The sequence below is a fragment of the uncultured Corynebacterium sp. genome, from assembly GCF_946998835.1.
GTDB lineage: Bacteria > Actinomycetota > Actinomycetes > Mycobacteriales > Mycobacteriaceae > Corynebacterium.
The window spans coordinates 1-85,569 of sequence record NZ_CAMQAZ010000010.1 but is presented as its reverse complement, the minus strand read 5'-3'; the positions used below and the strand labels follow the sequence as shown (position 1 = coordinate 85,569).

Sequence of the window (85,569 nt, the reverse complement as noted above, 5' to 3'; positions counted from 1 at the left end):
GCGCATAACCTTGCCAAGGTTAGGGTCGCGGGTTCGAGTCCCGTCATCCGCTCCACGCTAACTCCCTTGTGGTTCTCCACAGGGGAGTTTTTCGTGCATTGAGGAAAATGCATGCTGCAGTAGAGGGTTAAGTAGGGTTAAGGCTCAAAAAGTGTGTCTGGCTCGGCGTGTTGCGGGGCGGGCACACCGTTTGTTACTTAACCCTGAATGGAGGCCAGTTGTCTCGCCAGTCCCATCAATTGATAAAGCAGCTGAATAAGAAATGACCGCCCCAGAAATTTTTCCCTGGAGCGGTCTTCTCTATCCGAATTCACATATCGAATTTGATGTTATGCTGCGTCGCGAGCACCGAGCTCCTTGTCCAGACGCAGCAGGCCAGCGCCATTGTCACCCAGAATCTCCAGGCGACCGATGATGCCGCGGACGGTGTCCTCTTCCTCAATCTGCTCAACTACGAAGCTATCCAGCAGCGGACGAGAGTCGATGTCACCTTCACTGTCAGCGAGGTTGCGCAGGTTGCGGATTGCTGCCGAAACCTTCTCCTCGTGCTCGAGCGCAATGCGGAATGCATCAATTGCGGAGGTGACCTTCACCTCCGGCGCCTCAACAGCGCCAATCTGCGGGCGATTGTCGCGCGCGTCGAGGTGGTTAATGAACTGGTTCGCGTGATCGATTTCCTCTTCCGCCTGTGCACGCATCCACTCTGCCATGCCGGAAAGATCCAGCAGATCCAGCTCAATAGCCAGCTGGCGGTAGACGTGGGAAGCGGTGAGCTCCATAGTGATTTGGTCGTTGAATGCCTTTTCAAGGGTATCTGTTAGTCGCATGCCTTCACTATAAGTAAAACCCCAATAAACGGCAACGATTATGGGACTGCCCTTATAAGCTAGCCCTTGCCTATTCCGCAACTGTGAACTTAACCTCGGCGGTATGGCTACACTCACATCCACACCTCCTTCAGACGAGAGAATCCTTCAGTTTCTCACTCGACCAGCACAAACCCTAGAAGTCGCAGACACTTCTCCCCTCGCTTCTTCCACAGTCACCGCTATCGCAGTCACCAGCTTGGACGGTCGCGGAGCGATAGAAGGAACCTCGGGCCAGCTTGGCAATGACATTGATGCCACTATCTTCAACAGCCTTCGGGCGCTTGCCGACGTCGTTTTTGTCGGCACGGGGACAATCGTGGCCGAAAATTATGGACCGGTTGAGATTCCGGAACACCTCGCTGCCATTCGACGGAAGCTTGGCCGCTTGGAACATGTCACCATGTCGACACTCTCACGTTCCTTAGACTTGGATGTTGAGTCCGATTTTTTCGCAAACGCAGACTCCAATCCCCCGATCATCTTTACTTCACCTGAAGACTCTTTTGATAACGAAAAGGATAAGGCCGCACACGAAGACAAGATAAAAAAGTTGGAGTCGGCGGGCGCCATCGTCGTCAAGCTTCCTGCCCCGACCGTAAAAGAAGCGTTGTCGTGGCTAGCTGAGCGTGGCTACCGAGACATTGTTGTAGAGGGTGGTCCGACAATGTATCGAGAGGCGTTGAAACATGGATGCATCGACGAAATGTTCCTTACTTTGTCCCCGACCTGGGTAGGAAACGGACCACTGACGTTCGGAGACAATGATGGGAATGAGGAATCAGCGTCCGCATCCCCACAAGCTTTCAAAGTGCAAGACATCTTGCGGGCAGACTCACATATCTTCCTACGCTATTCTCGGAGTCTCACCCAGTAGGGTGGAGTACTGTGAGTAAACCAAAAATCGACGCGAGCGCGATGGCACCGACACAAGCGCCCCGGGATACGCCGGAAGTCCCTTCGACGTCCCCTCGCCCGCTGCCACAGCATTTGATGCGGGGCCTCAATGCATTCTTGTGGCCTATAGCGTTTGTGGTGATTTTTCATCGCACATGGATCTTGCCGAAAAATCTCGCTGGAACGGATGATTTTACTACTGTCTGGTCAGCGGTCGATCGATTTGTTTCGCGGGTTCCCGTTTACTCGGAGAACTACGTAACGACGGACCCCCACTATCTTTATTCTCCAGGTGGAACCCTGCTCTTAGCTCCGATTCGCATTTTCGGGTCGCTCGAAACCGGCCGTATCTGTTTTGCTTTTGTGCAATCCGCAGCAATCATTGTGGCAATTATTTTGCTGCTCAGGTGGCTCGGAGTCTCACGGTTTAGCCCCATTATTCCGGCTTCACTGGCGCTGCTCTATCTCACAGAGCCCATCACCAATACGCTTGATTTTACGAATGTCAACGGTTCGCTATTCCTGGCTTTAGTACTCTTCCTCATCGCGCTGGAGCAGCGACGTAACTTACTTGCAGGCCTGATTATCGGCATTGCAATCACTATCAAACCCGTCTTCTTGCCATTGCTGTTTCTCCCTTTTATGCGTAGGCAATTCTCAACGGTACTAACTGGAATTGGTGTGGTCATCGCGTTGAACGTTATGGCCTGGCCGCTCATGGTTCAGCCACGGGACTACATCGACATCACCATCCCTTACCTGGGAATTGTTCGAGACTATGCGAATGCGTCTCTGACCGGACAGCTAGTCTGGCTCGGTGCGGATTCAACCTTGATTCTGCTGTGGCGAATTTTCTTCGGCATCTTTGTCCTTGCATCTGTCGTACTACTTTTACGATGGCTTGAACGAGACGAGAAATTTTGGCTCACCACAACCTCGGGAATCCTCTTTACCGGAGCATTTTTCCTCTCGAGCTTAGGACAACAGTATTACTCGATGATGCTCCTACCAATGGTGCTCACTATTATTCGCCCTCTGATAGCCGATACCGATAATGAGGGAAATGTCGGATCGACAGCCATGCTGAATGTTGGAGCTGGGCTTGGCGTTGTGCTCTGCTTCTTCTACGCCAGCTGGTTCGTCACTGGCCCTAGCCTGCTCTACCCATGGTTTACCATTGCGATTGGCGGAATTGGATGGGCTATTCTCATTCTTTCTATCACCGCTGAGCTAATTCGAATGACTATTGTCGACTCCGTTAACGGTCGCAGCTTCGCTTCAGGTTTCGCGTGGCTGGGTGACTGGAAGATTGCAGGTAAAAAGTTCAATCGACAATCTGCCCAAGAGTTCGAGGAGGTTTCTCACAATGGCTGATTCTCACATTGAAGATTGGAACCTGAGTGACGAGGAATGGCGTGAGCGCTTGAGTGAGGCCGAGTACCAGGTCTTGCGCCAAGCCGGTACCGAACGCGCCTTTACTGGCGAATACACCGATACTGAAACTAAGGGGACATACTGCTGTCGAGCTTGTGGCTACGAGCTGTTTCGATCAAATGAGAAATTCCACTCTCACTGCGGGTGGCCATCCTTTTTCTCCCCCCTTGCTGGTGATCGCATCATCGAACGCCGCGACACAAGCCACGGAATGGTGCGCACTGAGGTGCTTTGCAGTCGCTGCAAATCCCATCTCGGTCATGTCTTCGAAGGCGAAGGCTACAATACGCCGACTGACCTGCGATACTGCATTAACTCGATTTCACTTGCTTTGGAGCCAGACACAGCCGTCGATTAGATAATCGGCAGATTCACAAGCTATGCGCCTGGCGGGGGAAAATCCGCACCATTGATCTTTGCACTACCCCGCTGACCACGAGTTAAAGCTAAATAAAAGTACAGCGCCGCTGGGGCGGCCCAACAACAGATTGGGGTCACTCAGCGGCGCTGTAACTTTTTCTATTGAATTACGGCAGAGCGTTGATGATCTCCGCGATGTCATCGACACGACGGCCGGTGTGGAAAGGAATCTCTTCACGGACATGTAGGCGCGCTTCTGTGTAGCGCATCTTCCACATCAGGTCGACGATACGGTCGAGTTCCGGCCCCTCGAAGGCGAGAATCCATTCGTAGTCACCGAGCGCGAATGCCGGGACCGTGTTAGCACGCACATCCGGGTAGTCGCGCCCGGCCATGCCGTGCTCAGCGAGGATGCGGCGACGCTCAGTCGGCTCAAGCAGGTACCAGTCGTACGAACGGACGAACGGGTAGACCGCAATCCAACGACCCGGCTCCTCGCCCATGATGAACGACGGCAGGTGAGATTTGTTGAACTCGGCCGGACGGTGCAACGCAGCATTCGACCAGTGCGGAGTGGAAGCCTGCCCCAGCGGAGTCTCGCGAAGGAAGGCGTTGTAGAAGGCCTGCAGGTCCTCAATCTTCTCCGCGTGAATCCAGAACATGAAGTCGGCCTCAGCACGCATGCCGGAGACATCGTAGAAACCGCGAACAATCAGGTCGGTATCTTCGTAACGAGCCAGGAATTCCTTCGTCTTGGCAACCGCCTCTTCACGGTTATCGCCGAGCGCTCCCGGAGTCACCTTGAAGGCAGACCACATGGTGTAGCGAATAGTGTCATTGAGCTTCTTGTAATCGAGCTTAGTCATGTCGATTCTCCTAGTTCTGTTGAAAGTATTGTGAAAATTACTGGCCCAGCGCTAGTCGCTTAAGCGCTGGTCACTAACTCAGAGCCGGTTATACACACAGCGTCGGTCTCATACCGTCACGACAAGTCAGCGATAACCTTGCCCGCAGCCGTCTTAGCATTGGAAATACACTCCGGAATGCCGGGGCCACTGAGCCATGCACCCGTTACCGCTAGCTTCGACACCGAGTCCAAGTCCTGGCGAGCAAAATCCATCAAGCCTCCGTGCCCCATACCAAAGCGCGGAATTCCCGCCCACCAACGCTGGACGAAGACCGCTGTCGGCTCAGCATCAAAGCCAGTCGCCTTGGCCAAATCCGCCCTCGCCCGAGCGATGAGGTCCTCGTCGCTGCGGTGCACGTGCGAGTCATCATCAAAACGGCCGAAGCTGGCTCGAACCACGGCACCGTAGCGCTCTCCGATATGCGGCCACTTTCGGGATGACACGGTGAACGCCTTTGCCGACAGGTCCGCGCCAATCTCGCACAGCACACCATTAATCTCCGGCAATCCCTCCGACGAGTCGAAACACATGCCGACCACAGCCGAGTTCGACGTGTCCACCCCACCAATGAGCTCCGCCGCCTCTGGCGCAAGACCGCTCAGAAGCTCCGATGTGGTTGCGGAAGGCGCCGCCAGCACAACTCCGTCGGCATCGATAGTGCTAGTACTCGTACCGCTTTCCGACGACGATTCCACGGTCACCCCAAAGCCGCTTTCGGTCTGGCGTAGACCGGTGGCCTTGGTCGACAGGAGAAGGTCAGCTCCCGATTCGTCGACAAGCGTGTTGTAGAGAACCTCGAAGCCATCGCGGAACGTCTGGAAAACCACCGGCCTCTTCGACTTTGTCGAATCGGTTGCGGCTTCACTACTCAGTCGCGCCTGCTGCGCCTGCTTGCGCGCCTCTAGAACTCGCTGAACTGCACCAGTGAGGCTGACGTGGTCGCCGACGCTCGCCATTTCGTCAAGTTTTGCCGCCAGCTGTGGAATGGTCGCACGCAGACCCAAGTCATATGCGGTGGTTGAATAGACGCCGCCGAGCAGCGGGGAGACGATGCGGTCGACAACCTCTTCACCGAGACGTGCCGCGACCAGCTGACCGACATTCATATCGTCGCCCAAAACCCAGTGCAAGGCGGGCGTGAGCTCGGGATTTGACTCGGCATCAATCTTGGCGCGAGTCTCTTCGCTGAGGAGATACTCCAGCCCCTCCGAACTTCCCGGAATGCCGGTTACAGTATTTCGCGGGAGGTCCTTAAGCTCGCCGCCAATGTAGAGCTTGGACGGCAGCCCGGAAGGGGCGACTAGCTGATCTGCCAAACCGAGTTCCTTGAAAAACTCAGTGGCGTCGTGACGGAAGGCCAGGTAGGCCTCAGCACCCGCCTCAAGAGGACCGTTAGCGCCTAGTCGAGTCTTCAGCTTGCCACCAACCTGTGAGTTGGCCTCAATAACAATGATTCGAGCGGCGGGCCCCATTTTCTTACGCAGCTCATATGCTGCGGTCAAACCGGAAATTCCGCCACCGACAACGGCAATGGTAGGAGGTTGTACAACCACGATATTTCGTACGCTTTCTCTATGCCCCTATTACATGTGGGCACTGTCGATAAGACTTGTAGGAAATGAACTAGTGCGCACCTTTACACACCTGGTGCATCAGCGTCTACGTCGCGTGAATGATTTCTACAGCGCGGGTAATTGCGTCCGCCTCCGTGTGTGGCAGCACGCCGTGTCCCAGGTTAAAGATGTGGCCACGGGCGTCACCACGCTTGATGGCGCGGTCAGCCTCAGCACAAATGCGCTGAATCTCTTGGGTCATGGCAGCCTCACTGGCAAACAAAATTGCCGGGTCCAGGTTGCCCTGTAGTGCAAGACTGTTCTGCGCCGGGTCTGCGCCTCGGTTGACGTCGGAAAGCGTGGCACGGATGCGGTTGGCAGCAACGTCCAGCGGTACACGCCAGTCGACGCCCATGACTTCCGGGCCGGCTTCAGCCATCGCCCCGAGGAGCTCACCGGTGCCGACACCAAAGTGGATGCGCGGAATTCCAGCGTCGGCGGCGGCCTGGAAAATCTCCGTGGAGTACGGCAACACGAAACGGCGGTAGTCGCGCTCGGTGAGGTAGCCGGCCCAGGAATCAAAGAGCTGCACGGCATCCACACCAGCGACGATCTGTGCGCGCAGGAAGGTAATCACCATCGGGGTAATCTTTTGCATCAAGTGATCCCACAATTCCGGATCGGAGTGCATGAGTGCCTTGGTGCGCTCATGATTGCGAGACGGCCCGCCTTCGATGAGGTACGACGCCAAGGTGAATGGTGCTCCCGCGAAACCGATAAGAGCCTGGGAATCCGTTAGCTCCTCCAAAATTAGGCCAATGCCTTCAACGACGGGAGCGAGCTGCTCTTCCGTGACTTCAGGAAGAGCCTTGATGTCTGCTTCCGAACGCACCGGGGTATCCATTACCGGACCACGGCCGGGAACGATGTCCAAGTTCACGCCCGCTGCCTTCAGCGGAACGACGATATCGGAAAACAGAATCGCAGCATCAACATCGTGCCTGCGCACCGGCTGCATAGTAATTTCTGCAAGCAGCTCCGGACGGAAGCAGGAATCCAACATTCCGATGTCCTTGCGAACCTCACGGTATTCAGGCAGCGAACGGCCTGCCTGTCGCATGAACCATACCGGACGACGAGAAGGTGTGCGACCGTAGGCTGCATCAAGAATCGGGGCATCAGTCAAAGTGCGACGATTGTTCATACGGACAATCATGCATCACCTACCTTAAAATTTGGTATGTGGGGTGCTAAGAACGGCGAAATCACCCTCCCCAAGGCGTACCAATGGTCATCACTCTGTTGCTTTCACCGCATTATTCGGCGCGCCTCCCACTAACGCACGCGACATCTAGCTAAGTTCAGGCGCGTGAATGGAACCGATTCAACGCCACAGAACTTCCGCGCCGCGGTCGAGTCAATGCACTCCGCAGAACTGCGACCTGAGATTGCTCTGGGCACTGTTCGGCCACCGCAGAAGCTGGCCCCCTTTAGCCACGCTGTCTCGCTTGAGGTCACGCAGCCCGAAGCCGATATTGTCCCGGAATCCTCGGACGACGATGCTTTTGGCCGCTTAATCCTCCTCCACGATCCCCGTAGCGAGGAGACGTGGGATGGCGACATGCGTTTGGTTGCGTACATCCAAGCAGACATGGAGGCTTCCCTCGCGGAAGATCCACTACTTCCCCAGGTCGCCTGGCAATGGCTCACTGAAGCTCTTGCTGAAAACAATGCAGAGCTTTCCAACCTAGGCGGCACAGTGACTACAACTAACTCTGTCCGCTATGGCGAAATCGGCGGCAAGCCGCAGGCCTTCCAGCTGGAGATGCGCGCATCGTGGACGGCCCGTGGCGCCGACCTGCGCAGCCATGTTGAATCTTTCGCTCAGGTATTGGCTAATGTCGCTGGTCTGCCACCTGTCGGCGTATCCATGCTGGGCTAGTACCAATAACGGGAAGGCCAGTGATGAGTTCCGACGTGGAGACGAGTGCGGACGTTGAAGTAAGACTTGCCCCTATAGAGGGAACTCCCCGCGTACTCTCCGATGTCGACGACATTATCGCCGCCGGCAAGCAGCTGGCCAAAGGGACTGGCTGGCTTGCAGTCGATACTGAACGCGCTTCCGCGTATCGCTACGATGACCGTGCATTCCTGCTTCAGTTTCGACGCCGCGGAGCCGGTACCTTTCTCATCGACCCCGAATACGGCCGCGAGGCCATGGCCGAACTCGGTGCCTCAATCAACAGCCTGACGTGGATTATTCACGCGGCCCATTCTGACCTTCCCTGCCTGGCCGCCCTGGGCCTGTATCCCGCCAAAGTCATTGATACCGAATTGGCAGGTCGGCTCCTCGGCTTAAAGCGAGTCAACTTAGCAGCCTTAACAGAAAAAATGCTCGGCATTGGGCTTGCCAAGGGGCACGGCCGAGAGGATTGGTCCACTCGCCCACTGCCATCAGATTGGCTGGACTACGCGGCCCTAGACGTCGAGCTCCTCATCGAGCTCGCTGAGGTACTCTCCCAAGCCCTCGCTGAGCTCGATCGCTTGGAATGGCTGGAACAGGAATGCGAACGTGAACTCGCTACTCACCGCAAGTACCTCGCTGGTCTCCAGGCCGGACAGTCGTGGGAGGGCCTCAAAGGTATCGGGAAGCTGCGCACCCCCGAACAACTCCACGTCGCCCGTGCGCTGTGGACTGAGCGGGATGAAATCGCAAAACAACGTGACGTGTCCCCAACCCACATCATGGGGCACAGCGTTTTGCGTACTATCGCAGAGACGCTTCCCCGTACACACGGTGAACTGACCGCCATCCGTGGTTTTCCCCGCCGCCGTCGCGGTGCCGCCGACGCATGGCTCCGTGTAGTCAATGAAGCCCGTCAGGCCCCAAAGTCCTCATGGCCACAGCCAAAGCGGCCATCTCGTAGCGGAATGCCACAGTTTCGACGGTGGGCGGAACATTTTCCCCAGGCCGCCGAGATCCATGAGCACGCGCAAGAAACAATCGATTCCATTTGCGCACGGATTCATCTCCGCAAAGACACTCTGATTACATCCACCCAGACCCGTGAGCTGGTCTGGTGGATTCACAGTCGTGCGCTGAACTCATTCGCATTCCGGCACCACGATAACTACGCCAACGGCCTGCCCACTGTCCAGGAAATCTCGACCCATCTCAGTGAGCAGGGTTTCCGCCCATGGCAGGCGCAATTGCTTGCCGACGTCGTCGGTGCCTATGTTCTTGCGCCTCTGCGGCATCCGCTCTGATTAGCTTTGCTCCAACACTGCGATAGTCTCAAAGTGGTGCGTTAGGCCAAACGCATCGACAATCTCGATATGCTTCAACCGATATCCGTGGTCATCCCAATACCGGGCATCGCGAGCAAAAGTCGCCGGATCGCAGCCGAAGTGGACAACTACGCGTGGCTTAGCTTCCGCGATTGCGGCAATGGCATCCTTACCTGCGCCGGTACGCGGAGGGTCGAGCACAACAACATCTGGATCGGGCGTTTCCTCATTGGCGACTTCCCGGCGCACGACCTTGGTGACATCACCGGTTACAAATCGGACCGGTGCCGCTGGCTCGGCACGCTCACCGTGATCGGCTGCAGTGAATGCCTTGCGCCCTGCCGCCGCCGCGGCAGCAAAACCTTCAACTGAGAGGATTGAGCCCTCTGAGCCAACAACCTTACGAAGCGCCGCGGCCAGAACCCCTGCCCCGCCGTAGAGGTCCCATGCACAGGTGATGGGTTGGCCAGCCAATAAGTCAATAATGCGCGAGCCGTAAAACTCAGGAGCACGGCAGTGAGCTTGCCAAAAGCCAGTAGTCGGCACATCAAAAGTAATACCGTGAACAGTGTGCCGTGTGGTTGGTTCACCTTCGATTACCGTCTGCTTCCGGTTTCGGCCGCTACCGGAAACATACACAGCACTTCGGTTACCTGCATCGTCCATGGCCACATGGAGCTCTCCGGAATCTCGGCTCTTGCGCCCCCTACCGCGAGCTGATTCTGAGACCGGGATGGTTCCGGCCGTCGTAAAGCCAGCGATGAGATTGGGAACTGTCTGAGCACACTCAGTACCGACACTCAAATCGTGTGAGCGAAAGCGACGCAGACCTGCGCGCCCCTGGCTGTCCACACCGAGGCGCACACGCGTGCGCCAATGGGAGGCTGGCGCCAGCGGAAGGACATCGATTGCGGGCAGCTCATCGACGGTGAAACGACCCAGACGACGCAGGCAATCGGCGAGGACATCGGCCTTCAGCCGCGCCGCGTACGCCGGGCTAATGAAGCCCCAATCGCAGCAACCTGCACCGTCCTGTGCGGCCTGGCAAGCCTGCGGAATACGGTGCTTGGAAGCTTCCAGGACCTCGACGACGTTACCGCGCCACAGCTTGGCATCTGGATTGGCGATGTCGACAATAACTCGCTCGCCGGGGATGCCACCTGTGACGAAACCGATACGTCCGTCAAAACTGGCAATGAATTCTCCGCCGGCAGCCGGACGGTCAATAGTCACTTCGATGTTCACGCAGCGAGATTCTACCCGCTGTAGATACAAATGCCGCCGTCGGGTGACGGCGGCATCGGGTGCATGGTGGGGCTAGATGTGAGTCTTCTAGCTAGTCCGGCGGCTAGATTTTCTCTGCTGGCCCTGCTCCCTAATGAGTTAGCTAGTTAGTGGAACCATCCGGGTTGATGCCGGTAGCTCCGGGCATCTGCCCCGGCTCCCCCTCAACCTGAGCGGCCTGAGTCTGTTCCTGGTATGCCTGACGAATCTGTTCAGCCATCTGGGCCGGGAGTGTGACTGGCAGAGGCTGACCTGCCGGCATTGGATTATCACCGCGGGAGACGAAGCTACGGGCCAGGACGCCACGGGCAAGGTCCGCAAGCTCCTCAGCCTGATCAGCCGGACCCGAGGCTGTCATACGAAGCATCCACCGCGGACCGTCGGCACCAATGATGCGCATTTCCATGCCAGAGGTGCGACCCACGACCTCAGAACCCCACGGCCCCTGCTCGACGTGAACATCGAGGCCATCCGACTCGAGACCTTCCTTAATCTCCTGCGCGGACTCCTCCCAGAGACCACCCGAAGTCGGAGCAGCAAAGGCCACTGGCGTTACCCGCCCGTGCTGCGTGGCGACGTGCAGCATAGTCGGACCCGTCGGCCCCATTTCGACCTGGATATCACCCACGTGTGGGATGGGCAGCAGCATCGAACCAAGATTCAGGCTGGCCTTCGCAAAGTCCGAAAAATCAAACTGCGTTGGGCTAGCGCTATCGCGATCAAATGGACCGTTAACCGGCGCGTCGGCCACGGAGGTCTCCGGCGCGTCGTCACGCACGGCGTCGGTAGCTTCATCAGAGACCGGTGCGACGGACTCGGCGGTGGCCTCTGCCTCAGCAGCGGTCTCCTCTGACTGGTTCTTCTTTCCAAATGGCCACATAGTGGTTTATTGACACCTCGCTAAAAAGAAATTTTTGTAAAAGTTTTCTTAAACGCTATCTTGCGCTCTTCACGCATTGAACCACACTTGGCGGGGTCCCCGCGCTGTCAGAGAAGTTTTTTACAGCGATTCCGAGACCCCGGTGGATCCGTGACCGCCCTCTCCGCGCTCCGTCTCATCGAGTTCATCGACCACGACCATTGGGCTGAGCTCCACTTTCTGCACGACCAGCTGGGCAATTCGATCCCCCTTGGCAACCTCCACTACATTGTCCGGGTCCAGGTTGATTAAACACACCTTCAGCTCGCCACGATAACCGGCGTCAATTGTGCCGGGGGCGTTAACGATGGATAGCCCTTTCTTAAAAGCCAGTCCGGAACGAGGATGAACCAGCCCCACGGTACCTGCTGGCAACGCAATGGCGATACCAGTGCCCACAAGTGCCCGCTGCCCTGGTGCCAACACGACATCCTCCGCTGAGCTCAGATCCACGCCAGCGTCATCGGCATGCGCACGCTGGGGAATCACCGCGTCCTCATGGAGTTTCTTCACTCGTACCGGGGCATAAGTCATGTCCTTGTATGTCCTTCACAGTCGCTTCTTCTAAGAACCGCACTTCGGCCTTATCAATACCGAGCATAGCCGTGCCCTAGAATGGTTAACCGTGAGTGGAAAAGATAACCTGCAGCCTCGTCATGACGACAGCTCGGCAAGCACCTCCGATGGTGCGGCAATGCCAATGAGCTCGGGCGGAGATTCATCGATTGTCTATTCCGAAAAGCTCTGGGTCCCCTGGTGGTTCTGGGCACTCGGCGCTGCCGCTGTTTTCGTGTGCACCGCCCAAATTGGTTTTAACCGTTCGCCGATGTGGTTTGTCGTCGGCGGCATCATCTGTCTCGCCGTGGGCGTGTGGGTGCTGTTGACCATGTCAAAGACCACAGTGTCGGTGGAAGTCGACAGCAGTGGTGAACGCTGGCTTCACGCCGGCACGGCCGTTTTGCCCGCGTCCGTGATTGCCAAATCCCTAGTGGTCCCGAAGTCCGCACAGCGCAACGCGCTTGGCCGCCAGCTCGACCCGGCGGCGTTCCTGGTTACGCACACGTGGATTCCCACGATGGTGCTGCTGGTTCTCGACGATCCGGATGACCCCACCCCCTATTGGCTGGTTTCCACCCGACACCCCGAGGCGCTGCTTGACAGTCTCCTTGACCGCTAGCTAAGCAACTTTTCTCACCGCCGCTTCACGCTTGACGACGGCCCCAGCGCCGCCACCGCAGTCGTGCTAGTGGCGGTTTTGTTGGGTGAGCTCTGAAGAATTGAATGAGCTCTTAAAAGTCCTAAACCTATGCGCAATCCTGGCAGATGGGGAATCCGTCACCGTTATCGATTGCAATCATCGAGCGGTGCATGACCATGAAGCAGGAGCCACAGGTGAATTCGTCTTCACCTTTAGGCGCGACATCCATATCGAATTCTTCACCGGCGATATCGGCTACTGGCAGCTCGAAAGGCTCGACAATCTCGCCGTCGTCGGTGTCATCGATTTCCTTTTCGGCGGACGCAGCCTGAAGGCCCTCGAGGGAATCGGTCTCCAGCTCTTCGCTTTCACGAGTACGCGGGGCATCGTAGTTTACAGCCATGTCCCTAACCTTCTTTCTGGACCTTTTCTAGATATTCTGAACTGTCTTTTCTCGGACAATACAACGCCTTGAGCCGATTGACACGTTGTATTTTCTAGCGCCTTTCTCAGCGGATATTAAGACAATTCACTGCATCTGTCATCTCTGCAGGTCATTAGCTGTTTTTACGCTGACTTATCGACGAGAAGATAACATGACTGCTATGAGTTCAGGACCCTTGACAACCTACAGAGCATCACAGCGCCGCAAAATTGCGCCCTACGTGGTCGTTTCTATAGTTGCCCTACTAATCGCGTCGGGGTCATGGGTGCTGGCTTTCCGCAGTGAGCCAACCAATTTTCCAGTATCCTGCTCTCTTCCCTCTGCTGGTACCCCTGTATCTTCAACGACGCTGATTGGCGAGCACGTCGTCCCACCATCTGAGGTCCACGTCCGCGTCTATAACGCCAACGGTCAAGTTGGCCAAGCCACCACCGTCGCCGAGCAACTGCGGCAACTCAGCTTCCTTTCTGATGAGCACACTCCTTATGGCAACGACCCCCTGGTAGAAAACCAGGACCTCGGTTGCTTCGGTCAGCTGCGCTTCGGCGAAGAATTCAACGGACATGCTGCGGCCCTACACGCGCTCTTCCCCTGCTTTGAACTCGTTCACGATGGTCGACCCGATGCAACTGTTGACGTGTCCCTGGGCAGGGGTTTTAAGGAGTTTGAAGTAACCAGCCAAGTCGAAGAGACTATGGCCGCTTTGAACCGCGGCGAACAGGCCGACTTGGAGAGCCTGAGCACTACCCGTTCAGGTACCTGCTCTTAGGGGCACGGCCCTACTGCCGCACTTGCGCGACCGCGCCGTCAAATGCTGCGAAGAACACGTCGGCAACTGCCGGGGTCGCCGCACAGACACCGAAATCCAGTGGATCTCCCTCCGGTCGTCCGGCCGCATGTGCGGACTGCCGAAACTTCGGAACGCGAACCTTCGCTCCTGCTTCAGCGGCAATCAGTGCACCTGCTGCATAGTCCCAGATTTTGATGTCGTGCTCGTAATATGCATCTGCTCGCCCGCTTGCAACCATGCACAGGTCGAGTGCCGCTGAACCCATCCGTCGAATATCCCGGCACTGCCCCAGCAACTGCGACGCGATTTGCCCCTGTATCTTCCGCAGTCTTGCCGAATAGCTAAAACCAGTGGCTACTAGTACTTTTCTGAGCTCGGTAGTCGGGGAACACTTGAGCTCCGACACACTGCCATCCCATCGAGACAGCTGGGCACCTTCTCCCCTCGCCGCGCTATAAATCTCACCCGAGGCCACATTTGCCACTGCTCCAGCCACGACTTCATCCCCCACCGCGCAGGCGATACTCACGGCAAAGTTGGGGAGGCCATAGAGGAAGTTCACGGTGCCGTCGATGGGATCGACGATCCAGGTCACCGGTTCGCTCGACCCGGTGCTGTGAGCCGGCGAGCTCGCGCCGTCGTCAAGCCCGCCTTCCTCGCCCACAATACGATCGGTACTGCTAAAGGTTTTGATGAGTGCGCGAATGAGCTCCTCAGACTCTCGGTCGACGACAGTGACGGGATCAACAGCAGAGGTTTTTGTCTGGGTACTTGCAAGAACCCCATCGGTGCCGAGTTCGGCCCTGCGACGGGCGATATGTGCTGCAGCAGCGCGCGCGATGAGTACCGCGCGACCTCGCAGTTCCCTGACACTAGGGTGCGTAGATGCCCTATTTTGGGAATCGGTAAATATCGCATTACCTGCAGAGTTGGTGGTTTGTGCGGTCTCGTGTGAATCATTGTCCATGCCACCAATTGTGTCCCTTTCGTACAATTTCAGCTATGGGACAACGAATTGGATTTGGTATCGATGTCGGGGGCTCGGGAATCAAGGGCGGCCGCGTCGACCTTGATACGGGTCAGCTCATTGGCGATCGCATCAAGATTTTCACGCCGAAGCCGGCAACCCCGGAGGCTGTTGCGAAGACCATTGCGGAAATCGTAGAGATTGCGCAGTGGGACTCCGACGTCGGCATCACTATTCCATCTGTTGTGCAGAATCAGGTTGCCCTGCTGGCCGCCAATATCGACGATTCCTGGGTCAATACGAACTGCCAAGAGCTCTTCGCTAAGCATCTGCCCAACAACAAGGCACACGTGCTTAACGACGCTGACGCTGCCGGTCTCGCTGAAGTCCAGTTTGGCGACCCGGATAATAAAACCGGCGCTGTGCTGCTACTGACTTTTGGTACCGGCATCGGCTCCGCGCTCATCCATGACGGTCTGCTCTACCCCAATTCGGAGCTCGGTCACCTCCTTATTGACGATATGGAGGCCGAGCACTTTGCCTCGGCACGAGTTAAAGATGTGGAGGGTCTTAGTTTCGAGCAGTGGGCTGAGCGCGTCAGCAAAGTACTGAAGACCTATGAGGCACTGTTCTGGCCATCGAGGATTATCGTCGGCGGTGGAATCAGTCGCGAACATGAAAAGTGGATTCCACTACTGACATGCAAGACTCCAGTTATTCCCGCAAGTTTGAACAATAACGCAGGTATCGCAGGCGCCGCCTTCGCCGCTGACCAGGGCCTTTACCCTTAGCAGGCCACGGTTCTAATTTGAAGGTTGCCGTGTGTGCGCACGGCTTGACAGTGTGCTCAAGCCATGCCCCGTGGCGGCAGTTTTCAGAATTGGTTTACAATAAGAAGTTGACTCACGGCAAGGTTGAATAATCAACAGGCTCGAGGAGGATAGGTGAAACGAAGTCGAGCACACTGCTTCGACGATGGTTTTTACCAATCGCTTCTTCGCTAGGAGCCAGAAATGCAACACTGATGACCGTGACACGAAAAGGTTGGCTCCGAGTGTTTTTGCATTCGGTTAGCTGGCTACAGACGAAGTAAAGGCGCACCACTGGCGCGGGTAGCTTCTCTCTAACGGACAGGAGCTACCGGCGGCATTGGCGGCGCACACAACGTACATCGTGAAAGGGCGTTCGTGGCAGGCAACGAACTGGGGCAAGCTCAGGACCAATCCACCGGGAGTGGCACCGGTTCAGCTACTCCTGCAAAGAAGGCTGTAAAGAAGGCCATCAAAAAGGCAGTGAAGAAGACCGTGGCAAAGAAGTCTGCCGCGAAGAAAACTGCTGCCAAAAAGACAGCTGCTAAGAAGACGGCGGCGAAAAAGGCCACTGCCAAAAAGACAGCTGCCAAGAAGACCGTAAAGAAGGCGGCCAAGAAGTCGGTCGCTAAGAAAACTACGGCGAAGAAGACCACTCGTAAGGCTGCTGCTAAGAAGGCGACTAAGCGGGCAACGGCTGCGAAGACCACTGCGGCAAAGGCCGCTGCAGCTAAGGCAAAGGACGCTCAGGCTCTCGACGCAACCGAGAACGAGGAGCTCGAAGACGAGGACCTCGACCACGACTTGGAGCAAGAGCGGGACTACGACCCAGATCTGGATGATGATCTCGAAGACGATGATCTTCACGATGATTTGGATGATGACGACCTCGAAGACGACGACCTCGACGATGATGAAGATGAGGACGACGAGGACGAGGACGACGAAGAAGATGAAGACGAGGACGAGGGCGACGAGGTCTGGAACGAGGACGAGTCCGCTCGCCTGCGTCAGGCCCGCAAGGACGCTGCCCTCACCGCCTCTGCTGACTCGGTCCGCGCCTACCTCAAGCAGATTGGCAAGGTCGCGCTGCTGACCGCCGAGGAAGAGGTCAGCCTCGCTAAACGCATCGAGGCTGGTCTGTACGCGCAGTACAAGATTGATGAGGCCAAGCAGGCCGGCGAGCGCATCGCTTACGCTCAGAAGCGAGACTTGCGCGAGATTTCTCGCGATGGCCAGCGCGCCAAGAACCACCTGCTGGAGGCCAACCTCCGTCTCGTGGTGTCTCTGGCTAAGCGCTACACAGGCCGTGGCATGGCCTTCCTCGATTTGATTCAGGAGGGTAACCTCGGCCTGATTCGCGCGGTCGAGAAGTTCGACTACACCAAGGGTTATAAGTTCTCGACCTACGCAACGTGGTGGATTCGTCAGGCAATCACGCGTGCAATGGCTGACCAGGCTCGAACCATTCGTATTCCGGTTCACATGGTTGAGGTCATTAATAAGCTCGGTCGTATCCAGCGTGAGCTGCTCCAGGATTTGGGCCGCGAGCCCACCCCGGAAGAGCTCGCCAAGGAAATGGATATCACCGAGGAAAAGGTCCTCGAGATTCAGCAGTACGCTCGTGAACCGATTTCGCTGGACCAGACGATCGGTGACGAGGGTGACTCCCAGCTCGGTGACTTCATTGAGGACTCCGAGGCAGTCATCGCCGTTGATGCCGTCAGCTTCACGCTCCTCCAGGATCAGCTTGGCGACGTGCTGGAGACTCTCTCGGAACGTGAAGCTGGTGTCGTCCGCTTGCGCTTCGGCCTTACCGACGGCATGCCGCGTACTCTTGACGAGATTGGCCAGGTCTACGGTGTGACGCGCGAGCGTATCCGTCAGATTGAGTCCAAGACGATGTCCAAACTGCGTCATCCGTCGCGCTCGCAAGTCCTGCGCGACTACTTGGAGTAGCGCTTTCACTTGGCGTGTTAGTGGGAGCTACTAGCTAGACTCAAAGAATCGGGCTTGAACGAGGTTTCACACCTTATTCGGGCCCGGTTTTATTTTGGTGGTTAGGGCCGGTGGGTTTGTACGAGTTACTGACTGCGCTTATGTCAAAAATGGGCGGAAAAATGGCATGAAAGTGCTATAAACTCACACAGTTTCACATTTGCAGCCCAAAGCCCCGAACCACCACAGTGGAACGGGGCGAGGGGGGGGGGAATCTAAGCAACGCTAGGCAAAGCAGTCCGGTGGTGCTAGCGCACTGAACCATCATCCGCTACCGGCTACTGAATACCCCGCTAGTACACGATGCCGAATACCCACTGCAGCAGTGTCAGCGAAGCCACGGAAATCACAATCAGCGCGATGATGTTCAGCCAAACGCCGGCCTTGACCATGTTGTCCATGCTGACGTAGCCGGAGCCGTAGGCGATGGCGTTGGGTGGTGTTGCAACCGGCATCATGAACGCCGAGGTAGCCGCCAGAGCAACCGGAACTGCGAAGATCATCTGGTCGTGGCCCAGACCGATTGCCATGGCACCAACCAGCGGCAGGAAGGTTGCGGCCGTCGCGGTGTTCGAGGTGAACTCGGTCAGGAACAGCACAACTGTGCCGACGACAACCACAAGTGCAGCCACTGGCATCCAGCCGAGAGTAGCCAGTTGGTCACCAATCCAGTCCGACAACCCAGAGGCGCCGAACTGCGAGGACAGCGCCAGGCCACCACCGAAGAGCAGCAGCACGCCCCATGGCAGCTCTAACGCATTTTCCCAGCGCATCAGCTTCACACCATCAGGGCCGCCTGGAATGATGAACAGCGCAATACCTACCGTCATCGCGATTACCGCATCGGCAATCTTGGTGTCGGGCAGCAGCACCGGAACAAAGACCCACGCCAGCGCAGCCGCGATAAACACCATGAGCACGCGTCGTTCACCAGCCGACATACGGCCGAGGCGCTTAAGCTCATCACGCATGAGTTCGCGACCACCCGGAATATGCGTAATCTCCGGCTTGAACAGTACATTGGTCAACAGGAACCATGCACAGAACATGAGCACAATCGCCACCGGGACACCCAGGAGCATCCACTGGCCAAATCCGATGTTGACTCCCTGCTCTGCCATGTAGGCCGCCAGCATGGCATTCGGCGGAGTACCGATAATCGTGCCCAGCGAACCAATCGATGCCGAGTACGCAATACCCAGCATCAGGGCGATACCAAAGTTCGACTTAGGCATCGGGTCATAGCTTGACGACGACTCCTCGGCCTCCTCCAGCGCATTCCCACCAGGGGTTTCGGCAACCGATTCTCCTGCCGACCCCGCAGCCTTCGCTGCCACCTTCTCGTCGTGCAGCATGCGGACAATCAGACTGAGCACCGACACACCGATTGGCAGCATCATCACGGCTGTAGCCGTGTTGGATACCCACATAGACAGGAAGCCAGTGGCCACCATAAAGCCGAGAATCAGCATCTTTGGCGACGAGCCCATCAGCACCAGCACCCACAATGCAACACGCTTGTGCAGATTCCAGCGCTGCATTGCCAGCGCCAACAGGAAGCCGCCCATAAAGAGGAAAATGGTCGGGTCGGTGTACTTGCCCGAAAACTCCTTGATCTCAGCCAAGTTGAGTATCGGGAACAGGGCCAGCGGCAGCAAGGCTGTAACCGCAATCGGGATTGCCTCGGACATCCACCACACGGCCATGAGCACTGCTACACCAGCCGTTGCACGCAGGTTGTGATCGAGCTCCGCCGGCATGATGAAGTACACAATCAGGGACAGAATGATGCCCAGCCCCAGACCGGTACGCTTTCGGAATAGTTCGCGGCTTAGGTAGCCACGGTCTTGCTGTCCAGGTGACAGTTCCGGGGAGTTGTCACGCGTAGATGTCGCTGCCACGATTCACGCTCCTATTTAGTAATCAGCCGACATCCTATATTGCACGCATGGTCAAACGTTTACCGCATGTAGGGGATGCCAAATGTGGGTATTTTCTGACACTTCTACCATTACCAACACTTTGGCCAATATGAGATTTCACTAAGAAACCCCCGGCCGAAACTGCAGGCAGTTGGACTTCGGGGGTGAATAACGGGGTTAACTCATTTCCTAGTTGCGCAACTAGCACTAATCGAATCCTCCAGCCGCAGCCGAGACGTCCATAGCTATCGTGGTCGCGCTCGTTCCGCTTATTCCTTCGGCTGGTCGGTTCCCATCTGCTTAGAGATACACTCGGCGTACTCTGCCGAGGTACGTTCGAATTTCTCGCACTTGGCCATCGCATCGGATGTCGACGAGTACAGCATCAACGACACCACGACGGCAGCAAAACCCGTCACGATGCCGACAATCCCCAAACCGAATGCTCCGCTGATGACTGCTTCTCCCCCGGCGGCCTGCACATGCTTTTTCGCGCTCATAGCCTTCGCCATCGCAATGATGCCCAAAACAATGCCAAAGACACCGAGGACGCCACCAACAATCATCCAGGACATCAAGAGTCCACCGACGCCAAAGATAAGCGCCAATACCCCGATTGTCCGGCCGTCATTACCGGCGACAGCCGGCAGTCCTCCATTGGCCAATCCCGAAGGCTTTGACTCATCGCTGCTTGCCGACATTCTTTTCTCCACTATAATTTGCCACCAAAATTTGCCCGTCAGATAGCTCAGTTAGCTTGAAAGCCTACCAATTGCGCAAGTAACCGATCCGATCGCGCAACTGTTCCTCCGTGCACAGCGCGGTCGGCGGACCTCCGCAGGCACGCCGCACCTCGTTATGCACCTGGCCATGCGGCTTACCGGTTCGCGCCGCTGTCATCGACACCAGCGTATTGAGTTCCTTCCGCAACTTCGGCAAGACCTCACTGGCAACCTTCTGAGGTCGTGGATAGGCAGAGCCCTCAATTCGATGTACCGCGCCCCCGTCATCTCCGCTTGACGACGATTCCCTTGCCTCCTCGCGGGCTTCCTTCTCGCGGGCACTGGCAGCCTTAAGCTGTTCATCCTGCCGTTGGCGCAACAAAAACCGCATCTGGTCGGCGTCGAGTAGCCCTGGCAAGCCCAGGTAATCGGCCTCTTCGGCGGAACCGGCGATGGTTGCGGTGCCGTAGGAGGAACCGTCGTAGATCAGATAGTCGAGTTCGGCGTCTGCGCCGATGGATTCGTACGCGGGCAGCAGTTCGTCAGGCTCATTCTTGCTGCGATTGGCCTCGGCGACCAAGTCATCTTCCCAACCTTCCGAAGGCCGATCCGGCTTGCCGAGGACATGGTTGCGCTGCACCTCCATCTGCGAGGCCAAGTCAAGCAGCACCGGAATCGACGGCAAGAACACCGAAGCAGTCTCCCCCGGCATGCGGCTTCGCACAAATCGACCGATAGCCTGCGCAAAGAACAGCGGGGTCGAAGAACTGGTCGCGTACACACCGACGGCCAGCCTCGGTACGTCGACGCCTTCGGAAACCATGCGCACGGCCACCATCCACTCGTCAGTGGACTCGGAGAAGGTCTTAATACGTTCCGATGATCCCGGCTCGTCCGAGAGCACCAGCGCCACCGGTGTGGAAGCAATCTCCTCCAGAATGCGCTTATAGGCACGCGCAGTCGCCGCATCGGAGGCAATGACCAGGCCACCTGCGTCCGGAATATGCTGCCGCATTTGAGTGAGACGGGTGTGCGCTGCCCGCAGCACCGACGGCATCCATTCGCCCTTTGGGTCGAGCGCAGTGCGCCAGGCTCGCGTAGTCTCCTCAGGGCTCATCACGGTGCCCAGACGCGCGGCGAACTCATCACCCGCGCTGTCGCGCCAGCGGGCTTCACCGGAATACGCCAGGAAGACCACCGGGCGCACGACGCCGTCGGCAAGCGCATTGGAATAGCCGTACGTGTAATCGGCGACAGAACGCGAAAACCCGTCCCCGTCGGGCGAGTAGCGCACGAACGGAATTGCCGCGTCGTCGGAGCGGAACGGTGTACCAGTCAGGCACAGTCGGCGCTCGACATCACCGTAGGCCTCGGAAATGCCGTCGCCCCAGCTCTTGGCATCGCCGCCGTGGTGAACTTCGTCCAGAATCACCAATGTCGGCCGAGCGGTGGCTACGGCATGGTGCTTGAACGGATGCACGGCGACTTGGGCGTACGTCACCACAATGCCCTGGTAGGAAGGATTGACGACGCCCTTGGCGTTGGAGAATTTGGGATCCAACGCGATCCCCGAACGAGCAGCAGATGCGGCCCACTGCACCTTGAGGTGCTCGGTGGGAACTACGACGATGATGCGCTCGACAATTCGGCGCGACAGCAGCTCACTGGCGATGCGCAGGGCGAAGGTGGTCTTACCCGCGCCCGGTGTTGCCACCGCAAGGAAGTCCTTGGGGTTAGTTGCCAGGTACTTGTCGAGGGCCTCCTGCTGCCATTTACGAAGCCCGCTCACTTGCGACGCAGGGACTTGTAAATCCGCTCGCAGTCAGGGCATACCGGAGAGCCTGGCTTCGCCGACTTCTTCACCGGGAAGGTTTCACCGCACAGAGCAACGACGTAGGAGCCGTTGACCGCGGAGTTCACGATCTGGTCCTTCTTGACGTAATGGAAGAACTTCGGGGTGTCGTCCCTCGTCGACTCATCGACGCGGGTATCAGTGCGTTCAATCGTCTTTGTCGTCTTCAATGGAGTGCTCACAGAGTCCAATTGTGCCCCATCGGTCAAATTATGCCTAGTACCCCAGGTGTTGACCGCCGCCGAGTACTTCCACCATTGAGCAAATTAAGGACACCTCCGGGTCTGCACGTGCTTACAGTTGCAGGGGCACAGCCAGTTGAGACGTCCGCAGGCCACAGGCGTATGCTAGACAACCATGGCGCGAATCAATGACCGTCGCTCCTCTGCGCCGCCACAGCGCGGAAGTACTCGGCGACGTAAGAAAGACGCGGCGTTGATTACCGACGCCCGCGGCTCAAGGATTCGCAATTATGACCACCGCCGCCACGTCTACGCGGTTCTGCAGTGGTCACGCATTCCGCTACTTCTTCTCTCCGGTGCGTTTTATATGTGGTGGGACTTGCCGTGGATTGCCGCCATCCTGATGGTCGTCTCCGTGCCCATGCCCTGGATTGCGGTTGTCATTGCCAACGGTGTCGGCGAGCCCGCTGACAAGCGCAAGCCCCGTGTCTATAAGCCCGGAGTCGTGCGCGAGCAAAACCGCCGGTGGGAGGAGCAGCAGCGTCAGCGTGCTCTCAAGGAAGCCGAAATGCGTGCGCTCGGTTCTGCCGCCAGCGTCGAGGACACCGCCGCATCGCCCCAGTCGGATGACAACAGCAGCACCACCACCTTCGATGACGCCAATGTCATTGATATGCCGGAAGACGACGACCCGTCGTCAAGCTCTCTTAACTAGCCCCTCCGCCCCGCTTTACGACGAAGATAGTGCCCACGATGACCTTTTCCCCCTCCACCTTCACGCCCCCAACTGATCAGCAGCTTCGTGCTTTTGTCGACTGTGCGGAGGAATTCGCCACCACGCTGAGGAAACTTGAGTATTCCAGCGAGTCGCTGCGGCAAGTCCTTGGTGCAGAGGGGCTGGCAGCACTAGACCGCGGTGAACCCGGCATTGTCGATGTCCTACTCACCGATGCCAACGGTATCTCTGCAGATACTGTCACCGCGTTTCGCCTGCTCATTTTGGGTGACACAGTCAATGCCGAGCAACTTTTCGGCACTGAGCTGGCTTCTAAACTGCTGGACAGCGGCGTACTTGCTGGCACTGCCGCCGAGGCTCGGGTGTGCATCGATGTGCGGCCAATTGAGTTCTCCGGTGTCGACCGTATTGTCTTTTCCGACCGCGATGCCTCCATGAGCGACCACGTACCCGGCCCTGACCATGTCTTAGGTGTCGGTCGTGCTTCCCGCTCCCTGCTCGATATCTCGCCAACCTCAGCGGTAGGCTCTGTGCTGGACCTCGGAGCCGGTTGCGGCGTCCAGAGCCTCGCTCAGCCCGAGGCGAAATCGATTGTGGCGACGGATGTTCATCCCCGCGCACTGCTCTTTGCCCGCGCCACTTTCGCCGCGAACGGATTTGACCAGGCAGAAGCACTCGAAGGCTCGTGGTTCGAACCGATTGCAGGCCAAAAGTTCGACCGTATTGTGGCCAACCCGCCGTTCGTCGTGGGGCTTCCGAGCGTGGAGCACGTCTACCGCGACTCCGGACTGAATCTAGACGGCGCAACCGAACTGATGCTTCGCGGTCTGGCCGACCATCTCACCGACGGCGGCACCGCACACCTCCTCGGCTCCTGGGCGCATATCGAGGGCGAAAGCTGGCAGCAGCGCATCGCCTCTTGGCTCCCCGCTGAGGGGCTTGAAGTATGGGTGACACAGCGGGATATCGCTTCGCCGGCGGAGTACATCGGCACCTGGCTCCGCGACGAGTCCATCGACCCGCGCAGCACGGAAGGCTGCAAGCGCTCCCGCGCCTGGCTGGAACACTTCCGCAACAGTGGCGTAACAGGCATCGGCTTCGGCTATATCACGGTTCAGCGTATCGACGGGCCTACCTCTGCCGTATGCGAGGAAATGCCCCAGCCTTTGGCCGCTCCCTTCGCTGCCGAGGCCGAGGAGTATCTCGGCCGCGCCGAATGGCTGCGCGCGCAAACCGCCGACACCATCCTCGAGGCTTCCTTTGCTGTTCGCCCCGGTGTCGCCATCGAACGCGTTTCGCTTGCCGACGTCGACAGCGGCCAGGGCTTCGCTGAGTTCGACACTCGCATCTCGCGCACCGACGGTCCCGCCTGGACACACTCCATCGATGAGTCCGTGGCAACCATTCTGGGCGCACTACACCCCGAGGCGGCGCTCGGATCCGTCATCGACATCATGGCGATGTTCGGTGCCTTCGACGAGTCCAAAGTTCCCGAGGTTAAGGATGCGCTAGTTCCAATCATCGTTGACCTGGTTCGCCATGGTCTGGTTCTGCCCACCGAGCTTTTGGAGGATACGCAGTAAATGAAGGCAGTTCTCACCCGAGTAAAAACCGCTTCAGTCACCGTCGACGGTTCTGTTGTCGGTCACGTCGATGGAGGTAACACCGGCGCTATTTTGGCCCTCGTAGGCGTTGGCCGTGAAGACGCTGCCGACGCGTGGGAAACGATGGCCCGCAAGATTGCGGAGTTACGCATCCTTGACGGCGAACTCAGCGCTGTCGATGCTGGCGCTCCTGTGCTCGTCGTTAGCCAATTCACCCTGATGGGGGCGACGAAGAAGGGGCGGCGGCCGTCGTGGGTCAATGCAGCTCCCGGCCCAGAGGCTGAACCAATCATCGAAAAAATTGTGGAATATTTGCGGAATCGTGGCTTGACGGTCGAGACGGGCCAATTTGGGGCAATGATGGAGGTAGCGTCGGTCAATGATGGCCCCTTTACAGTCCTCGTGGAATGCTAGTCGACCCGATCTTCTAAACATTATATTTGCATGCCAAAATTACCCTATTGACATTCATCATCTTTCACGGGAACATTTTCGTAACTCCGTGCGTTGTATTGATTGAATCCACTTAAAATCCAGGAGGCAGATTCATGAAGAGTGCCGACATTCAAAATAACGAACTGGAAGGTCAGCCACGGGACAAGGGGCGCCGAAGCGGCAACAACTCCAACCCGTCCGCCGATTTGGTTCGTGTGTATTTGAACGGCATCGGCAAAACTGCTCTTCTTAGCGCTGAAGAAGAGGTTGAGCTCTCCAAGCGCATTGAAGCCGGCGTTTACGCTGAGCACTTGCTGCAGACCGGCGCAAAAATGACCCGGGCAAAGAAGCGTGATGTCAAGATTTTGGCGAAGGAAGGCCAGGCTGCTCGGTCGCACCTCCTCGAAGCCAACCTCCGTCTCGTCGTTTCTCTGGCCAAGCGCTACACCAACCGCGGCATGCCATTGCTGGACCTGATTCAAGAGGGCAACTTGGGTTTGATTCGCGCTATGGAGAAGTTCGACTACACCAAGGGCTTTAAGTTCTCCACCTACGCAACATGGTGGATTCGCCAAGCCATTACCCGCGGCATGGCCGATCAATCGCGCACTATCCGCCTTCCCGTCCACCTGGTTGAGCAGGTCAACAAGATTTCCCGCATCAAGCGTGAGCTCTATCAGCAGCTTGGGCGTGAGGCTACCAATGAAGAGCTTGCAGAAGAATCCGGTATTCCGGAGGCCAAGATTGAAATGCTGCTGCGTCAATCTCGTGATCCGGTGAGCTTGGATATGCCGGTCGGCACTGATGAAGAAGCTCCGCTGGGTGACTTCATTGAGGATTCTGAGGCAACCGACGCCGAGGAAGCAGTCGTTGCCTCCCTGCGTCACCACGATGTTCGCAAGGTCCTTTCCACTCTTGAGATTCGAGAGCAGGAAGTTATTAAGCTGCGCTACGGTCTCGATGACGGTCTACCACGTACACTAGATCAGATTGGCCGCCACTTCGGCCTATCCCGTGAACGTGTCCGTCAGATTGAGCGTGAAGTGATGGCCAAGCTGCGCGAAGGCGAGCGTGCCGACAAGCTGCGCGAGTATGCCAACTAACGCTGTCTAGCCGGTACCAGGGATAAGATTTCAATTCCTAGTACCGAGTTAGAACTGGACTTCAATGTCGACCCGCTTTGGGGTTTTCTCACAGTGGCGGTCGGCATTTTCCTTTTCGGCTCGCGCTTGACGGCGTTCGTTAACTATCTCCCACTTCTCACCTAAGCGACACTGACAACGTTCATTCGCTGCGTTCGTTGCCGCCTCATCACCCAAAAGCCACTAGATTTGCGAGCCCTAGCATCTTTTTAACGCAAGTGTGGCTATCCTAATACTTGAGTGAAATATTTTAAGACTGTGTTATCGGAGGAAAACCGTGAGGGATTTGGTCGACACCACGGAAATGTACTTACGTACGATTTTCGAGCTCGAGGAAGAGGGCATCATCCCTTTGCGTGCTCGCATTGCCGAACGCCTTGAGCAGTCGGGACCGACCGTTAGCCAAACCGTAGCCCGAATGGAACGGGATGGCCTTCTCGTAGTCGCTGCAGATCGCAGCCTGCAGCTTTCCGACGAGGGGCGCAGGCTCGCCACGGCTGTTATGCGCAAGCATCGCCTGGCCGAGCGCCTTCTTACCGACATCATTGGCCTTGAATGGGACAAGGTCCACGACGAAGCATGCCGCTGGGAACACGTAATGAGCGACGAGGTCGAACGCAAACTCCTCGATGTCCTCGACTGCTATACGTGCTCCCCGTTCGGCAACCCAATTCCCGGTTTGGAAGATCTCGGTGGTACCCAATCACCAGAGCCATTGGAAAACGTCCGCCGCCTGTCCGATCTGAACCCCGGTGAGTACACAATTGAGGTCGTCCAAATCAACGAGATTCTGCAGGTTGAGCAAAGCTATATGAAGCGCCTCCACAAGGCCGGCATTATGCCAGGCATCGAGGCTCTTGCCGAAGTTGCCGCAGGTCGTGTGACACTTGCTCGCGGCGATCATTCACTTGATATTCCAGATACCCTTTCTCACGCAATCATGGTGATCATTAAATGAAACTCCTAGTTACTGGCGGTGCCGGCTACGTCGGCAGCGTTTGTTCCGCAGTCTTAATCTCTCTTGGCCACGACGTCACCATTTTGGATAACTTCTCGGTCGGTAACCGCGATGCGGTCCCGGAAGGTGCGAAGCTGGTCGAAGGTGACGTGGCTGACAAGGCCTACGATGTTCTCTCCTCCGGCAGTTTCGATGGCGTAGTGCACTTCGCTGCGAAATCGCTTGTCGGCGAGTCCGTCGAGGTTCCTTCTGACTACTGGCACAACAATGTGGGCCAGACTCTGAAGCTCCTCGATGCGATGCGGGATACCGGCACCAATAACCTTGTGTTCTCCTCTACAGCTGCGACCTACGGCGAACCAGAGAAGACTCCAATTACCGAAGACATGCCCACCGCACCAACCAACCCCTACGGTGCCACCAAGCTGGCGATGGACTATGCCATCGCCTCTTATGCCAAGGCCTACAACATCGGCGCAACCAGTCTTCGCTACTTCAATGTTGCGGGCGCATGGGGTGGTTTTGGCGAGAACCGCGAGGTGGAAACTCATCTGATTCCACTGGTGTTGCAGGTTGCGCTCGGTCACCGCGAAAAGATTATGGTCTTTGGTAATGACTGGCCGACTGCCGATGGCACCGCTGTCCGCGACTACATCCACATCAAGGACCTCGCGGATGCACACGTCTTGGCACTGGAGTCCAACAAGCCGGGCACGCACCGTATTTTCAACCTCGGTTCTGGAGACGGTTTCTCAGTTCGTCAGGTGATCGAGACCTGCCGTAAGGTCACTGGCCATCCAATCCCCGCTGAAGATGCGCCGCGCAGGGCCGGCGATCCGGCAACTCTTATTGCCTCCTCCCAGCGCGCAATGGACGAGCTCGGTTGGAAGCCCAACCACACCGAGCTGGAGACCATCGTCGCCGATGCATGGGAGTACACCAAGAACCTCGGAGACCGCGCCCACTCCGCGCACCGCTAATAGCCACGTCACCGCCTGAGCGGGTCGCTAATCAATGCGAGGCATTTTCACCTTGTATACCCTGCGTAGCACCTCTTGTGCAGCGCTGAGAATTGTGCCAACGCACCTCGGCACAATGTGATTGGCGACCGCAATTTCCAGTAATTGCGTCAGTGAATGATTCGGTTGCTCCCCTGCTGCCTCATCGAGAGCTGTCTGCGCGTAGTTTTCCAGTCCAGCTGCAAACTTCGCAATGGCAAAGCAAGCTAGTGCATTAGCTCGCACATTCCCACGGTGCACGATTGCGGCCTCATGCCAGATTTCACCCATCGCCTGTGCGAGCTGCGTGGTAATGAAAATCATGGACATATCGCGCAGGGTGACGTTGGTTAATGCAGCCGCAATGGCATAACCACTGGTTTCATCGCGCACTGCCTCGTGCGCATCCATGACACCATCGGCAACATTTTCCACCACCGTTTTCAGCATGTCGAAGTGCTCAATGAGAGCGGGATTATCGGAACCAATTTTGAGCTTCCGCGGCTGCTCCACAGCCAGCGCTCGCTCCCGAAGCTTTTCAATTTGAGCTCGGTCCTCACTATCCCGGAATTGGCCGCCACGAAAATATCTCCGGTACTCCTCATAATTTTTGAAGATCTGCTCACCCTGCCGCGAGATAAGATTCGCGTTCTCTGTCATCAAACTGTCGCCGACAATGCCCACAATCTCGCCGGCCTCATCCGTGACAACCTCGCCAGCAGCGATAGTGGCGACACCTGCCAGACGAACATTGTGCAGTCCCCCTTCTCGCAACCACCCGGTGATGGGCGTGGAGTCCTTTTCAATTCCCCATGATTCGTCGATTATGAATACTTCCGCGTGTGTGCATCCTTCATCCAGTAGGAAATCTGCCGCTGCCCTGACTAAATCAGGATTGCTCTCCATCGATGCAACATCCTTAATCAGCATCGGACCTGCGTGTGCAGACGGATCAAACTTGACCTTGCCATCGATGAGATCTTCGACTTGCTGACGGTATAGCGCCGCAATTACCACTTGTCCCCGCGGATAGAATCCGACGATTCCCGGCAGATTGGTTAGAAAGACGCTCGGCTCAATCTCAGGTATCCGCCCTGCGCCACAGTTTCTGTTGTCCCCCATTGTTTCTTTACCCCTTTCCCCCATTGGAATATCCCCGACGGCGTGAGAATCCTTGCCGTCTAGTGGCTCTCATTGTTATCGAATCACCGTCAGTCCTGCTTCGACGAGAGTCGAAAAATCGACGTTTCTGTGGACTACTTTCAACTTGTGGATAACTGGAATATTCTCTGCGGTATCCTGGTTGCTTACTTCAAAGGATGAAAAATGTGATGCAGGAGGTTGTCGTACGTGATTGATCCGACCGACAGGCCTCAGGACAATATGTACGAGGTTGTTTTCCCGGTTCCTGATGTAACGGGAAGCGAGGGGCATCTGACCCTGGTCATTGCACTCAGTGGTTATGCGGATGCCGGTAATGCCGTCTCGGAATCGGCTAGTTTCCTGTTGGACGCTCTCGAGCACCGCCCATTAGTGCACTTTTCTATCGACGAGCTGGTTGATTATCGTTCCCGCCGTCCTGCTGTGACGATGAACCACGACCAGATTGTGGATATATCCGATTTGAACCTGTCCCTCAATGTGGTTCGCGACAACGTCGGCAAGCCTTTCTTGCTGCTTTCCGGACCGGAGCCAGATATGCGGTGGGAGGCTTTTTCGACTGCTGTTGCAGATTTAGCAGAGCGCTACGATGTCGGTCGGACAGTGTCGCTGTACTCTGCGCCGATGACAGTTCCGCACACCCGCCCGCTGGGCATCATCGCCCATGGCACAGACAAGCGGAAACTGAACGATATGAATACTTGGGGCAATCGCGTCACTGTACCGGGTGCTGCAAGCTTGAATATCGAGTACGAGCTCGCGCGGCGCGGTTGTGATGCCTTCGGCTTCACCGCGCAGGTTCCGCACTATGTCGCTGCGTCTGAGTATCCGCTGGCGTCGCTTAGACTGTTGCAAGAGGTCTCTAGGCTGGCGAAACTCGAGCTCCCACTTGAGGCGTTGGAGAATGAGTCCGCGCGGGTAGCGGAGCTGCTCAATAATCAAACGAATGATTCCGGCGAGGTTTCTCAGCTGGTCAATCTTCTCGAAGAGCAGTATGACCAGGAGGCGCAACGCCGTCACGAGTTGGAGACGTCTCCTCTGCTCGGCCCCGACGGTGAGATGCCGTCCGCTGACGAAATCGGCGCAGAGTTCGAAAAGTTCCTCGCCTCTCAGCCACTACGTCCCGTGGAGAATTCTCCCTCGCTTGACGACGAGGCGGAGGCCCCGGCCGACATTGAATCGTCAGCGGCCACGCTGGGTGATGCCGACGCGGAAGCTGAAGAGACTGAAGAGACTGCAGAGACTGCAGAGACTGAGGAGGCGCCAACAGAGGATTCGACTGCGGAGACGACTACCGGTGACCAGGCTGAGCAGCCATCTTCGGAAGAACCGGAGGATATTCATCCGGAGGTCGAACAGCCACAGGAAAATCCGACTGAGCCCGAAGAATCCGACGAGCCGGAGAAGCGGCGCCGCCGGCGTGGCTGGAAGCCCTGGTTCCGCTTCTAATCCGGGGTTACCGCTAGGGTGGGAAGCGTGTCACTATCTGAAATGCTTCCCGACCTAGCTGAGGTTCCTGAGTCCCTTTTCGATGATGCGATTATGGACTCATTCATTGCCTGGACCAGGGCTCAAGGCATAACGCTCTACCCCGCGCAGGAAGAGGCCGCAATTGGTCTTGCTGGTGGCGACCATGTCATCCTCGCCACTCCGACAGGTTCGGGTAAGTCGATGGTTGCAATCGCCGCCCATTTCTGTGCGCTTGCCCGCGGACAGCGCAGCTTTTATACCGCGCCGATTAAGGCGTTGGTCAGCGAGAAGTTTTTTGCCCTCTGCGAGGTCTTCGGCGCAGAGAACGTCGGTATGATGACCGGCGATGCCACGGTCAATGGTGGCGCTCCCATCATCTGTGCAACCGCGGAGATTGTCGCCAATATTGCTCTGCGCGACGGTGCCGATGCCGATATTGACCAGGTGGTTATGGATGAATTCCACTTCTACGCGGACCCTGACCGCGGCTGGGCATGGCAGGTGCCGTTGCTCGAGCTGCCCCGGTGCCAATTCCTACTGATGTCGGCCACTCTCGGCGACACTCATAAGTTTGAGACCGATTTGAAGGAACGCACGGGGCTCGACGTCAACCTCGTTACGGGTACGACACGCCCGGTGCCGCTGGATTTCCACTATGTCTATACGCCAGTTCATGACACGCTGGCAGAGCTCTTGGAATCCGGCAAAGCCCCGATTTATGTCGTCTTTTTCTCTCAGCGTCAAGCAGCTGAGCAGGCGCAGGCGCTCACTGGATTGAAACTGCTAACAAAGGAAGAAAAGGAGCGGATTCGCGAAGAGATTGGCGATTTCCGGTTTACGACAGCCTTTGGTCGAGTTCTTTCCAAGCTGGTGCGCCAAGGCATTGGCGTGCACCACGCGGGAATGCTGCCGAAGTACCGTCGCCTCGTCGAACGCCTTTCGCAGACAGGTCTGTTGAAGGTCATTTGCGGCACTGACACCCTTGGTGTCGGAATCAACGTGCCTATTCGTACGGTACTGATTACTGGATTGGCCAAGTTCGATGGCCGTCGTAGCCGTATTCTCAAGTCGCGCGAGTTCCACCAGATTGCTGGACGCGCCGGCCGCGCTGGTTATGACACCGAGGGCACTGTCGTCGTGGAGGCCCCTGAGCATGAAATCGAAAACGCCAAGTTGCGTCGCCGCGCAGGCCAAGACGAGGCAAAACTGAAAAAACTGCGCCTAAAGTCCGTTCCCAAGGGCGAAGTGACGTGGTCGGAAAAGACCTTCGACAAAATCGTGTCTCAGCCGCCAGAGCCGCTAACCAGCCGCTTTGCTGTTACTAACGGCATGCTCCTCAACGTGATTGCCCGCGGCGGCGATACCTACGAACACATGCGTCATTTGCTGCGCACCAATCACGACACCCGCCACCAACAAAACGAGGCGATTCTGACTGCAATCGAGCTCTACCGCGGTCTGGTCAACGCGGGAATCGTCGTCACGCATGGCGAGGGCGATGACTGCCGCCCCGAACTGACAATGGAACTGCAGCGTGACTTCGCGCTCAACCAACCACTGTCGCCTTTTGCGATTGCGGCGCTCGAGCTCCTGGACAAGGACAGCCCGAACTACGCACTCGATGTCATCAGCGTCTTCGAGTCGATTCTGGAAGATCCTCGCCCACTGCTCATTGCACAGCAAAAGAAGGCTCGCGGAGAAGAAATTGCCGCACTCAAGGCCGAGGGCGTCGATTACACCGAACGTATGAACATTGTCGAAGACATCACATGGCCCATGCCGCTTGCCGACGAGCTGGAGGGCGCGTTCGACACCTATGCTCAAGGTCACCCGTGGGTGCGTGAGTTTTCGCTGTCTCCCAAATCAGTGGTGCGCGAGATGGTGGAAAAGGCCATGACGTTCTCGGACGTCGTGTCTGAATACGGAATTGCCCGCTCCGAGGGTATTTTCCTGCGCTACCTCACCGATGCCTGGCGCACCTTGCGACACACTCTCCCACCGGAGGCCGCTAACGAGGAGCTCCGCGACATCGTGGAGTGGCTCGGCGAGCTCGTTGTGCAGGTGGATAACTCCCTCGTCGATGAATGGGCGCAAATGGCCGACCCAGACAAGCCGTTGGACGAGGAAACTCTCAAGGAAGCGGCTTTCGGCAACGATGAATCACGGCCACTGACTGGAAACGAACGCGCTTTCACCCGGATGGTTCGAAATCTTATGTTCCGCCACGTGCAGCTCTTTGCCTTTGAGAAGGAGGAAGAGCTTGCTGACCTGGATAACTACCTTGATGACGCACCGGATTGGCCCGCGGCAATGGATGATTACTTCGACGAGTATGACGACATTGGCATCGATGCCAAGGCTCGTGGCGGCGATATGATTTCCATCAACCGCAAAGCTGGCGAGGGAATCTGGCGTGTGGTCCAGATACTCGATGATCCTGAGGGCGATCACGGTTGGCGGTTTGAAGCAGACGTTGACTTGGCTGCCTCTGATGAATACGGCGAAGTCAGGCTGGCTTCGCTGCGCATCATTCAGGGGTAGATGCAAAAACCGGGCTGGTGGTTCCAGCCCGGTCTTTGTTTGCTTCTTGCACGAAAGCCGCCTTCACGAAGACTTTCCCTGCACCATGAATCGTTAGGTAACAGCGTCCTTGTAAGCTTGCCGTACCAGTTCGGCAATCCGGTTGAACTCACCGCCGCGTACCGACGACGCCCGGTGTACCAGCCCGATGGTGCGTCCAGGACGTGTCGGACCTTCGAAGCGCGCAATAGCCAACCCCGGTCGGTCAGCCTCAATCTTCACAGCTGACTCCGGTACGAGTGACTGCCCCAACCCACCAGCGACGCACTGGACAACAGTCGATAGGGATGCCGATCGTGTTTCCATGCTGGAGGCTTCGCCGTGGAGAGCGTCGACCTTGCGACAGATATCCAAAACCTGGTCGCGCAGGCAATGCCCGTCGTCAAGCAGGAGCAAGTCCAATTCCCTGAGCGCCTCGAGTTTGACATCTTCCTTACCGGCCAATGGATGATCGTCGGGGACGACGATGTAAAACTCTTCGTCGTACAGGTAAATCTCTTCAAAAGACGGAACGTCGGAAGGCAGTGCCATGATGGCGGCGTCAATGGTGCCGGAACGCAGTGATTCGATGAGGCGCTCAGTCGGCTCTTCGACAATCCGCGGCTTAAGGTTCGGTACCTCGTCACGGACCAATCGAAGGAAGTTGGGCAGCACGTATGGAGCCACGGTGGGGATGACGCCAATGGACAGTGGCCCTGACAAATCATCGGTACGACCAGAGGCGCGAGCGACAATCTCATCAACGATTTCAGATGCTTGGCGTGCATATGGAATCAGACCGCGACCGAGTGGCGTCACCAACACTCGGCGAGTCGATCGCTCCACAAGCTGGACTCCAAGTCCCTGTTCAAGAGTGGAAAGCGCCTGGGAGAGGCTGGGCTGTGAAATACCGAGACGAGCAGCGGCTTGGCCGAAGTGACCGGTATCGGCAATCGCGACAAAGGCACGTAACTGAGGCAAAGTGGGCCGATAATCTCTATTACGCATACCTATAAGCCTACACGAGCTTATTAACTTTTTCCTCTTGACGCTTTGGGGATCCATAGGCATAATGGTGTGTGACCCCAGAAGGAATACATTCAGGAGGATTCCATGGCAATTTTGACTGTTGGCGACAAGTTCCCCGAGTTTTCTCTCACCGCTCTCAAGGGCGGCAACCTGCGTGATGCAAACGCTTCTTCTCCGGATGACTACTTCGAGCAGGTGACCAACGAGTCCTACGAGGGTAAGTGGAAGGTCGTCTTCTTCTACCCGAAGGACTTCACCTTTGTTTGCCCGACTGAGATTGCTGCTTTCGGCAAGCTGAACGAAGAGTTCGAGGATCGCGACACCGTTATTCTCGGTGGCTCCGGCGACAACGAGTTCTCTCACTTCAACTGGCGTGCAACCCACGAGGAACTGCTGGACATCCCGTTCCCGATGTTCTCCGATATCCGCCACGACCTGATGCGTGCACTCGGTGTCGAGAACGCTGACGGTGTTGCAGACCGCGCTACCTTCATCATCGATCCGGACGGAATTATCCAGTTCGTCTCCGTTACCCCGGATGCTGTGGGCCGTAACGTCGACGAGGTTCTGCGTGTTCTCGATGCTCTTCAGTCTGAAGAGGTCTGCGCATGTAACTGGCAGAAGAATGACCCGACCAAGAACATCGACAAGATGGATGTTCTGAAGCAGGAGCTGAAGTAACTCTTATGAGCATTGACAACCTTCGTTCCGGTTTGCCGGAGTACGCCAAGGACATGAAGCTGAACCTTGGTACTCTCACCCGGTCTACGGAACTCTCTGAACAGCAGCTGTGGGGCACCCTGCTCGCATCCGCTGCTGCAACCCGCAACGAGACCGTTTTCTCCGAGATTGCTGAGGAAGCCAAGGAGCACTTGTCTGACGAGGCTTTCGAGTCTGCACTTGGTGCGGCCACCGTTATGGGCATGAACAACGTTGCTTACCGCACTCGCCACATGCTCGGTGATGACTACGCACAGGTCAAGTTCGGCCTGCGCATGAACATCATCTCCAAGCCTGGTGTCGAGAAGGAAGACTTCGAGCTGTGGTCTTTGGCAGTTTCCGCCATCAACGGCTGTGAAGCTTGCGTGACCTCCCACGCACAGGTCGTCCGCGATGCTGGTCTGACCAAGGAGCAGGTCTGGGAAGCTGTGAAGATTGCCGGCACCGTCTCTGGCGTTGCACAGGCTGTCTTCGCTGAGGCCGCCCGCTAAATATTTGGGACCTACTTCGGCCTTGTCGGCCGAAGCTCCCTCGCCTCGCAGATTTGCCTGCGACAGAAGCGCCCGAGGAACCTAGTTGGTTCTTCGGGCGCTTCTGTCGCTCTTATGGCTTTTTATCCGCTACGTAATCCTCCCCCCCCCTACAAAACCTCCTTACTGCTGTGGAGGGTAGTAGCCCGGATTTTCCTGCACTTCGTTTACTACTCGACGGCCACCGATGAGCTGACGATAGATGTGAACCTGAACCAAGACAGCCAGTGGCACTGTATACAGCATGCCGATGTAGAAGAGCAGTGCACCAGCAGAAGAAACAATCGATGTCAGAATCAATGCAACGAGCATCGTCCAATACTGAGGCTTCACCAGACGCCAAGCGACAACCGGCGATTCAAGCGCTGTTGCTCGACCATCGAAAACAAGAAGCGGCATAGTCGCTGTGATTGGCATCATGAAGACCGACATCACCAACACAACCAGGTAGCCCACTGGAATCATCGCGGCAGCAGCCTCACTGCCATTGGCTGACAGAGCTGCACCAGCGATGAAAAGCACCAAACCCGGAAGCGTGGCGAGCAGTCCCACCAAGAAAGTGACGATGTAGACACCGATTAGAGATCCCCACCGGTTGACGCGGAAGAAAGTTCCGTACTTCGGTACTCGACCATCAATGGCTTCAAATGCGCCGCGCATCATAAATATCTGCATCGCGAACATGCCCACGACAAATAGTAGTGCCATCGCGCCGACAGTCGCAAACATTGACCCTAGATCCTCAAACGGAACATCACCTGGGTTGTTAGGTTCGAAATCTGGGTCAAAGTCGCCAGATACGAAAAGTATTGCCGCTGCGCCAACAATCAGGGCGACTAGCAGAGCGAAGAACGTCAGCATGATGCCAAGCCAAGAACCGAAATTGCTGTTTAGACTGCGGAACGCAGCAGAAAACGCATTTCCAATGTCCACTTTCGCCGGCCCCTGTGCTACAGGCTTAACCGGTGGCTCATCTCCACCGGGCATGTTGACTCCAGGGGCAAGTGCGCCGGCTGCCGCATTTCCTCCAGCCGATTGCTGCCAGTAGCTTGACTCCGCACCATAGGCCTGGCCACCGTAGTTGTGGCTTGGCTCACCAGTTCCGTAGGCCGGAAGGTCTCCATACGCTTGCTCCTGGCCGTAGGCCTGATTCCACTGCGGTGAATCCTCCGGTCCACGTGGTCCGGACTGAGCATCAGACTCATAGTTATAGGGGTTATACCCCTGCGAACCATTGTCTTGGGACTCACTGTCCCCGGAATCACCGCCGTAAGAATCGTTGTTGCTATAAGGGTCGTTTGGATTGCTCATGAAGCAGATAGCTCCTGCCAAATTGTCGAATATATTTGAATGATGCGTATAACGGACTATACGTGAGGCCAGGATATCGCAAAGTTAGAAGGCCGAAAGTACGAGTCGAATTAAGCGCCTGGCACCCAATTAGGCGTCTAGCCATACCTACACAAGCTCAATCGTGGCGACGCACACAGTAGCCGATACGGCAATTGCAACGCGGTATCACTACCATGGACACGGTAGAATTTCGCCGTCTCTAGCGAGCTCCCCGCAGGCACAACTTCAGAAAGGTCACCATGGCTCAGGCTGTCGGTTTTAACCGCGAGAAGTACATCGAAATGCAATCCGCTCATATTAAGAAGCGGCGCGAAGAAATCGCAGGTGAAGGCGGCAAGCTCTACCTCGAAATGGGCGGCAAACTCTTTGATGACATGCATGCATCGCGAGTGCTGCCCGGCTTTACGCCAGATAACAAGATAGCCATGCTCGACCGTCTCAAAGACGATGTGGAAATCATGGTCTGCATCAATGCCAAGGATTTGGAGCGTCACAAGGTGCGCGCCGACCTCGACATCACCTACGAAGACGATGTGCTGCGTCTCGTCGATGTCTTCCGTGAGCGCGGGTTTGTTGTCGGCAGCGTCGTCGTCACGCAGCTTTCCGACGACAACGCTTTGGCGAACAACTTCATCGCGCGCCTGCAGCGACTCGGATTGAACGTAATCCGTCACCGCACCATCGAGGGCTATCCGACGAATACCGAAAAGATTGTCAGCGAGACTGGCTTTGGAATCAATGAGTGGGTGCAGACGACACGGGACTTGGTGGTAGTCACAGCTCCGGGCCCTGGTTCCGGGAAACTGGCGACCTGCCTATCGCAGATTTACCACGACCACAAGCACGGGATCCGCTCCGGTTACGCGAAGTTTGAAACTTTCCCCATCTGGAATCTAGCGCTCGAGCATCCGGTAAACCTGGCGTACGAAGCGGCAACGGCAGATCTCGACGACATCAACCTCATCGACCCCTTCCACCTAGCTGCTTACGACACCAAGGTCACCAGTTATAACCGCGATGTCGAGGTATTCCCCCTGCTTCGCACGCTGCTGGAGAAGCTCGCGGGCGAGTCGCCATACAAATCGCCGACGGACATGGGTGTGAATATGGCCGGTTACTGCATCGACGATGACGAAGTGTGCCGTGAAGCCTCCAATCAGGAGATTGTCCGCCGCTACTACAAGGCGCTTGTCGATGAGCACAAGAACAGCACGGACGACGAAGTCTCACAGCGCATTGCCATGATTATGAGCAAGGCGAACGTTTCGACCGCCGCGCGTAGAGTCGTGGCACGCGCACTCGAGATTGAGAAAGCAACCGGTGCGCCTGGCAGTGCAATCGAATTGCACGACGGCACGATTATTACCGGCAAAACCTCCGCACTACTCGGATGCTCGGCGGCGATGCTCCTCAACGCGCTCAAAAAGCTCGCCAATATCGACCCAGACCTGCACTTGCTCTCCCCTGCTGCCATTGAGCCTATCCAGACACTCAAGACGCATCACCTGGGCAGCCGAAACCCGCGCCTGCATACCGACGAGGTCCTTATCGCCCTCTCTGTGTCGGCGGCGACCAGCGACGATGCCCGCGCAGCTCTTGCAGAACTCAAGAACCTGCGAAACTGCGATGTCCACACCACCACGATTCTTGGCAGCGTGGACGAGACTATCTTCCGCAACCTGGGTGTCCTAGTCACCTCTGAGCCGAAGTACCAGAAGAAGGCTCTCTATCAGAAGCACTAGGTGATTCGGAGTGCTGACTGGGCCGAGCAGCGGAGCCCAGAACCAAACCCACAGCTCACGGCCAAAATAGGATAACTGGGCGAGCTGACTAGAATAGTTCCCGTGAGCATCAGCAAGATTCTTCTGTACTACCAGTTCGCCCCGCTATCCGATCCTCGTGCCATCATGCTATGGCAGCGCGATCTTTGTGAATCACTAGGTCTCAAGGGCCGCATCCTGGTCTCCGAGCACGGAATCAACGGCACCGTCGGCGGCGATCTTGAGGCGTGTAAGAAGTACATCAAGAAGACAAAGCAATACCCCGCTTTCCGCTCCATGCAATTCAAGTGGAGTGAAGGTGGCGCTGATGACTTTCCAAAGCTCTCTGTCAAGGTTCGCGACGAGATTGTCGCTTTCGGCGCTCCAGGTGAACTGAAGGTCGATGCTGACGGTGTCATTGGCGGCGGCACGCATTTGAAGCCGGAAGAGGTAAATAAACTAGTCGAGGAACGCGGCGCCGATGTCGTCTTCTTCGATGGCCGCAACGCCATGGAAGCAGAAATTGGCAAGTTTAAGAACGCCGTCGTCCCGGACGTAAAGACCACACACGACTTCATCGATGAGCTGGAATCCGGCAAATACGACTGGATGAAGGATAAGCCGGTTATCTCCTACTGCACCGGCGGTATTCGCTGCGAGATTCTCTCTGCGCTGATGAAAAACCGTGGTTTCGAAGAGGTCTACCAAATCGACGGCGGTATCGTCCGCTACGGCGAAAAGTTCGGCAATAAGGGGCTATGGGAAGGTTCCCTGTATGTCTTCGATAAACGTATGCACATGGAGTTCGGCGACGGCATCGAAGACGAGGACTACGTACAGCTCGGTCACTGCGTCCACTGCGGAAAGCCAACCAACACCTTCCAGAACTGCATCAACGAAGATACTTGCCGCCGACAGGTGCTTATCTGCGATGAATGCTGGGAACACACCGAGACTCAGCACTGTGGTCGCGAAGACTGCAAGGAAGTTGCAGAAGAGCTAGCAGCAGCTAAGTAAGCAGCTTTCCGCCGCCGCTGGCCCCGCTCGAGCACCGCGCAATCAACGTAGATGTGGGTTGTCTACACAGACACAGCTAATCTAGTAGGCAACCATGACTACTCCTGACCGTTCTGACAACCCAGCTCCCCGTACCCGAACCGGACATCGCACTTCCGGACACCGCAATTCCGCCAGGTCGCAGCGCACTAACAGGCCTGCCAAGGACACACGTAAGAAGGAGCTCTACCAGCTCGCTGACCAACTGCCGATTCGGGAGGCCCAGTCCTTCCGACGTCGGTTGAAGCGAGCATCCGCGCCGAAGGCGCTGTCTGCAATCTCTGCAGACCTCGAATTTTCGCTGGAGCGGTTAGAAGAGCGTCGTAAAGCAATTCCTCGCATCACCTACCCGGCGCAGTTACCTGTGTCTGCACGCCGCGACGACATTGCCGAGGCAATTGAGAACCATCAGGTCGTCATTATTGCTGGTGAGACCGGCTCTGGTAAGACTACGCAGATTCCGAAAATATGCCTCGAGCTGGGGCGCGGTGTGCGCGGCAAGATTGGTCATACGCAGCCGCGTCGTATCGCGGCGCGTTCGGTGGCGGAGCGCATTGCTCATGAGCTGGGCGAAAAGATTGGTCAGCACGTCGGCTATGCGGTGCGTTTCGATGACCGTGTCGGCAAGGACACCTGCATCAAACTGATGACCGACGGTATCCTGCTGGCCGAAATTGGCCGCGACCGCCTATTGCGCGAATACGACACGATCATCATCGACGAGGCGCACGAACGCAGCCTCAACATCGACTTCCTGCTGGGATATCTGAAGCATATTTTGCCGCAACGCCCAGACCTTAAGGTCATCATCACCTCGGCGACGATTGATCCGGAACGGTTCGCTCGACACTTCGCGCCTGACGACGAGCACCCTGCGCCCATCATCGAGGTGTCAGGACGCACCTACCCGGTGGAAATTCGCTATCGCCCGCTGGTGCAGACCGTCGTTGCGAAAAATGGTCAGGAAAAGGAAGTCGCTATCGAGCAGATTGATGGTGTTATTGCTGCGTGTGAAGAGCTCATGGGGCTTGGCGACGGCGACATCCTGGTGTTCTTTTCGGGTGAGCGAGAGATTCGGGAAGCTGCCGAAGCCATCGAGGGTAAACACTGGAAGGGTGTGGAAGCCGTCCCGCTGTTCGGTCGGCTATCTAATGCAGAGCAGCATCGAATCTTCACTCCGCACTCCGGGCGCCGCATTGTGCTGGCGACCAATATCGCGGAGACGTCGCTGACGGTGCCGGGTATCGAGTACGTCGTCGATACTGGCACCGCGCGCATTTCGCGCTACTCCACCCGCACGAAGGTGCAGCGCTTGCCAGTCGAGGACATCAGTCAGGCGTCCGCTAATCAGCGCTCGGGCCGCTGTGGTCGCGTGGCTGATGGTGTGGCGATTCGTCTCTACAGCGAAGAGGATTTTCTCTCTCGCCCGGAGTTTACGGATCCGGAGATTCTGCGCACCAACCTCGCATCGGTTGTGCTGCAGATGATTTCGCTGCGGCTTGGCGCGATTGAGGACTTCCCCTTTGTGCAGCCGCCGGAGCATAAAGCAGTACGTGATGGCATCAACCTGCTTACTGAACTGCAAGCCATTACCACTTCGTCGGGGTCTGGCTCGGGTTCCAGTACCGGTTCTCGCACCAGCTCTGGTGCTCCCGAGCTGACCGATATTGGCCGACAGATTGCCCGGATTCCAGTCGACCCGCGGCTTGCCCGCATGCTGGTTGAGGGCTACGAAAACACCACGCTTGGTGCTGTGACCGTCATCGTCGCTGCTTTGTCGCTGCAGGATGTCCGAGAACGTCCGCTTGAGTTCCAGGCTCAAGCAGATCAGCTGCATGCCCGATTTAAAGACACCACCAGCGACTTCAACTCCCTTCTGAAACTCTGGGAGTACCTGGAAGAAAAGCGCCGTGAGCTCAGCGGCAACCAATTCCGCAAGATGTGTAAGCGCGAATACCTGCACTACCTCCGTGTTCGAGAGTGGCAGGATTTGGTGCGTCAGCTCCATCAGGCAACTGCTGAGCTGGGCTGGAGTCTGTCGGCCCGCAGCTCGACCAGTGGTGTTGACAATCCCGAGGAGGTTGCCAAGTCCTTGCTCCCGGGATTGTTGTCCATGATTGGTACCCGTGAGGGCGAGGGTAAGGAATTCACTGGCACTCGCAACACTAAGTTCCTCATTCACCCCTCTTCCGCGCTGGCGAAGAATCCACCCCGCTGGGTGATGGCTGCGGAGATCGTCGAAACTTCTCGAACTTTCGCTCGAAACGTTGGCACCATTCAGCCTCAATGGGTCGAAAAGGTGGCTCCTCACCTGCTGAAACATCAGTACTCGGAACCGCACTGGTCGGCTAAACGCGGTGCGGCTATGGCTTACCAGAAGTCGACGCTCTACGGCGTGCCCGTAGTCGTTGACCGACTGGTGCCTTATCACCGTGTTGATGCGGATGCCGCACGCTCTATTTTCATCCGCTGCGCACTTGTCGACGGCGAGTGGAACACTCATCATGAGTTCTTCAAGAACAACCAAGACAAGCTGGCCGAAGCTGCGAAGATCGAGGAAAAGCAGCGGTCCCGCGGGATTGTCGTCGACGACGATGTTCTTTACGCGTTCTACGACTCCAAGTTGCCCGCTTCCATTACCACTGCAGCCAATTTTGACCGCTGGTGGAAAAAGACTAAACCCAAGCAGCCGAATCTCCTCGATTTCGATCCGAACAAGCTGCTCAATCCGGATGCCGGCGATATCGATGACAATGCCTTCCCCGAAATGTGGCAGCAGGGCTCCGTCGATTTCTCGCTGTCCTATAAGTTCGAACCGGGAGCTCCTGATGACGGCGTAACCCTTCGCGTCCCGGTTCCTCTCCTGGCGGGTCTGCGTGAAGATGGCTTCGACTGGCAGGTTCCCGGTCTGCGCGCCGAGCTCGCAGAAGCCTATATTCGCACTCTCCCGAAGGCTCTGCGTAAGTCAGTTGTCCCCGCCCCGGATTTCGCACGCCGCGCGCTGGAGACAATGACGCCGTATTCAGGGCGCTTCGTTGATGTTTTCGCCGATGCTTTACGACGACTCGGAGGCTCCGGCATCAATGGAGCTGATTTTGACCCGTCCAAGCTGCCAGCGCACCTGCGCTTTAACTATGCGGTTATCGACCGACACGGCAAGATTGTCGATCAGAGCCGTGATCTCGCCCCCTTGCGCGCTAAGCACGCGGCAACTGTCTCGACTGCCGTTTCGAAGCGTGCAAAGTCTGCAGCCCACGAAGCCGTGAAGAAATGGACTTCGGACAATCTCGGCACTGTGGCAGAGACAGTCAAAAGTACTGTCGACGGTCAATCGGTCACCATGTATCCGACGCTTGTGACCACTAAGGATGGCGTGGCCGTCGAAGTCAAACCAACTAAGGCCCAGGCCGAGGCCACATTGGCAACTACCAACCTGACTATGTTGTTGCGCGAATGCCCTGTCAACGCTGCACAGATGACTAAGGGACTTCCACTTCAGCAACGCGTTGGTGTGGATGCGTGGCCACATGGCGGCGCAGATGGACTTGTCGAAGACTGCCGCGTCGCAGTAATCCGCGATCGCATGATAGCTACTGGTGGCCCGGTACGATCCCCGGAAGAATTCAACAAGCTACTTGAACAGGTTCGCTCCGGTGTCGCCTCGGGGGTACGCCAGTTGGTTGTCGGCATCGCACAGGCCATGCCGGCCTATGTCTCGGTGACTAATCAGCTGGATAAGTGGGAAGGCGATGCTATTGACGATATGCGTCGCCAGCTGGGGTTCATGTTCCCCAAGGGAGCGGTGGCCAAGCACGGATGGCAGCACCTGCGTCATTTGCCACGCTATCTACAAGCGATGGAGATTCGCCTTGAGGAAATGAACCGCGATCCCGACCGTGATGCGGACCGTGAAGATGAGGTTACTGAGGCTCGTGAATACTTAGCTGCAAAACTCGAGCGGCTGCCCAAGGGGCGAGCGCATTCCGCGGAAGTTCGGGATATTCAGTGGCTTATCGAAGAGCTACGCGTCAGCCTCTTTGCCCAGCGTTTGGGAACAGCCCACAGTGTTTCCCTGACCCGAGTAAAAAAACGTGTGGATAAGCTGCGCTAAGGCATCTCCGTTTCCTTGCCATGCGCCTGTGGTTTCTTTCCTTTGCGCATGCTGGAGATTTCCTGGACGAAGTCATCCGCCGAAGAAAATGACTTGTAGACGGAAGCGAACCGGAGGTAACCCACCTCATCCAATTCTTTCAATGGTTCAAGGATGGCGAGACCGATATCATTTGAGTCCACCCGCGGCGTGCCCTTCTCGCGCAGGTTCTCTTCTACTTTTTGTGCGAGCTTCTTCAACTGGGACTCTGAGACCTCACGCCCTTGGCACGCGCGACGAACACCTTGAATGACTTTTTCGCGGTTGAATTCCTCGGGAATTCCGTCACGTTTAACGACCATCAACTGCGAGCGTTCTATTGTGGAAAAACGCTTTCCGCAGTTGACACACTCCCTGCGACGACGAATACCCATGCCGTTATCTATTAACCGTGAGTCCAAGACCCGAGTCTGCTCATGATGACAAAACTGGCAATGCACGCCTCCCAGTCTACGTCCAACCTCCCCGCTGAACGGACGATGGGCTATTGCGCGGAGTAGGAAGCGTATGTGGGTGTGAAAGTAGCTTCGACGGCTTCACTCTGGCCCTGCGCAAAAATGATGCTGCCGAAGAGGCCAAAGAAGATTCCAATCCCCAGTGCCCACACAGACATCAGACGCGTCAGATTAGCGCCCGCAGAGATGTCTCGGCGAAGTGGCTGCTGTGCCCTACTAATGGATAGCGCCGGTCGGCCGTAATTGACTGTTTCACGACTTGGGCGTGAACTATCCGACCTTGAGCGACGCGATGAAACAACGCTATTACCGCGCCCCGAAACTCGGGCATGCTGACCAGGCCTGACGATGTCTTGAGTACGAGAAGCACTTCGTTCGCCCCATACCAACGGAGTTTCCCGCCCAGACCGAGTCGAGACCTCAGAAACTTGAGAAAAGCCACGATTGGATGAGCTGTTGACACTCGGTGCAATAGCAACAGTTAACATTGTGTTTCTCCCTTTCCAACGTTGTCTCTCTCAGCGAATCCCGCTGAGAGTTCATCTGAGTTGTACGAACATTTCCGACGCTGTGGAGACTATGCCCAAGGGCGGATAGGAACGATTCATAAGAGCCCTGTTTATCAAACAGTCGTTCGAGCGCATTGCTATGTTCGATTTATAACAGCATGTTCGAAAATTGTCTAGCGGTATGCGGATTTATTTTCGAATTTACACTTCGCAACTACCCCCGTACTCGAAGGATGTGCGGAAATTTCTCACAACTTAACGGTTTTCCCCGTTCGATACTCGACGGTTCGAACAGTTTAAGGTTATGATTTATTCGAAAGAGTTTGAGAAGGGAAGTTCCATGGCTCAGAAGAAGAAAGCGAATGTTAAGACCCTCACCGACCGCCAGCGTCGAATCCTCGATGTCATCTCGGATGCCGTAGTTCTTCGTGGCTACCCACCAAGCATTCGCGAGATTGGCGATGCCGTCGGGTTAAACTCCACTTCTTCAGTGGCATACCAACTCAAGGAACTGGAAAAGAAAGGATTCCTCCGCCGGGATCCACACAAACCGCGTGCAGTAAACGTTCGGGATACTAAGTCCTCGGCTGGCACTTTCACTCCAGTCAAGCCAGGACCAAAGGCTACTGGCAGCACTCAGACTCCTGAAATGCCGGAGGATATGCCGGAACCAATCTTCGTTCCAGTCGTTGGCCAGATCGCAGCCGGAAACCCAATCTTGGCGGAGCAGCATGTGGAAAGTCACATGGCTCTCCCGATGGAAATTACAGGCAGTGGCCAGCTTTACCTGCTTAAGGTCGTGGGCGACTCCATGGTCGATGCCGGCATCCTCGATGGAGACTGGGTGGTTGTCCGCTCTCAAGAAGTGGTCGAACAAGGTGACTTCGTAGCGGCCCTCTTTGAGGATGAGGCAACAGTCAAGGAATGGCATGAAGATGCTGCTGGCAAGTGGCTTATGCCGCATAATCGCGCCTTTGATCCACTCCCCGCAGAACATGCCCGGATTCTCGGCAAGGTCGTGAGCGTCTTACGCAGTCTTTAATTTCCCACATCTTCATTGCCCGAAACAGACATAAACGGGCATACTTGAAGGGGATAGTAAGGCTGACGTTTTTTTAACAGCTAAGGAGCGGGAATGTACGCAGAAGAACGCCGCCGAAAGATTGCGTCACTGACAGCGGTCGAAGGACGTGTGACGGTCGCAGATCTTGCGGAGGCTTTTGACGTCACAGCTGAAACAATTCGGCGCGACCTTGCTCAACTTGATGCAGAAGGTGCAGTTCACCGCGTACACGGTGGTGCGGTGGCTACCCGCTCCTTCCAGACTGTTGAATTCTCCGTTGCCGCCCGAAAGAACGCACAAAAGGACGCAAAGCTTTCCATTGCGCGCCTCGCTGCCGATTTCCTCCCTGAGTCTGGCGGTGGAATTTTCCTCGACGCCGGTACAACTACTGAGGCTCTTGCCGAGCTGATGGTCCACTCCCCTGATAACCGCCGCTGGTCAGTGGTAACAAACTCCCTTCCCAACGCCATCACGCTCGCCGGTTCCAACCGCATTGAGCTCCAACTCCTCGGAGGCCAAGTTCGCGTCATTACCCAGGCCGTCGCCGGTGACACCGCGCTTCGTACACTTGCTGTGATGCGAGCAGATGTAGCCTTTATCGGTTCCAATGCTCTAACCATTGATCATGGCCTTTCCACTGCGGACCCCCAAGAGGCAGCGGTAAAGCGCGCAATGATTACGAACGCGCGAAAAGTCATTGTTATGGCGGACTCCACGAAACTCGGCCGTGACTTCCTTGTCAGTTTTGCAGCATTAGAAGATATCGATGTAGTTATTACGGATTCTTCTGCACCGGAACAGTTTGTTGATGACCTCAGGGAGCACGGTGTCGAGGTTGTGGTGGCTCCATGATCTTGACGCTTACTGTCAATCCGTCGATTGACCGATTGGCCCGGCTGGACACTGAGCTCAAGCGAGGTGGTGTGTTCCGCCTACCTATGTCTGAGGACATGGCCGGCGGCAAGGGCATTAATGTTTCTAAGGCGCTCCACTACGCGGGCGAGGACACGCTCGCGCTCTATCCAGCATCGGACTCCGGTAAGTTCTCGCGTCTGCTCGAGGTCTCTGGCATTCCCCACGATGCCATTAACACGACAAATGAGGCCCGCGTTAACCTCACGCTTGCAGAGCCCGACGGAACGACAACCAAACTCAACTCCCCTGGTATGACTCTGACAAAGGCACACCGTCGGCGCGTATTGGAGAAACTCATCCACCATGCCAAGCGTGCAACGTGGGTAGTCTTTGCCGGTTCCCTGCCTCCTGGTGTCCCGAGAGATTTTTACGTCCAATGCACCGAAGCCATATATTCGGTCAATCCAGAAGCACGTATCGCAATGGACACCAGCGACGGTCCATTGACCGAAGTCGTTCGTGCTTTCCCGAAGGTCCAACCGTTCTTAATGAAGCCGAATGCCTACGAACTCGGCCAAATCATCGATGAGGACGGCGCGGCACTTGAAGCAGCGGCAGCTGAGGGTAATTACCTCCCGGTCGCAAAGGCGGCTCGGACCCTGAACGAACTTGGAGTTCCCGAAGTTCTGGCAACCCTAGGTGAAGCCGGAGCTGTGCTGTCAGTAAAGTCGGGCAGCTGTTTCGCGGCCACATCACCATCCATAGTTGCGCAATCGACCGTTGGCGCCGGCGACTGCGCCTTGGCCGGTTACGTTATGGCTCGTCAACGGGGCGACAGCTACCAAGATGCACTCGCCAACGCCGTGGCTTACGGCGCAGCTGCGACCAGTCTTCCCGGTACGACTATCCCCTATCCAGAGCAGGTTCATCCCGATGCTGGCCAATCATGGCAGCTCGATGCCTAGATAAGGAACTGTAGAGGCCCAATGTCTTCCTCGGCTGATTTCTCCACTATTGCATCACAGTTGGCCGATGAGTCGACAGTGTTCCTGGATCTCAATGTGGGATCGACAAAAGAGAAGATTCTTGAGTACCTCATTGACAGTGCAGTAAAGTCCGGCCGTGCCACTGACCGGAACGATATCGTCGCAGCCGCTCTGAAACGCGAAGAAAAGGCTCCGACCGGTCTACCAGGTGGGATTGCTATCCCCCACTGCCGTCATAAGGACTGGACGCAACCGACTCTGTTGTTCGCTCGCTTAGACAGCGCAACAGAATTCACCACTCCTGATGGTCCTGCCGATCTGCTCTTTTTCATTGGGGTGCCAACAAGTAGTAGTGAAGTCCACGTCGATATTCTGGCAGCACTCGCCAAGGCACTGCGAGACAAAAGTTTCCGCGCGGCCCTGCGCGGGGCCGAAAGTGATTCAGAGGCCGCCCGAATTATTGGTGAGCACATAACCAAAGCGCCTCGTCGTAAGGCGAAAAATACTGAGACAAATACACATATCGTCGCCATCACAGCATGTCCTACAGGCATCGCTCATACCTACCTTGCGGCCGAGGCTCTTACGGGCGCAGCACAAGGCATGGCTGATGTCACATTAACGGTAGAGACACAGGGTTCTGCGGGTACGCAGGAAGCACCCACTGATGCGGTCCAGCGTGCCGACGTAGTGGTGATTGCAGCCGACATCGGAGTTACCGGGCTGAAGCGTTTTGGCGATAAGCCGCAGCTCAAGGTTCCCATTCGGAAGGCAGTGAATGAGCCAACTACAGTCATTGAGCAAGCGAAAGCGATGGCAGAACAGTCACGCATTCGGGCATATGACCGCAAGGCGCAAGAACCTACGGGCGACCACAGTCAGGAAGCCAGCGCGAAAAATGGCGCTTTTAGTACAGCCACAGCAAGCGAAGGCCCCCAAACGACCAGCGAGGATGGGGCGCGGGGATTGTCGTTAAGTGGGGAAAAGAGTTTCGGGCACTGGATCCGTGATGCGATTATGACCGGCGTCAGCTACATGGTGCCGTTTGTGGCGGCCTCGGGGTTGTTGATTGCTCTGGGATTTCTGGTCGGTGGCCATCAAATTGGGTTGGTGGCTGATGTAGTGACTCGGGACTTCCGCATATCGGAAATCATGGGCTTGAGAGCTCCGGTTTCTATCCCGACCCGCGATTACGGCCCGGTCCTGATTGATCGAGGGGGGCTGTGGACCTATCTAGGGTCAGCACTTTTCGCCATCGGTAATCACGGCATGCAGGTCATTGTTGCAGTCATGAGTGCCTATATCGCCTTCGGCATGGCCGGCAGACCTGGTCTTGCCCCTGGCTTCATCGGTGGTGCCATTGCAATCACTGTTGGCGCGGGTTTCCTCGGAGGCTTGGCGACAGGCGTTTTGGCAGGTCTCGTAGTGGCCTTGCTTTTGAGGCTGAAAGTCCCAGACTGGCTACGGCCTCTTATGCCCGTCGTAGTGATTCCGATGCTCGGTGCCATGGTCGTTGGGCTCACGATGTATCTGCTGCTCGGCATGCCGTTGGCGTGGCTAATGGCAACGTTGCAGCAGTGGCTACAGTCACTGAATACAACGACGGCATTCCTCTTCGGTGGCCTTCTTGGCGCAATGATGTGCGTAGACATGGGTGGCATGGTGAACAAGGCCGCCTACCTTTTTGCTGTCGCAAGCGCTGCCTCTGCAGACCCAGCATCATGGAAAATTATGGCCGCTGTGATGGCAGCGGGCATGGTACCTCCGCTAGCAACCTCGTTGGCCGTAATGATCCGACCAAAGCTTTTCAGTTCCGCAGAGCGTCAAAACGGTAAGGCTGGTTGGGTGCTTGGCGCGGCGTTCATTTCGGAGGGCGCTATTCCGTTTGCAGCAGCCGATCCGCTGCGCGTTATTCCCTCAATTGTGGTTGGCGGAGCTATTACCGGTGGCACCTCGATGGCGTTGGGCGCCGCTACGCGGGTTCCTCACGGAGGTGTCTTCGTCATCTTTGCAATTGACAGCCCATTTGCGTGGCTTGCCGCGATTGTTGTGGGCAGCGCCGTGGCAGCTGTGCTTATCGTGCTAGCGAAGAGCTTTTGGCCGCGGCAGATCGCCACCGACGAACAAACCACAAGGGCAGGCATTCCAGCAGAAGCGTAGTTTTTACCGCTTTGGCCGACTAATTTGCTCGAGCATTTCAGCAAATTTCACCCAACATTCCACATCCCACGCTGGCAAGCGATTAAGCTCAGACAGGGGGTCGAGAAACTCGATAGGCAGAAAGGCAGGGTGCCGCCCGCATGGTTACGCAACATGTCCACGTCGGATCCAAGGTGGGCATTCATGCCCGCCCTGCAACAGTTATCGCTGAGCGGGCCGCCCGTTTTCAGGAAGAAATCCTGGTCGAGCTCGTCGACTCGCCTGAACCCGATAACGAACCAGCGGATGCTTCATCTTCGCTGATGCTCATGGCACTGGGCGCAGAATTCGGCGACGAGGTCACTGTGACAAGCACCAACGCAGTTGCAGTAGAGGCAATTGTAGAACTCATCGCCCAAGATTTGAGTGATTAAAGATAAAAGAGCTTATAGCTGCCCACACCGGGTGAGCTATGAGCGGTTCTCACCAACGCGGTTGTAGAGCCAGTTCAAAATTGGGTAGCCGACAATAATGCCGACCGAACCCCAAGCAATGCCCTCCAGTGTCAGTGAACCAATGTCTAGGGTGAGGTTGCCGATACCTGCAATCAGCGCGGTGGCCGCCGCGGTGAGATTTACCGGGTTGTTGAAGTCGACTTTTTCGTCCATCCAGATGCGCACGCCGAGCAGACCAATTAGGCCGTAGAGCACCATCGTTGCTCCGCCGAGCACACCGGTGGGGATGGTCAAAATGAGTGCGCCAAACTTTGGAATGAACGCCAGTGCAATTGCGGTGAAAGCAGCAACCCAATAAGCGGCAGTCGAGTACACGCGGGTGGCAGCCATAACGCCGATGTTCTCAGCGTAGGTGGTGGTGCCGGAACCGCCAGCAGAACCTGCGATGGTAGTGGCAAGGCCGTCTGCGATAAGCGCATCGCCAGCAATGTCATCGAGGTTTCGACCGGTCATGGCCGCGACAGCCTTAACGTGCCCGACATTCTCCGCAATCAGCACGACAATGACGGGCAGACCAATCAACATGGCATTGAAGTGAAACTCGGGAGCATGGAATGCTGGCAGACCAATCCACGCGGCATTGCCGACAGTTTCAGTAGCCTCTGGCGAAAGGTTTCCAGTGGCGGCAGCGAAAATCCAGCCAATTAGTACACCGATGAGAACGCCCAGGCGGCTGACCATACCGCGACCGGCCACGGTCGCGAGAATAATAGAGGCCATGGTGACAAAAGCAACCAGCGGCTGAGTGGCGAAGTTCTCTGTGGCGGCAGGAGCCAGGTTAAGGCCAATCAGGGCGACGATGGCGCCGGTTACTGCAGGGGGCATTACCGCATCGAGCACCCGCTTGCCGGCGAACTTCACCGCGAAGCCAACCAGCATGAGCGCGATACCGGCGGAGAGCACGACACCGAGCTGAACACCAATGCCCTGCGCCTGCGTCGCGGTCAGCGGTGCAATGAAGGCAAACGACGAACCGAGGTACGAGGGCAAGCGATTTCGGGTGATCAGCAGGAAGACAATTGTGCCGATACCCGAGAACAACAGCGTGGTGTTGACCGGGAAGCCGGTCAACAACGGAACCAGGAGCGTTGCTCCAAACATGGCAATGACGTGCTGTGCGCCGATGCCAATTGTGCGTGGCCAATCAAGGCGTTCGTTCGGAGCAACCACAGCTCCTGGAGCGATTTTTCGACCGTCACCGTGAATATCCCAACGAAAAAGACGGCCGCGTTCGGCATTTTCAGCCGGTGGAGTTGCGGAGGTTGCCTGTTGGGCCTCCGCGTCAGAAGTAGAATTCATGGTTGTAATGCTAGTGGATACCCACCGCGATTCCCGCGACGAATCCTGCCTTCGTTACAGAGCCGTCCGGGCTCTGTAACCGCCCGAATTAGCTAAACTCCGCGTCGATGTGCTTTTCCATATCCGATTCAGCCATGAACTCTGTGCTTGCTGCGGGCTCGATGTGGTATGCCGACAGCTCATTAGCCAGGCTCGTGGGCAGTCGGACATCCATCTGAGTGCCCTGCTCTGTCCATGTCTCTGAGAGAACGGTCGCGTCCTCGTGCAGCATAGAGACAATATTGCCCTTGTCATAGGGAATCAACATCTGAACGTGAGACTCCAACTCATTGAGGGCAAGCTCGAGGCGGGTCTCTAACTCACTAATCCCCTCGCCTGTCCGCGCAGAGACAAAGACCGCGTCATCGAGTTGGTGGCGCAACTGAGCCAGGGTGATGCCATCGGCCTTATCCACCTTGTTGACCACGAGCAGCTCTGGCGGAATCTCAGCCTTTTCTTCCTCCGCGATTTCATTAATGACCTTATTGACGGCCTTAATCTGCTCAAGCGGGAATGGGTCCGAAGCATCTACGACGTGCATAATGACGTCTGCTTCGAGTACCTCTTCCAAGGTCGAGCGGAAAGCTTCAATGAGCTGCGTCGGCAGGTGGCGAACAAAACCGACCGTATCGGTCATAATCACCGTGCGTCCGTCGCGAAGCTTGGTGCGGCGCGTCGTCGGATCCAGCGTTGCGAACAGCGCGTCCTCTACCAGCACACCAGCGCCTGTCAGTGCGTTGAGCAGCGAAGATTTACCCGCATTGGTGTAGCCGACAATCGCGACGCGCGGCAGGTGCCCGGCCTTACGACGGGCACGCTTAATCGCACGCGCCGTTTTCATACCCGCCAATTCCTTGCGGATCCGCGCCATGTCCTGGCGCAGTCGCTGACGGTCAGTTTCAATCTTGGTTTCACCCGGTCCACGCAGCCCCACGCCGCCGTTGGAACCCGCGCGACCACCTGCCTGACGTGACAGGTTGCCGCCCCAACCACGCAGACGCGTGTAGAGGTACTGCATCTGTGCCAGCGAGACTTGCGCCTTGCCCTCCTTGGACTTCGCATGCTGCGCGAAGATATCCAGGATCAGCATGGTGCGGTCAATGACCTTGGCATCAAGACGGTCCTCCAGAGCGACCAATTGACCGGGCGACAGCTCACCGTCACAGATGACCGTATCGGCGCCGGTGGAAGCAACAATGTCGCGTAGCTCATTGAGTTTTCCCGACCCCACATAAGTACCGGGATCCGGCTTATCGCGGCGCTGCAGCACCATCTCTAAAACTTCCGAACCGGCTGTCTCGGCCAAGGCGGCGAGTTCTTCCATCGCCACTTCAGCTTCCCGCAGCGTTCCCGATGTCCAGACACCGAGCAGCACAACGCGTTCCAGGCGGAGCTGACGGTACTCGACCATCACCCCTTCGGAGTCGGTGTGGGTGGCCGACCTGGTCAGGCGTCGCAGAGAGGAACGCGCCTCCAAATCCAAATCACCGACAGTAGGTTCCCCATGCGTGCCGACGTTCGCAGCGAACACATCCCCCGAGGCGCTATCGGTGGCTTCACCGTCATCGATAGCGCCTGTGAAAAAGTCGTCCATCTCGTGCGAGGTGCTCTCTTGCTGCGAGGTGTTGTCGCTGACCTCATCAAAGTTGTTGGAAAAATTCGTCATACTAGCTGCCATTGTCGCATGACAGGGCAAATTCTCCGCATTGTGTGCGGAGAATACCGTGGCCAGACCGAGACCTAGGCTGCGGAATGCGGCCTGCGCGTCAACACAAGTGCAACAGGTCCGCTATTGGAGCTGCTACCAGTACACGTACCGCTGTCGGACATTCCGCAGTTGGAGCAACCACCGCCCGGGCACATGCCACCGAGGGACTCCCGTCGCAGTTGGCCGGTGAGTTCCATGCGGTCAAGGATGAGGTCGACCGTTGCACGCTGCAGGCCGGTGATTTCGCAAATCTTGTGCCGAGAGCTGATACCCTGCGCGATTGCATCTTGGACAGCTTCCGAAGGCTGACGGCGAACCGGCGCTTCTTTTCTGCTGCTAAAGAATCCCACGGCAATAGCTCCTTTCAGTGCCTGGTTTCAATTTTGATCTGGTTTGTAGTTGGCACATGTGATTTAGCAGTCTTGCCGAAACCACGAGGAATCTACGAGGTTTTACAGGAACACCTTCAGCCCCTGGAAAACGACCACGGCCAGTGCCCAGGCGACGAAAATCTGCGCGACCAAACCGAAGACTGTCCATTTCAGGCCGATTTCCCGGCGCTGCGCTGCCAGCGTAGCCACGCATGGCGTGTAGGCCAGCAGGAAGATCATGTACGCCCACACTGCGGCTAGACCATGGCCGCCGGAGGCTTCGTCGAAGTCGCGGCGAATATTGTCCGCGAGTGGGCTGGAGGCCTGTTCGCTCGACTCAGAGTCGGTGACATCTTCCACTGCGTAGGTCTGTGCCCAGGTAGAAATCACGGCTTCCTTAGCTACAAAGCCAGTTACCAACGGACCGGTCAGGGACCATGTACCAAAGCCTGCTGGGTTAAATACCGGCGCGATGGTCGCACTGACGGAGCCGTAGGCGGAATCCTGCGGTGCCAATTCCTCATCGGCGAACGAGTGCCCAGGAACGATTGGGATGGACATCAGGAGCCAGACAACAATAACGGTGCTGACGATAATTCCACTGGCGGTCTGCAGGAATCCCTTCAGTCGCATCCACATGACCGACAATGCCAGGCGTGCAGTCGGCAGCTGGTAGGTCGGCAGGTCAATGACGAGTGGTTCCGACGGCATGGTGCGCCATAGAGTTTTTCGCAGCGCCACGCCCGTCAGGATGATTAGCAGAATCGAGATCACGTACATCGCAAATACGACCGTGCCGGCATGGTCCGGGAAGAACACAGCACCCAACATGACATATACAGTCAGTCGTGCCGAGCAGGATGTGAACGGCACCAGAAGTGCCGTCAGAATGCGGTGGCGCGGATTACTCAGCACACGTGTCGCCGAAATCGCCGGCACGTTACAGCCAAAGCCAACAATGAGCGGAATGAACGCCTTGCCCGGCAGACCAATTGCCCGCATGAAACGGTCAGCTACCACGGCCGCACGCGCCATGTATCCGGAATCCTCCAGCACCGCGAGGCACAGGAACATCAGCGCCATCAGCGGGACGAAGGTCAACACCATGCCGACACCGCCGATAATGCCGTTGACAAGCAACCCTGTGACAATAGGATGATTCCACCCCATCGCCTCCAGCCCGCGCGTGACCAGATCCGCAAAGCTGCCAGTAATCAGAGCTTCCAGACCGTCCTGCAGTGGCGCTGCCACCGTCGTCGTGATTTGGAAGACAGCCCACATGACCGCCAGGAAGATGATTGGACCGAGCACTGGGTGAAGTACCACATCATCAATGCGGTCCGAGAATGTCTGGCGGTCCTCTACCCCACCCGTTGATGCCGCAACTGCTGCGTCGATAGCGGCAAAACGCGCCTCATCCAGGCTTTCGGTCGATTCGCCATTCACCTGGCGAATCGGCGAAAGCACCGAACTACATCCGCTCAAAGCAGCTGCCACCGCGTCGGCCAACCGCGACATGCCCGCTTTTCGACGGGGATCCAGCGCCACTACCGGCATGCCCATAGCTGACTGCAACGCGTCCGGATTCACATCGATGCCCTTGGCCTTGGCTACATCGAGTTTGGTCAGGGCCAGCACAATACGTTGTGGCTGTTCGGCCAGCTCTGCAGCCATATAGAGGCCACGCCCCAGAGCCGTGGCATCGACAACAATTACGACGAGGTCCGGGCGCTCTGCCTCCGGCTTTTCAATGAGCATTTCACGGGTGAGCTCCTCGTCTGGGCTCATGGCATCCAGAGAGTAAGCACCTGGGAAGTCGATGACATCGTACTCAGCGGTATCGGTCTTCCATGCACCGCGACTGACCTCGACGGTCGTACCCGGCCAATTGCCCATCTGCGCTTTTGCGCCAGTCAAACTATTAAACAGTGTTGACTTGCCGGAGTTCGGCGCGCCAACAACTGCGACAACAGGGGCGCCGGCCTTCGCTGGTGCACCGCCACTGCACGCATGGCAGCTCGGCGTGGAAGCGAATTTTCGCGTTGAGGAATCCGTAGGTGTTGTCATGGTGAACTTTCAGGAGAGAGGTGAAAACAGATGCAGGGGAACTACCCTGCGACGGACATCTTGCGCAGGGTGCTGGCATCGATGGCGTAGCGCGTTGAACCTGCATGGACGATGCGGCCCCCGCCACTCGTGCTCCGCCCAACGGTGACGCTCATTCCAGGGCGTAGCCCCAGTTGTGAAAGCCTGCGGCACAGCTGCTCATCCACATGGGGAGCACCTAAAGTAACGGTTGTCCCCGCCGGGACGTCGGCAAGCGATTGAGAATCTTCCGACTGGTTTCGAGACCGCAGTCCGAGCATGAGAGACCTCGCTTATGTCTATAGCAATTACGCTAAGCAAATGACGTTTACGAAGGCTATCCTACTCTTAGGTAGCCCTAAATGCAATAAACCGGGTGCACCTAAGGAAAGTCATTTATGTCACACTTAACCTTTCCCTATTTAGGGTTGGAGTGCGATTAGTGCATCCGAAGAGTCGACCTGCCATCACTACACAGGCTCACATGAGTCGTGTAACTCCATTGACCGGCGCGCGATTCGTTAGTTCGCACACTGTGTAATGGGAAGTATCATCAGAAGTTATGACTACTGACTTGCGAAGCATTGGTTTGGACTACCCCAGCTGGCGGGACGCAATGGAAGCCGCGATTGCCAGCGACAACCTCTCAGTCATCGGCGAGGTACGCGGAGGCCAGCTAGTTCGTTTCGAAGATCCCTCTGGTGCACGCCTGCACATCCTGGGCGTTGAACCTTTTTCCACCTATGCGGGCTTCGCGGGCAGCCCGACCGTCACCGCGCACGTATCCAGCGTGGACGACGTTCTAGCGCTCGTGGAAATCGTCGAAGACGACCCATCCTCCGACAACTTTGACAAGGTCATCGAGGTCGCCTGCTGCCTGCTGTCGCAGGGCCCCATGATTGTGGATGCCGGCACACAGACCTTCGAGCATGTCGCACTGTCAGCACTCGCAACTGACTTCACCCTCGACGCATCTGCCGAGGACTACGAAGAGCGCACTGGCACGACCCCGACCACGCTGGACTTCGTTGGCGCCAAGGCGATTGTCGGAGACCAGGTCGGCAAGACCGCCCCCAGCGCCACGGTAAAGTTGGCCGGTGTTATCAACAACTCCCGCAAACATGTCAATGAACTAACCGGCAAGAAGTTCTGGGTTCTCAACCTCGCACTGCCCACTCCCATGGATGTACTTGTCCCCGGTGGCGATGAAGCACCACAGCCAGGCATGGTAGTCTCCGGCACTTTTTCGCTAACCGGTGAGATTATCGCACCGCAGGGCTGTGGCGGTGGCTGTGGTGAGGGTGGCTGCGGGTGTGGCGAGGGTGGCTGCGGCGGCCACTAAGCCGCTAACTCGCCCCTTACAGCACTTCCAGGTCAACTTCGCCGTGAGTGTGGATCACGCTCGGACCGGTCAAGGTCGCCGAGAAGCCACCATCGGTATCGCTGGCTTCATGGACCCCCACGGTCACCACACCGCCGGGCACCTTGACCGTCACGGTCCCCTCAGTACGGCCGGAATCAGCCAGTGCGGCAATAGCCGCCGCGACAGTGCCAGTTCCGCACGAGCGGGTTTCACCAACTCCGCGTTCTATTACCCGCATGGATACCGAATCAGAGGCATCCAGCGGGGTGACAATTTCCAAGTTGACGCCGTGCGGGAACATCAATTCGTCGGCAAGCACTGGCTTTGCGGTACTGCCCGCAGCTTCCAACCCCAGCTCCGCCAGGGCGTTGGCGTTCATCCCCGGCATAACGCAGGCTAAATGCGGATTTCCCACGTCAACACCCAGACCAGCGAATTTCTGCGCCGTCTCGCCCGAACCAACGAACGCAGTAGCTACACCGAGTACCTCTGGCTGCCCCATGTCGACTCCCACGACTGCACGCGTTCGACTGAGCTGACTAATTGAGACCGCGCGTAGCCCTGCTCTGGTACCCACCCGCAAAGTTCCGTCGACGACGCTGTCGGGACTGTGGATTGCTGAGACATAGTGCGCAAAGACACGTACACCATTGCCACACATCTCGGCGATGGAGCCGTCGCCATTGCGGTAGTCCATAAACCAATCGTCTGCTTCAACACTCTCCGGTAATGCCTCTAAAACACCGGCATCCACGAGATTTCCCGCACGAGCCACGCGCAGAACACCATCAGCACCGAGACCACGCTGTCGATCACACAGCGCGGCGACCAACGGCTCGGTCAAATCAATCGATACCGAATCATCGGGAAAAATCAGGAAGTCGTTTTGCGTGCCGTGCCCTTTAGCGAATGAAACCATGCTCCCGATGCTAGTGGCACAGGGGCACCGTCTATAGCCCCAACACAGAAAAAGCTTGCACCGGCACATCACCGTCCGCATCCAGCCAGGAAATCCGGTGATCGCGGTTGAACCATGAGCGCTGCCTACGCACGTACCTGCGCGTGCCGGTAATGGTGCGCTCACAGGCCGTGTCCAAGTCGTAAACGCCATCTAAGTAGTCCAACACCTGGGCGTAGCCGATTGCGCGGCTAGCGGTGACACCTTCACGCAGCCCCTGTTCAACCAACCGCTCCGTTTCCGCGACCAAACCGGATTCGAACATGGCCTTTGTGCGCTGTTCAATCCGAGGATTCAGCCATTCGGTCTGCGTACGCAATCCCAGGATTCGAGTATTCCACCGCGGTGGCTGATCAATCGACGGCTTCGAAGCCGCAAACGGCTTTCCTGTCAGCTCAATGACCTCCAACGCCCGGACTGTGCGACGCGGGTCATTGGTCTCAATAATCGCCGCGGCCTCCGGGTCAATCTCGGCGAGCTGATCATGCAACGCCGCCGGGCCAATCTCGTCCTGCACAGCCTCCCACTTTGCGCGCACCTCCGGGTCTGTAGGTGGAAATTGCCAGTCGTCCACCAGGGCCTGTACGTACATCATCGACCCACCGACAAGGATGGGGATTTTTCCCCGCGCGCGAATATCCTCTACATCCGCGACCGCCTCACGCTGATACGTCGCCACACTAGCCGGCTGTGTCACATCCAGCACATCGAGTTGATGATGCGGAATCCCCCGCCGCTGGGCCACCGACAGCTTCGCCGTACCAATATCCATCCCCCGATAGAGCTGCATGGAATCAACATTGACGACTTCACCGCCAAGTTGCTCCGCGAGCACCAGCCCCAAATCCGACTTTCCCGACGCCGTTGGCCCCACCACCGCAATCGGAACCGGCAAGCTCTCACTCTCGAAAGCCGTCACTACCTGCTTCACACTCCTGCACAAAACCTAAAACCGTGAGATCTTACTTCGCAACACATTGCCAGCTGGCCACGTGGTATCCGATTCCGTAGGGCGCGCCGTCATAGTACACACGCTTGACGACGGCCATTCCGGCCCCTACCAAGCATTCAGTAGCTCTGTTTAACTGCTGCCATAACTCCGCCGCGTACTCGCCAGGCGCTGGGAATTTTATGTTCTCCACGTTAGCGACGACGGCATCCTGCCCCGCAATCTTGCTGCACAGCGCATCAATCTCCACTGCACCAGCAATTGCGCCGACCGGGGAGTTGTCCGCAAGGCCAAACGCGCCGTCGACAAGCACGAGCACACACGTGTGACCGGCAGCGAGCGCCTCGACAATTGACTCGTAACACGTTGCCTGAACCATGGGGTCATAGTCTTCGATAAGCCAGCGCCCCAGGAGTTCCGGTAGTTCAGTGCCATTAGACACCGTAGTTTCCACCCCGTATGGGCGGAAGCTTCCCGGCGTGCTGGTCTCATGCGAGCTTTCACCCGGTGCCCTGCCTGTGATGATGGCGACCCCGCCGGGCGCCCCCTGTTCGTCATCGGACCACAGCGTCGCGACAGCCTCTCGGGCACACTGACGCAGTTCCGCGGCAATGGGGGCTAAACCGCCCAAGTCCTCGACGATGAGGAGCGCACGCGGAACGATCACAAGTCGGGGCAAACGCGAATTCACGCCCTCAACGCTACCGTGAGGGGCTAGCCACTGCCTTATTCCGGCGGGGTTACGCGCGCTGCGTAAGAATTTTTGGGATACTCGAACACATAACGCAAGTGTTTGATGGCAGCCGTGTCGCGCGGCAGTTCTGCATGAAGATTGGAAGAGGTTTACCTACTATGACCGGTACCAGCAATACTCCTAAGCCAGGTCCACGCCCGGGGCCACGTCCGGGTCCTCGACCAGGCGCAATGCCGGCTCATCGTAAAGCTCCTGGCGCTGCTGCGTCTGCAAGTTCACCAGCTGCGGCACATGCCGTCCACAATGATCCGAAGAAGTTTGGACGCATTGATGCAGACGGCACTGTCTGGCTAATCACCAATGCCGGTGAACGCAATATTGGTTCCTGGCAAGCCGGCACCGTGGAGGAAGGCTACGCCCACTACGGCAAGCGCTACGCAGATCTCGCCACTGAGGTCGAGCTGCTGGAGTCGCGCATTGTCTCCCACCCTCAGGAGGCCCAGACGATTTCTCATAATGCTGCCGAGCTGCGTGAGAGCCTCGCTACTGCCACTGTCCTCGGTGATATCGATGCGCTGGATAAGCGTCTTGCAGAGGTAATCTCCAACTCTCACGTCGCAGAGGAAAAAGTCGCTCACGATAGGGAAGAGCGTCGTAAGAAGGCGATTGCCCGTAAGGAAGAGTTGGCTGCAGAAGCCGAGGAACTAGCGGAGAACTCCACGGAGTGGAAGGTCGCCGGCGACCGTATCCGTGAAATCCTGACGGAATGGAAGCAGATTCGCGGCATCGACCGCAAGACTGATGACCAGCTCTGGCGCCGTTACTCCCGCGCACGCGATTCCTTCAACCGCCGCCGCGGTTCCCACTTTGCAGAGCTGGATCGTAATCGGGCTGCAGCCCGCCGCGCGAAGGAAGACATCATCGAGCGCGCCGAGGCGCTGAAGACCTCCACTGATTGGGGTGGCACGGCTGCCGCTTTCCGCGATTTGATGGCCGAGTGGAAGGCCGCTGGCCGCGCCCCTCGCGAGGTCGACGACAAGCTTTGGGCACAATTCAAGGCAGCTCAGGATGAGTTCTTTGGCGCTCGCAATGCAGTCAACGAAGCACGCGACAAGGAATTCGAAGCAAACGCGGCAGCTAAGGACGCGCTGCTGGCCGAGTATGACGACCGCATTGACCCGTCCAAGGGGCTCGAGCATGCCCGCACCGAGCTGCGTCATCTGCAGGAGAAGTGGGATGCCATCGGCTTCGTCCCCCGTGGCCGCGTGCGCGAGTACGAGAACCGAATTGGTGCACTGGAAAAGCGGGTGTCTGACGCAGCCGATTCGCAGTGGCGTCGCACCGACCCCGAAGCACAGGCTCGCGTCCAGCAGTTCGCCGACCGTGCAGCTGAGTTCGAAGAAAAAGCCGCCGAACTAGAGGCGAAGGGCAAGGCTTCTCAGGCAGCCAAGGCCCGCGAGCAGGCCGAGCAGTGGCGTCAGTGGGCAGAACAAGCCGCGGAGACGCTCAAGGAGCTCTAAAGCGAAACCCGAAAAATAGCGGCTATCTCCCCTGCTACGGGAGATAGCCGCTTTTATTTTCTCAATTAAGTAGTTTCCCTACTTGACCGCTGCCCTACTTGTCGCCAGCCTTCTCACTCTGGCCAGCACTTTGGTCAGTGGCACTTTGCTCGCTAGCACTCTGCGCACTACTGCCCAGCGCGCCGCGATTGCGTCGGCGGGCCCGGTCACGACGGTCGTCGACAACCGAAACATCCGTGGTCGTATTCGGAGTCAGACCCGAGCGCAAGTAAACCTGCTGGGCTCGCAATACCGGATCGATATCAGCGTGCTTGCGACGTTTCGTCGCGATTGCGAGCTGCTCCTTACTGCGTCGGAAAGCGATGAAAGTCACGGAGATAGCCAGCAGGAAACTGCAGAAGATGCCGATCATCAGGCCAAACGAAATACCCTCACCCGCCAGTTCCTGCGGACGAGACTGGCGCATCCAACCAGCGAAAACCGAATACACCATCTGGATACATGCAAAAAACCAGGTGACGAACGCGAGGATCGTCGTACGGGTAATCAGTGTTGCAATAGCCAGAAGGACACCCAGCACCACGAGAATAGAGTAAATTCGCTCCGGCCGTGTCGTGAAGTACTGATGCGCAACGTCCGTATCCAGCAGCACATCAAAGCCCAAAACAACGCCCGAGTGTGGGAGGAAGAAGCTGGTAATGAGACCGACGACGGCAATCATCATCGGGATTGCTGCACGACCTAGCTCCAGCTCACCAGCAGCCTTGCGCTCCTGAACCCGCAGTTCCTGCGCGGATTCCACTGACTGCGCGTTAGTGGAATCCATATCGCTTTCCGGCGAAGCCTTGTCGCTACTCACAGCCGCATCCCTCACTTACACTCGTTTTCTCCGGACGGCCAATCTTCGGCAAGCCCAGACCAACTCCAATCGGAGCAGTCGTCGGAATCTGACCGACCTCCACATTATCCCCCGCTTTAGTACGACGGTGTGTTAGCACGCCGGAGTCTGCAATGAGGAAGTGCGGGGCGGAGTCAGTCACGCGCACAGTCACGTAATCGCCCGGGCGAATTTTTCTGTCCACCACACCGTGTTCGCTTTCCGACGGGTTGAAGTGCACCAGGCGGCCATCCCGGCTCCGGCCTGACATACGATGCGTTTCCGCGTTCTTGCGGCCATCGGACTGACTGACCAGCAGCTCGACCTCACGGCCGACCAGCTTCGCATTCTCTTCCTCGGAAATGCGCTCCTGCAACGCCAGCAGGCGACCATAGCGGTCTTTCACGACCTCAGGTGGAACCTGGTCCGGCATCGTTGCGGCCGGTGTCCCCGGGCGTGGAGAGTACTGGAAGGTGAATGCCGAACTAAAACGCGCCTTTTCCACCACACTGAGAGTTTGCTGGAAGTCTTCTTCAGTCTCTCCCGGGAAGCCGACAATAATGTCTGTGGTGATAGCCGCATCTGGCATCTTTTCTCGAACCTTCTCCAAAATGCCAAGGAACTTCTTGGTGCGATAGGAGCGACGCATGTCTTTCAACACTCGGTCTGAACCGGACTGTAGCGGCATATGCAGTTGGTGGACCACGTTCGGAGTCTCCGCCATGGCATCGATGACATCATCGGTGAACTCGGCTGGGTGTGGAGAAGTAAAGCGCAGGCGCTCCAGGCCCTCAATCTGACCACATGCGCGCAGCAGCTTGGAAAAAGCCGAGCGGTCGCGCTCCATATCGGGATCGGCGAAGTTAACACCATAGGCGTTCACATTTTGGCCCAGGAGCGTGACATCAGTAACGCCCCGCTCCACCAGTGCTTGCACCTCTGCGAGAATGTCGCCGGGACGACGATCACGCTCCTTGCCACGCAGGCTGGGAACGATGCAGAACGTGCACGTGTTATTACACCCCACAGAAATACTGACCCAGCCTGCGTAAGTGGACTCACGCTTAGCTGGTAGCACTGAGGGAAATTCCTCCAACGCGTCCTTAATCTCAACTTCGGCACGTTCGTTGTGGGCAGCTCGCTCCAATAGCGCGGGCAGCGAACCCAAGTTATGAGTACCGAAGACCACGTCCACCCACGGGGCCTTCTTTACAACAACGTCCTTATCCTTCTGCGCCAAGCAGCCACCGACGGCGATCTGCATACCTGGGTGAGCATCCTTGACTGGCTTGAGCTGCCCCAACGTGCCATAGAGACGGTTGTCCGCATTTTCTCGAACGGCACACGTGTTGAAAACGACCAGGTCGGGATTTTCACCTTCTGCAGCGGCTACATAACCGTTTTCTTCCAGCAGGCCAGACAGACGCTCCGAGTCATGGACGTTCATCTGGCAACCGAAAGTACGTACCTCGTAGGTGCGAGGTACTGATTGCTGCTGAGAGTTCAAAGAAGGGGTAGTCACGGCAGTTTAGGTTAGCTGTTTGTAGCCCATTTCCCCAATTAGCATTGTCCACATAATTACTCCCTCTACTCCGCGTCGTCTTCGAGTTCCCTATACCGCTCTTCCAACTCATCCCGAGCGATACTCATGGACAACTCGGAGGAAAAGCCGCGACGAGCCAGCACGCCGACGACCTTGCGCAAATCCTTTTGTTTGGAATTGAAGTCCGGTGCTACTTCCTTAATGGTGGCTGCTTTCTTCGCAGCTAACTTTCGGGCGACTTCTTCTTCTGCGTTGTGCGTAATTTGCTCCAAGGCATCTGCCCGCAAGGAAGCCTCGATACCTTTTTCCTTCAGTTCTCGGTTCAGAACCATCTTCGATTTGCCGCGGCTGGCAAAGCGCTGGCGCACCCATTCAGTGGCAAAGAGCTCGTCATTAACCAATCCGCTTCGGGTTAAGTCATCAACGACTTCCTGAATCATCGAAGATGGGAACTCCTCGACTGCTTCCAGTCTTTCAACAAGTTCCTGGCGGGATCGCATTCGCTGATCGAGCAAGCGCAGCGCCTTAGCACGAATAGGAGCCTTGGATTCTTCGCGTCCCGCATCGTAGAGCGAGCTGCCATCAGCTTCCGCAATCTGCTGAGCAAGCTTTTCGATGGTCTCCCGCACATCGCGGCCGTTGCGATCCTCCACTGTCCTCACTTTTCATGTATCGCGGCACTGCGCTTTAGGCTAACTAGTCTTCCAAATCGTCGAAGTCGATATCAGGCACGACATCGACTGGGGCATCGATATCGGTCTCATCCTCGACTTCAGCGAACTCTCCGACCCCAAGCTTCTTCTTAATCTTGACTTCGATTTCCTTAGCAATCTCTGGATTCTCACGCAGGTGCATACGGGCCTTCTCCTTGCCCTGCCCCAACTGATCACCCTCATAGGTAAACCATGAGCCGGACTTCTTGACGATGCCGTTATCAACGCCCATGTCAATCAAAGAGCCCTCACGCGAAATACCCTCGCCATAGATGATGTCGAACTCTGCCTGCTTGAACGGCGGAGACACCTTGTTCTTGACAACCTTTAGACGCGTACGGTTACCCACCGCGTCCTGGCCATCCTTCAGCGTCTGAATTCGGCGCACATCACAGCGAACGGAAGCGTAGAACTTCAGCGCCTTACCACCCGTGGTGGTCTCTGGAGATCCGAACATGACGCCGATCTTTTCACGCAGCTGGTTAATGAAGATGGCAGTAGTGCCAGTGGTAGACAGCGCACCCGTCATCTTTCGTAGCGCCTGACTCATCAACCGCGCCTGCAGACCGACATGGGAATCACCCATTTCACCGTCAATTTCGGCCTTCGGCGTCAGAGCGGCCACCGAGTCAACAACGATGATGTCAATAGCGCCAGAGCGCACCAACATATCCGTAATCTCAAGCGCCTGCTCACCCGTATCCGGCTGGGACACTAGAAGGTTGTCCGTATCTACTCCAAGCTTGCGCGCATAGACCGGATCCAGTGCATGCTCCGCGTCAATAAAGGCGGCAATACCGCCCTGCCGCTGTGCCTCCGCAATAGCATGCAGCGCAACTGTGGTCTTACCAGAGGATTCCGGCCCGTAGATTTCTACGATACGACCGCGCGGGAAACCACCCAGACCCAAAGCCACGTCAATGGCGATATTGCCTGAGGGAATAACCTGAATTGGTGGACGGTTGTCATCTCCCAGGCGCATTACTGCACCCTTACCAAAGTCCTTCTCAATATTCGCCAGCGCTACATCAAGCGCCTTGAGGCGATCATTGCCCTGGTTAGAAGCCGTAGCCTTCTTACGAGCCATAGTTCGTTGTTCTTCCTCATTGTCATTGTCGCGTACGGTATCGGGTTCTGGAGCCGTACTCAGAGAATCTGTGTCCCGATTTTCATCCAAAACAGAAACTTCGCTCACACTTAGTTAGGCGCGAAATTAGCCGTTCTGGTTCCAAATTGGACCGCGACACCTCTGCTGTCGGTTACACCCGGAAGTTATACCGAATCTGACGGATTAACTTCATCAGCATGTTCGATAATATGCGAAACCCTGTTCGAATGGCAACGCCACGCAGCCAACGTCGGCAAGCATTCGTCGTCGCCGACGCCACGAGCTATTCGTCAGGACCGTACCAGCGGTCTTCAGGAACATCGTGTTCTTTACACAGGGCCCACCAGATGTCGCGAGGTTCTACCCCGGCTTCGAGCAGCTCGGCAGGTGTTTTACCGTAATCCATCAGCACGTGAGAATGCAGCAGCCACGGACCATGCTGAGGCCCAAATTCGTGTGTGACGAAATTGTGAAAGTCAGCCAATCGCATGAAACCAACGTACCAAGATAGCCATAGACGTTAACTAGCTGACGATCCTTTTTCGTTAACCACGACGTACACCCTCCTTGAACAGTGCTCAACTGTGGGGATTAAGATAAATCCTGTGAATAACTCCAAGGTGTATGACCTCACTATCATTGCCGCTTTTGCGGCGCTCATCATCGTGCTCGGCGGGATTGCTATTCCCGTTGGCGGCTTGGGCGTGCCAATCGTTCTACAGAACATGGGCATCGCACTTGCCGGCATGATTCTCGGATTCAAGCGTGGCGGTCTCGCCACTACCCTGTTCCTCGCCGTCGGTCTCGTAGGTGTCCCCAACATGGCGGGTTGGAAGCCACTGCTCGCAGCTCTTCCAGGCCCGACGGTCGGCTATATTTTCGGCTATCTCATCGCGGGCTTCGTCGTCGGCGCAATTGCACAACAAGCACCGCGAGCGAAGGGTGCGCGTATCGGCGTGTTTATTGGCGCAGGTCTCGTCGGCGTTTTGTTGCAGTACTTCTTCGGTTCTCTCGGCTTGGTCTGGCGCATGGGGCTCAGTTTCACCGATGCACTCGTCACCAATGTCCCGTTCATTTTCGGCGATGTCGCCAAGGTTGTCGTAGCAGCGCTCATCGCGACAGCTGTCCTGCAGGCCTTCCCGGATTTGCTTCCCGACGCTACCAATCGCAATCAAAATCGTCTCGTCAATGATGCAGCCAACACGGCCGCATAGCTGACAAACAGAGAAAAAGCTATTGAGTCAAACAATGCCCACCATCGCTTTTGACCGCGCTGCCGCAAACTACTCAGGCCGACAGATTCTGCACCCGACCACGCTGAGCCTCACCGAAAGACGTATCGGAATCATTGGTGAAAATGGTGGCGGTAAGTCCACGTTGGTACGGCTGATCAATGGCCTGGGCTCGGTGACTGGTGGCACCGTCACATATGACGGCATGAATGTCGCGAAGCAAGCTAAAGAGGTGCGCAAAAAGGTTGGTTTCATCTTCTCGGATGCCGACAACCAGATTGTTATGCCAACGGTCGCCGAGGATATTGCTTTTTCGCTGCGAAAGCGAAAGCTGCCGAAAGATGAGCGCGACCGACTGGTCCACGGGGCGCTTGAGCGTTTCGGGCTCGCAGACCATGCCGATACCTCGCCTCACTTGCTCTCTGGTGGGCAAAAGCAACTACTGGCACTGGCAGCCGTACTCATCCTTAATCCCTCAACAATCATCGCCGATGAGCCCACCACTCTCCTTGACCTGCGCAATCGGCTCCACATCCGAAACATTTTTGCGCAGCTTGAGCAGCAGCTCATAGTGGTCACCCACGATCTGGATTTCATCACAGATTTTGACCGCGTCATCCGCGTGAGCGCGGGCGAGATAGTCGACGATGGTGCCCCGGAGCCGGTCATTGACCGCTACGTCAGGGATATGACGCGAGCGGCACGTGCGGAAGAAGACCACTGATGATTCATCCGGCCAATGTCCCTCTGGGGCTTTATCTCAATCACGATTCGCCAGTTCATAGACTGCCGACATCTGCAAAGCTCATCACGGTCATCGCATTTTTGCTGTTGACTGGCATCTTCGTAAATGGCTGGATGGGCGGGGCAATGGCCGTGGGAACGGTTGCTCTCGCCTACGCCGTGGCCAAGGTTCCACCCAAGGTTGCCTTCCGACAGCTCCGTGGTGCCGTCATCATTTTGGTGCTACTGTCACTTCTGCTGTGGTGGCGTGCCGGCGGCGAACAAGCGCTGACAACCTTCCTCGCGCTTCTCGCGGCGATTGCAGCAGCAATCCTTTTGACGCTAACGACACGAGTCAGCGACATCATGGACACGCTGACCGCTGCCATGCGACCGTTCGAGCGCTTTGGGCTACCGGTCGACACCATTTCTCTCGCGCTCTCTTTGACTCTACGAATGATTCCGCTACAAGTCATGGCCGCCGCTGAAGTGCTAGAGGCCAGAAAAGCCCGCGGTGCCACCGGTTCAATTCTCGCGTTCGGAGTGCCCGTAGTCATCCGAACCATTAACCGCTCAAAGGCGATGGGTGATTCCCTCATCGCCCGCGGTGAGGGCGAATAGCGAAAACTAGTTGCCCTCGCGCAGCTGGCGCATGCGCTCAGCGACTGCCGGATCAACGTTGGAACCAGCGCCGCCCTCAATAGACTTCTGTGCTTCACCACCGGTGAGCTCGTTGCCGCCGTTCATCTCTGCGCGAATCTGCTCCAGTCGAGAGTGTCCAGCCAGCTGAACACCAGCAGCCTCAACCTCAGCCATACGTCCTTGAACGGAGTTCTGAGCCAGCTCTGCCTGGCCGAGAGCATTAGCGTAACGACGCTCGATCTTATCGCGGACCTGATCCAGGTTAGGAGTAGCACCTGAAGAAATCTGATTCATGGACTGCAGGGACTCGGACACTTTCTCCTGCATCTTTGCCTGCTCCAGCTGGCTGAGGAGCTTTGCCCGCTCTGCCACCTTCTGCTGAAGCTGCATGGAGTTACGCTCCACAGCCTTCTTCGCCTGAGCTGCCTGCTGCAATGACTGATCGTGCAGAGCTTTCAAATCTTCTACCGACTGCTCCGCAGTAACCAACTGAGCTGCGAAAGCCTCGGCGGCGTTCTCGTACTCAGTGGCCTTGGCGGTATCCCCCTCAGCACGAGCCTTGTCGGCCAACTGCAGTGCCTGGCGGGTATTACCCTGTAGCTTTTCGATCTCAGCGAGCTGTCGGTTGAGGCGCATCTCCAGCTGGCGCTGATTACCAATAACCGCTGCTGCCTGCTGCGATAGTTCCTGGTGCTGCCGCTGGGCATCCTCAATAGCCTGCTGAATCTGAACCTTCGGGTCAGCGTTTTCCTCAATCTTGGAATCAAAAGCGGCCATCAAGTAATTCCACAGCTTTACAAATGGATTAGCCATAGCGTTCCATACACCTTTCTAAATGCAACTACCTAAACGCAGGTCTGTGTCTATCGCGCAACCAATCTTAACTAAAGCCAAGCTTTTTCGGGCGCTAAGCACTGAGTAGGCGAAATAATTCCAGACACTTCAATTGGGTTCCTATATTGCCGCAAGCTCCGGGCTCGCCGCGTGGAGAGCCATTGCAGTCGCAGCCTCCATCATCAAATCCGATACCGTTACGCCGAGTGCCGCACATACCGATGCCAGCAGCTCAGAGGAAACCTCTTTACGACCGCGTTCAAGCTCAGACAGATATCCAGGGCTAATCGCCGCGTTTTCAGAAAGCTCTCGCAGAGTCTGTCCCGTGCGTGAGCGGATATCACGCAGCGTCTCCCCCAACGCTTCACGTAGAAGTGGCTCACGGGATTCCGGCTGCTCCGCTACGGCCACCCGCGCGGACTGCGCCGCGGCATCCATGGAAGCCTCCAACGCGGCAGCGCTATCTACCTCTGGGTAGCGAATGGTCATAAGTGCAGTATTGTTGGTCATCACTTTCTCTAACGTCTTAGAGGGCCGACCTGTTCCCAATTGTGAAAAGTTTTTTATTTAGTGTCGAGATTTTCCATCAACAATTCTAACGACAATGCCACTGCTTGACGACGAATCTCTGAGCGCGAACCATCTTTATTCACCGGCAGCTTCACAGCTGTTACCCCCTCTAGGTATGACGCTCCCGGTCGTTTCAGCCCACACCACACTTCCCCCACAGGATGCCCATCCTGCATAGTGGGGCCAGCTACTCCTGTCAGCGAAATGCCCCAGTCAGCCACTGCTTTATTTGCTACTCCGAGTGCCATATACCTCGCCGTCAATTCGGATACCGGACCATGTGTGGACAGGACATCCTTCGGCACGTCGGCAAGCAATGCTTTCGTATCGGTTGCGTACGTCACCACCCCGCCGCGGAGCACTGCGGACGCGCCTGGAACCGAGGCAACGGTGGCGCAAAAAAGACCTGCGGTCAGTGATTCGGCAGCGGCCAGAGTTTCACCTCGAACCGTGAGCGTGTGGATGAGTGCGCGCGAAACGCTATCGACGTCCTCAGCACTTCTCTCACCCTCGGCGAGGTGATTGACAGCACTCACAGCTTTATCCTTCCGCTCAAGCTTACTCTGAAGGCTCCTCTATGCCGCTTTTCGCGCATCTACGATGTACTGAATGCCGGTGCCAACGGTGACGATAATCGCCGCAATCATCACAATCCACGACGGCCAGTACAGCCAGGCCACTGGCATCAGGAACAGACCGACTGCCACAGATTGCAGCACCGTCTTAATCTTGCCCCCGCGCGATGCCGGCACTACACGGCCCTGGCGCAGCGCGAACATGCGCCAGACAGTGATGCCGCCCTCGCGAATCACGATAATGACAGTCACCCACCACGGCAGAATGCCGATGACATTCATTCCAATCAACGCGGCGAGCATCAAAGCCTTGTCGGCAATCGGATCGGCAATCTTGCCGAAGTCGGTAATGAGATTACGGCTGCGAGCCAGGTAACCATCCAGCTTGTCGGTCGCCATCAAAAGAGTGAATACGACAAACGACCACCAGCGCCAATTGGTGGCTTCGCCACCTTCCTGAAGAAGTACCCATAGAAACACCGGTACGCCGAGGATGCGAAGCACCGTTAGGAAATTAGGCAAGTTCCAATTGGAAACACGGCTTGTATCAGCACTTGGAGCAGTCACAGTTGTTACCTTATCTCACAATCACGTCCAGCTAACGCCCAGGGCTTACTCGAACCGACCTACGAATCATTAGCGCCGTTATCACCCGACGGCGGTGTCGCGCCAGCAGAGGTTGAAGAAGTGTGAGGGCCGCGGTCACCGTGGTTTCCATGGTCGTCGTGGTGAAGGCGAGGAAGGGCAATCGCACCCATGTTTTCATCGCGCTTGATTTTGAGCCAAGAAGCCAAGACCGTGACCACCAGGACGATAACAATGAATGCCAGCGACACCCAGGTCGATACCTCTGGCACAGACACGTTTTCACCACCGTTGATGAACGGCAGGTTATTTTCATGCAGAGCGTGCAGCAGCAGCTTCACGCCAATGAATGCCAGGATGACACCCAGGCCGTAGGCCAGGTAGACCAGTCGATCCAGCAGGCCGTCGAGCAGGAAGTACATCTGACGCAGACCCATGAGAGCCAGAGCGTTTGCAGTAAAGACAATGTAGGCCTCATCCGTCAGGCCATAGATTGCTGGGATGGAGTCGAACGCGAACATCACATCAATAAAGCCAATGGACACCAGCGCAATAGCCAGCGGAGTTAGCAAACGCTTGCCGTTTTGCTTGACTGTCAGCTTGTCCTCGTTGTAGTGATCCGAGATTGGAACCACGCGCCGCAACCACTGGATTAGCTTCATATCCGCCGGATCCGGTTCCGGCTTATCGACGGCTTCGTCGTACACCGTCTTGATAGCTGTGTAAATCAGGAAGATTGCAAACAGGTAGAAAACATCCGACCATTTCTCAATAACGGCGGCACCTGCCCAAATAAACAAACCTCGGAATACCAGCGCCATCGCGATACCGAACAGCAATACCTTTTGCTGGTATTGGCGTGGAATCTTGAATGCTCCGATAATCAGCGCGAAGACAAACAGGTTATCTACGCTGAGCGCTTTTTCGGTGATATAGCCCGAAAGAAACTCTATCCCTCGATGATGGTCCCAGAACAACCACACCATGCCACCGAAAATGAATGCCAGGACTACGTAGAAAGCGGTCCAGATTCCCGCTTCCTTCATAGTTGGGTTGTGCGGGGTACGAACGTGTGCATAGAAGTCAAAGGCGATGAAACCCATGACGACCACAATGGTGATAAGCCATACCGATGCGGGCACGTGCATAGTAAAAGACCTCCGGTCGTGCGAACATGAACCGGAGGTCTCTCCTGCTCCTGCCATAGTGACAGAAGTGACGGCACCGGGATTGGCTGAGCACGATGCGAGTCCGTGTCTCCAATCCGTGCTGACGATAACCGTCACGGATTAGCGGAAAATATCCGCTTTAACCGGGGATACTCCCCTCCACGTGTGCCGACTATACACGCCTAACAAACTCGGCGGTGAGCAGCTCCTGGTCTACGCCATGGACTGATTCGGATCAGCGTCGACGATGTTGACTTCTTCCTTCGGCGCATCTTCCGGGTTTGCCCCCTTGATCATCCACTGGATGGTTTCGAGCTCCTCTGGCTTGACCAGCACCTCACGTGCCTTGGAGCCTTCCGATGGCCCGACTACACCGCGAGTTTCCATGAGATCCATCAGTCGGCCAGCCTTGGCAAAGCCCACGCGCATTTTGCGCTGCAACATCGAGGTAGAACCGTGCTGTGCGGTGACCACCAATTCGACCGCTTGCAGCAGATCGTCTAGGTCATCACCGATATCGGGATCGATATTACGCTCAGCTTCAGCGTTCTTGTCCTCGGTGACACCTTCGGTGTAGTCCGGCTCGGCCTGTGCCTTAGCGGCATCGACGACTGCCTGAATTTCCTCATCAGTGACGAACGCACCCTGGAGACGTCGCGGCTTACCAGCCCCTTGTGGGATGAACAGCCCATCGCCCATACCAATCAGCTTTTCCGCGCCGCCCTGATCCAGGATGACGCGGGAGTCAGTCAGAGAGGAGGTCGCGAACGCCAATCGCGATGGCACGTTGGTCTTAATCAGACCTGTGACCACATCCACTGACGGGCGCTGCGTTGCCAGCACCAAGTGGATACCCGCTGCACGCGCCTTCTGGGTGATTCGCACAATCGCATCCTCGATATCGCGGGGTGCGGTCATCATCAAATCAGCCAACTCGTCGACGACGCAGACGATGTACGGGTACGGACGGTACTCGCGTTCTGAGCCGAGTGGTGTCGTGATCTCACCTGACTTGACCTTGCGGTTGAAGTCCTTGATGTGGCGAACACGCGCGGCCTTCATGTCCATGTAGCGCTGCTCCATCTCCTCAACCAGCCACTGCAGGGCCGCCGCGGCCTTCTTCGGTTGAGTGATGATTGGCGTAATCAGGTGCGGGATACCCTCGTACGGTGTCAGCTCCACCATCTTGGGGTCGACCAGAATCAGACGAACTTCCTCTGGGGTCGCGCGGGTCAGCAGCGACACCAGCATCGAATTGACGAATGCAGACTTACCCGAACCAGTCGAACCAGCAACGAGAAGATGCGGCATCTTCTGGATCGAGTGCGAGATAAATTCGCCCTCAATATCCTTGCCGAGGCCAATCAGCATTGGGTCATCGTTCGCAACGGTCTTCGGCGCGTTGAGTACGTCGGCAAGCCGAACCATCTCGCGGTCGTTATTTGGCACCTCAATACCGACCGCGGACTTACCCGGAATCGGGGTCAGTAGGCGGACATTGTCGGTCGCCACTGCGTAGGCGATGTTGGACTGCAGGTTCGTAATCTTCGAGACTTTCACGCCCGGGCCGAGCTCGACCTCATAGCGCGTCACCGTTGGGCCGCGCGAGAAACCGGTCACCGCTGCATCGACCTTGAATTCTGCGAATACGTCTGTAATCGCTTCAATCATGCGGTCGTTCGTGGCCGTGCGCGTCTTCGGGCGCTCACCTGGGATCAACAAGTTGATCGACGGCAGGTGGTAGTCAGATTCCGGTGTGCGTGCCGACGGACCGGAAGCACCCTCAGTCCCCTTTTCCAATTCGGACTTCGGGGTTGTCGCCGGGATTTTGGAGGCATCGATACCAGAGCGAGCGGCAATGGCATCCATCGTTCGGCGGGTGGCCTCAGAAACCGCATCCCGCGAATGGTCGACAGGGTCGGCAGGAGCAGCAGGAGCCTCTTCCTGGGGCGCATCTTTCTCTTCTACAGCTTCAGGCTGCACAGAGTGCCGCTCAGAGACTCGCGGTTCGGATGCTCGAGCGCGTTGACTAGAGCTTGCTGCCGCGGCTTCCTGCGTCGGGTACTCAGAGTACTCGTCGTAGTCCTGGCTAGCCCCGCGGTGGGTTGCACCTCCGACTGCTGGAATAGTCGATTCCGTCTCTGCGGTATCCCGATGGACGGCATCCGATTGAGTTTCCTCAACGTACTCAGCTGCTGGAAACTCCGGCTCCGCAGCGGCAGTTCGTTCGGGGCGCTGAGCCCTGTTGCGGACCTCAAACACCGTGGTATCTGCAGAGTCGTAATCGACATCCTCGACCTGTCGGGAGGGCTGTGGAGCCTGCCGGGATGCCCGTGGACTATCGGCCAGAAGATCGTAGAGGTTGCCCTCGGCATCCGACTCGTCGTAAGCCGTAGGAGAAGTTCGTCGAGCTTCAGGCTCTCGGCGTGGTGCTCGATAGGTCGATTGATAAGTCGAACGGGACGGAGACTGCCGTGAGCGATTGCCGCGGGTGGGACGACGTTCGATCAGTTGCGTCGGCTGATCAAAGTCCTCATCCGCATAATCGGAATCGCCGCCCCACCCCGCACGACGCTCCAGCATGTCATCGACATCACCGTAGGGATCATCCGATTCGAGTTCCTCATCGCCACGACGCGAAGACCATTCAGAGAAGTTGAAGTACTCCTTGGTGGCATCGATAAGCTGGCGCACCGTCGCCCCAGAAAGCACCAAAGCACCGTAGAACACAATTCCCAGCAGCAGAATTACTGCTACCCAAGAAGTAAATCCAGCGGCTAGCGGTGAACCGACATACCCACCGATTGCGCCACCGGCTGCACGGCGTCCCTCCCAATCCGACGGCCTACCGGAACCGATATGCATAATCGCAAGCAAACCAACCACAATCAGCGATGCGCCGGTTACGGTTGGAGCCAGACGCTCACGACGTGGCGTGGCACCCAGCATCATCAGCACGGAAATAATTCCGAGTAGCACTGGAAGCACAAATGCACCGATACCAATTAACGTGCGAACTGCAGTTTCGATGAACTCGCCAACGGGGCCCGCGAGGTGGAACCACGTCGATCCTGCGAGCACGATTGCCAATGCCAGAACGAGTAGCGCTACGCCATCCTTCGAGCCCGGCTCACCACTCTCGTCGAGTTCTCCATCGAACTCATTAGCGGGTGCCGAAGCGGGCGGCGGCGTTTCAATTACGTCGTCGTAGCCACTGGCTGCTTTACGACGCTTCCTGCGGGGCTTCGTCGAAAAATCGGCGTCACTTTCGCGCCGCGACATATTCTCCTCTTCATCCTGCTTGCTATTGCGACCACCTACCCGACGGGCAAGACCGGCCACGCCTCGGGCAGTTTCAGTCCAGGCGTTGGCTAGGCTCTTGCCTACGAACGACATCGCGCTAGGCGTGCGCTCGAATTCCTCCGTGGCATTATGCACGGGATATCGACGCGTGGCATCTGTATCCGCAGAGCGGGACGATGCCCGACGATTGTCGGTTCTGGTTCGGCTGGTCGCAGACATGACCAATACCTTACAGCTAACACCGGATCGTTTTCACATTAGTCACATGCGTGTCATTGTTTAACAGTCAGGTAGTTGACGTCAGATAGTGGAGGCCATTTTCAGAACCGAAAGGGCACCATTAAATACTGTTGCGCTTGATGCCCGATTCGTCGCCGTCGATAGTGATACGCACCTGGTCTCGGCCGTAGAGCCACAGCACAAGTTCACCGACACTTCCACGCACGGTCACAACCGGAGCACCCTTGGCACTGTTATCGATTGGGGTCACCGCAACTCCGTCGTCACGCATGAGCACTACGGTCGATGTCGAACCCCGCAGCATCATACGGCCGGCAGTAGTGACAAGACGCCACAGGTCCGAATTCCCGGACGGGGGCAGCTGACGAACTGTCCAACCATCCTGCGCCCGGCGAACGTCCTCATGGTGGACGAAGTTCTCCGCAGCATTGACGTAGCGGTCTGCCCAGTTCATTGGGTTCCACTTCGGAGCACCACTGCCCCACTTCCCCACCACTTCTACGTAGGGCATCCGGTTGACTTCGGAGGTCACGTCATCGAGGCGAGCGGACAGCGCCTTGACGAACATCCCACCGGCGGCATCCGGACGGTTTTCACGGATATAGAGGTGATTAGCCAGATCTCGAGTTGTCCAGCCTTCGCACAGGGTCGGCGCGTCGGGCCCGACGCTGAGTAGTAGATTGGCCAGGTCTTCACGTTCCCGTTCTGCAAAAGTCATGGCTCCAGCCTAGACCAGAAACGAATAAGCCCGCATCCACACCGTTTTCGTGGATACGGGCTCTTACGCTTACTGATACTGTCGCTGGTTAAATGCTTTCGCGCGACTCCTTGATTTCCTCGTCCGTAACCTCTTCGGCTGCCTCGGAGGACATCGGAACGATAGTTGGGACAATCATCGGGCTGCGGCGCCACTTCTGGTTAATGACGCGCTCGGTGCGACGCCGAACTTCCTGCGCCATGCGGTACGGGTTGTTCTCGCCGCTGCCCGCCAGGTCAAAGAGCGTATCGTCAACAACCTGCTCGACAGTTTCGAGTACTTCCTTCGAATCATCAGAGTAACCGCGAGCCTGAGCCTTCGGCTTCTCCAACGGACGACCAGTACGGTTATCGATGACCGCGGTGACGGTAATGAGTCCGCCTTCGCGCATTTCAGCGCGGTCTGCCAGAACATCGGCATCGACATCGCCCATGGTGACACCATCGACATAGAGATTACCGACTGGCACCTGACCGACGACACGCGCACGGCCATCAACTAGGTCGACAACGACACCGTTCTGGGCCAGGACGACATTCTCCGGCTTCACACCGGTAGACACAGCTAGTTCCTTGTTGGCACGAATGTGGCGCCACTCACCGTGAATTGGCATGACATTCGACGGACGTGCTGCGTTGTAGAGGAACAGCAGCTCGCCGGCGAAACCGTGGCCAGAGGTGTGAACCTTGGCATCCTTACCAGTAATAACGGTGGCACCAATCTGGGCCAGCATGTTGATAACGCCGAAGACTGCTTCCTCGTTACCCGGAACCAGCGAAGAGCTGAGAATAATCAGGTCACCATCACGGACCGTAATCTGACGGTGCTCACGGCGGGCCATACGAGACAGCGCAGCCATTGGCTCACCCTGCGTACCCGTGGTCACCAGCACGACCTTGTGCGGAGCCATGCGTGCGGCCTCGTTCATCTCCACAATGGTATTTTCCGGAGCGCTCAGTAGACCCAACTCCTGGGCGATTCGCATGTTACGAATCATGGAGCGACCATTGAACGCGACCTTACGGCCAGCCTTGACAGCTGCATCGATGACGGCCTGGACACGGTAGACATTGGATGCGAAGGCTGCAACGATAACACGCTGCTTAGCATCCATAATCAGGCGCCGCAGAGTCGGAGCCAACTCCGCCTCGGAACCGGAGAAGCCCGGGATGGTGGCGTTTGTGGACTCACAGAGGAACAGGTCAATGCCCTCGTCACCGTAGCGACTGAGTGCCGGCAGGTCAGTAGGCTTTCCGTCCGGTGGCGTCTGGTCCATCTTCACGTCACCGGTGTGCACCACCATGCCCGCACCAGTCTTAATGACGATGCCGAGGCACTCTGGGATGGAGTGGTTGACGTTGAAGAACCGCAGGTCGAACGGGCCACGCTGGATATGGCTGGTGTCGTTGACCTCGATAACCTTCGGACGCTGACGGTGCTCCTGAGTCTTGGCCTGAATCAGAGCCAGAGTGAAACGAGAAGCAATAATCGGAATGTCCGCGCGCTGCTTCAACAGCCACGGGATAGCACCGATGTGGTCCTCGTGCCCGTGGGTGACCACGAGAGCTTCCACGCGATCCCACTTGTCCTCCATGTAGGAGAAGTCCGGCAGAATCAGGTCGACGCCCGGCTCATCGGAGCTCGGGAACAACACACCACAGTCGACGATAATCAGGCGGTTCTTGTACTCCAGCACAGTCATGTTGCGACCGATTTCGGAGATACCGCCGAGCGCGACCACGCGCAGGCCATCCTTCGGAGCCTTTGGCGGTGCAGGTAGGCGCTGAGTCAAGTCTGCACCCTGCATCGACTGCACAACGTTACGACGGTTGCCGCCGCGTCCACCACGGCCGCCGCGAGAATTATTTCCTCGGTTACCGCCACGTCCACCACGACCACCACGGGATCCGCGGTTGGACGAGTTGGAAGAGTTAGACGAACTCTGGGACTTCTTACCGTTACCGGAGTTCTTACGATTACCCGAACGGTCCGAGCGCTCAGAACGCTGCGAGGACTTCGAGTTATTGGACTGCTCTGCTGCAGCCACGTCGGACTCAGAAGGTGGGCCTGCCTTACGAGTCACTTTGCGAGCACGATTGCGACTTTCAGCCACTACAGAACACCTGCCTTCCGCATAGCTGCTTCAAGCACCTCAAGTTGCTGGTCATTTGCTGCAATTTGCGGCAAGCGAGGATCTCCTATCTCAATGCCCTGCAAACGCAGAGCGGATTTAGCAAAACTTACACCGCCAAGCGCAGCCTGAGCTGCAAACAGCGGAGTCATCTTCGCGTGGGCCGCCTGCGCACCAGCCAGGTCACCCTTGTCAAAGCAAGAGCGCACCTCAGCCAACAGCTGCGGGGCTGCATGTCCAATAACGGAAATGAAACCGGTGGCGCCAATCGACAGCCACGGCAGGTTCAGTACGTCGTCACCGGAGTACCACGCCAAATCAGTATTAGCAATAATGCCGGCGGCAGCTCCCAGGTCACCCTTGGCGTCCTTTACAGCCTGGATGCGCGGGTGCTCCGCCAACCGGTAAATGGTATCAACTTCAATCGGAATAACCGAACGCGGCGGAATGTCGTAGAGACACACCGGCGCATCAGTAGCGTCAGCCACCGCCGTAAAGTGGCGGTACAGACCCTCCTGAGAAGGCTTGGAGTAGTACGGCGTGACGACGAGCAGCGAATCCGCGCCCGCCTCCACAGAAGCCTTTGCCAACTCAATGGAACTAGCCGTGTTGTTGGTGCCGGCACCAGCCATGAGCTTGACCTTGTCACCCAGCTCTGCGCGGACGGCACGGAGAAGCTCAAGCTTTTCCTCAACGGTCGTGGTCGGCGATTCACCTGTAGTACCGGCCAGGATGAGGGCATCGCAGCCGCCGTCTACCAGATGGCCGGCAAGGCGTACACCCGCCTCGACATCGAGGTTTCCATCCTTATCAAAAGGGGTCACCATAGCTACGGCGACGGTGCCGAAAATGTCGGCACCGCGTGTTGACGCAATTCCTGTGCTCATTGTTGACTACCTTTTCCTAAAATTTCAATCGACTATATCTTCACACTGTACGTGCGATTATCCTTCGAAGGCGTAAGGACTCGATGCAACGACCGATCCATCCCTCAGAGTGCTGATCTCAAAATCCCCAAAAGCCACAGGCGCGCAGCGCTGTAGCTCTCTCAGACAAGCCACTGCTAACTCACGAATTTCGGCATCGGCGTGCTCGGTTGCACGCATTGAAATGAAGTGTCGCCAGGAGCGGAAGTTACCGGTAACCACGATTCGGGTCTCAGTGGCATTCGGCAGAACTGCCCGCGCCGCCTGGCGTGCCTGCTTACGCCGCAAGATGGCGTTGGGCTCGTCAGCCCACTTCTCTTCCAGCGCGTCTAGTAATTCACCATAGGCGAACCGGGACTGATCGACGGCACTTTCAAAAACTCGCAGCAGCTCCGGGTCCTCCGCGATTGCGGGCGGTACCACGACATTGTTGGAGCTGGCCGGCACAAAGCGCTGCGACAACTGGGAGAAGGAAAAATGACGATGCCGTGTGAGTTCGTGTGCACACGAGCGGGATAGACCGCGGACATAGATGCTTGCACTGGCGTGCTCAAACAATGAGGTGTGCCCCACCTCGAGCACATGCCGCAGGTAGCCCCTGTTCGTCGCAGTCCGAGGATTGGGCTTGTCCCACGTTTCATAACAAGCTCTTCCGGAGAACTCAATCAATGCCTCCCCACCATCGGCATCGGTATCAAAGTCGATATCCTCAGGTGGGAAGAAATTAGTCGCTGCAATCAGCTGCGCCTTGAGAGTGACGTTTTCAGACATTTTCAACTAACCCCTGGACGTTACAGTCCCAGGAACGGCTCCAGACCCACAGTCAGACCCGGGAAATCCTCAATCTTGCGCACACCCAACAGCACACCCGGCACGAAACTGGTGCGCGAGTAAGAGTCCTGCTTAATAGTCAGCGACTGTCCTTCGGCACCGAAGATAACAGTCTCGTGTGCCACCGAACCGGTCATGCGCACCGCGTGCACCGGAATGCCCTCAACATCGGCACCGCGAGCACCATCCAGAGTCTGCTCAGTGGCATCTGGCTGTTCCCCCATGCCGGCTTCTTTGCGCGCACGCGCAATTGCCTCAGCGGTGTGGATAGCGGTGCCGGAGGGAGCATCCTTCTTAAACGGGTGGTGCATTTCGATGACTTCAGCGGAATCGAAGTACGGAGCGGCCAGCTCTGCCATCTTCATGGTCAAAACAGCGGAGATTGCGAAGTTCGGTGCAATGAGAACATTCGCATCACCGTCGGCGTCGTCAAGCCAACGCTGCACCTGCTCGAGGCGCTCCTTAGTAAAGCCCGTGGTACCCACGACGGCGTTGATGCCATTTTTAATGCAGAACTCAAGATTGCCCATAACGGAATCAGGCTGAGTAAAATCAACGATAGTCTGGACACCAGCGGTGACAAGCTCATTCAGGTCATCGCCAAAATCAAGCCCCACTGCCAGCTCCAAATCGTCGGCGGCTCCAACTGCCTCGCAAATGGTGGATCCTACCTTGCCCTTAGCACCGAGTACGCCGACCTTGATGTTGCTCACAGCTCTCTTGTCCTTTCCCAACGGGTTTATCTTCTTCCCTTACCTTAGAATGTGTTGGGCATCTTGTGTGCCAATGCCCCCGTCGGCTTTGCCGTTTTATCGGCTTTCGACGGGGATTTTCTTGCGCAAAACCGCATTATCTTCGAAAATCAATTATTTCAATAACGCTATCTAGAAAGAGGCTTCTCTTGGTTTCTGAATCTGAAGATTCCGAATTCAGCCCAAGCTCGGAAGCACCACAGGCCAAAGCGCCGAAAAACGCTTACATGGCCATTTACGTGCTACTAGCTGCGGCTTTTATGGCCATCTTGAATGAGACGGTCATGAGCGTCGCAATTCCCGTCGTCAAGGCGGATCTTAACATCAGCGCAGCTACTGCCGGCTGGCTGACGACCTCCTTCCTGCTGACCATGGCGGTCATCATTCCGATTACCGGTTTTCTCATTGCGTCAGTGCGCTTCCGCACTCTTTTCGCGGTCAGTCAGGGACTGTTCGTCGTGGGCACGCTCATCGGTGCCTTCGCGCCAAACTTTGCGGTTGTGCTGCTCGCCCGCGTTGTGCAGGCTTCCGGCACCGCAGTGCTGCTGCCACTGCTGATGACCACGGTGCTCAACGTAGTACCGGAACATGAGCGCGGGCGAATGATGGGACGAATGAGCGTGGTCATCGCTGTCGCGCCTGCTATTGGCCCCACCGTCTCCGGCCTAATTCTGGAGATCGCAAACAACAATTGGCACGCGCTTTTTGACACGATGCTGCCGCTCGGCCTTCTTGTACTGGTGGTTGGTGTCATTCTCGTGCCCAACATCGAAGAGAACTCCTCCAAGCCCATCGATATCCTCGCGGTATTCCTCAGCGCCGGCGCATTCGGTCCACTGGTCTATGCACTAAGCCGGGTGGGCGCGGAATTTTCGCTTATCGACGGAATCCTCTGCGTAGCCGGCATCGTGCTGCTGATGTTCTTCATCATGCGTCAGCACCGCTTGGCACCGCGAAACCGAGCTCTGCTGGACCTTCGGACCTTCCGCACCAAGAGCTTCAGGCTGTCCACAATTATTTTGACTATCGGCTTCATGCTGATGTTCGGTGTAATCATCATCCTGCCGCTCTACCTCAACCTGCGCGGTGTTGATGTCAAGACCATCGGCCTAATTGTGATGCCCGGCCCGCTCGTCATGGGGCTTATGGGGCCGACTGTTGGCCGCCTCTTTGATAAGTACGGTCCCCGTCCATTGGCAATTCCGGGCTCCGTCGTACTTGCGCTTGGCCTCTTCGGGCTCGGCTTCATCTCGGCATCCACTCCGCTGTGGTGGATTGTCGCCTGCCACATCGTCTTTGAGATTGGCCTGGGGCTGCTGTTTACTCCACTGTTCACTTTCGGTCTCGGGGAGCTCCCCAAGAATCTCTACCCGGATGGTTCCGCAATCATGAACACGCTGCAGCAGGTGGCGGGTGCTGTTGGTACTGCACTGTTTGTCGCACTATCAGCTGTCATTGCCGCAGGTCTGTCCGGCAGCGGTGCAGCAACTCCGGCTGCTGACGACGTTATTCGCGGCTATGGCTTTGCGATGTTCACCGCTGCGGGCCTTGGCCTCGTGCTGGTCTTCCTGACCACACTGCTCAACCCTCAGCGCAAGAAGTTCGAACTGCAGTAGTTTCTAAGCTTTGAGCCAAACAAAAAGCGGCTAGGCGTAGTGCCTAGCCGCTTTTCTCTACCTACTGTCTACGACAGCCGGTTAGTCATCCTCGACCGGAACCAGCGAAATCTTGCCGCGGTTGTCGATGTCAGCGATTTCGACCTGAATCTTGTCGCCGACGTTGATAACATCCTCCACCTTCTCGATGCGCTTGTCGCCACCGAGCTTGGAAATGTGAATCAGACCATCGCGGCCCGGAGTCAGGGAGACGAATGCGCCGAAGGCGACAGTCTTTACGACAGTACCCAGGTAACGCTCACCGACCTTAGGCAGCTGCGGGTTCGCAATCGCGTTAATCTGCTCGATTGCAGCATCTGCGGCCTTACCGGACGTTGCCGAAACAAACACGGTGCCGTCGTCCTCGATGGAGATATCAGCGCCGGTTTCCTCGGTGATGCCGTTGATGGTCTTGCCCTTCGGGCCAATGAGCTCACCAATCTTGGACGCCGGCACCTTGACGGTGGTGATCTTCGGGGCGAGGCCGCTCATCTCATCCGGGGACTCAATGACCTCTGCCATCGTGGAGAGGATGGCCAGACGCGCGTCACGAGCCTGGGACAGAGCGTCGGCCAGCACCTTCGACGGAATGCCGTCGAGCTTGGTGTCCAGCTGCAGTGCGGTAATGAAGTCCGCAGTACCAGCGACCTTGAAGTCCATGTCGCCGAACGCGTCTTCGGCACCAAGGATGTCGGTCAGCGCGACGAAGCGGTTTTCACCGTCAATCTCGCCGGAGACCAGGCCCATGGCGATACCGGCAACCGGAGCCTTCAGCGGCACACCGGCGTTGTACAGCGACAGGGTCGAAGCACAGACCGAGCCCATGGAGGTCGACCCATTGGAGCCGAGAGCCTCAGAGACCTGGCGAATGGTGTACGGGAACTCCTCGCGGGACGGGACGACCGGCAGCAGAGCGCGCTCAGCCAGCGCACCGTGGCCAATCTCGCGGCGCTTCGGGGAACCGACGCGACCGGTCTCACCGGTGGAGTACGGCGGGAAGTTGTAGTGGTGGATGTAGCGCTTAGAGGTAACCGGAGTCAGCGAGTCAATCTGCTGCTCCATCTTCAGCATGTCCAAAGTGGTGACACCCAGAATCTGGGTCTCGCCGCGCTCAAACAGCGAGGAGCCGTGTGCGCGCGGAATCAGGCCGACCTCAACACCCAGGTCACGGATGTCTGTGACACCGCGGCCGTCAATACGGAAGCCCTCGGCCAGAATCTTCTCACGGACGATCTGCTTCATCACTGCATTGTAGGCAGCGCGAATCTGCTTGGAAGCAGCCTGCTCGTCAACATCGTCAGAGACGAAGCGCTCCAACAGTTGCCCCTCGACATCCTCCATGTACTCGTTGGTGGCGTCATCGCGTTCCTGCTTACCCGGGATGGTAAGCAGCTTGGCCAGCTTCTTAGCGGACTTCTTCTCGACAGCAGTGAAAACCTCATCGCTGTACGCCGGGAACAGCGGGAACTCCTGGGTTTCCTTCGCTGCGCGCTCAGCCAGGCCCTTCTGTGCCTCGCACAGAACCTTGATGTGCGGCTTGGCAGCCTCCAGACCAGCGGCGACGATGTCTTCAGTCGGTGCCGGTGCGCCGTCAGCAACACGCTTAACGACGGTCTCCCCTGCCCCGGCCTCCACCATCATGATGGCGACATCTTCGACGTTCTTGCCACGGCGCTTGCGGGTGACGATACGACCTGCGACGACCATCTCGAACAGAGCCTGTTCATGCTGCTCTTCGGTCGGGAAAGCGACCCATGCGCCCTCCGGATGTTTGTCATCGGCGATAAGCGCAATGCGGACACCACCGACAGCACCGGAAACCGGCAGGCCGGAAAGCTGAGTTGCGGCCGATGCACCGTTGATAGCCACGACGTCGTAGCGATCCTTCGGATCCCAGGACATGACGGTGACGACAACCTGAACCTCGTTGCGCAAGCCCTTGACGAAGGTCGGGCGCAGCGGGCGGTCAATCAGACGACATGCCAGGATGGCGTCAGTGGACGGGCGTCCTTCACGACGGAAGAACGAACCCGGAATCTTGCCCGCGGCGTACATACGCTCTTCAACGTCGACGGTCAGCGGGAAGAAATCAAAGCCCTCGCGGGGCTGGTTGGAAGCGGTGACGGTGGACAGGAGCATGGTCTCCTCGTCCAAGTACGTAGTCACTGAACCATCGGCCTGACGAGCCAGCTGGCCCGTTTCAAAGCGGATGGTGCGGGTGCCGAAATCACCATTGTCGATGGTGGCAACGGCCTCGGTAATACCGAAATCCTCATCAAAGAAAAATTCAACAGCCTTGCTGTTGGCCATAGGTTATTACTCCTAGAACTAGCGGCGATCATCGATGTCGCCTGAAAAAGGTCGAATGAACTTTGTTTGCGTCCCGCATTCTACCAGCTAACACGGAAAGTTCTCGTATTGGACGGATCGGAGACCTCTCACTGCCATCTGGGTTTTTGCACCTACGCGGGGTTCTAGGAGTTTGCGGAGCGGGGGCACTTATCGATGACTTCTCTTCACTCATCGGTGGATTACCGTGTCTTGTCGAAGGTGCCCCGGCACTTATGCGCACGCTGTCGATCAGCCCCTCCACATGTCGATGAGGTATTCACTTGTGGCCACGCTACAGCGCATCGATGAGTGAATACCACAACGACAAGTGACCAAAAAGACCCGCCGTGAGCTTCCATCCAATGGAAACCCAAACGGCGGGTCTAAAAGCTTAAAAGCCTTGAATTAACAGAGCAACTTACACCAATGAAGCTCTGACAAACAGGACCTTAAGGGGTTAAGGCTCAAAAAGTGTGTCTGGCTCGGCGTGTCGCTGGGGTTAGATGTGG

The 85,569-nt window shown here is 56.9% G+C and carries 76 protein-coding genes; 33 read left to right on the top strand and 43 right to left on the bottom strand.

All coding sequences use genetic code 11. The annotated features are described in order from the left end of the window. Positions 1-329: 329 nt before the first annotated feature. Positions 330-827, bottom strand: coding sequence for a ferritin (locus Q0U90_RS05275; RefSeq protein WP_297452408.1), 498 nt, complete (start codon positions 825-827; stop codon positions 330-332). A 103-nt stretch (positions 828-930) separates the two neighbouring features. On the opposite strand from Q0U90_RS05275, the gene Q0U90_RS05270 reads away from it, so the two are divergent. Genes Q0U90_RS05270 through msrB form a run of 3 tightly spaced genes read left to right on the top strand, consistent with a single transcriptional unit; the run spans position 931 to position 3,555 of the window. Next, positions 931-1,743, top strand: coding sequence for a dihydrofolate reductase family protein (locus tag Q0U90_RS05270; protein WP_297452407.1), 813 nt, complete (start codon positions 931-933; stop codon positions 1,741-1,743). An 11-nt stretch (positions 1,744-1,754) separates the two neighbouring features. Continuing rightward, entirely contained in the window at positions 1,755-3,137 is a 1,383-nt protein-coding gene (locus Q0U90_RS05265) for a glycosyltransferase family 87 protein (RefSeq protein WP_297452406.1), read from the top strand. Further along, positions 3,130-3,555, top strand: a complete 426-nt coding sequence (msrB, locus tag Q0U90_RS05260; RefSeq protein WP_297452405.1) for a peptide-methionine (R)-S-oxide reductase MsrB — start codon at positions 3,130-3,132, stop codon at positions 3,553-3,555. Before Q0U90_RS05265 ends, msrB begins: the two co-directional genes overlap by 8 nt. Before the next feature lie 169 nt (positions 3,556-3,724). Here msrB and hemQ read toward each other — a convergent pair whose 3' ends face one another. From hemQ to hemE, 3 genes are all read right to left on the bottom strand, one after another. Then, positions 3,725-4,423: a hydrogen peroxide-dependent heme synthase gene (gene hemQ / locus Q0U90_RS05255; RefSeq protein ID WP_297452404.1), complete on the bottom strand. Its 699-nt coding sequence runs from the start codon at positions 4,421-4,423 to the stop codon at positions 3,725-3,727. Between the two features lie 116 nt (positions 4,424-4,539). Further along, a complete protein-coding gene (gene hemG / locus Q0U90_RS05250) occupies positions 4,540-6,018 on the bottom strand; it encodes a protoporphyrinogen oxidase (RefSeq protein ID WP_297452403.1) in 1,479 nt (492 codons plus the stop codon). A gap of 106 nt (positions 6,019-6,124) precedes the next feature. Continuing rightward, on the bottom strand, positions 6,125-7,234 hold the full coding sequence (gene hemE, locus Q0U90_RS05245; protein WP_297452402.1) for a uroporphyrinogen decarboxylase: 1,110 nt from the start codon (positions 7,232-7,234) through the stop codon (positions 6,125-6,127). Positions 7,235-7,387: 153 nt separating this feature from the next. On the opposite strand from hemE, the gene Q0U90_RS05240 reads away from it, so the two are divergent. Together Q0U90_RS05240 and Q0U90_RS05235 are read left to right on the top strand one after the other, a co-directional pair. Further along, entirely contained in the window at positions 7,388-7,960 is a 573-nt protein-coding gene (locus tag Q0U90_RS05240) for a DUF3000 domain-containing protein (protein WP_297452401.1), read from the top strand. A 23-nt stretch (positions 7,961-7,983) separates the two neighbouring features. Next, positions 7,984-9,285 (top strand): HRDC domain-containing protein, encoded by a 1,302-nt coding sequence (locus Q0U90_RS05235; RefSeq protein WP_297452400.1) that lies wholly within the window; start codon positions 7,984-7,986, stop codon positions 9,283-9,285. On the opposite strand, the gene Q0U90_RS05230 is transcribed toward Q0U90_RS05235, so the two are convergent. The 3 genes from Q0U90_RS05230 to dut all read right to left on the bottom strand — a co-directional run bounded on the left by Q0U90_RS05230 (position 9,286) and on the right by dut (position 12,043). Continuing rightward, a complete protein-coding gene (locus Q0U90_RS05230; RefSeq protein WP_297452399.1) occupies positions 9,286-10,551 on the bottom strand; it encodes a class I SAM-dependent RNA methyltransferase in 1,266 nt (421 codons plus the stop codon). A 142-nt stretch (positions 10,552-10,693) separates the two neighbouring features. Continuing rightward, positions 10,694-11,470 (bottom strand): DUF3710 domain-containing protein, encoded by a 777-nt coding sequence (locus Q0U90_RS05225; protein WP_297452398.1) that lies wholly within the window; start codon positions 11,468-11,470, stop codon positions 10,694-10,696. Between the two features lie 120 nt (positions 11,471-11,590). Beyond that, complete coding sequence (gene dut / locus Q0U90_RS05220) at positions 11,591-12,043, bottom strand: dUTP diphosphatase (protein ID WP_297452397.1); 453 nt, start codon at positions 12,041-12,043, stop codon at positions 11,591-11,593. Positions 12,044-12,209: 166 nt separating this feature from the next. On the opposite strand from dut, the gene Q0U90_RS05215 reads away from it, so the two are divergent. Further along, on the top strand, positions 12,210-12,686 hold the full coding sequence (locus tag Q0U90_RS05215) for a DUF3093 domain-containing protein (RefSeq protein WP_366516629.1): 477 nt from the start codon (positions 12,210-12,212) through the stop codon (positions 12,684-12,686). Between the two features lie 127 nt (positions 12,687-12,813). On the opposite strand, the gene Q0U90_RS05210 is transcribed toward Q0U90_RS05215, so the two are convergent. Then, the gene (locus Q0U90_RS05210; protein WP_297452395.1) at positions 12,814-13,110 is read right to left on the bottom strand and encodes a DUF4193 family protein; all 297 of its coding nucleotides are present in this window, start codon (positions 13,108-13,110) and stop codon (positions 12,814-12,816) included. A gap of 202 nt (positions 13,111-13,312) precedes the next feature. On the opposite strand from Q0U90_RS05210, the gene Q0U90_RS05205 reads away from it, so the two are divergent. Beyond that, positions 13,313-13,921: a LytR C-terminal domain-containing protein gene (locus tag Q0U90_RS05205; protein WP_297452394.1), complete on the top strand. Its 609-nt coding sequence runs from the start codon at positions 13,313-13,315 to the stop codon at positions 13,919-13,921. Between the two features lie 10 nt (positions 13,922-13,931). On the opposite strand, the gene Q0U90_RS05200 is transcribed toward Q0U90_RS05205, so the two are convergent. Then, on the bottom strand, positions 13,932-14,909 hold the full coding sequence (locus tag Q0U90_RS05200) for an inositol monophosphatase family protein (protein ID WP_297452393.1): 978 nt from the start codon (positions 14,907-14,909) through the stop codon (positions 13,932-13,934). Between the two features lie 35 nt (positions 14,910-14,944). On the opposite strand from Q0U90_RS05200, the gene ppgK reads away from it, so the two are divergent. Together ppgK and Q0U90_RS05190 are read left to right on the top strand one after the other, a co-directional pair. Next, positions 14,945-15,700 carry a polyphosphate--glucose phosphotransferase gene (gene ppgK / locus Q0U90_RS05195; protein ID WP_297452392.1) on the top strand — a complete coding sequence of 252 codons (756 nt, stop codon included), beginning with the start codon at positions 14,945-14,947 and terminating at the stop codon, positions 15,698-15,700. A gap of 396 nt (positions 15,701-16,096) precedes the next feature. Continuing rightward, positions 16,097-17,677: an RNA polymerase sigma factor gene (locus Q0U90_RS05190; protein WP_297452391.1), complete on the top strand. Its 1,581-nt coding sequence runs from the start codon at positions 16,097-16,099 to the stop codon at positions 17,675-17,677. A 332-nt stretch (positions 17,678-18,009) separates the two neighbouring features. Here the strand turns inward: Q0U90_RS05190 and Q0U90_RS05185 are convergent, their stop codons facing one another. The 4 genes from Q0U90_RS05185 to Q0U90_RS05170 form a co-directional block, all read right to left on the bottom strand. After that, positions 18,010-19,617: an SLC13 family permease gene (locus tag Q0U90_RS05185; RefSeq protein ID WP_297452390.1), complete on the bottom strand. Its 1,608-nt coding sequence runs from the start codon at positions 19,615-19,617 to the stop codon at positions 18,010-18,012. Between the two features lie 290 nt (positions 19,618-19,907). After that, positions 19,908-20,339, bottom strand: coding sequence for a hypothetical protein (locus tag Q0U90_RS05180; protein ID WP_297452389.1), 432 nt, complete (start codon positions 20,337-20,339; stop codon positions 19,908-19,910). Between the two features lie 64 nt (positions 20,340-20,403). Beyond that, complete coding sequence (locus tag Q0U90_RS05175) at positions 20,404-22,149, bottom strand: DEAD/DEAH box helicase (RefSeq protein WP_297452388.1); 1,746 nt, start codon at positions 22,147-22,149, stop codon at positions 20,404-20,406. Further along, positions 22,146-22,394: a DUF3039 domain-containing protein gene (locus Q0U90_RS05170; RefSeq protein ID WP_005509477.1), complete on the bottom strand. Its 249-nt coding sequence runs from the start codon at positions 22,392-22,394 to the stop codon at positions 22,146-22,148. Before Q0U90_RS05170 ends, Q0U90_RS05175 begins: the two co-directional genes overlap by 4 nt. A 175-nt stretch (positions 22,395-22,569) precedes the next feature. Here Q0U90_RS05170 and Q0U90_RS05165 point away from each other — a divergent pair, with 175 nt between their 5' ends. The 6 genes from Q0U90_RS05165 (at position 22,570) to galE (ending at position 28,249) form a co-directional block, all read left to right on the top strand. Then, on the top strand, positions 22,570-23,109 hold the full coding sequence (locus tag Q0U90_RS05165; protein ID WP_297452387.1) for a DUF3099 domain-containing protein: 540 nt from the start codon (positions 22,570-22,572) through the stop codon (positions 23,107-23,109). A gap of 38 nt (positions 23,110-23,147) precedes the next feature. Then, positions 23,148-24,713: a methyltransferase gene (locus Q0U90_RS05160; protein WP_297452386.1), complete on the top strand. Its 1,566-nt coding sequence runs from the start codon at positions 23,148-23,150 to the stop codon at positions 24,711-24,713. Beyond that, positions 24,714-25,148, top strand: coding sequence for a D-aminoacyl-tRNA deacylase (gene dtd / locus Q0U90_RS05155; protein WP_297452385.1), 435 nt, complete (start codon positions 24,714-24,716; stop codon positions 25,146-25,148). Positions 25,149-25,282: 134 nt separating this feature from the next. Further along, a complete protein-coding gene (locus tag Q0U90_RS05150; protein ID WP_297452384.1) occupies positions 25,283-26,272 on the top strand; it encodes a sigma-70 family RNA polymerase sigma factor in 990 nt (329 codons plus the stop codon). A 316-nt stretch (positions 26,273-26,588) separates the two neighbouring features. Then, positions 26,589-27,269 carry a metal-dependent transcriptional regulator gene (locus Q0U90_RS05145; RefSeq protein WP_297452383.1) on the top strand — a complete coding sequence of 227 codons (681 nt, stop codon included), beginning with the start codon at positions 26,589-26,591 and terminating at the stop codon, positions 27,267-27,269. Further along, on the top strand, positions 27,266-28,249 hold the full coding sequence (gene galE, locus Q0U90_RS05140; RefSeq protein ID WP_297452382.1) for a UDP-glucose 4-epimerase GalE: 984 nt from the start codon (positions 27,266-27,268) through the stop codon (positions 28,247-28,249). Before Q0U90_RS05145 ends, galE begins: the two co-directional genes overlap by 4 nt. A 27-nt stretch (positions 28,250-28,276) precedes the next feature. Here galE and Q0U90_RS05135 read toward each other — a convergent pair whose 3' ends face one another. Beyond that, positions 28,277-29,389 (bottom strand): DUF4192 domain-containing protein, encoded by a 1,113-nt coding sequence (locus Q0U90_RS05135; RefSeq protein WP_297452381.1) that lies wholly within the window; start codon positions 29,387-29,389, stop codon positions 28,277-28,279. Between the two features lie 228 nt (positions 29,390-29,617). Here Q0U90_RS05135 and Q0U90_RS05130 point away from each other — a divergent pair, with 228 nt between their 5' ends. Then, the gene (locus Q0U90_RS05130; protein WP_297452380.1) at positions 29,618-30,877 is read left to right on the top strand and encodes a PAC2 family protein; all 1,260 of its coding nucleotides are present in this window, start codon (positions 29,618-29,620) and stop codon (positions 30,875-30,877) included. A gap of 42 nt (positions 30,878-30,919) precedes the next feature. Further along, entirely contained in the window at positions 30,920-33,439 is a 2,520-nt protein-coding gene (locus Q0U90_RS05125) for a DEAD/DEAH box helicase (protein ID WP_297452413.1), read from the top strand. 93 nt (positions 33,440-33,532) lie between these two features. Here the strand turns inward: Q0U90_RS05125 and Q0U90_RS05120 are convergent, their stop codons facing one another. Beyond that, entirely contained in the window at positions 33,533-34,465 is a 933-nt protein-coding gene (locus Q0U90_RS05120; protein ID WP_297452379.1) for a hydrogen peroxide-inducible genes activator, read from the bottom strand. A 105-nt stretch (positions 34,466-34,570) separates the two neighbouring features. Between Q0U90_RS05120 and Q0U90_RS05115 the strand changes: the two genes are divergently transcribed. Both Q0U90_RS05115 and Q0U90_RS05110 read left to right on the top strand, forming a co-directional pair. Next, positions 34,571-35,167, top strand: a complete 597-nt coding sequence (locus Q0U90_RS05115) for a peroxiredoxin (RefSeq protein WP_016422637.1) — start codon at positions 34,571-34,573, stop codon at positions 35,165-35,167. Between the two features lie 5 nt (positions 35,168-35,172). After that, positions 35,173-35,697 carry a carboxymuconolactone decarboxylase family protein gene (locus Q0U90_RS05110; protein WP_297452378.1) on the top strand — a complete coding sequence of 175 codons (525 nt, stop codon included), beginning with the start codon at positions 35,173-35,175 and terminating at the stop codon, positions 35,695-35,697. A gap of 162 nt (positions 35,698-35,859) precedes the next feature. On the opposite strand, the gene Q0U90_RS05105 is transcribed toward Q0U90_RS05110, so the two are convergent. Further along, entirely contained in the window at positions 35,860-37,047 is a 1,188-nt protein-coding gene (locus Q0U90_RS05105; RefSeq protein WP_297452377.1) for a hypothetical protein, read from the bottom strand. A gap of 281 nt (positions 37,048-37,328) precedes the next feature. On the opposite strand from Q0U90_RS05105, the gene Q0U90_RS05100 reads away from it, so the two are divergent. From Q0U90_RS05100 to hrpA, 3 genes are all read left to right on the top strand, one after another. Then, the gene (locus tag Q0U90_RS05100; protein ID WP_297452376.1) at positions 37,329-38,831 is read left to right on the top strand and encodes a DUF1846 domain-containing protein; all 1,503 of its coding nucleotides are present in this window, start codon (positions 37,329-37,331) and stop codon (positions 38,829-38,831) included. 102 nt (positions 38,832-38,933) lie between these two features. Beyond that, the gene (locus Q0U90_RS05095; protein WP_297452375.1) at positions 38,934-39,866 is read left to right on the top strand and encodes a rhodanese-related sulfurtransferase; all 933 of its coding nucleotides are present in this window, start codon (positions 38,934-38,936) and stop codon (positions 39,864-39,866) included. Positions 39,867-39,960: 94 nt separating this feature from the next. Next, on the top strand, positions 39,961-44,016 hold the full coding sequence (gene hrpA / locus Q0U90_RS05090) for an ATP-dependent RNA helicase HrpA (RefSeq protein WP_297452374.1): 4,056 nt from the start codon (positions 39,961-39,963) through the stop codon (positions 44,014-44,016). Here hrpA and nrdR read toward each other — a convergent pair. Both nrdR and Q0U90_RS05080 read right to left on the bottom strand, forming a co-directional pair. Next, a complete protein-coding gene (gene nrdR, locus Q0U90_RS05085) occupies positions 44,013-44,495 on the bottom strand; it encodes a transcriptional regulator NrdR (protein ID WP_297452373.1) in 483 nt (160 codons plus the stop codon). The genes hrpA and nrdR overlap by 4 nt on opposite strands. A 44-nt stretch (positions 44,496-44,539) precedes the next feature. Continuing rightward, complete coding sequence (locus Q0U90_RS05080) at positions 44,540-44,668, bottom strand: hypothetical protein (RefSeq protein ID WP_297452372.1); 129 nt, start codon at positions 44,666-44,668, stop codon at positions 44,540-44,542. A 691-nt stretch (positions 44,669-45,359) separates the two neighbouring features. Here Q0U90_RS05080 and lexA point away from each other — a divergent pair. The 5 genes from lexA to Q0U90_RS05055 all read left to right on the top strand — a co-directional run bounded on the left by lexA (position 45,360) and on the right by Q0U90_RS05055 (position 50,496). Next, positions 45,360-46,061 (top strand): transcriptional repressor LexA, encoded by a 702-nt coding sequence (gene lexA / locus Q0U90_RS05075; protein ID WP_297452412.1) that lies wholly within the window; start codon positions 45,360-45,362, stop codon positions 46,059-46,061. A gap of 93 nt (positions 46,062-46,154) precedes the next feature. Beyond that, a complete protein-coding gene (locus Q0U90_RS05070) occupies positions 46,155-46,934 on the top strand; it encodes a DeoR/GlpR family DNA-binding transcription regulator (protein WP_297452371.1) in 780 nt (259 codons plus the stop codon). Continuing rightward, complete coding sequence (locus Q0U90_RS05065; protein WP_297452370.1) at positions 46,931-47,902, top strand: 1-phosphofructokinase family hexose kinase; 972 nt, start codon at positions 46,931-46,933, stop codon at positions 47,900-47,902. Before Q0U90_RS05070 ends, Q0U90_RS05065 begins: the two co-directional genes overlap by 4 nt. Before the next feature lie 21 nt (positions 47,903-47,923). Next, positions 47,924-50,083: a fructose-specific PTS transporter subunit EIIC gene (locus Q0U90_RS05060; RefSeq protein ID WP_297452369.1), complete on the top strand. Its 2,160-nt coding sequence runs from the start codon at positions 47,924-47,926 to the stop codon at positions 50,081-50,083. A gap of 140 nt (positions 50,084-50,223) precedes the next feature. Continuing rightward, a complete protein-coding gene (locus Q0U90_RS05055; protein WP_297452367.1) occupies positions 50,224-50,496 on the top strand; it encodes an HPr family phosphocarrier protein in 273 nt (90 codons plus the stop codon). 36 nt (positions 50,497-50,532) lie between these two features. Here Q0U90_RS05055 and Q0U90_RS05050 read toward each other — a convergent pair whose 3' ends face one another. From Q0U90_RS05050 to Q0U90_RS05030, 5 genes are all read right to left on the bottom strand, one after another. Further along, positions 50,533-51,876, bottom strand: a complete 1,344-nt coding sequence (locus Q0U90_RS05050; RefSeq protein ID WP_297452365.1) for a solute carrier family 23 protein — start codon at positions 51,874-51,876, stop codon at positions 50,533-50,535. Positions 51,877-51,964: 88 nt separating this feature from the next. Further along, positions 51,965-53,581, bottom strand: coding sequence for a GTPase HflX (gene hflX / locus Q0U90_RS05045; RefSeq protein ID WP_297452363.1), 1,617 nt, complete (start codon positions 53,579-53,581; stop codon positions 51,965-51,967). Between the two features lie 74 nt (positions 53,582-53,655). Further along, complete coding sequence (locus tag Q0U90_RS05040) at positions 53,656-53,973, bottom strand: FeoC-like transcriptional regulator (protein WP_297452361.1); 318 nt, start codon at positions 53,971-53,973, stop codon at positions 53,656-53,658. Positions 53,974-54,075: 102 nt separating this feature from the next. Then, the gene (gene feoB / locus Q0U90_RS05035) at positions 54,076-56,061 is read right to left on the bottom strand and encodes a ferrous iron transport protein B (protein ID WP_297452359.1); all 1,986 of its coding nucleotides are present in this window, start codon (positions 56,059-56,061) and stop codon (positions 54,076-54,078) included. Positions 56,062-56,102: 41 nt separating this feature from the next. Next, positions 56,103-56,360 (bottom strand): FeoA family protein, encoded by a 258-nt coding sequence (locus Q0U90_RS05030; RefSeq protein WP_297452357.1) that lies wholly within the window; start codon positions 56,358-56,360, stop codon positions 56,103-56,105. A gap of 281 nt (positions 56,361-56,641) precedes the next feature. Here Q0U90_RS05030 and Q0U90_RS05025 point away from each other — a divergent pair, with 281 nt between their 5' ends. Further along, positions 56,642-57,421, top strand: a complete 780-nt coding sequence (locus Q0U90_RS05025) for a hypothetical protein (RefSeq protein WP_297452355.1) — start codon at positions 56,642-56,644, stop codon at positions 57,419-57,421. Between the two features lie 16 nt (positions 57,422-57,437). Here the strand turns inward: Q0U90_RS05025 and dapF are convergent, their stop codons facing one another. The 3 genes from dapF to Q0U90_RS05010 form a co-directional block, all read right to left on the bottom strand. Further along, positions 57,438-58,361, bottom strand: a complete 924-nt coding sequence (dapF, locus tag Q0U90_RS05020; RefSeq protein ID WP_297452353.1) for a diaminopimelate epimerase — start codon at positions 58,359-58,361, stop codon at positions 57,438-57,440. Positions 58,362-58,392: 31 nt separating this feature from the next. Further along, positions 58,393-59,295 (bottom strand): tRNA (adenosine(37)-N6)-dimethylallyltransferase MiaA, encoded by a 903-nt coding sequence (gene miaA / locus Q0U90_RS05015; RefSeq protein ID WP_297452411.1) that lies wholly within the window; start codon positions 59,293-59,295, stop codon positions 58,393-58,395. Between the two features lie 67 nt (positions 59,296-59,362). Next, positions 59,363-60,040 carry a hypothetical protein gene (locus Q0U90_RS05010; RefSeq protein ID WP_297452351.1) on the bottom strand — a complete coding sequence of 226 codons (678 nt, stop codon included), beginning with the start codon at positions 60,038-60,040 and terminating at the stop codon, positions 59,363-59,365. 161 nt (positions 60,041-60,201) lie between these two features. Here Q0U90_RS05010 and Q0U90_RS05005 point away from each other — a divergent pair, with 161 nt between their 5' ends. Next, entirely contained in the window at positions 60,202-61,563 is a 1,362-nt protein-coding gene (locus Q0U90_RS05005; RefSeq protein WP_297452350.1) for a DUF349 domain-containing protein, read from the top strand. A gap of 94 nt (positions 61,564-61,657) precedes the next feature. Here the strand turns inward: Q0U90_RS05005 and Q0U90_RS05000 are convergent, their stop codons facing one another. From Q0U90_RS05000 to Q0U90_RS04980, 5 genes are all read right to left on the bottom strand, one after another. Then, on the bottom strand, positions 61,658-62,422 hold the full coding sequence (locus tag Q0U90_RS05000) for a hypothetical protein (RefSeq protein WP_297452348.1): 765 nt from the start codon (positions 62,420-62,422) through the stop codon (positions 61,658-61,660). Continuing rightward, on the bottom strand, positions 62,415-63,962 hold the full coding sequence (gene miaB / locus Q0U90_RS04995; protein WP_297452346.1) for a tRNA (N6-isopentenyl adenosine(37)-C2)-methylthiotransferase MiaB: 1,548 nt from the start codon (positions 63,960-63,962) through the stop codon (positions 62,415-62,417). Before miaB ends, Q0U90_RS05000 begins: the two co-directional genes overlap by 8 nt. 65 nt (positions 63,963-64,027) lie before the next feature. Then, positions 64,028-64,636, bottom strand: coding sequence for a regulatory protein RecX (locus Q0U90_RS04990; RefSeq protein WP_297452344.1), 609 nt, complete (start codon positions 64,634-64,636; stop codon positions 64,028-64,030). A gap of 43 nt (positions 64,637-64,679) precedes the next feature. Then, a complete protein-coding gene (gene recA, locus Q0U90_RS04985; RefSeq protein ID WP_297452342.1) occupies positions 64,680-65,783 on the bottom strand; it encodes a recombinase RecA in 1,104 nt (367 codons plus the stop codon). 304 nt (positions 65,784-66,087) lie between these two features. Beyond that, positions 66,088-66,294, bottom strand: a complete 207-nt coding sequence (locus Q0U90_RS04980; protein ID WP_297452340.1) for a DUF3046 domain-containing protein — start codon at positions 66,292-66,294, stop codon at positions 66,088-66,090. A 106-nt stretch (positions 66,295-66,400) separates the two neighbouring features. Here Q0U90_RS04980 and Q0U90_RS04975 point away from each other — a divergent pair, with 106 nt between their 5' ends. Genes Q0U90_RS04975 through Q0U90_RS04965 form a run of 3 tightly spaced genes read left to right on the top strand, consistent with a single transcriptional unit; the run spans position 66,401 to position 68,380 of the window. Next, positions 66,401-67,018 (top strand): biotin transporter BioY, encoded by a 618-nt coding sequence (locus Q0U90_RS04975; RefSeq protein ID WP_297452410.1) that lies wholly within the window; start codon positions 66,401-66,403, stop codon positions 67,016-67,018. 34 nt (positions 67,019-67,052) lie between these two features. Next, positions 67,053-67,760: an ABC transporter ATP-binding protein gene (locus Q0U90_RS04970; protein ID WP_297452338.1), complete on the top strand. Its 708-nt coding sequence runs from the start codon at positions 67,053-67,055 to the stop codon at positions 67,758-67,760. Beyond that, positions 67,760-68,380 carry an energy-coupling factor transporter transmembrane protein EcfT gene (locus Q0U90_RS04965; RefSeq protein ID WP_297452337.1) on the top strand — a complete coding sequence of 207 codons (621 nt, stop codon included), beginning with the start codon at positions 67,760-67,762 and terminating at the stop codon, positions 68,378-68,380. Before Q0U90_RS04970 ends, Q0U90_RS04965 begins: the two co-directional genes overlap by 1 nt. Positions 68,381-68,386: 6 nt before the next feature. Here Q0U90_RS04965 and Q0U90_RS04960 read toward each other — a convergent pair whose 3' ends face one another. The 11 genes from Q0U90_RS04960 to dapB all read right to left on the bottom strand — a co-directional run bounded on the left by Q0U90_RS04960 (position 68,387) and on the right by dapB (position 81,035). Then, positions 68,387-69,214 (bottom strand): PspA/IM30 family protein, encoded by an 828-nt coding sequence (locus tag Q0U90_RS04960; RefSeq protein WP_297452335.1) that lies wholly within the window; start codon positions 69,212-69,214, stop codon positions 68,387-68,389. Between the two features lie 141 nt (positions 69,215-69,355). Next, the gene (locus Q0U90_RS04955) at positions 69,356-69,673 is read right to left on the bottom strand and encodes a helix-turn-helix transcriptional regulator (RefSeq protein ID WP_297452409.1); all 318 of its coding nucleotides are present in this window, start codon (positions 69,671-69,673) and stop codon (positions 69,356-69,358) included. Positions 69,674-69,798: 125 nt separating this feature from the next. Beyond that, on the bottom strand, positions 69,799-70,341 hold the full coding sequence (locus Q0U90_RS04950) for a nicotinamide-nucleotide amidohydrolase family protein (RefSeq protein WP_297452333.1): 543 nt from the start codon (positions 70,339-70,341) through the stop codon (positions 69,799-69,801). 39 nt (positions 70,342-70,380) lie between these two features. Then, a complete protein-coding gene (gene pgsA, locus Q0U90_RS04945; protein WP_297452331.1) occupies positions 70,381-70,947 on the bottom strand; it encodes a CDP-diacylglycerol--glycerol-3-phosphate 3-phosphatidyltransferase in 567 nt (188 codons plus the stop codon). Positions 70,948-71,006: 59 nt separating this feature from the next. Continuing rightward, entirely contained in the window at positions 71,007-72,113 is a 1,107-nt protein-coding gene (locus Q0U90_RS04940; RefSeq protein WP_297452329.1) for a TerC family protein, read from the bottom strand. A 234-nt stretch (positions 72,114-72,347) separates the two neighbouring features. After that, entirely contained in the window at positions 72,348-75,656 is a 3,309-nt protein-coding gene (locus Q0U90_RS04935) for a DNA translocase FtsK (RefSeq protein WP_297452327.1), read from the bottom strand. Between the two features lie 121 nt (positions 75,657-75,777). Continuing rightward, positions 75,778-76,395 (bottom strand): TIGR03085 family metal-binding protein, encoded by a 618-nt coding sequence (locus Q0U90_RS04930; protein ID WP_297452324.1) that lies wholly within the window; start codon positions 76,393-76,395, stop codon positions 75,778-75,780. A gap of 88 nt (positions 76,396-76,483) precedes the next feature. Further along, positions 76,484-78,547, bottom strand: a complete 2,064-nt coding sequence (locus tag Q0U90_RS04925) for a ribonuclease J (RefSeq protein WP_297452323.1) — start codon at positions 78,545-78,547, stop codon at positions 76,484-76,486. Continuing rightward, the gene (gene dapA / locus Q0U90_RS04920; protein ID WP_297452321.1) at positions 78,547-79,452 is read right to left on the bottom strand and encodes a 4-hydroxy-tetrahydrodipicolinate synthase; all 906 of its coding nucleotides are present in this window, start codon (positions 79,450-79,452) and stop codon (positions 78,547-78,549) included. Before dapA ends, Q0U90_RS04925 begins: the two co-directional genes overlap by 1 nt. A 57-nt stretch (positions 79,453-79,509) precedes the next feature. Then, on the bottom strand, positions 79,510-80,262 hold the full coding sequence (gene thyX / locus Q0U90_RS04915; RefSeq protein WP_297452319.1) for an FAD-dependent thymidylate synthase: 753 nt from the start codon (positions 80,260-80,262) through the stop codon (positions 79,510-79,512). Positions 80,263-80,282: 20 nt separating this feature from the next. Beyond that, the gene (gene dapB / locus Q0U90_RS04910; protein ID WP_297452316.1) at positions 80,283-81,035 is read right to left on the bottom strand and encodes a 4-hydroxy-tetrahydrodipicolinate reductase; all 753 of its coding nucleotides are present in this window, start codon (positions 81,033-81,035) and stop codon (positions 80,283-80,285) included. A 266-nt stretch (positions 81,036-81,301) separates the two neighbouring features. Between dapB and Q0U90_RS04905 the strand changes: the two genes are divergently transcribed. Continuing rightward, a complete protein-coding gene (locus Q0U90_RS04905; RefSeq protein WP_297452314.1) occupies positions 81,302-82,690 on the top strand; it encodes an MDR family MFS transporter in 1,389 nt (462 codons plus the stop codon). Between the two features lie 81 nt (positions 82,691-82,771). Here the strand turns inward: Q0U90_RS04905 and Q0U90_RS04900 are convergent, their stop codons facing one another. Next, positions 82,772-85,039 carry a polyribonucleotide nucleotidyltransferase gene (locus tag Q0U90_RS04900; RefSeq protein WP_297452312.1) on the bottom strand — a complete coding sequence of 756 codons (2,268 nt, stop codon included), beginning with the start codon at positions 85,037-85,039 and terminating at the stop codon, positions 82,772-82,774. Between the last annotated feature and the right edge of the window lie 530 nt (positions 85,040-85,569).

Bases quoted from the DNA above. Each gene is read 5' to 3' on its own strand.
- Q0U90_RS05030 (WP_297452357.1), bottom strand. From the start codon at position 56,360: ATGCTCGGACTGCGGTCTCGAAACCAGTCGGAAGATTCTCAATCGCTT.
- Q0U90_RS04940 (WP_297452329.1), bottom strand. From the start codon at position 72,113: ATGCACGTGCCCGCATCGGTATGGCTTATCACCATTGTGGTCGTCATG.
- Q0U90_RS05070 (WP_297452371.1), top strand. From the start codon at position 46,155: ATGTACGCAGAAGAACGCCGCCGAAAGATTGCGTCACTGACAGCGGTC.
- hflX (WP_297452363.1), bottom strand. From the start codon at position 53,581: ATGACGAATTTTTCCAACAACTTTGATGAGGTCAGCGACAACACCTCG.
- Q0U90_RS05120 (WP_297452379.1), bottom strand. From the start codon at position 34,465: ATGCGTAATAGAGATTATCGGCCCACTTTGCCTCAGTTACGTGCCTTT.
- dapF (WP_297452353.1), bottom strand. From the start codon at position 58,361: ATGGTTTCATTCGCTAAAGGGCACGGCACGCAAAACGACTTCCTGATT.
- Q0U90_RS05205 (WP_297452394.1), top strand. From the start codon at position 13,313: ATGAGTTCAGGACCCTTGACAACCTACAGAGCATCACAGCGCCGCAAA.
- Q0U90_RS05215 (WP_366516629.1), top strand. From the start codon at position 12,210: ATGAGCTCGGGCGGAGATTCATCGATTGTCTATTCCGAAAAGCTCTGG.
- ppgK (WP_297452392.1), top strand. From the start codon at position 14,945: ATGGGACAACGAATTGGATTTGGTATCGATGTCGGGGGCTCGGGAATC.
- Q0U90_RS04965 (WP_297452337.1), top strand. From the start codon at position 67,760: ATGATTCATCCGGCCAATGTCCCTCTGGGGCTTTATCTCAATCACGAT.
- Q0U90_RS04955 (WP_297452409.1), bottom strand. From the start codon at position 69,673: ATGGATGCCGCGGCGCAGTCCGCGCGGGTGGCCGTAGCGGAGCAGCCG.
- msrB (WP_297452405.1), top strand. From the start codon at position 3,130: ATGGCTGATTCTCACATTGAAGATTGGAACCTGAGTGACGAGGAATGG.
- Q0U90_RS05115 (WP_016422637.1), top strand. From the start codon at position 34,571: ATGGCAATTTTGACTGTTGGCGACAAGTTCCCCGAGTTTTCTCTCACC.
- Q0U90_RS04980 (WP_297452340.1), bottom strand. From the start codon at position 66,294: ATGCGATTGGCTGACTTTCACAATTTCGTCACACACGAATTTGGGCCT.
- Q0U90_RS05110 (WP_297452378.1), top strand. From the start codon at position 35,173: ATGAGCATTGACAACCTTCGTTCCGGTTTGCCGGAGTACGCCAAGGAC.
- dapA (WP_297452321.1), bottom strand. From the start codon at position 79,452: ATGAGCACAGGAATTGCGTCAACACGCGGTGCCGACATTTTCGGCACC.
- Q0U90_RS05225 (WP_297452398.1), bottom strand. From the start codon at position 11,470: ATGTGGCCATTTGGAAAGAAGAACCAGTCAGAGGAGACCGCTGCTGAG.
- recA (WP_297452342.1), bottom strand. From the start codon at position 65,783: ATGGCTCGTAAGAAGGCTACGGCTTCTAACCAGGGCAATGATCGCCTC.
- Q0U90_RS04900 (WP_297452312.1), bottom strand. From the start codon at position 85,039: ATGGCCAACAGCAAGGCTGTTGAATTTTTCTTTGATGAGGATTTCGGT.
- Q0U90_RS05055 (WP_297452367.1), top strand. From the start codon at position 50,224: ATGGTTACGCAACATGTCCACGTCGGATCCAAGGTGGGCATTCATGCC.
- hrpA (WP_297452374.1), top strand. From the start codon at position 39,961: ATGACTACTCCTGACCGTTCTGACAACCCAGCTCCCCGTACCCGAACC.
- Q0U90_RS05060 (WP_297452369.1), top strand. From the start codon at position 47,924: ATGTCTTCCTCGGCTGATTTCTCCACTATTGCATCACAGTTGGCCGAT.
- Q0U90_RS04935 (WP_297452327.1), bottom strand. From the start codon at position 75,656: ATGTCTGCGACCAGCCGAACCAGAACCGACAATCGTCGGGCATCGTCC.
- dut (WP_297452397.1), bottom strand. From the start codon at position 12,043: ATGACTTATGCCCCGGTACGAGTGAAGAAACTCCATGAGGACGCGGTG.
- feoB (WP_297452359.1), bottom strand. From the start codon at position 56,061: ATGACAACACCTACGGATTCCTCAACGCGAAAATTCGCTTCCACGCCG.
- hemQ (WP_297452404.1), bottom strand. From the start codon at position 4,423: ATGACTAAGCTCGATTACAAGAAGCTCAATGACACTATTCGCTACACC.
- Q0U90_RS05200 (WP_297452393.1), bottom strand. From the start codon at position 14,909: ATGGACAATGATTCACACGAGACCGCACAAACCACCAACTCTGCAGGT.
- dtd (WP_297452385.1), top strand. From the start codon at position 24,714: ATGAAGGCAGTTCTCACCCGAGTAAAAACCGCTTCAGTCACCGTCGAC.
- Q0U90_RS05160 (WP_297452386.1), top strand. From the start codon at position 23,148: ATGACCTTTTCCCCCTCCACCTTCACGCCCCCAACTGATCAGCAGCTT.
- Q0U90_RS05125 (WP_297452413.1), top strand. From the start codon at position 30,920: ATGCTTCCCGACCTAGCTGAGGTTCCTGAGTCCCTTTTCGATGATGCG.
- Q0U90_RS05180 (WP_297452389.1), bottom strand. From the start codon at position 20,339: ATGTCGGCAAGCAGCGATGAGTCAAAGCCTTCGGGATTGGCCAATGGA.
- lexA (WP_297452412.1), top strand. From the start codon at position 45,360: ATGGCTCAGAAGAAGAAAGCGAATGTTAAGACCCTCACCGACCGCCAG.
- Q0U90_RS05100 (WP_297452376.1), top strand. From the start codon at position 37,329: ATGGCTCAGGCTGTCGGTTTTAACCGCGAGAAGTACATCGAAATGCAA.
- Q0U90_RS05275 (WP_297452408.1), bottom strand. From the start codon at position 827: ATGCGACTAACAGATACCCTTGAAAAGGCATTCAACGACCAAATCACT.
- Q0U90_RS05210 (WP_297452395.1), bottom strand. From the start codon at position 13,110: ATGGCTGTAAACTACGATGCCCCGCGTACTCGTGAAAGCGAAGAGCTG.
- Q0U90_RS05165 (WP_297452387.1), top strand. From the start codon at position 22,570: ATGGCGCGAATCAATGACCGTCGCTCCTCTGCGCCGCCACAGCGCGGA.
- Q0U90_RS04905 (WP_297452314.1), top strand. From the start codon at position 81,302: ATGGCCATTTACGTGCTACTAGCTGCGGCTTTTATGGCCATCTTGAAT.
- Q0U90_RS05135 (WP_297452381.1), bottom strand. From the start codon at position 29,389: ATGGGGGACAACAGAAACTGTGGCGCAGGGCGGATACCTGAGATTGAG.
- Q0U90_RS05235 (WP_297452400.1), top strand. From the start codon at position 7,984: ATGAGTTCCGACGTGGAGACGAGTGCGGACGTTGAAGTAAGACTTGCC.
- Q0U90_RS05065 (WP_297452370.1), top strand. From the start codon at position 46,931: ATGATCTTGACGCTTACTGTCAATCCGTCGATTGACCGATTGGCCCGG.
- hemE (WP_297452402.1), bottom strand. From the start codon at position 7,234: ATGATTGTCCGTATGAACAATCGTCGCACTTTGACTGATGCCCCGATT.
- Q0U90_RS04970 (WP_297452338.1), top strand. From the start codon at position 67,053: ATGCCCACCATCGCTTTTGACCGCGCTGCCGCAAACTACTCAGGCCGA.
- Q0U90_RS04960 (WP_297452335.1), bottom strand. From the start codon at position 69,214: ATGGCTAATCCATTTGTAAAGCTGTGGAATTACTTGATGGCCGCTTTT.
- thyX (WP_297452319.1), bottom strand. From the start codon at position 80,262: ATGTCTGAAAACGTCACTCTCAAGGCGCAGCTGATTGCAGCGACTAAT.
- Q0U90_RS05150 (WP_297452384.1), top strand. From the start codon at position 25,283: ATGAAGAGTGCCGACATTCAAAATAACGAACTGGAAGGTCAGCCACGG.
- Q0U90_RS05025 (WP_297452355.1), top strand. From the start codon at position 56,642: ATGACTACTGACTTGCGAAGCATTGGTTTGGACTACCCCAGCTGGCGG.
- galE (WP_297452382.1), top strand. From the start codon at position 27,266: ATGAAACTCCTAGTTACTGGCGGTGCCGGCTACGTCGGCAGCGTTTGT.
- Q0U90_RS04930 (WP_297452324.1), bottom strand. From the start codon at position 76,395: ATGACTTTTGCAGAACGGGAACGTGAAGACCTGGCCAATCTACTACTC.
- Q0U90_RS05105 (WP_297452377.1), bottom strand. From the start codon at position 37,047: ATGAGCAATCCAAACGACCCTTATAGCAACAACGATTCTTACGGCGGT.
- Q0U90_RS05050 (WP_297452365.1), bottom strand. From the start codon at position 51,876: ATGAATTCTACTTCTGACGCGGAGGCCCAACAGGCAACCTCCGCAACT.
- Q0U90_RS05005 (WP_297452350.1), top strand. From the start codon at position 60,202: ATGACCGGTACCAGCAATACTCCTAAGCCAGGTCCACGCCCGGGGCCA.
- Q0U90_RS05080 (WP_297452372.1), bottom strand. From the start codon at position 44,668: ATGTCTGTGTGGGCACTGGGGATTGGAATCTTCTTTGGCCTCTTCGGC.
- Q0U90_RS05270 (WP_297452407.1), top strand. From the start codon at position 931: ATGGCTACACTCACATCCACACCTCCTTCAGACGAGAGAATCCTTCAG.